The sequence below is a fragment of the Moritella sp. 36 genome (genome assembly GCF_018219415.1).
Taxonomy (GTDB): Bacteria; Pseudomonadota; Gammaproteobacteria; order Enterobacterales; family Moritellaceae; genus Moritella.
Genome location: NZ_CP056120.1, coordinates 4,844,401 through 4,959,743, shown reverse-complemented (window position 1 = coordinate 4,959,743; position 115,343 = coordinate 4,844,401). Strand labels below are relative to the sequence as shown.

Annotated in this window: 115 protein-coding genes and 8 tRNA genes (2 of these 123 only partly in view); 62 read left to right on the top strand and 61 right to left on the bottom strand. The window is 40.5% G+C overall.

What is annotated here, in order from left to right; genetic code table 11:
* On the top strand, positions 1-205 hold the 3' portion of the coding sequence (hemB, locus tag HWV03_RS22165) for a porphobilinogen synthase (RefSeq protein WP_211677947.1). Its footprint begins 812 nt before the window's first position; only the last 205 of its 1,017 coding nucleotides appear in the window; its start codon lies beyond the left edge, outside the window; its stop codon occupies positions 203-205.
* A 62-nt stretch (positions 206-267) separates the two neighbouring features.
* Here the strand turns inward: hemB and gppA are convergent, their stop codons facing one another.
* Together gppA and rhlB are read right to left on the bottom strand one after the other, a co-directional pair.
* Entirely contained in the window at positions 268-1,770 is a 1,503-nt protein-coding gene (gene gppA, locus HWV03_RS22160; protein WP_211677946.1) for a guanosine-5'-triphosphate,3'-diphosphate diphosphatase, read from the bottom strand.
* Between the two features lie 33 nt (positions 1,771-1,803).
* Positions 1,804-3,099: an ATP-dependent RNA helicase RhlB gene (gene rhlB, locus HWV03_RS22155; protein ID WP_211677945.1), complete on the bottom strand. Its 1,296-nt coding sequence runs from the start codon at positions 3,097-3,099 to the stop codon at positions 1,804-1,806.
* Positions 3,100-3,208: 109 nt separating this feature from the next.
* On the opposite strand from rhlB, the gene trxA reads away from it, so the two are divergent.
* The 4 genes from trxA to fre all read left to right on the top strand — a co-directional run bounded on the left by trxA (position 3,209) and on the right by fre (position 7,399).
* Positions 3,209-3,535 (top strand): thioredoxin TrxA, encoded by a 327-nt coding sequence (gene trxA / locus HWV03_RS22150; RefSeq protein WP_045108539.1) that lies wholly within the window; start codon positions 3,209-3,211, stop codon positions 3,533-3,535.
* 273 nt (positions 3,536-3,808) lie between these two features.
* Positions 3,809-5,074: a transcription termination factor Rho gene (gene rho, locus HWV03_RS22145; RefSeq protein WP_211677944.1), complete on the top strand. Its 1,266-nt coding sequence runs from the start codon at positions 3,809-3,811 to the stop codon at positions 5,072-5,074.
* 107 nt (positions 5,075-5,181) lie between these two features.
* A complete protein-coding gene (gene ubiD / locus HWV03_RS22140; protein ID WP_211677943.1) occupies positions 5,182-6,648 on the top strand; it encodes a 4-hydroxy-3-polyprenylbenzoate decarboxylase in 1,467 nt (488 codons plus the stop codon).
* Between the two features lie 61 nt (positions 6,649-6,709).
* Positions 6,710-7,399: an NAD(P)H-flavin reductase gene (gene fre / locus HWV03_RS22135; RefSeq protein WP_211677942.1), complete on the top strand. Its 690-nt coding sequence runs from the start codon at positions 6,710-6,712 to the stop codon at positions 7,397-7,399.
* 96 nt (positions 7,400-7,495) lie between these two features.
* Here the strand turns inward: fre and HWV03_RS22130 are convergent, their stop codons facing one another.
* The 15 genes from HWV03_RS22130 to HWV03_RS22060 all read right to left on the bottom strand — a co-directional run bounded on the left by HWV03_RS22130 (position 7,496) and on the right by HWV03_RS22060 (position 19,170).
* Complete coding sequence (locus HWV03_RS22130) at positions 7,496-8,668, bottom strand: heme biosynthesis HemY N-terminal domain-containing protein (RefSeq protein ID WP_211677941.1); 1,173 nt, start codon at positions 8,666-8,668, stop codon at positions 7,496-7,498.
* Positions 8,669-8,683: 15 nt separating this feature from the next.
* Entirely contained in the window at positions 8,684-9,823 is a 1,140-nt protein-coding gene (locus HWV03_RS22125) for a uroporphyrinogen-III C-methyltransferase (protein ID WP_211677940.1), read from the bottom strand.
* Positions 9,824-10,591, bottom strand: coding sequence for a uroporphyrinogen-III synthase (locus tag HWV03_RS22120; protein ID WP_211673491.1), 768 nt, complete (start codon positions 10,589-10,591; stop codon positions 9,824-9,826).
* The gene (hemC, locus tag HWV03_RS22115) at positions 10,588-11,526 is read right to left on the bottom strand and encodes a hydroxymethylbilane synthase (protein ID WP_211677939.1); all 939 of its coding nucleotides are present in this window, start codon (positions 11,524-11,526) and stop codon (positions 10,588-10,590) included. Before hemC ends, HWV03_RS22120 begins: the two co-directional genes overlap by 4 nt.
* A gap of 284 nt (positions 11,527-11,810) precedes the next feature.
* Entirely contained in the window at positions 11,811-14,960 is a 3,150-nt protein-coding gene (locus HWV03_RS22110; protein ID WP_211677938.1) for an efflux RND transporter permease subunit, read from the bottom strand.
* Positions 14,960-16,417, bottom strand: coding sequence for an efflux RND transporter periplasmic adaptor subunit (locus HWV03_RS22105; protein ID WP_211677937.1), 1,458 nt, complete (start codon positions 16,415-16,417; stop codon positions 14,960-14,962). The genes HWV03_RS22110 and HWV03_RS22105 overlap by 1 nt, the downstream gene beginning before the upstream one ends.
* Positions 16,418-16,425: 8 nt before the next feature.
* A complete protein-coding gene (locus HWV03_RS22100; RefSeq protein ID WP_211677936.1) occupies positions 16,426-17,682 on the bottom strand; it encodes a TolC family protein in 1,257 nt (418 codons plus the stop codon).
* A 560-nt stretch (positions 17,683-18,242) separates the two neighbouring features.
* Positions 18,243-18,318 (bottom strand) — tRNA-Lys (locus HWV03_RS22095).
* A gap of 52 nt (positions 18,319-18,370) precedes the next feature.
* Positions 18,371-18,446 (bottom strand) — tRNA-Val (locus HWV03_RS22090).
* Positions 18,447-18,485: 39 nt separating this feature from the next.
* A tRNA-Met gene (locus tag HWV03_RS22085) sits at positions 18,486-18,562 on the bottom strand.
* 48 nt (positions 18,563-18,610) lie between these two features.
* Positions 18,611-18,686 (bottom strand) — tRNA-Lys (locus HWV03_RS22080).
* Between the two features lie 52 nt (positions 18,687-18,738).
* Positions 18,739-18,814: transfer RNA gene (locus HWV03_RS22075), tRNA-Val, on the bottom strand.
* Between the two features lie 39 nt (positions 18,815-18,853).
* A tRNA-Met gene (locus tag HWV03_RS22070) sits at positions 18,854-18,930 on the bottom strand.
* Positions 18,931-18,953: 23 nt separating this feature from the next.
* Positions 18,954-19,029, bottom strand: a tRNA-Lys gene (locus tag HWV03_RS22065).
* 65 nt (positions 19,030-19,094) lie between these two features.
* Positions 19,095-19,170 (bottom strand) — tRNA-Val (locus HWV03_RS22060).
* Positions 19,171-19,578: 408 nt separating this feature from the next.
* Here HWV03_RS22060 and HWV03_RS22055 point away from each other — a divergent pair.
* Complete coding sequence (locus tag HWV03_RS22055; protein ID WP_211677935.1) at positions 19,579-22,065, top strand: class I adenylate cyclase; 2,487 nt, start codon at positions 19,579-19,581, stop codon at positions 22,063-22,065.
* A 942-nt stretch (positions 22,066-23,007) separates the two neighbouring features.
* Entirely contained in the window at positions 23,008-23,664 is a 657-nt protein-coding gene (locus HWV03_RS22050) for a Qnr family pentapeptide repeat protein (RefSeq protein ID WP_211675941.1), read from the top strand.
* Positions 23,665-24,325: 661 nt separating this feature from the next.
* Here the strand turns inward: HWV03_RS22050 and cyaY are convergent.
* Complete coding sequence (gene cyaY / locus HWV03_RS22045; RefSeq protein ID WP_211673485.1) at positions 24,326-24,637, bottom strand: iron donor protein CyaY; 312 nt, start codon at positions 24,635-24,637, stop codon at positions 24,326-24,328.
* Between the two features lie 78 nt (positions 24,638-24,715).
* On the opposite strand from cyaY, the gene lptM reads away from it, so the two are divergent.
* The 8 genes from lptM (at position 24,716) to HWV03_RS22005 (ending at position 32,479) form a co-directional block, all read left to right on the top strand.
* Positions 24,716-24,928: an LPS translocon maturation chaperone LptM gene (lptM, locus tag HWV03_RS22040; RefSeq protein ID WP_211677934.1), complete on the top strand. Its 213-nt coding sequence runs from the start codon at positions 24,716-24,718 to the stop codon at positions 24,926-24,928.
* 68 nt (positions 24,929-24,996) lie between these two features.
* The gene (lysA, locus tag HWV03_RS22035) at positions 24,997-26,253 is read left to right on the top strand and encodes a diaminopimelate decarboxylase (RefSeq protein WP_211677933.1); all 1,257 of its coding nucleotides are present in this window, start codon (positions 24,997-24,999) and stop codon (positions 26,251-26,253) included.
* A gap of 40 nt (positions 26,254-26,293) precedes the next feature.
* A complete protein-coding gene (dapF, locus tag HWV03_RS22030; protein WP_211677932.1) occupies positions 26,294-27,124 on the top strand; it encodes a diaminopimelate epimerase in 831 nt (276 codons plus the stop codon).
* The gene (locus HWV03_RS22025) at positions 27,121-27,843 is read left to right on the top strand and encodes a DUF484 family protein (protein WP_211677931.1); all 723 of its coding nucleotides are present in this window, start codon (positions 27,121-27,123) and stop codon (positions 27,841-27,843) included. Before dapF ends, HWV03_RS22025 begins: the two co-directional genes overlap by 4 nt.
* Positions 27,824-28,807: a tyrosine recombinase XerC gene (gene xerC, locus HWV03_RS22020; RefSeq protein WP_342357619.1), complete on the top strand. Its 984-nt coding sequence runs from the start codon at positions 27,824-27,826 to the stop codon at positions 28,805-28,807. The genes HWV03_RS22025 and xerC overlap by 20 nt, the downstream gene beginning before the upstream one ends.
* Entirely contained in the window at positions 28,807-29,523 is a 717-nt protein-coding gene (gene yigB, locus HWV03_RS22015) for a 5-amino-6-(5-phospho-D-ribitylamino)uracil phosphatase YigB (protein ID WP_211677930.1), read from the top strand. Before xerC ends, yigB begins: the two co-directional genes overlap by 1 nt.
* Before the next feature lie 46 nt (positions 29,524-29,569).
* Positions 29,570-31,738: a DNA helicase II gene (gene uvrD, locus HWV03_RS22010; RefSeq protein ID WP_211677929.1), complete on the top strand. Its 2,169-nt coding sequence runs from the start codon at positions 29,570-29,572 to the stop codon at positions 31,736-31,738.
* A 96-nt stretch (positions 31,739-31,834) separates the two neighbouring features.
* Positions 31,835-32,479, top strand: coding sequence for a chromophore lyase CpcT/CpeT (locus HWV03_RS22005; RefSeq protein WP_255546977.1), 645 nt, complete (start codon positions 31,835-31,837; stop codon positions 32,477-32,479).
* Positions 32,480-32,525: 46 nt separating this feature from the next.
* Here the strand turns inward: HWV03_RS22005 and rarD are convergent, their stop codons facing one another.
* The 6 genes from rarD to HWV03_RS21975 form a co-directional block, all read right to left on the bottom strand.
* Complete coding sequence (rarD, locus tag HWV03_RS22000) at positions 32,526-33,431, bottom strand: EamA family transporter RarD (RefSeq protein ID WP_211677928.1); 906 nt, start codon at positions 33,429-33,431, stop codon at positions 32,526-32,528.
* A 96-nt stretch (positions 33,432-33,527) separates the two neighbouring features.
* Positions 33,528-34,022, bottom strand: a complete 495-nt coding sequence (locus HWV03_RS21995) for a thioesterase family protein (protein WP_045108564.1) — start codon at positions 34,020-34,022, stop codon at positions 33,528-33,530.
* A 117-nt stretch (positions 34,023-34,139) separates the two neighbouring features.
* Complete coding sequence (locus tag HWV03_RS21990; RefSeq protein WP_211677927.1) at positions 34,140-36,320, bottom strand: hypothetical protein; 2,181 nt, start codon at positions 36,318-36,320, stop codon at positions 34,140-34,142.
* Complete coding sequence (locus HWV03_RS21985) at positions 36,313-36,993, bottom strand: polyphosphate polymerase domain-containing protein (protein WP_211673474.1); 681 nt, start codon at positions 36,991-36,993, stop codon at positions 36,313-36,315. The genes HWV03_RS21990 and HWV03_RS21985 overlap by 8 nt, the downstream gene beginning before the upstream one ends.
* Positions 36,990-39,605, bottom strand: coding sequence for a CotH kinase family protein (locus HWV03_RS21980; RefSeq protein ID WP_211677926.1), 2,616 nt, complete (start codon positions 39,603-39,605; stop codon positions 36,990-36,992). The genes HWV03_RS21985 and HWV03_RS21980 overlap by 4 nt, the downstream gene beginning before the upstream one ends.
* Positions 39,606-39,607: 2 nt before the next feature.
* Entirely contained in the window at positions 39,608-40,330 is a 723-nt protein-coding gene (locus HWV03_RS21975; RefSeq protein ID WP_211677925.1) for a DUF4956 domain-containing protein, read from the bottom strand.
* Between the two features lie 222 nt (positions 40,331-40,552).
* Here HWV03_RS21975 and recQ point away from each other — a divergent pair, with 222 nt between their 5' ends.
* Positions 40,553-42,373 (top strand): DNA helicase RecQ, encoded by a 1,821-nt coding sequence (gene recQ, locus HWV03_RS21970; protein ID WP_211677924.1) that lies wholly within the window; start codon positions 40,553-40,555, stop codon positions 42,371-42,373.
* Between the two features lie 33 nt (positions 42,374-42,406).
* Positions 42,407-42,694: a DUF3630 family protein gene (locus HWV03_RS21965; RefSeq protein ID WP_211677923.1), complete on the top strand. Its 288-nt coding sequence runs from the start codon at positions 42,407-42,409 to the stop codon at positions 42,692-42,694.
* Between the two features lie 20 nt (positions 42,695-42,714).
* Here the strand turns inward: HWV03_RS21965 and HWV03_RS21960 are convergent, their stop codons facing one another.
* A complete protein-coding gene (locus HWV03_RS21960) occupies positions 42,715-43,080 on the bottom strand; it encodes an STAS/SEC14 domain-containing protein (protein ID WP_211677922.1) in 366 nt (121 codons plus the stop codon).
* A 132-nt stretch (positions 43,081-43,212) separates the two neighbouring features.
* Entirely contained in the window at positions 43,213-43,344 is a 132-nt protein-coding gene (locus HWV03_RS21955; protein ID WP_211673468.1) for a DUF3149 domain-containing protein, read from the bottom strand.
* Between the two features lie 292 nt (positions 43,345-43,636).
* On the opposite strand from HWV03_RS21955, the gene HWV03_RS21950 reads away from it, so the two are divergent.
* Positions 43,637-43,819 carry a hypothetical protein gene (locus tag HWV03_RS21950; protein ID WP_211677921.1) on the top strand — a complete coding sequence of 61 codons (183 nt, stop codon included), beginning with the start codon at positions 43,637-43,639 and terminating at the stop codon, positions 43,817-43,819.
* A gap of 72 nt (positions 43,820-43,891) precedes the next feature.
* Here HWV03_RS21950 and HWV03_RS21945 read toward each other — a convergent pair whose 3' ends face one another.
* Positions 43,892-44,209 (bottom strand): energy transducer TonB, encoded by a 318-nt coding sequence (locus tag HWV03_RS21945; RefSeq protein WP_211677920.1) that lies wholly within the window; start codon positions 44,207-44,209, stop codon positions 43,892-43,894.
* Between the two features lie 1,063 nt (positions 44,210-45,272).
* Between HWV03_RS21945 and HWV03_RS21940 the strand changes: the two genes are divergently transcribed.
* Entirely contained in the window at positions 45,273-46,082 is an 810-nt protein-coding gene (locus HWV03_RS21940) for a hypothetical protein (RefSeq protein WP_211677919.1), read from the top strand.
* A gap of 179 nt (positions 46,083-46,261) precedes the next feature.
* Here HWV03_RS21940 and HWV03_RS21935 read toward each other — a convergent pair whose 3' ends face one another.
* The gene (locus HWV03_RS21935) at positions 46,262-47,248 is read right to left on the bottom strand and encodes a phage integrase (RefSeq protein ID WP_255546976.1); all 987 of its coding nucleotides are present in this window, start codon (positions 47,246-47,248) and stop codon (positions 46,262-46,264) included.
* A 225-nt stretch (positions 47,249-47,473) separates the two neighbouring features.
* Positions 47,474-47,914, bottom strand: coding sequence for a helix-turn-helix domain-containing protein (locus tag HWV03_RS21930; protein WP_211677918.1), 441 nt, complete (start codon positions 47,912-47,914; stop codon positions 47,474-47,476).
* 116 nt (positions 47,915-48,030) lie between these two features.
* On the opposite strand from HWV03_RS21930, the gene HWV03_RS21925 reads away from it, so the two are divergent.
* The 8 genes from HWV03_RS21925 to HWV03_RS21890 are packed head-to-tail and all read left to right on the top strand — an operon-like array spanning position 48,031 to position 52,513.
* Positions 48,031-48,270, top strand: a complete 240-nt coding sequence (locus HWV03_RS21925) for a hypothetical protein (RefSeq protein ID WP_211677917.1) — start codon at positions 48,031-48,033, stop codon at positions 48,268-48,270.
* Positions 48,267-48,455 carry a hypothetical protein gene (locus HWV03_RS21920; RefSeq protein ID WP_211677916.1) on the top strand — a complete coding sequence of 63 codons (189 nt, stop codon included), beginning with the start codon at positions 48,267-48,269 and terminating at the stop codon, positions 48,453-48,455. Before HWV03_RS21925 ends, HWV03_RS21920 begins: the two co-directional genes overlap by 4 nt.
* The gene (locus tag HWV03_RS21915) at positions 48,452-48,730 is read left to right on the top strand and encodes a hypothetical protein (RefSeq protein WP_211677915.1); all 279 of its coding nucleotides are present in this window, start codon (positions 48,452-48,454) and stop codon (positions 48,728-48,730) included. The genes HWV03_RS21920 and HWV03_RS21915 overlap by 4 nt, the downstream gene beginning before the upstream one ends.
* 2 nt (positions 48,731-48,732) lie before the next feature.
* Positions 48,733-50,754, top strand: coding sequence for a replication endonuclease (locus HWV03_RS21910; protein WP_211677914.1), 2,022 nt, complete (start codon positions 48,733-48,735; stop codon positions 50,752-50,754).
* 8 nt (positions 50,755-50,762) lie between these two features.
* Positions 50,763-50,948 carry a hypothetical protein gene (locus tag HWV03_RS21905; RefSeq protein ID WP_211677913.1) on the top strand — a complete coding sequence of 62 codons (186 nt, stop codon included), beginning with the start codon at positions 50,763-50,765 and terminating at the stop codon, positions 50,946-50,948.
* On the top strand, positions 50,935-51,348 hold the full coding sequence (locus HWV03_RS21900) for a hypothetical protein (protein ID WP_211677912.1): 414 nt from the start codon (positions 50,935-50,937) through the stop codon (positions 51,346-51,348). Before HWV03_RS21905 ends, HWV03_RS21900 begins: the two co-directional genes overlap by 14 nt.
* 23 nt (positions 51,349-51,371) lie before the next feature.
* Positions 51,372-51,854, top strand: coding sequence for a hypothetical protein (locus tag HWV03_RS21895; RefSeq protein WP_211677911.1), 483 nt, complete (start codon positions 51,372-51,374; stop codon positions 51,852-51,854).
* Positions 51,854-52,513, top strand: a complete 660-nt coding sequence (locus tag HWV03_RS21890) for an ATP-binding protein (RefSeq protein ID WP_255546975.1) — start codon at positions 51,854-51,856, stop codon at positions 52,511-52,513. Before HWV03_RS21895 ends, HWV03_RS21890 begins: the two co-directional genes overlap by 1 nt.
* Positions 52,514-52,547: 34 nt before the next feature.
* Here the strand turns inward: HWV03_RS21890 and HWV03_RS22675 are convergent, their stop codons facing one another.
* Positions 52,548-52,676, bottom strand: a complete 129-nt coding sequence (locus HWV03_RS22675) for a hypothetical protein (RefSeq protein ID WP_255546974.1) — start codon at positions 52,674-52,676, stop codon at positions 52,548-52,550.
* 901 nt (positions 52,677-53,577) lie between these two features.
* Between HWV03_RS22675 and HWV03_RS21885 the strand changes: the two genes are divergently transcribed.
* The 13 genes from HWV03_RS21885 to HWV03_RS21825 all read left to right on the top strand — a co-directional run bounded on the left by HWV03_RS21885 (position 53,578) and on the right by HWV03_RS21825 (position 59,146).
* Positions 53,578-54,384: a major capsid protein P2 gene (locus tag HWV03_RS21885; RefSeq protein ID WP_211677910.1), complete on the top strand. Its 807-nt coding sequence runs from the start codon at positions 53,578-53,580 to the stop codon at positions 54,382-54,384.
* A gap of 8 nt (positions 54,385-54,392) precedes the next feature.
* Complete coding sequence (locus HWV03_RS21880) at positions 54,393-54,671, top strand: hypothetical protein (RefSeq protein WP_211677909.1); 279 nt, start codon at positions 54,393-54,395, stop codon at positions 54,669-54,671.
* 10 nt (positions 54,672-54,681) lie between these two features.
* Entirely contained in the window at positions 54,682-54,834 is a 153-nt protein-coding gene (locus HWV03_RS21875; RefSeq protein ID WP_211677908.1) for a hypothetical protein, read from the top strand.
* The gene (locus HWV03_RS21870; protein WP_211677907.1) at positions 54,831-55,055 is read left to right on the top strand and encodes a hypothetical protein; all 225 of its coding nucleotides are present in this window, start codon (positions 54,831-54,833) and stop codon (positions 55,053-55,055) included. Before HWV03_RS21875 ends, HWV03_RS21870 begins: the two co-directional genes overlap by 4 nt.
* A complete protein-coding gene (locus tag HWV03_RS21865) occupies positions 55,052-55,459 on the top strand; it encodes a hypothetical protein (protein ID WP_211677906.1) in 408 nt (135 codons plus the stop codon). Before HWV03_RS21870 ends, HWV03_RS21865 begins: the two co-directional genes overlap by 4 nt.
* Positions 55,460-56,188 carry a hypothetical protein gene (locus tag HWV03_RS21860; protein WP_211677905.1) on the top strand — a complete coding sequence of 243 codons (729 nt, stop codon included), beginning with the start codon at positions 55,460-55,462 and terminating at the stop codon, positions 56,186-56,188. It abuts the gene before it with no gap.
* Entirely contained in the window at positions 56,185-56,790 is a 606-nt protein-coding gene (locus HWV03_RS21855) for a hypothetical protein (RefSeq protein WP_211677904.1), read from the top strand. The genes HWV03_RS21860 and HWV03_RS21855 overlap by 4 nt, the downstream gene beginning before the upstream one ends.
* Complete coding sequence (locus tag HWV03_RS21850) at positions 56,787-57,062, top strand: hypothetical protein (protein ID WP_211677903.1); 276 nt, start codon at positions 56,787-56,789, stop codon at positions 57,060-57,062. The genes HWV03_RS21855 and HWV03_RS21850 overlap by 4 nt, the downstream gene beginning before the upstream one ends.
* Positions 57,055-57,813, top strand: a complete 759-nt coding sequence (locus tag HWV03_RS21845; protein ID WP_211677902.1) for a hypothetical protein — start codon at positions 57,055-57,057, stop codon at positions 57,811-57,813. Before HWV03_RS21850 ends, HWV03_RS21845 begins: the two co-directional genes overlap by 8 nt.
* Before the next feature lie 2 nt (positions 57,814-57,815).
* Positions 57,816-58,031 carry a phage tail assembly chaperone gene (locus HWV03_RS21840; protein WP_211677901.1) on the top strand — a complete coding sequence of 72 codons (216 nt, stop codon included), beginning with the start codon at positions 57,816-57,818 and terminating at the stop codon, positions 58,029-58,031.
* Positions 57,992-58,459, top strand: coding sequence for a structural protein P5 (locus HWV03_RS21835; RefSeq protein WP_211677900.1), 468 nt, complete (start codon positions 57,992-57,994; stop codon positions 58,457-58,459). The genes HWV03_RS21840 and HWV03_RS21835 overlap by 40 nt, the downstream gene beginning before the upstream one ends.
* Before the next feature lie 94 nt (positions 58,460-58,553).
* On the top strand, positions 58,554-58,964 hold the full coding sequence (locus tag HWV03_RS21830) for a hypothetical protein (protein WP_211677899.1): 411 nt from the start codon (positions 58,554-58,556) through the stop codon (positions 58,962-58,964).
* Positions 58,964-59,146: a hypothetical protein gene (locus tag HWV03_RS21825; protein WP_211677898.1), complete on the top strand. Its 183-nt coding sequence runs from the start codon at positions 58,964-58,966 to the stop codon at positions 59,144-59,146. Before HWV03_RS21830 ends, HWV03_RS21825 begins: the two co-directional genes overlap by 1 nt.
* A 55-nt stretch (positions 59,147-59,201) precedes the next feature.
* On the opposite strand, the gene HWV03_RS21820 is transcribed toward HWV03_RS21825, so the two are convergent.
* Positions 59,202-59,945: a hypothetical protein gene (locus HWV03_RS21820; RefSeq protein ID WP_211677897.1), complete on the bottom strand. Its 744-nt coding sequence runs from the start codon at positions 59,943-59,945 to the stop codon at positions 59,202-59,204.
* Between the two features lie 226 nt (positions 59,946-60,171).
* On the opposite strand from HWV03_RS21820, the gene HWV03_RS21815 reads away from it, so the two are divergent.
* The 3 genes from HWV03_RS21815 to polA all read left to right on the top strand — a co-directional run bounded on the left by HWV03_RS21815 (position 60,172) and on the right by polA (position 66,366).
* Positions 60,172-60,849, top strand: coding sequence for a 7-cyano-7-deazaguanine/7-aminomethyl-7-deazaguanine transporter (locus tag HWV03_RS21815; protein WP_211673466.1), 678 nt, complete (start codon positions 60,172-60,174; stop codon positions 60,847-60,849).
* A gap of 163 nt (positions 60,850-61,012) precedes the next feature.
* Positions 61,013-62,161 carry a 1-acyl-sn-glycerol-3-phosphate acyltransferase gene (locus HWV03_RS21810; protein ID WP_211677896.1) on the top strand — a complete coding sequence of 383 codons (1,149 nt, stop codon included), beginning with the start codon at positions 61,013-61,015 and terminating at the stop codon, positions 62,159-62,161.
* 1,409 nt (positions 62,162-63,570) lie between these two features.
* On the top strand, positions 63,571-66,366 hold the full coding sequence (gene polA / locus HWV03_RS21805; protein WP_211680373.1) for a DNA polymerase I: 2,796 nt from the start codon (positions 63,571-63,573) through the stop codon (positions 66,364-66,366).
* Between the two features lie 292 nt (positions 66,367-66,658).
* Here polA and yihA read toward each other — a convergent pair whose 3' ends face one another.
* Positions 66,659-67,339 (bottom strand): ribosome biogenesis GTP-binding protein YihA/YsxC, encoded by a 681-nt coding sequence (yihA, locus tag HWV03_RS21800; RefSeq protein WP_211677895.1) that lies wholly within the window; start codon positions 67,337-67,339, stop codon positions 66,659-66,661.
* Between the two features lie 139 nt (positions 67,340-67,478).
* Here yihA and HWV03_RS21795 point away from each other — a divergent pair, with 139 nt between their 5' ends.
* The 7 genes from HWV03_RS21795 (at position 67,479) to HWV03_RS22685 (ending at position 74,782) form a co-directional block, all read left to right on the top strand.
* Complete coding sequence (locus tag HWV03_RS21795) at positions 67,479-68,102, top strand: c-type cytochrome (protein WP_211673462.1); 624 nt, start codon at positions 67,479-67,481, stop codon at positions 68,100-68,102.
* A 270-nt stretch (positions 68,103-68,372) separates the two neighbouring features.
* A complete protein-coding gene (gene yihI / locus HWV03_RS21790) occupies positions 68,373-69,029 on the top strand; it encodes a Der GTPase-activating protein YihI (RefSeq protein ID WP_211677894.1) in 657 nt (218 codons plus the stop codon).
* 2 nt (positions 69,030-69,031) lie between these two features.
* Positions 69,032-69,493 carry a DUF2489 domain-containing protein gene (locus tag HWV03_RS21785; protein WP_211677893.1) on the top strand — a complete coding sequence of 154 codons (462 nt, stop codon included), beginning with the start codon at positions 69,032-69,034 and terminating at the stop codon, positions 69,491-69,493.
* 95 nt (positions 69,494-69,588) lie between these two features.
* A complete protein-coding gene (gene hemN / locus HWV03_RS21780; RefSeq protein WP_211677892.1) occupies positions 69,589-70,962 on the top strand; it encodes an oxygen-independent coproporphyrinogen III oxidase in 1,374 nt (457 codons plus the stop codon).
* 251 nt (positions 70,963-71,213) lie between these two features.
* A complete protein-coding gene (locus tag HWV03_RS21775; RefSeq protein WP_255546973.1) occupies positions 71,214-71,819 on the top strand; it encodes a 5' nucleotidase, NT5C type in 606 nt (201 codons plus the stop codon).
* Positions 71,820-71,969: 150 nt separating this feature from the next.
* Entirely contained in the window at positions 71,970-72,707 is a 738-nt protein-coding gene (locus HWV03_RS21770) for a DeoR/GlpR family DNA-binding transcription regulator (RefSeq protein WP_211677890.1), read from the top strand.
* A 137-nt stretch (positions 72,708-72,844) separates the two neighbouring features.
* Positions 72,845-74,782, top strand: a complete 1,938-nt coding sequence (locus HWV03_RS22685; RefSeq protein ID WP_211677889.1) for a permease — start codon at positions 72,845-72,847, stop codon at positions 74,780-74,782.
* Between the two features lie 3 nt (positions 74,783-74,785).
* Here HWV03_RS22685 and HWV03_RS21760 read toward each other — a convergent pair whose 3' ends face one another.
* The gene (locus HWV03_RS21760) at positions 74,786-74,980 is read right to left on the bottom strand and encodes a hypothetical protein (RefSeq protein WP_211677888.1); all 195 of its coding nucleotides are present in this window, start codon (positions 74,978-74,980) and stop codon (positions 74,786-74,788) included.
* Positions 74,981-75,190: 210 nt separating this feature from the next.
* On the opposite strand from HWV03_RS21760, the gene HWV03_RS21755 reads away from it, so the two are divergent.
* Entirely contained in the window at positions 75,191-75,808 is a 618-nt protein-coding gene (locus tag HWV03_RS21755; protein ID WP_211677887.1) for a PilZ domain-containing protein, read from the top strand.
* Between the two features lie 45 nt (positions 75,809-75,853).
* On the opposite strand, the gene glnG is transcribed toward HWV03_RS21755, so the two are convergent.
* From glnG to glnA, 4 genes are all read right to left on the bottom strand, one after another.
* Positions 75,854-77,272, bottom strand: a complete 1,419-nt coding sequence (gene glnG, locus HWV03_RS21750) for a nitrogen regulation protein NR(I) (RefSeq protein WP_211677886.1) — start codon at positions 77,270-77,272, stop codon at positions 75,854-75,856.
* A gap of 11 nt (positions 77,273-77,283) precedes the next feature.
* Complete coding sequence (gene glnL / locus HWV03_RS21745) at positions 77,284-78,336, bottom strand: nitrogen regulation protein NR(II) (RefSeq protein WP_211677885.1); 1,053 nt, start codon at positions 78,334-78,336, stop codon at positions 77,284-77,286.
* A gap of 102 nt (positions 78,337-78,438) precedes the next feature.
* Positions 78,439-78,960 carry a DUF4124 domain-containing protein gene (locus tag HWV03_RS21740; RefSeq protein ID WP_211677884.1) on the bottom strand — a complete coding sequence of 174 codons (522 nt, stop codon included), beginning with the start codon at positions 78,958-78,960 and terminating at the stop codon, positions 78,439-78,441.
* Positions 78,961-79,082: 122 nt separating this feature from the next.
* Entirely contained in the window at positions 79,083-80,492 is a 1,410-nt protein-coding gene (gene glnA / locus HWV03_RS21735) for a glutamate--ammonia ligase (protein ID WP_211677883.1), read from the bottom strand.
* Positions 80,493-81,012: 520 nt separating this feature from the next.
* Here glnA and typA point away from each other — a divergent pair.
* The 5 genes from typA to HWV03_RS21710 all read left to right on the top strand — a co-directional run bounded on the left by typA (position 81,013) and on the right by HWV03_RS21710 (position 86,408).
* Positions 81,013-82,830, top strand: a complete 1,818-nt coding sequence (typA, locus tag HWV03_RS21730; protein ID WP_211677882.1) for a translational GTPase TypA — start codon at positions 81,013-81,015, stop codon at positions 82,828-82,830.
* Between the two features lie 104 nt (positions 82,831-82,934).
* On the top strand, positions 82,935-83,891 hold the full coding sequence (locus HWV03_RS21725; protein ID WP_211677881.1) for a virulence factor BrkB family protein: 957 nt from the start codon (positions 82,935-82,937) through the stop codon (positions 83,889-83,891).
* 106 nt (positions 83,892-83,997) lie between these two features.
* Positions 83,998-84,972 carry a prolyl aminopeptidase gene (gene pip, locus HWV03_RS21720; protein ID WP_211677880.1) on the top strand — a complete coding sequence of 325 codons (975 nt, stop codon included), beginning with the start codon at positions 83,998-84,000 and terminating at the stop codon, positions 84,970-84,972.
* 61 nt (positions 84,973-85,033) lie between these two features.
* Entirely contained in the window at positions 85,034-85,471 is a 438-nt protein-coding gene (dtd, locus tag HWV03_RS21715) for a D-aminoacyl-tRNA deacylase (protein ID WP_211677879.1), read from the top strand.
* Positions 85,472-85,508: 37 nt separating this feature from the next.
* Positions 85,509-86,408 (top strand): bifunctional GNAT family N-acetyltransferase/hotdog fold thioesterase, encoded by a 900-nt coding sequence (locus HWV03_RS21710; protein WP_211677878.1) that lies wholly within the window; start codon positions 85,509-85,511, stop codon positions 86,406-86,408.
* Between the two features lie 27 nt (positions 86,409-86,435).
* On the opposite strand, the gene recG is transcribed toward HWV03_RS21710, so the two are convergent.
* The 10 genes from recG to HWV03_RS21660 form a co-directional block, all read right to left on the bottom strand.
* Positions 86,436-88,508: an ATP-dependent DNA helicase RecG gene (gene recG, locus HWV03_RS21705; protein WP_211680371.1), complete on the bottom strand. Its 2,073-nt coding sequence runs from the start codon at positions 88,506-88,508 to the stop codon at positions 86,436-86,438.
* A 126-nt stretch (positions 88,509-88,634) separates the two neighbouring features.
* The gene (gene trmH, locus HWV03_RS21700; protein ID WP_211677877.1) at positions 88,635-89,321 is read right to left on the bottom strand and encodes a tRNA (guanosine(18)-2'-O)-methyltransferase TrmH; all 687 of its coding nucleotides are present in this window, start codon (positions 89,319-89,321) and stop codon (positions 88,635-88,637) included.
* Between the two features lie 193 nt (positions 89,322-89,514).
* On the bottom strand, positions 89,515-91,635 hold the full coding sequence (gene spoT / locus HWV03_RS21695; RefSeq protein WP_211677876.1) for a bifunctional GTP diphosphokinase/guanosine-3',5'-bis pyrophosphate 3'-pyrophosphohydrolase: 2,121 nt from the start codon (positions 91,633-91,635) through the stop codon (positions 89,515-89,517).
* A 256-nt stretch (positions 91,636-91,891) separates the two neighbouring features.
* Positions 91,892-92,167: a DNA-directed RNA polymerase subunit omega gene (gene rpoZ / locus HWV03_RS21690; RefSeq protein WP_211677875.1), complete on the bottom strand. Its 276-nt coding sequence runs from the start codon at positions 92,165-92,167 to the stop codon at positions 91,892-91,894.
* A 59-nt stretch (positions 92,168-92,226) separates the two neighbouring features.
* On the bottom strand, positions 92,227-92,853 hold the full coding sequence (gene gmk, locus HWV03_RS21685; RefSeq protein ID WP_211677874.1) for a guanylate kinase: 627 nt from the start codon (positions 92,851-92,853) through the stop codon (positions 92,227-92,229).
* 126 nt (positions 92,854-92,979) lie between these two features.
* Positions 92,980-93,309 (bottom strand): DMT family transporter, encoded by a 330-nt coding sequence (locus HWV03_RS21680; protein WP_211677873.1) that lies wholly within the window; start codon positions 93,307-93,309, stop codon positions 92,980-92,982.
* Positions 93,310-93,414: 105 nt separating this feature from the next.
* The gene (locus tag HWV03_RS21675) at positions 93,415-94,545 is read right to left on the bottom strand and encodes an S-(hydroxymethyl)glutathione dehydrogenase/class III alcohol dehydrogenase (protein ID WP_211677872.1); all 1,131 of its coding nucleotides are present in this window, start codon (positions 94,543-94,545) and stop codon (positions 93,415-93,417) included.
* Between the two features lie 286 nt (positions 94,546-94,831).
* Positions 94,832-95,191, bottom strand: a complete 360-nt coding sequence (locus HWV03_RS21670; RefSeq protein ID WP_067040799.1) for a glutathione S-transferase N-terminal domain-containing protein — start codon at positions 95,189-95,191, stop codon at positions 94,832-94,834.
* A gap of 178 nt (positions 95,192-95,369) precedes the next feature.
* On the bottom strand, positions 95,370-96,602 hold the full coding sequence (locus HWV03_RS21665; protein WP_211677871.1) for an NADH:flavin oxidoreductase/NADH oxidase family protein: 1,233 nt from the start codon (positions 96,600-96,602) through the stop codon (positions 95,370-95,372).
* A 103-nt stretch (positions 96,603-96,705) separates the two neighbouring features.
* Entirely contained in the window at positions 96,706-97,305 is a 600-nt protein-coding gene (locus tag HWV03_RS21660) for a TetR/AcrR family transcriptional regulator (RefSeq protein ID WP_211677870.1), read from the bottom strand.
* 302 nt (positions 97,306-97,607) lie between these two features.
* On the opposite strand from HWV03_RS21660, the gene HWV03_RS21655 reads away from it, so the two are divergent.
* The gene (locus HWV03_RS21655; RefSeq protein ID WP_211677869.1) at positions 97,608-98,066 is read left to right on the top strand and encodes a DUF1772 domain-containing protein; all 459 of its coding nucleotides are present in this window, start codon (positions 97,608-97,610) and stop codon (positions 98,064-98,066) included.
* 51 nt (positions 98,067-98,117) lie between these two features.
* On the opposite strand, the gene HWV03_RS21650 is transcribed toward HWV03_RS21655, so the two are convergent.
* On the bottom strand, positions 98,118-99,362 hold the full coding sequence (locus tag HWV03_RS21650) for a dicarboxylate/amino acid:cation symporter (protein WP_211677868.1): 1,245 nt from the start codon (positions 99,360-99,362) through the stop codon (positions 98,118-98,120).
* Positions 99,363-99,539: 177 nt separating this feature from the next.
* On the opposite strand from HWV03_RS21650, the gene HWV03_RS21645 reads away from it, so the two are divergent.
* Entirely contained in the window at positions 99,540-100,415 is an 876-nt protein-coding gene (locus tag HWV03_RS21645) for a LysR substrate-binding domain-containing protein (protein ID WP_211677867.1), read from the top strand.
* An 18-nt stretch (positions 100,416-100,433) separates the two neighbouring features.
* On the opposite strand, the gene HWV03_RS21640 is transcribed toward HWV03_RS21645, so the two are convergent.
* Positions 100,434-100,922, bottom strand: a complete 489-nt coding sequence (locus HWV03_RS21640) for a hypothetical protein (RefSeq protein WP_255546972.1) — start codon at positions 100,920-100,922, stop codon at positions 100,434-100,436.
* Positions 100,923-101,096: 174 nt separating this feature from the next.
* On the opposite strand from HWV03_RS21640, the gene HWV03_RS21635 reads away from it, so the two are divergent.
* The gene (locus tag HWV03_RS21635; RefSeq protein WP_211677866.1) at positions 101,097-102,035 is read left to right on the top strand and encodes a winged helix-turn-helix domain-containing protein; all 939 of its coding nucleotides are present in this window, start codon (positions 101,097-101,099) and stop codon (positions 102,033-102,035) included.
* Between the two features lie 593 nt (positions 102,036-102,628).
* Here the strand turns inward: HWV03_RS21635 and HWV03_RS21630 are convergent.
* The 4 genes from HWV03_RS21630 to HWV03_RS21615 all read right to left on the bottom strand — a co-directional run bounded on the left by HWV03_RS21630 (position 102,629) and on the right by HWV03_RS21615 (position 105,491).
* Positions 102,629-103,300, bottom strand: coding sequence for a YceH family protein (locus HWV03_RS21630; RefSeq protein ID WP_211677865.1), 672 nt, complete (start codon positions 103,298-103,300; stop codon positions 102,629-102,631).
* A complete protein-coding gene (gene cobO / locus HWV03_RS21625) occupies positions 103,300-103,908 on the bottom strand; it encodes a cob(I)yrinic acid a,c-diamide adenosyltransferase (protein WP_211673424.1) in 609 nt (202 codons plus the stop codon). The genes HWV03_RS21630 and cobO overlap by 1 nt, the downstream gene beginning before the upstream one ends.
* Before the next feature lie 72 nt (positions 103,909-103,980).
* Complete coding sequence (locus tag HWV03_RS21620; protein WP_067040772.1) at positions 103,981-104,226, bottom strand: YdcH family protein; 246 nt, start codon at positions 104,224-104,226, stop codon at positions 103,981-103,983.
* Between the two features lie 62 nt (positions 104,227-104,288).
* Positions 104,289-105,491 carry a multidrug effflux MFS transporter gene (locus HWV03_RS21615; protein ID WP_211677864.1) on the bottom strand — a complete coding sequence of 401 codons (1,203 nt, stop codon included), beginning with the start codon at positions 105,489-105,491 and terminating at the stop codon, positions 104,289-104,291.
* Positions 105,492-105,600: 109 nt separating this feature from the next.
* Between HWV03_RS21615 and HWV03_RS21610 the strand changes: the two genes are divergently transcribed.
* Positions 105,601-106,557: a LysR substrate-binding domain-containing protein gene (locus HWV03_RS21610; RefSeq protein WP_211677863.1), complete on the top strand. Its 957-nt coding sequence runs from the start codon at positions 105,601-105,603 to the stop codon at positions 106,555-106,557.
* 691 nt (positions 106,558-107,248) lie between these two features.
* Positions 107,249-107,500, top strand: a complete 252-nt coding sequence (locus HWV03_RS21605) for a DUF1127 domain-containing protein (protein ID WP_211673421.1) — start codon at positions 107,249-107,251, stop codon at positions 107,498-107,500.
* A 93-nt stretch (positions 107,501-107,593) separates the two neighbouring features.
* Here HWV03_RS21605 and HWV03_RS21600 read toward each other — a convergent pair whose 3' ends face one another.
* The gene (locus HWV03_RS21600; protein ID WP_211677862.1) at positions 107,594-107,776 is read right to left on the bottom strand and encodes a hypothetical protein; all 183 of its coding nucleotides are present in this window, start codon (positions 107,774-107,776) and stop codon (positions 107,594-107,596) included.
* A gap of 352 nt (positions 107,777-108,128) precedes the next feature.
* On the opposite strand from HWV03_RS21600, the gene HWV03_RS21595 reads away from it, so the two are divergent.
* Positions 108,129-109,040, top strand: coding sequence for a hypothetical protein (locus tag HWV03_RS21595; protein ID WP_211677861.1), 912 nt, complete (start codon positions 108,129-108,131; stop codon positions 109,038-109,040).
* Between the two features lie 17 nt (positions 109,041-109,057).
* Here HWV03_RS21595 and maiA read toward each other — a convergent pair whose 3' ends face one another.
* The 7 genes from maiA to HWV03_RS21560 all read right to left on the bottom strand — a co-directional run.
* The gene (gene maiA, locus HWV03_RS21590) at positions 109,058-109,714 is read right to left on the bottom strand and encodes a maleylacetoacetate isomerase (protein WP_211677860.1); all 657 of its coding nucleotides are present in this window, start codon (positions 109,712-109,714) and stop codon (positions 109,058-109,060) included.
* Positions 109,701-110,693, bottom strand: a complete 993-nt coding sequence (locus HWV03_RS21585) for a fumarylacetoacetate hydrolase family protein (RefSeq protein ID WP_211677859.1) — start codon at positions 110,691-110,693, stop codon at positions 109,701-109,703. The genes maiA and HWV03_RS21585 overlap by 14 nt, the downstream gene beginning before the upstream one ends.
* 58 nt (positions 110,694-110,751) lie before the next feature.
* Positions 110,752-111,876, bottom strand: coding sequence for a homogentisate 1,2-dioxygenase (locus tag HWV03_RS21580; RefSeq protein WP_211677858.1), 1,125 nt, complete (start codon positions 111,874-111,876; stop codon positions 110,752-110,754).
* Between the two features lie 23 nt (positions 111,877-111,899).
* Complete coding sequence (hppD, locus tag HWV03_RS21575; RefSeq protein ID WP_211677857.1) at positions 111,900-112,988, bottom strand: 4-hydroxyphenylpyruvate dioxygenase; 1,089 nt, start codon at positions 112,986-112,988, stop codon at positions 111,900-111,902.
* 156 nt (positions 112,989-113,144) lie between these two features.
* A complete protein-coding gene (locus tag HWV03_RS21570) occupies positions 113,145-113,558 on the bottom strand; it encodes a hypothetical protein (protein ID WP_211677856.1) in 414 nt (137 codons plus the stop codon).
* A gap of 70 nt (positions 113,559-113,628) precedes the next feature.
* Positions 113,629-114,117: a DUF4442 domain-containing protein gene (locus HWV03_RS21565; protein ID WP_211677855.1), complete on the bottom strand. Its 489-nt coding sequence runs from the start codon at positions 114,115-114,117 to the stop codon at positions 113,629-113,631.
* 416 nt (positions 114,118-114,533) lie between these two features.
* Positions 114,534-115,343, bottom strand: the 3' portion of a protein-coding gene (locus HWV03_RS21560) for a YicC/YloC family endoribonuclease (protein WP_211677854.1). Its footprint extends 54 nt past the window's final position; the window shows 810 of its 864 coding nt (coding positions 55-864); its start codon lies off the right edge, out of view; the stop codon is at positions 114,534-114,536.

Sequence of the window (115,343 nt, the reverse complement as noted above, 5' to 3'; positions counted from 1 at the left end):
TAAAGATGAATTTGGCGTACCAACATTTGCTTATCAAGTGAGTGGCGAGTATGCAATGCACATGGCTGCGATTCAAAATGGTTGGTTGAAAGAACAAGAATGTGTTCTAGAATCATTATTATGCTTTAAGCGTGCTGGTGCTGACGGTATTCTGACATATTTTGCAAAGCGTGTAGCGATATGGCTTAAAGAAAATAACGCGTAATTTATTTTACGGCAATAAAAAACCGAGTCTCATACTCGGTTTTTTTACTTTCTAATTATCTATTACTTTTCTTGAACTTCTAACACTAAATTATGCTTAGCTTGTAATTCTAACTCTGATGCTAATGCGGCTGCGCGTAATGGATGCTGCGCTAACCATTGTGTTGGCAAGGTAATTGTTAATGTATTTCCTTCAGCAAGAGTGAGTGAAAACTCTGGGATTGTACCATCAGTACGTCGTAAGGCTAGCGTGTATGATACTCTTAAAATACGACAAAGTAGTAACGCACTTGCGTAACTGATTGCTGATTGTTGTGCTAACAAAGATAAATTTAATTCATCACGTTGGTTAATCAATAACACCGAAAGTAATTGCTTCTGGGCTTTAGTAAAACCAAGCATATCTGTGTTATCGATTATATAGGCCGCGTGTTGTGGTGCTTTCTTATAATCAATCGATAAGCCGATCTCATGTAAAGAACTGACATAAGCAAGTAAAGGTCCTGCTTGGGTATCGTCTTCTGAAATCGTCACCTTTAGTTGGTCAAATGCTTTTAATGCTGTACTTTTAACCCGTTCAGCTTGCCCCAGATCCAGTTGATGCTTTACCATCAAGCTATTTACCGTTTGTTGACGTACATTGTGACTTGCACGCAGTCCGGTCATTTCGTAAATAACGGCTTCTCTTAACGCACCGCCAGCTAAAAACATATTATTGATTTCTAGACTTTCAAATAGCGCGGTAAGAATAGCCAAGCCGCTTGTGAATACTGGTTTTCTATCTGTTGTTAAGCCATTGATATTCAAGTTTTCAATATCACCACAGGCAATCGCTTGCTGCTGAATACAGTGTAATTTCGCTAGTGTTATCTGCTCGTTCTCACCTTGCGCGACCATAATTTCTTGTAACGCTTGGATTGTACCTGAAGCACCGATACACGTATTCCACCCAATGGTTAAATACTTTTCTAGCTGAGGGGTCAAGACCGCTTTTGCTGCATTAATTGCTTGCGTAAAGTTGTGCTGATTGAGTTTACCATCAGAAAAATAATTATTTAACCAAGTAACACAACCCATCTTAAAGCTATAAAGTAGCTTTGCTTGTGCTTGTTCACCAATAATGAGTTCAGTACTTGCGCCACCGATATCGACCACTAAACGATTGCCTTGGCCACTGCTGGTATAGGCAACGCCTTTGTAGATAAGTGCAGCTTCTTGTTCACCGGAAATAATGTTTACCGGATGTGCCAATATTTTTTCTGCCGTAGCAAGAAATACAGCTACATTTTTTGCTAAGCGCAATGTAGCTGTACCAACAATCCGAATGTTCTCGGCAGGAATGTCTTGTAGCTGCTCAGCAAACAAACTTAAACAATCCCAACCGCGCAGAAGTGCTGCTTGGTTGAGGTTATTTTCTGCATCAAGGCCAGCAGCAAGTCTTACTTTACGCTTCACTTTAGCAACAGTTTGTAGGCTATTGTTAACTTCACGAACGACCAGCATATGAAAGCTGTTTGAACCGAGGTCAATTACGGCATATAAATTTGACGAACTTTTTTTACTCACACTAATCACTTTATCTATAAACAAACTATTTAATTAATGGGTTTTGTTATGCGTATTATGCTGACGTTGGCCAGTACGACGCGTTTTGTTACGATCATTCATTGATCTTGAATTACCTGGACGAGCACGTTTAGTGTGGATCGGTCGTGGTAAGTCAGTTAATAATGCGGCTTTATCGTAATGACAAACAGGGATCGTATGTTCAATGTATTCTTCAATCGCGGGTAAATTATAAATATATTTTTCACAAGCGAAACTAATTGAATGACCTTTTGCACCAGCACGACCGGTACGGCCAATACGGTGTACGTAATCACCACAATTATCGGGTAAATCGTAGTTAAATACATGACTTACAGCTGGAATGTGTAGACCACGTGCTGCAACGTCCGTCGCGACAAGAATGTCTAATTTACCTTGAGTGAATTGTTCTAGAATACTATTACGTTTTTTCTGAGGAATATCACCCGTTAATAAACCTACGCGATGTTTATCTGCTGCCAAGTGGCCCCAGATATCCTCACATTTATGCTTAGTATTGGCAAATACAATGGCACGTTCTGGCCATTCTTCTTCAATTAACGTTTGTAATAAAGCCATTTTGTCATCATTTGACGGGTGGAATAGCTCTTGAGTAATACTGCTGCCTGTTACTTTTTCTGCTTCTACAGTAACTTCTTCTGGTTCGTTCATGTGCTGATAAGCTAATTCACGAATATCCCAAGTAAAGGTCGCAGAAAACAGTAAGTTTAGACGCTGTTTTGGTTCAGGCATTTTACGCATTAAATAGCGAATATCTTTAATGAAGCCTTGATCTAGCATACGATCTGCTTCATCTAATACTAATGCTTCAACACCCGATAAATCCATTGCTCTTTGTTTTTCAAAATCAATGATACGACCAACAGTACCAATGATGATATCTACACCTTTTTCAAGGTTTTCACGTTGAATATCGTAGCTCTCACCACCATAAACCAAGCCCATTTTAAGGCCTGTTTCTTTGGCTATTGGTAACGCATCTTTATGAATTTGAATTGCAAGTTCGCGTGTTGGCGCTAAAATAATAGCGCGAGGCTTATTTTTTGGACGATCTTCGACTGGTTTGGTTTTCAATAAATGATGAAAAATAGCGGCCAAAAATGCGATAGTTTTGCCTGTACCAGTCTGTGCTTGACCAGCTACATCTTTACCTTGGATGGCAAATGGCAAGCTAAGCGCTTGAATTGGTGTACAATATTCGAAGCCTGAAGCTTCTAACCCAGAAAGTACGTCGGCATTAAGGCCAAACTGGGAGAACTTATGTTCTGTAAGATGTTTTTTGCTCATTTATTTAGCATATCAGGTTAAGCTTGCATTAAGAACTTAAATCTATTGAAATAGGGCAATGAGTGCCACATATATGTAGTAACAAAATTATTTTTTATTGGAGTTATAAATGAGCGACAAAATTATTCAGCTAACTGATGCTGCTTTCGATATGGATGTGTTAAATTCAGAATTACCTGTACTCGTTGATTTCTGGGCTGAGTGGTGTGGACCTTGCAAAATGATCGCACCGATCTTAAGCGAAGTTGCTGAAGAGTACGCAGGTAAAGTAACTATCGGTAAATTAAATATCGATCAAAATTCAGGTACGCCACCTAAATTTGGTATCCGTGGTATCCCGACTTTATTGTTATTTAAAAACGGTGCTGTTGCGGCAACTAAAGTTGGCGCATTATCAAAAGCGCAACTTCAAAGTTTTCTAGACGAAAACTTGTAGTATGTAAAATACTGACGAGATTTTGTTTTTTAATCTCGCCAGTATGCTATTATTCAGTGGACGAATAAAATTATAAATGCTAATTTCATTGTTCGTTTATTGTTCTACGTGCCGAATCAGGTATCATAATCAATGATCCAATCATTGATTTAATAACTCAAATTATCGATTCATTACTTAGTTAATGGCTCACACACTCGATCATTGATTCAAATACTTATCCTTGGTTGACATTCCGTTACGCAAAGGTTGCATAAGCTCGAACTCATCATTATGAATTTAACCGAATTAAAAAACACACCAGTTTCTGAACTTGTAAAACTGGGCGAATCTATGGGTCTAGAAAATCTGGCTCGCTTAAGAAAACAAGACATCATTTTTTCTATCTTAAAAGCTCACGCAAAAAGCGGCGAAGACATTTTTGGTAATGGTGTTTTAGAGATTTTGCAGGATGGCTTTGGTTTCTTGCGTTCAGCAGACAGCTCTTATCTTGCCGGTCCTGATGATATTTATGTCTCGCCAAGTCAGATCCGTCGCTTTAACTTGCGAACGGGTGATACCGTTGGTGGTAAAATCCGCCCGCCAAAAGATGGCGAACGATATTTTGCCTTGTTAAAGATTGACCAAGTTAACTTTGACCGTCCTGAAAACTCTCGTAATAAAATCCTCTTTGAAAACCTTACTCCAATCCATCCAAATGAACGTCTTCGTTTAGAACGTGGTAATGGCAGTACCGAAGATATCACTGCGCGTATTCTTGATTTAAGTGCACCGATTGGTAAAGGTCAGCGTGGTTTAATTGTGGCACCACCGAAAGCTGGTAAAACAATGCTATTACAAAACATTGCCTCTTCGATTGCGTTAAATCATCCTGACGCGACATTGATGGTTCTGCTTATCGATGAACGTCCGGAAGAAGTAACAGAGATGCAGCGTTTGGTTCGTGGTGAAGTAATTGCTTCAACATTTGATGAACCTGCTAACCGACATGTACAAGTTGCGGAAATGATGATCGAAAAAGCGAAACGTCTTGTCGAGCACAAGAAAGACGTGATCATCCTACTTGATTCTGTAACGCGTCTAGCACGTGCTTACAATACGGTAACGCCATCATCAGGTAAGATCTTATCTGGTGGTGTTGATGCTAATGCCTTACATCGTCCAAAACGTTTCTTCGGCGCAGCTCGTAACGTTGAAGAAGGTGGTTCTTTAACTATCATCGCAACAGCATTGATTGATACTGGTTCGAAAATGGACGAAGTAATTTACGAAGAATTTAAAGGTACTGGTAACCAAGAGTTACACCTTAATCGTAAAATTGCAGAACGTCGTGTTTATCCTGCGATTGACTTTACTCGTTCAGGTACGCGTCGTGAAGAACTGTTAGCAGATAAAGCTGAGCTACAGAAAATGTGGATCCTACGTAAAATCGTGCACCCAATGGGTGAGATTGATGCGATGGAATTCCTGATTGATAAACTGGCTATGACGAAAACGAATGATCAATTCTTCGAAGCAATGAAGAAGCAAAAATCATAATCGCTTAAGTTAACTGTCTGTGATTAATATTTAAAATAAACGCCATACATTTTGTTTTATAACAAGTGTGTGGCGTTTTTTTTTCAAAAAATAGCGTGGAATTGTTTATGAAATATAAAGATCTGAGAGACTTTATTGCCTTACTTGAAAGCAAAGGCGAATTAAAACGTATTCATCAAGAAATTGACCCGTATTTGGAAATGACGGAAATTTGCGATCGCACATTAAAAGCAGGCGGTCCGGCATTATTATTTGAAAATCCGAAAGGCCATACTATGCCGGTATTGGGGAACCTGTTTGGTACACCCGATCGTGTTGCTATGGGCATGGGTCGTGAAAGCGTCAGTGAACTGCGTGAAGTGGGTGAATGGTTATCTTATTTAAAAGAACCTGAGCCACCAAAAGGTTTTAAAGAGTTAATGGAAAAAGTACCGATATTTAAACAGGTACTGAATATGCCCACCAAAAGGCTGCGTAAAGCACCCTGCCAAGAAATAGTGTTAACAGGTGATGATGTTGATTTAAGTCAGATCCCTATTCAGCATTGCTGGCCTGGAGACGTTGCGCCATTAATTACTTGGGGTTTAACGATCACCCAAGGTCCTTATAAAAAACGTCAGAATTTAGGTATTTATCGTCAGCAAGTACTGAGTAAAAACAAATTAATTATGCGTTGGTTATCTCATCGTGGTGGTGCACTGGATTTTAAAGAATTCCAAGAACTAAACCCTGGTGAAAACTACCCTGTATCTGTGGCGCTAGGTGCTGATCCTGCGACAATTTTAGGTGCCGTAACGCCGGTTCCAGATACGTTATCTGAATATGCTTTTGCAGGTTTATTACGTGGTAGTCGTACTGAAGTAGTTAAATCAATTTCCAATGACCTTGAAGTGCCAGCAGGTGCTGAAATTATCTTAGAAGGTTATATCGCGCCGGGCGAGATGGCAGAGGAAGGTCCTTATGGTGATCATACTGGTTACTATAACGAGACTGATTCTTTTCCTGTATTTACGGTTACGCACATTACGATGCGTAAAGATGCTATTTATCATTCTACCTATACAGGCCGTCCTGCAGATGAACCTGCGGTATTGGGAGTAGCGTTGAATGAAGTCTTTGTGCCTATTTTACAAAAACAATATCCTGAAATTGTTGATTTTTATTTACCGCCAGAAGGTTGCTCTTATCGAATGGCTGTAGTGACAATTAAGAAACAATATCCAGGTCATGCAAAGCGCGTGATGCTGGGGGTATGGTCATTCCTACGTCAGTTCATGTATACCAAATTCGTGATCGTCTGTGATGATGATATTAATGCGCGTGATTGGAATGATGTGATTTGGGCAATTACGACCCGCATGGACCCAGCTCGCGATACGACAATGATTGAACATACACCAATTGATTATTTAGATTTTGCATCTCCGGTATCTGGGCTCGGCTCTAAAATGGGCATGGATGCAACCAATAAGTGGCCTGGCGAGACAGATCGCGAATGGGGCGAACCAATTGTGATGGATGAGAAGGTTAAGCAGCGAGTCGATGATTTATGGGACGAATTAGGGATTTTGTGATATAAATGAGTTAGATCATAAAAATTCGTGCTTGTCAGAGATTGAGATTGAAAGGGAATGTATGTTAAGAATTAAGTGTGAAGTGACGTTGTTAGAGTCGTATACAGATACTGTATTTAACGTGAAACTAAAGCCAGAGCAGAAGGTTGAGTTTCAGGCTGGACAATATCTAATGGTAGTTATGGCAGAAGACGACAAGCGCCCATTTTCTATTGCTTCAAACCCAAGTAATGATGATGTTTTAGAATTACACATTGGTGCATCAGAGCAAAATTCATATGCGATGCAAGTTGTGGAAAGACTAAAAACAGGTTCTGTGGAAGTTGAACTGCCAGGCGGTAATGCTGGTTTAAGAGAAGACTCAGATCGTCCTTTAGTATTGATTGCTGGCGGTACTGGTTTTTCTTATACTAAATCAATTTTAGAGCGTGCGGTAGAAGTTAACCAACGTCCTATTTCATTATATTGGGGTGCGCGTGAAGCATCGCATTTATATGCATTTTCGCTAGCACAAGAATTAGCTGACGCGCATCCACAGGTAACTTTCATTCCTGTTGTTGAAACGGCACCAGAGCAATGGTCTGGTAAAGTTGGCCAGGTGCATAAAGTCGTGATGGAAGATGTTGCTGATTTAGCCGCATGTGATGTTTATATTGCTGGTCGTTTTGAAATGGCTGGTGCAGCGCGTACTGACTTTGCACCGCTAGGTGTTAAAGAACATTTATATGGGGATGCATTTGAATTCATTTAATTGATAATGAATGTATTCGGATTAAAAAAGCCGTAACAGATGTTACGGCTTTTTATTATTTTAAATATCATACAGGCTTAGTTATGCACAACTAGATTAAGATTGTTGATGATAACTTAAGCTTTTTTTGTACGTCATATTTGCATCATTAACGAGACCTAATTTTTCGTAAGCGTGTGCTAGTGCACTATACGCAGAAGTAGACGGCGATTGACTGATACCTTGGCTTAACTCTTCTACAGCTTCGCTCCAACGACCTTCTTTTACCATTAACTGACCAATACATACCGCTAATAAACCTGAGCCTTCACGCGTGTTCTGCAGACGCTTAAGACGTTCGATGAGCGCATGGTAATCACCAAGATTTAATTTGGGTGTTAGGCTGATCAGTTCTGGATACAGTTCATTGCTTAATGCGTCCATCAGCAGTAGATAAGCTGACTGGTGGTCGTTACGTCCTATTAACAGGTTAACTGTTTCTGCTAGATAACGGCCATCATGTTTAAGTGCTTTTGGTAGTGAGCTCCAGGTATCAAGTAATCCAGTGCTACCTTGTTGTTTGGCTACTTCACCTAAATGTTGGAAATGACTATGCTTACGTAGTTCATCAGCTTCGGCTGAGGTAAGTAATTTTTGTTTTTGTAATGCTGGAATAAGCGTGAGTAATTGTCCCCATTCTTTTCTTTCAATACAGACAGCTTTAAACATCGTTAGCACTACCTTATGCTTTGGATGTTTATCATGTAACGCGGATAGTAATGCAAATGCTTGTTCAAATTGCTGCTGCTCAATTTGCAACTTAGCTTTTGTTATCTCGACCGCAAGGATATTTTTATCTGCATTCTTATGTGCTAATAATAAATACTCATCACGTTTTTTCTCGTTGCCAAGACCTTGTGCAGATTGCGCTGCGGCAAGGTAATTTAACACGGGTACTTGTGCTTTTTTGGCCGCTTTTAAAGTTAACGTTTCTGCTTTTTTAAAGTCGCCACTGGCTAATGCTAAAATGCCTTTTTCTGTTTGTATTTTAGCGCGAGCTTGATGATAGCGATTAAACCAACCTAGGCTGTGAGTCAGTTTATTGATTAATGCTTCAAACCCTAATAAAGTAAAGTAGAAAGCAATCACCATCACGACGGCACTACTGACGGTTGCATCGATGACGTAGTCGCCAGCTGCAATCATCACATAACCTTTATTGCCCATTAAATATGGGGCACCGATTGCACCTGCAAGAAGCAGCGCGATTAATACTATAAATCTGACCATTTTATCTGCCTCCGTTTATTTTGTGCTTGTGCTATTGGCTAATGCGTTGATTTTACGATCTCTGATGGTTGTCTGGATCAGTACTGCACTGTTTAGTTTTGCAGGGTATTTCGTTGTAATCGTTGCTTTGCTCAATGTATCAAGACTCGCCAGCATACTTTTTGCTGTGGGTTGATTTACATCGTAGTAACGCTTAATCCAAGTTTGTGCTGTTTTCAGTGCATGCTTAAATTTAGCTTGATCTTGACGATATATTGCGAGTTCTGCTTGTAACAATTGTGTTTTTAAATTTTCAGTTAAATACCAAGCTGCTTGTGGTGATAACAGGGCGTCAACTGAATTATCTTGGCGACGGATAGTGATAAAGTTATCGCTGAAAGACTGCCATGACTTGGTGAGATTCGCTTTCCAGTCTGAACTATTACTTGATAATGTACTGTCTGTTTTCACGATTTCAGGACGAGTAAGGCCTGCTAATACGAGATTATCCACTTGTTCTGCTTGAATCGCGAGTTTCAGTGCTAACCCATCATGATCAATACGGGGTAATTTAGTCAGTGTGGCAATATCTTGTTCAATCACTTTGCGTAATGGTAATAAGCTCGGATCATTTAATTGTGTTAAACGACGACTGGCAGATGATAATAAGGCTAAGCTGGTATCAATATCTTGTTCTAGGGCTATTTTTCGACCTGCGATACGAATTAAGTATTCAGCTTCTGCGAGCATCCATTCATTAGGATTACGCATTTTAAGGTTCGCTACCGCGAGTTGTACGGTTTCGAGTTGTGCCGCGGTTAGCTTTTCACTGTCTTGGATCTGGCTAAGCTGTTGCGTCGTTTTCTTTAATTGGCTGGCTACAGTTTCTTTGTCTTCGCTTAGCTGCTGACGTAATGATTGTTGTATGTCTTTTTGATCTTGCAACTGTGTTTGTAGTTTTGTTAACACTTGTTGCTGCAGTTGGTTGTGCTGATGGCTATGATAATAGAGACCTGCGCTAAGGCCTAGCGTTAATAGGATCGCCACCGCACCAGTGACAATACCCGCTTTACTTGCAGGTTTACCTTCCGTTGTAATCGTGTCTGATGAATCAACAATGCCTTTGTTGGTTGTTTTGGTATTGGCATTTTGACTGTTTTTTTTCTTGTCGGTCATTTAGCTTATTCCTATCTGCATATCCAATTGCTTAACAGCATTAAATAATGAATTATTTGATGCACCACTAGCAATGGTGACGTGTTCTATTCCTAACGCATGAGCAAGTGCTGCTATTCGTTGGCTAGGAACAATAAAGTGTAAGTTTAGCACCCAAGGTAACGCTGTGTAGGGTATCGTTTTTATTAGGTTACCCAGAATTTCACCGCTAGTGATAATAACACTATTAATGGCGAATTGTTGCCACTTATTAATCAACAACTCAGGTTCGTAGTAGGGGGAAGTACGTTGATAAACTTCACAATATGTCACGTTAGCCGAGCGTTTTATTAGATCTTCTGCCATCGTCTCTCGACCCCCATTACCGCGTAGAATAACAATGTTTTTGTGTTCTACGGCCGTATTAGTAAGTAGTTTTAACACCCCTTCGCTATCATGTGTTTGGGGTATTTTGGCGTGATTTATACCGTGTTTTTTCCAGCGCAGTGCTGTTGTTGGACCTACGGCTATGTAATTGATATGTTGTGGCCAGGTCTTATTTTCTTGTATTAAACTGCTATTAGCATAATTTACAGCATTATCGCTTATGGCAATAATATAGTCATCAGGCTGTAATTTTTCCAGTAATGAACTGACTTTATTAAATTGCTGTCCTGCGGATATATCGATAAACGGACAACATAAGGCAGCCCCATTAGCTGCCTCAATTTGACGAGCGAGTTGCTCGCCTTTAACGCGTGGGCGAGTGATTAGCGCCCTGATTTTCATGCGTCTGCGTTATTATAAACAGCCGCTAAAATTTCTTTTGCACCTTGTGCCAGTAATTTATCTGCAAGTGTTAGTCCCAGCTGGCGTGCATCTTTACGGTCACCACGGATTTCAGCGCGAATTACTTCAGTGCCGTCAGGTTTACCAACCAGTCCACGTAGCCATAATTCATCACCGTCGATTAGCGCGTAACTACCGATTGGTACCTGGCAACCACCTTCAAGCGCCAAGTTCATTGCACGTTCGGCAAGCACACGATCACTGGTTAGGGCATCATTTAATGGCGCTAATAATGCTTTTACACGTTCATCAGTAGTGCGACATTCAATGCCAACAGCACCTTGTCCTACTGCTGGTAGGCTTTGCTCTGGTTCAATGTAGCTGGCAATACGGTATTCCATATCCAGACGTTTTAATCCAGCGGCCGCTAAAATTATTGCATCATAATTTTTATTATCGAGCTTGTTTAAACGTGTATTTACGTTGCCACGTAGGTCCATAATTTTTAGATCTGGACGCGCTTCACTCAACTGGCATTGACGGCGTAAACTACATGTACCAACGATTGCACCTGGTGGTAGTTCTTCAATTTGACGGTAAGTATTTGAAACAAATGCATCACGTGGATCTTCACGTTTACAAATAACTTCTAAGCCTAAACCTTCTGGAAATGCAACTGGCACATCTTTCATGGAATGCACGGCGATATCGGCGCGATCTTCAAGCATTGCTATTTCTAGCTCTTTTACAAAAAGACCTTTACCACCCACTTTTGCTAAAGGCGTATCTAAAATGATGTCACCCTTGGTTACCATTGGGATTAATTCAACGGTAAGGTTTTGATGAATCGCTTCTAAACGTGCTTTTACATATTCAGCTTGCCACATTGCTAATGGGCTTTTACGGGTTGCAATTCTTAGAGTTTCAGTAGCCATTTTATTTCCAAATTTAACTAGATTAGCTAAATATTAACAGATTTCATCCGTCAATGGTTGATCTAAGGTGGGGTTATTTGTAAAAAACACACCTTATTTAACCATGCGATAACGTACATATATTAGGTCTAAACAGTGCGCTATTCAGAGGGGACGGTGTGAAAGCTAAATAAGGGGGGAGGTTCAGATAATAATTTATATCGTGGGTTATTAGGCTGCAGCGTGCACTACTGCAGCTTAATAAATTAATGACGATCAACTAGTCGCAATTAAGGCGGAATGCTTTATGATTTTTTTTGATGTGTTGCTTCCTTTATATCAATCATCTGGGACTTTAAGCTGATTGATTTCCACAGGTAGAAAGACGCAGGTAATACTAATAGTGTCAGAATGATCGCTGATGCCATGCCTCCAATCATAGGTGCGGCAATGCGTTGCATTACCTGTGAACCCGTGCCGTCACCATACATAATTGGGATTAAGCCGATGATCACGGTTGCCACTGTCATCATAATTGGACGGACACGTAAGCCTGCGCCATCCATCACAGCTTGCTGTAATTTGGCTTTAGTGAAGTTACCCGCAGCTTGTGCGCTTGCTAACGATTGGTTTAAATAAACGAGCATTATGACGCCGATTTCGACAGAGACACCTGCGAGGGCGATAAAACCAACCCCGACGGCGATCGAGAAATTGTAGTTGAGTAAATATAATAACCAGATACCACCAACCATGGCTAATGGCAGTGTTCCGAGGATCAGCAATACTTCGCCCACACGTCTAAAGGCGAGATACAGTAATAGCACGATAATTGCGAGCGTTGCTGGGATCACCACGGATAGGGTGTCTTTGGCACGTTGCATATATTCGTATTGTCCCGACCAGGTAATTGAATACCCTGCGGGTAATACTAACTGCTCGGCCACCGCTTGCTGGGCATCGACCACATAAGAGCCGAGATCTCGGCCTTCGATATCCACATAAATCCAACCATTAGGGCGTGAATTTTCGGTTTTTATCATAGGTGCACCGTCTTCGACATAGATATTTGCGACATCACTTAAGGCGATTCTTGCACCAAGTGGTGTTATCAGGGGTAATAATTTCATTTGCTCAATACTGTCTCGATAAGACTGAGGGTAACGAATGTTTACCGGGTAACGTTCCAATCCTTCAATGGTTTGAGTGACGTTAACGCCGCCTACCGCTGTAGATATGACTGCTTGTACATCAGCAATATTCAGTCCATAGCGCGCCGCGTTTTCACGCTTGATATCAATTTTCACATAACGTCCGCCAACCACACGCTCAGCATAAGCGGATGCGGTACCAGGTACCTTAAGTAAGATTTTTTCTATCTGTTTACCGATCTTTTCAATTTCGATGAGCTTTTCACCCGCGATCTTGATACCAATCGGCGTTTTTATACCAGTGGCTAACATGTCAATACGGGTTTTGATTGGCATTACCCAAGCGTTGGTTAAGCCTGGAAATTGGACTAACTTATCAAGTTCTTGACGCAAACTCTCAGAGGTAACCCCTTCTCGCCACTGTGCTTTTGGTTTTAAAGTGATGAAGGTTTCAATCATGGTTAATGGTGCTGCATCGGTTGCGGTTTCGGCGCGACCTGCTTTACCCCATACGCGCTCTACTTCGGGCACTGTTTTGATTAACTTATTGGTTTGCTGTAATAACTCTCTGGCTTTACCTATGCTGATGCCGGGGTAGGTGGTTGGCATATACATGAGGTCACCTTCATCAAGCGGTGGAATAAATTCACTACCGATCTTATTGACGGGATAAAAACCGACAGCAACAAGGCCAATAACGATACAAAGTAGCAGTACTGGTGCTTTGAGAGAGAATGCCAATACCGGACGGTATAATGCGATTAAACCGCGGTTGATTGGGTTTTTATGTTCAGGTAAAACCTTACCGCGTATAAAGTAGCCCATTAAAATAGGTACTAAGGTGACTGCGAGTCCAGCTGATGCCGCCATCGCATAAGTTTTAGTAAAGGCGAGCGGGGCAAACATTTTACCTTCTTGGCCTTCCAGTACGAATACGGGGACAAAGCTGAAAGTAATGATTAGTAACGAAAAGAATAATGCCGGCCCGACTTCTGCAGCCGCTTTACTGATGATCTGCCAACGGTTTTTATCAGTTAAAGGCGTTTTCTCAATATGTTTATGGACGTTTTCGACCATTACAATAGCTCCATCGACCATGGCGCCAATGGCTATCGCGATCCCACCCAGTGACATGATATTGGCATTGATTCCTTGCCATGACATCACGATGAAGGCAACGAGAATACCTATGGGTAAACTGACTAATACGACTAATGAGCTGCGAATATGGAATAGGAATAATGCACAAACCACAATAACGACAAGGAATTCTTCCAATAATTTCAGGTAAAGATTTTCGACTGCATTATCGATTAATGTTGATCGATCATAGGTAGGAACAATTTCAACACCTTCTGGTAGTGAAGCTTGTAATGTTTGTAGTTTGTCTTTGACTGCAGCAATAACGTCACGGGCATTTTCACTGTAACGCATGACGATAATGCCACCAACGACTTCACCTTCACCGTTTAGTTCGGAAACGCCACGACGCATTTGTGGGCCTAGGACTATATCAGCGACATCATCTAATAATAAGGGAGCGCCTGTATTACTGAGTTTTAAAGGGATACTTTTTAAGTCATCGATTGAGCTGATATAACCATTCGCACGCACCATGTATTCGGCTTCAGCCATTTCGATGACGCTTGCTCCCGCTTCCTGATTACCCCGTTTAATCGCGTTAGTGATTAATGATAATGGGATCTGGTAACTGCGTAGTTTATCTGGGTTTACACTGATCTGATATTGCTTAACCATACCGCCGACAGTAGCGACTTCCGATACACCGGGTACGGTCTGTAATTCATATTTTAAAAACCAATCTTGGATACTGCGAAGCTGGCTTAAATCGTGATTACCACTGGTATCAGTAAGTGCGTACGAATATACCCAGCCCACACCTGTTGCATCAGGGCCCAGTGCTGGTTTAGCAGTGCTGGGTAGATTGGGCGTTACTTGCGATAAATATTCTAAAACACGTGATCTGGCCCAGTACATGTCGGTACCATCATCAAAGATAACGTAAACATAAGAGTCACCAAAGAAAGAGTAACCGCGTACTGTTTTTGCACCCGGCACCGATAACATCGCTGTTGTCAGCGGATAGGTGACCTGGTCTTCAACGACTTGCGGTGCTTGCCCTGGATAGCTGGTTTTAATGATAACCTGTACATCGGAGAGATCTGGGATGGCATCAATCGGCGTATTTTTGACCACAAAACTACCGTAGATAAGTATGACTAAGGTGGCCAGCAATACCATGACACGATTGTGTATCGACCATTCAATTATTTTTTTGATCATTACAGCTCTCCTGCGTCATCAAAGTCTAACCAAGCTAAATCATCTTCAATTGCGGGTTTTGTCTTTTTTGACATCGCATTATCGTCCATGCTGTCCATATTCATCGAGCTATGGTCCATTGCCATACCGTTCTTACTGCTCGTTGTTGGCGGACCAATACGGCTGAAATCTGCGGTTAAGCTTGATTCTGAGTCCAACAAGAATTGCGCACTAGTAACCACGTTATCGCCATCTTTAAGCCCAGCTAAAACCTCAACATAACCTGCGGACTCTCTACCTAAGGTGATTTTGATTGATTGATATTGGCCGTTACCTTTTGCTAGTACGATACGGTCCAATGTACCTGAGCGGATGATGGCTTCACGTGGTACTTGGATTACGCTGGTCTGCTGTTGGCTGCTAAGTGTTAACGTTGCAAACATGTTTGGTTTTAATTGCTCATCAGGATTGGCTATTTTTATTCTGACTTTTAGGGTACGGGTTGCTGCATTTAATTCCGGGTAAATATAATCCACTTCACCCAACCAGATTTTTCCAGGGAAACTATCTACTTGCATTTTAGCCTTGTCACCAACTTGTACTTGATCTGCTTGAGATTCAAAAATTTCGGCTTGTAACCATATTTCTGTTAATAATCCGGCTTCTATTATCTGCGCTGAAGGGGTGATATAAGCGCCTTCACGGATCGCAAGTTCAGTTATATAACCGGATTCAGGGGCTGATATAGTGACATTTTGGATCACTTTTTTAGTACGCGTGAGCTGCTTAATCTGTGTTTGGTTAATTCCTAATGCGGATAAACGATGTTTTGCTGATGTGATGAGGGTTTTATTACCGATACTAAGTGTGTTGAGTAACTCTTCTTGCGCTTTAATTAGCTCTGGTGAATATAGGGTTAATAGTGGTTGTCCTTTTGTGACGAACTCACCGGTATTATTGATGTAGAGTTTATCAACCCAACCAGACACACGACTATTGATTTGCCATAACGAATTTTGATTAAATTCCAGCATACCAACGGTATTAATTTGGGTAACAAAAGGGCGACGTTGTGCCGTTTGTGTTCGTACGCCTAAATTATTTTCTACACGTGATGAAATGGTCACTAAGCCTGCATCGTTTTCTGTTGAAGCATCTTTGTATACTGGAATTAAATCCATGCCCATCGGTGATTGACCGGGTTTATCGCGGCGGTAATTGGCATCCATGGGGGCAACCCAGTACAGCGGCTCTTGGGCTGTGGTATTTTGCGTTTGCTCGGCATATACAGGGACTAAATCCATCCCCATCGGCGATTGACCTGGTTTATCGCGGCGGTAATTGGCATCCATTGGGGCTACCCAATACAGGACCTCTAGTTCTGCGCTAGTTGTATTCGTTGTTGCTTGTGTACTAAACCAAGTACCTGCAGCAAGACCCAATGCTAATGTGATTGAGCTGGTAAGTAATGTTTTCATATCGACCTCTATAGTGCTTGAAAATAACGAATGCGAGCTAAGGTTTTTAAATTTTGAAAGTGCAATTGCTGGTATTCAAGCGTAAGTGCTTGTTCATCCATTAATGCTTTGATGACTTGTTCAAAATCATTGGTATTGGCTTGATAACCTTGTATTGCAGCATCACTATTAGATTTGGCTTGTACTAGAAGGGTGTCTTGGTAGCGCTGTATCCTTGCCTTGGTATTACTGAAATTTGCGATTGCGCCATTTAATATCCCATTGAATTTAATCAGTAATAGAGCTTTTTCTGCTTGCTTAATCCCCCTACCTTGAGCGGCCGCTATAACCACTTGATCTTGGCGGTTACTCGTGAATAGAGGAATGCTCATTGTGATGGAACCACTGATTAAATCACTACGGCTGGATCCAGACGCCATATCGAGTGCTTCACGATGACCGTAACCAATATCAACTTTAAAGGCTGGTTTATAGGATTCATTGGCAGTGGCTATATTATTTTGAGTTACGTCGATGGCTTGTTGCGCGGCTAATACCTGTGGGTGATCAGCCAGTAACCGATAGTGTTTTAGATTTGCTTGCTGCGCATATTCAAGGCTTTGCGGCCACGTTGGTAGCTGAGAATCAAATTCATCAAACGCTTGAGGCCCAATCCAAGAGACGAGTTGCCCACGTAATGTTTGTTCTTGCTGCGCAAAGGCGGCAATTTTGTCATCAAACTTGGCGAGTTCTAATTCTGCTTTAATCAAATCTTGGTTTTGACGATAACCTAGCTCAAACTGACGGTAGAGGTTGGTAACATGCTGGCTAAATAATTGCTTATTTTTAGCGAGAATGGTTTGGGCTATTTTGGCAAAGCTAATATCAAACCATAATTCTCGGATCTGTAGTTTTAGTTCTAATTGGCGATTTTCTGCTAATTGTATGCTCTGTTGTGCTTGTAGTGAGAACCCTTTCGCTGTTAACTCCAGGGTATCACCCGCTGAAAACTGTTGTGATAAACCAAGACTAAATTGGGTCATTGGATCATCGGATAATGAGAAACTATCAACAGGCACATTGGATAAACCGAATTTAATCATAGGGTCTGCAAGCTGAGATTGGCTAATGCCTTGTGCTTTTAAACGTGCTTGTTGGGCACTGTATAAGATTGCTGAAGGATCGCGTTGTAGGGCAGTGTCTTCTGCAATCGCGAGCGTTAATTGTTGAGCATTAGCATTTATAGTCAGTAATGCTAATAGCCCCAAATAAATTTTTGATGGCATTATACTTCCTTAATTGATTGATTTTTAAATGTTATTAAAATCAGCTAATCAAAGGAGGTCGATAGAGGCTATCTTGGTGTTGTTTTAGAGGTGGGGTTAATTCGTAACGTAGTGAGTTACTTTGTTTATAGGGATTTAAGAGCGGCTTATTATTATAATTAATAAATGATGATACGCAGGTCGTGTTACAGTCGCTGCAATCATCGTCATTATATTGATTTTTTGAATGTTGAAGCTGCGGATTATCATGCTGCATTTTACTCATACTGTTTTGAGAGTTGCATGGCATGTCTGGCATATCACAAGAAATATTGGCTGGCATCGTGCGCATGCTCATAGCCTGAAGCGGTAATGGGAATGTGTTTATTAATATTAATAAAATCAACAACACTATACGCATGAAAAAGACACATCAAAAAGGTAAATAATGAATATGGCAGAGAGCATAATCTTTACCTTAAGGGGAAGGTCAAGTATTGAGATGATTATATTAGCAGGTAAATTTTAGGTATAAAAAAACCTCGATAAACGAGGTTCTTTTATTTGTTCTTGTAAGAAAGTGGTGGGCTGTGAAGGATTTGAACCTTCGACCAATTGATTAAAAGTCAACTGCTCTACCAACTGAGCTAACAGCCCCCGTATTCTTTCTTTTTATAGTTTCATGTCTTATGACATAACACCACAATAGTGGTGGGTCCTACTGGGCTTGAACCAGTGACCCTCGCCTTGTAAGGGCGATGCTCTCCCAACTGAGCTAAGGACCCACATTATTTTTTAGCGATAGTTGTGTCTATCGTTTAAACTGGTTGCGGGAGCAGGATTTGAACCTACGACCTTCGGGTTATGAGCCCGACGAGCTACCAAACTGCTCCATCCCGCGACAATGCTGTTGTTCACTGTTTATCTAATAGATAGAACAGTAAGAAAGTGGTGGGCTGTGAAGGATTTGAACCTTCGACCAATTGATTAAAAGTCAACTGCTCTACCAACTGAGCTAACAGCCCCCGTATTCTTTCTTTTTATAGTTTCATGTCTTATGACATAACACCACAATAGTGGTGGGTCCTACTGGGCTTGAACCAGTGACCCTCGCCTTGTAAGGGCGATGCTCTCCCAACTGAGCTAAGGACCCACATTATTTTTTAGCGATAGTTGTGTCTATCGTTTAAACTGGTTGCGGGAGCAGGATTTGAACCTACGACCTTCGGGTTATGAGCCCGACGAGCTACCAAACTGCTCCATCCCGCGACAATACTGTGTTATAAAGAAAGTGGTGGGCTGTGAAGGATTTGAACCTTCGACCAATTGATTAAAAGTCAACTGCTCTACCAACTGAGCTAACAGCCCCAAATTCTTTCTTTATAGTAAATCCCGTTACTTATCTTATAAAAGATATAACCAGATTTAATATATGGTGGGTCCTACTGGGCTTGAACCAGTGACCCTCGCCTTGTAAGGGCGATGCTCTCCCAACTGAGCTAAGGACCCCATACTTTCGATTAATGTTGGAAACGTTGTTTTGAAGCAGCGCCCCTAATCGAGGAGGCAGATATTATCCACTTCTAAATGTTTATGCAACCCTTAATTTAATTATTTTATTTAAACTGCTTCTGGGCGATCTTTTTTACTACGCTTTGTCTATAAAGTGCGCGTAAATGGTTTGTTTACAGCTGATTTTCTAATAGTAATAAACTAATTAACGAAAGGCGGCAGCAATGTGAATACGAGGTCACCTTAATTCCAGCATTAATAATGTGACTATTTTGGCGCTATAAGTTTACCATTATCTATAAAACTGTTAGCATCATCACACTTCTATGCCTGCTGTAATGGCTAAATTTAATTGTAAAAAATCAATAAAATTTAAGCATGGTTTCTCTCATTTAAGGTTTTATTTTGCAGAGTAAAATTGTTGAACTGAAACATAAAGCTAAGTTATTTAATCAACTTAGACTTGATCGCGCCTTATCCATTATGGATGATAATGGGCGTGAAGTGACAGCTATCTTACCTCTTTTACTGCATTTTAATCACCCCAATCTGCCTGTTTATCTTGATGAACCCGTACCTCAGGGAATCTGTTTATTTACCCCCGATGAACAACAACAAGATTATTTAACCTCATTAAATGTAGCACTAGATGATGATAAATGTGCCACTTGTTCTCCTATATATAGCTTATATGCAATGGGGAGCACGGGTTCTATTGGTCAAAACTGGCGTAGTGATTTAGATATTTGGGTATGTCATGATCCGGCTATGAGTGATGAGGATGCTCAGTTTCTAGAGCAAAAATGTACATTGATAACGGCGTGGGCAGAAACCTTTAATGTTGAAGTTAACTTTTTCTTAATTGCTGAAGATAAATTTAGAAAAGTGAATAATGCGGTAATGACTAAAGAGAGTTGTGGCAGTGCCCAACATTTCTTATTACTGGATGAATTTTATCGCAGTGCCTTACGGATCGCGGGTAAGCCAAGTTTATGGCATATTTTACCGGTTGAATTTGATAATAATTATGATGATTATGTTGATCAGTTGGTTGCCGACGGGGTCCTTGACCGTAACGAGTGGGTTGATTTAGGTGGTTTCCCTTGTATCCCTGCCGAAGAATACTTTGGTTCTGCGTTGTGGCAATTATATAAAGGTATCGACTCTCCTTATAAGGCGGTATTGAAAACATTATTAATGGAAGCTTATTCGGCTGAATATCCAAATAACCGTTTATTATCGCAGATAATGAAAGAAAATTTTCAGTTGGCGTCTTCACAACAGCTGGAACTGTCGCACGATACCTATTATCAGATCTTAATGAAAGTAACCGCTTATCTCGAAAAAATAGGTGATACTGCGCGTGTCGATTTACTACGTCGCTGTTTTTATTTAAAAATGTTTAGCGGTAATTGCGCTAATGAGAAAAATGCCCGTCCAGAATGGCACCGTACCTCTGTGGCTGAAGTCATTAGCGAGTGGAATTGGCATCCTGACCGTATTGCTCATCTCGATAATCGTGATAACTGGAAGATCGAACAAGTTCAGGAAGCGCATCCTGAATTGCTTGATGCGATGATGAAGGGTTATCGTAATCTGATTGGTTTCGCCCGTCGTAATAATATTAGTGAATCGATTAACCCTGCGGATATTGGTATTTTATCGCGTAAGTTATATGCTGCGTTCGAATCGCTACCCGGCAAAGTGACTTTTATTAATCCACAGATCTCGCCTGATTTGTCCGAGCAACAATTAAGTTTCGTGCAAGTACCCGACGGTCGTTTTAATAATTCGGGTTGGTATTTATATAACTCTTCGTTAGAACCTATGCAGATTGTTGGTCGTAAGCCTTTGGAACATAACGGCTATCTGAGTAAGTTGGTGGCGTGGAGCTATTTTAATGGATTAATGACCGATAACACTCAGGTCGAAATTTTCAATCAAGACTCAGATATGAACAGAGATGTATTGAATTCATTCTGTAAAGATCTTAAAAGCAAATTCCCAATTCAAGCAAAACCGGCCTCAAATCAGGCATTGAGTCGTCCTTGTGAGATCCGTGATTTATCTATTTTCCTAAACTTAGAGCACGATCCGACTAATCACTGGGGCGGTCGAATTATTGAGTTTGATACTAATACCAGCGATGTATTCTCATTTGGTGACTGTAAAGCCTGTTTAGTGGGTAGTATTGATCTGATTTATCGTAATTCTTGGAATGAAGTGCGTACTTTGCACTTTTCTGGTCAAGAACGTATTGTTGATGCATTAACCACGATAATGGGTAAGATGCATCAAGATGCGACAGAACCGGATTCCATTAAAATATTTTGCTATAGCTTACATTTCCGTGGTTTGATTCGTCATAGCTTCGAACGTTTGGTGCGAGATTGTATTAGTACCCGATTACAGCGCGATAAAGATCAGATTGTTAAAATGCTGACTATTAGTGACGACCGCTTTGGTATTTATTTTGAGCGTCGTGGTGTGTCTATTCGTAAGCTTGAAACATCACTCGATCTGTATAACCATATCTCTGAGCGTAAGCTAGAACAAATGCCATTACGAATTGATAAAACCACCACGGCAGAAGGCACGCCTTTAGCTGTGGAATCTCATTCGTCAGAAGGTTTAGTACAGTTCTTTTTTGAAAACTATAAAAATGGTTTTAACGTTTATATTGTCGATGAAGCCAATCGCGTGGAAACTTACCAGCATCTTAGTGGTAATAAAGATGAATTAATCAAAGGTGTTCATCGTTTTTATACTAATTCACAAGAAGAATCACGTAACGAAGGTACATTTGCCAATTTCAATTTACCGCAATTTTACGATATCGTTCGTTCAGAAAATAAAGAATTAGAAGTAATTCCTTACGTATCTTCTAAATAATCCTATTTTTTTATAAATAATCCTCATTTTTTCAGTCCGTTTATCGAAAACGGTAAATTGTATTTTTTTATTTGTTTTTTGCATGTAAGATATTGACTATTGGTCGTGTAAGAATATACATGTCAATTATCGTAGGCATAATCGTTTCTATCTATGTGATACACGTTGCGCATGTTTTTAAGATGTTGATTTTATACTGCTTATTTTTCAATGTGACTTGGATCTCCTATTTATTTTCAAAAAAAGGCAATTTCTGTATTGCGGCGGTATTGGATTACTTTATAGTAGGTATTCGAAAGGACGCAATAAGAAGTTGGTAAGGATTACTGACTTGATAACGGATTATCGAAATAGGATTTACCACAGGATGTGGTCGCAAGGAAAAGTCTTCAGGATGAAGATGCGATGGACACTCAAAGGATTTGAGTTAAAGGACACCTCTAGGATGGAGATGAAATAAATCGGAATGATTTATTGTACCAGGGTGGTAATAAAAAAAACCCGATGGATTGGGAGTTAAACCTAAAGGAAATTAGGTCAGTCAATTTGCAGGGAGCAAAATTAGTTCAAGGACAGAGCTACATGACTACTTTAAGGACGGCATTTATGCCGTCCTTTTCTTTATTTACCGTTTTATTTTTACGTCCTTTCCTTCATTACGCAACACGCTTGCTTTGCTTGTTTATCATACAACAACTCCCCGTTGTTGCTTATTTAATACCACCGTTAAATAAAGCCCCTAATTAGCGCTCTATTAACAGTAGCTAAGTATTTTATCGCGCATGAATTATATTTATATTTGTATCTCTATGGCTCAATTACCCAGCTTAAAATAGCAATTTAAACGACCTGTTTTTATTTGGGATTGACCCTGTAATAGTGCTAGATCTGATTGGTATATTGATAGTAACCTGATGTTAATTCGAACAAGAGAACAAGATGATGAAGACTATCGATAACACATTTATTGAAGAAGATTTTGCTGATCAAGACTTAGAGTCGATGATCTTTACTCGCTGTTATTTTTATCGCTGTGATTTCAATCATGCGCAATTAAGTGATGCCGAGTTTATTGATTGTCAGTTTATCGAACGCGGTGATATTACAGGTTGCCGATTTGATTATGCTGACTTAAAAGGTGCGAGTTTTAAAAACTGCGATTTAAGTATGACTAAGTTTACTGGCGCAGAATGTTTTGGTATTGAGTTTCGTAGTTGTAATTTGAAAGGGGCAGATTTTAGTCGTGCTAGCTTTGCCAATTATATTACGGCTAAAACCTTCTTTTGTTCTGCTTATATAACCCAGTGTAACTTGAGCTACGCCAATCTTGTCGATCAACGTATCGAAAAATGCGACTTATATGAAAATCGCTGGACAGGCTGCAACTTACTGGGCGCTTCTTTACAAGGGTCTGATTTGAGTCGAGGTGAATTTTCGGCAGACATGTGGTCGCAGTTTAATTTACAGCACTGTAATTTAAGCCACGTTGATTTAACGGGTTTAGATCCGAGACGGGTTAATTTACATGGTACACGTATTTGTAGTTGGCAGCAGGAACAGCTATTAGCACCATTTGGATTAATAATTATTGGTGATTAATCAATGAATACGATCAAGATCACAGATTTACTGCTGCTAAGTTAGCGGTAGTAGGTACTATTATTGCGTTATATTGATGGGCTGTTTTTATCCTGTAAGAGATCGACTATTCGTGTTGATAGATAAAGTACTTTTATTAAGGTGTGATCCTAGGTATCCATTGTATATATTTCTTTTTACTTGATTGTTAAATCCTACTCTCACGGCTTTGATAGCTATTTACGCTAAATAATTAGTGTTTAAGCACTAATTAAATTTGTTTTTTATCGCTATTTATTGTTTTTAGGTTTGCTATATTTTTTTCCAGAGACGCAGGAGGTTCATCAGGATGATGACTTGGCACTCTACATGAAACTGCAAGGATGTGGTGGATTACAAGGATAGCACTCATGGATTTAGAGTGAATAAAGGACACCTCCAGGATGGAGATGAGAAGCAGGTTAGGATGACTTGTTAGGCTAGGATTGCCAAAGGAACAACTCAAAGGATTGGGGAAAAGTAAATCACCTAATGGATTAGGTAAATGTCTAAGTGCAGGGAGCACAATCAGTTCAAGGATAGAGCTATTACGACAACGTAAAAGGGCTGCACTAGTTACTAGTGCAGCCCTTTTCTTTGTCTAAAATTTAGGTTTTATATAAATAAGACCTATCACTTCACGTTAGAAATTAACATTTTCACCGCCTTGATTCTTAACAGCTTCGGTTAATACCAGTGATAATTCTTGTTGGGTGCGGTTATCAATCCATGCATCATTGATAAATGCAAAATGATGGCCATTCGCTTTTGTTGCGACCCATAACTGGTGTAATGGCGCTTGTTTATTCAAGATGATTTGCGAACCATCACGACAATATAGAGTCAAAATACTGTTGCTGTTTTCATAATCGAGTTCAACATCACTGTCATCAATGATTTCTTCAAAGCTTATTAATAGTTCATCAACCTGTTGGTGAAATTCTGAATCAGTCATTTTTTATTAATCCTATTGCTTTTAATTTTGTCGGTGCGATTATAAGGTATATAGAATTAATTTATCATTGAGTCGGTTATGAGCCAAGTAAGAAAAACAACATTTATTACATTAGTCTTTATGTTTAGCGCTGGTTTACTCAGTGGTTGTGGTATTTCAGGTCCTTTATATGCACCTGGCACGGGACCCGATGCTAAAAAAGCACAACAAATCCAGGTAGCAACACCGGTTACAGAAAATGTGAATAGTGATGACGCAACTGGCAAGACGTCAAGTAGCGAAGCAGAATAAACATAATATTGTCACATGATGTGCAATGAATGAATTAGTTTACGAATTAAAAGAAAAGGAATAGAGCATTGGATTACTTTAATTATCAGGATGATGGTCAGTTATTTGCGGAACAATGTGCCGTTGCAGACGTAGCTGACAAATTTGGTACGCCGACGTATGTATACAGCAGAGCTACAATTGAACGTCATTGGCATGCATTTAATGATGCTGCTGGTGCGCATCCGCATTTGGTTTGTTATGCCGTAAAAGCTAATTCAAATATTGCAGTGTTAAATGTGCTGGCACGTTTGGGCTCAGGTTTTGATATCGTATCTGGTGGCGAGCTATTACGCGTAATTGCGGCCGGTGGTGATGCAAGTAAAGTTGTGTTCTCTGGTGTTGGTAAAACTATAGCTGAAATTAATTTAGCACTCGATCATCATATTCATTGTTTTAATGTCGAATCGACGGCTGAATTGGAACGTATTAATGACGTTGCCGTGGGCCGTGGAATACAGGCACCTATATCGATTCGAGTGAATCCTAATATTGATGCGGGTACTCATCCTTATATTTCTACCGGTTTAAAAGAAAATAAATTTGGTATCGATATTGATTTAGCTGAAGGCGTTTATCAAGCTGCGAGTAAAATGCCGGGTATTAAATTAAAAGGCGTTGATTGCCATATTGGTTCACAATTAACAGAGTTATCACCCTTTTTAGATGCTGTTGATAAGCTTCTGCTGTTGATTGATAAATTATCTTCGCAAGGTATTGTGCTGGAACATCTTGATGTTGGTGGAGGCTTAGGCGTCTCTTATGATGGCGAAACACCCCCACAACCTGCTGAATATGCGCAGGCATTAAAAGATAAATTAGCAGGCCGTAAACTGTCACTTATTTTTGAACCTGGTCGTGCCATCATGGCTAATGCCGGTGTTTTAGTAAGTAAAGTTGAGTACATTAAACTTACGGAACATAAAAACTTTGCTATCGTTGATGCAGCCATGAACGATCTTATTCGTCCTGCGTTATACAGTGCGTGGCAAGCAATTGCGCCAGTGAATAAATCATTAGAGCGTGAATGTTTAAACTATGATGTTGTTGGTCCTATTTGTGAGACTGGTGATTTCTTAGGTAAGAGCCGTGATTTAACTATCGCAATGGATGATTATATTGTTGTTCGTTCTGCCGGCGCTTATGGATCAACCATGAGTTCTAATTATAATTCTCGTAGTCGACCTGCAGAAGTTATGGTTGACGGTGGTGTTGCACATTTAATTCGTCGCCGAGAAGAACTTGCAGAGATCTGGAAAGACGAAGCGATTTTACCAGCTGAATAGTACTTTACCGACAGAATGAAATAGAGGGTTACAGGTTCATATGTTTATACAGTTTTCAAAGATGCACGGTCTGGGTAATGATTTCATGGTCGTTGACTGTGTTACTCAAAATGTATTTTTTAATAATGATAATATCCGTCGTTTGGCGGATAGAAATACCGGTATTGGCTTTGATCAACTTTTAGTGGTTGAAGCGCCTTATGATCCTGATCTTGATTTTCATTATCGTATTTTTAATTCTGACGGTAGTGAAGTGGAACAGTGTGGTAATGGCGCTCGCTGTTTTGCCAGTTTTGTACGCCATAAAGGGTTAACGAACAAGAGCAAGATCGCGGTCAGTACGAGTGCAGGTAAAATTTCTTTACAGGTCGAATACGATGGTCAGATCACAGTAAATATGGGGGTGCCTGAATTAGCCCCGGATAAAATTCCGTTCCGTGCTACCAAGCAAGAAAAAACTTATATTTTACGTGCGTTAGACAGCACTGTGTTTTGTGGCGCCGTGTCGATGGGTAACCCGCACTGCGTGACATTAGTGGATGATATTGAAACTGCACCATTGGCCGATCTCGGTCATGCTATCGCACATCATGAACGTTTTCCTAACCGTGTAAATGCGGGGTTCATGCAGGTATTATCACCTGACCACGCCAAATTACGGGTTTATGAACGTGGTGTTGGTGAAACACGAGCTTGTGGTACAGGTGCCTGTGCTGCGGCTGTTATTGGCCAATTACAAGGTAAACTCGGCCAAGACGTGTGTATTGATCTGCCTGGTGGTAAATTGCAAATTTCATGGCGAGGTCCAGGTACACCTGTATTTATGACGGGTCCAGCAACCCATGTTTATGACGGACAAATTAATATATGATCGACGTTGAACCTTCGATGTTGAGCGCGGAAACGCCTGCTATCTCAGAGCAAGATGTGATTGCTTTTTTACAGGCTGATCCGGATTTTTTTGTGCGTAATAATGACTTAGTCGATTCCTTGCCAATTTCTCATGGCGCTCAAGGTAGTGTGTCTTTAGTGACATTACGGTTAGAACGACAGCGACAACGTATTGCCGATTTAGAACAGCAGTTACAGCAGTTAGTGGCTATTGCCGCTGACAACGATAAATTATTTCGTATCTATGCAGATATTTATACGGCCTTGTTTAATTGCACTTCAGTGATGCAAATGCAACGTATCTTAGTCACTCAGGTTCAATCTCAATTACCGTTAGCGGCTGTAAATTTACATTTAAATGAAGCCTATTTTTACCTTAAATCACAATATCTACCGTTAGCCATTTCCGCTGGACAGTTAGTGCGTATTCGCCAGAAACAATTTGCTGGCGGTGATCATTACTTTGGTCCTGTCGCTGGCGTGGATAAAGCATTATTGTTTGGTCAAGATGCCTTGGTTAACTCTGTGGCATTAATGGCATTAGGTGAGCGGGGTGAATACGGTTTACTCGCTATTGGCAGTGCGAATGCCGATCATTATCAGGCGGGCATGGATAACTTGCTGTTAGGTCAGCTTTGTCGCATTATCTCTACCCTGTTACCGCAACTGATGCCTTCACGTGACAACTCCATCAAATAATAATACAGCTGTAGGTAGTGAGCTACCTGCACAATGTGATCTACCTGTACAATTACTTAAACCTATCGAACGTTTTTTACGTTATATCACCAGTGAACGGCAATTAAGCCTACATACAGCCCGTAATTATCGCCGTCACCTGACTTTATTCGGCGAACAAATGCTGACGTTACCGATCACGGAATGGCGTGCCCTTGATGCTGCCCAGGTCCGTAAGTTAGCGACTTTAAATCATAAACTGGGTTTATCGCCTCGCAGTTTGGCAACCAAATTATCTGCATTACGCAGTTTCTGTGATTACTTGGTATTGCAAGGTGATCTCACCGCGAACCCTGCGAAAGGGGTATCGGCACCACGTCAGCATAAACCTTTACCTAAGAACCTCGATGTTGATGAAATTAATCAGTTATTAACCGTGTCTAATACTGAAGACGCTGATGACCCGTTTTTAGTGTTACGCGATAAAGCCATGATGGAGTTAATGTACTCTGCGGGTTTGCGGTTAGACGAATTGGTCAATTTAGATTTAAAAGATGTTAAGTTGCGTGAAAAAACCATGAGGGTGATTGGTAAAGGTAATAAACAGCGCCAGTTACCGATTGGTAGTATTGCGATCACCGCGTTACAAGCGTGGTTAGCTGTACGTGGTGAATATGCTGACAACGCGCAACCTGCATTATTTGTCAGTCAGTTACGGCGCCGAATTTCTCACCGTAGTGTACAGAGCCGGATGGCCAAATGGGGGCAACAGCAAACGTTGACCAGTCATGTTCATCCGCATAAGTTACGCCATTCTTTTGCTACTCATATGCTTGAATCGAGTGGTGATTTACGCGCCGTTCAGGAACTGTTAGGACATGCTAATATCAGTACCACACAGATCTACACTAGCTTAGACTTTCAACATCTGGCCAAAGTATATGATGCGGCTCACCCTCGTGCGAAAAAGAAAAGAGAAGATTGATGATATTCTATCGACGATTACACCAGATTAGAGCGATGAGCTTCGATCTTGACGATACCTTATATGATAACTATCCAGTCGTGCGTCGTGCTGAGGCTTGGATGCACATGCATTTACGTAGTCAGTATCCACACATTACGCATTTAGATGATAGTGCTTGGTCACAGCTAAAGCGTTATGTTCTTCATCAACAACCCCACTTGATACATGATATTAGTGGGATCCGGATAGCCTGTCTAATGACGTTATTCTTACGTCATGGCTATAGCGAACAAGAGGCTAAATCTGTCGCTAATACTATTTTTTCGCAAGTACAGGCGGTGCGTAGTGATTTTCAAGTGCCGGAACAAACCTTTGCGGTATTAGCAACACTTGCCAGTAAGATCCCATTAATTGCGATCACTAATGGTAATGTCGATACCGATAAAATTGGTTTAACGCCATTTTTTACGGCCGTGATAAAACCCGGAAATGGCTTGAGAATGAAACCGTACCCTGATTTATTTTCATTGGCAGCAGAGAGGTTAGCCTTACCGCCACAACATATTTTGCATGTTGGCGATCATCTTAAGTCAGATGTGGCTGGTGCGATCACTAATGGCTTCATGTCTGCGTGGTTTAATGACCAACAACAATCGCTCATGACGAGTAACAAAGCCAGTCATTTACCGGATATTGAAATAACGCACTTGGATGAATTAACAAGCCTGTTATAATCCCCCCATTCTACTGATTAAATATACAGTCTAAGGTGACTAAATTATGGATGTATCTCTCTTACTGGACGGCCTCAATGACAAGCAGCGTGATGCTGTTGCTGCACCACAATCGAGTATGCTGATTTTAGCGGGTGCTGGTAGTGGTAAAACCAGAGTATTGGTACATCGCTTAGCTTGGTTAATGCAGGTGGAGCAGTGCTCGCCTTATTCTTTATTAGCGGTGACATTTACCAATAAAGCCGCAGCAGAAATGCGTGGTCGTGTTGATAAATTATTAGAAGGTCGTCAGCAAGGCATGTGGATCGGTACTTTCCATGGTATCGCGCATCGTCTATTACGCGCCCACCATTTAGATGCTGGCTTACCCGCTGAATTCCAAATTATTGACAGTGATGATCAACTGCGGTTATTGAAACGTTTGATCAAAGCCATGAACCTTGATGAGAAGCAGTGGCCGGCAAAACAAGCTATGTGGTATATCGGCGGTAAAAAAGATGAGGGCCTGCGCCCTGAACACCTACAAGCGTATGATCCGATTGAACGTACCTGGATCAAGATTTATCAAGCTTATCAAGAATCTTGTGATCGTGCAGGCTTAGTCGATTTCGGTGAGTTGCTATTGCGTTCGCACGAACTTTGGCTGCACAAACCACATATTTTAGCGCACTACCAAGATCGTTTTTCTAACATTCTAGTGGACGAATTCCAAGATACCAATAATATCCAATATGCGTGGTTACGTATGTTGACTGGCGATCGTGGTAATTTGATGATCGTAGGTGATGATGATCAGTCCATTTATGGCTGGCGTGGTGCACAGGTCGCGAATATTCAACGCTTCTTAACTGATTTCACGGGTTCTAAAACGATTAAACTTGAACAAAACTACCGTTCGAGCAGCAATATTTTGAATGCGGCTAATGCGCTTATCGTCAATAACAGTGAGCGTATGGGTAAAGAGTTATGGACTGAAGATAACGAAGGTGAACCTATCTCATTGTATGCCGCATTTAATGAAGTCGATGAGGCGCGTTTTGTTGTTAGCCGAATTAAAGAGTGGCAAGACCAAGGTGGTTCACTCAGTGATTGTGCGATCTTATATCGTAGTAATGCTCAATCTCGTGTGCTTGAGGATGCGTTATTACAGGAACGATTAGCTTACCGTATTTATGGTGGATTACGTTTCTTTGATCGTCTTGAAATTAAAGATGCGATGGCCTACATGCGCTTGAAGAATAATCGTGATGATGATGCGGCATTTGAGCGTATTGTTAATAAACCGACGCGTGGTATTGGTGATCGTGCTTTATCGTTATTGCGCGATGCCAGTCGTGAACAGGGCTCGACATTATGGCAAGCGGCGATCTATTTACTCGATAACAATTTGATTGCTGGTCGGGCGGCGAGTTCGATCCGTAAGTTTGTTGAGTTGATCACGCAATTGGATAACGATGTGGCCGAGCTTGCCCTGCATGAACAAATTGATCATGTGGTTTTATACTCAGGGCTGAAATCTATGTATCAGCTTGAGAAAGGTGAAAAAGCCCAATCTCGTATTGAAAACTTAGAGGAGCTGGTTTCTGCTGCCCGTGGTTTTAAGATCCCTGATGACAGTGAAGAAATGACTGAGTTATCTGCATTTTTAGCCTTTGCGGTATTAGAGTCTGCAGAAGGACAGGCTGATGAGTTTGAAGATGCGGTGCAATTGATGACTTTACACTCGGCGAAAGGCTTAGAGTTCCCTGTGGTATTCATGGTCGGTGTCGAAGAAGGCATGTTCCCAAGTCAGCAATCGACAGAAGAAGCAGGGCGTATGGAAGAAGAGCGCCGTCTTTGTTATGTGGGTATTACCCGTGCGATGAAGAAGCTATATATCAGTTATGCGGAGTCGCGTCGTTTATACGGTAAAGAGATGAATCACCGTCCGTCTCGTTTCATTCGAGAAGTACCCGAAAAGTATATTGAAGAGATTCGTTTAAAAACTCAAATTCGCCAACCAACTCAGTTTGGGCGTTTTAGCGCGGGTTCTGAAAAAATGTCATTTGAGTCGACAGGTTATCAGTTAGGTCAACGTGTACTGCATGCTAAATTTGGTGAGGGTATTGTGATGAACTATGAAGGCAGTGGTCCACAATGTCGTATTCAAATTGAGTTTGATCAACTGGGCAGTAAATGGTTGGTAGTTTCTTACGCTAGGTTGCAGGCTCTATAGTCATATAGTATAGTTGCGCGATTTTTAGGGTAGTATCACTGCATGCTAAACGCTGACGGGATGTTAGCGCTACCCATGCGGTTACAGGGAGTTCTTTTGATATTACGATTTATCGTCGCATTAATGTGCTTATTTAGCTCGTTTGCTTATTCTGCTGTTTTTAAATCAGAACATACGGCGTTATTAAAGCAATGGTTATCTGGCATATATAGATCGACCAATGATGTGATTCAAGGACGTGAAATTAACATCGATCTAAATATCTCTCCTATTTGGCAAGACCGTATTGACGGTGAATGGCTATATATGGAGAGTCGTATTACTCACTCTTCAAACAAACCATTTCGTCAGCGTATTGTGCAATTAGTTGCTACCCCGAATGGTTTGATCCGTTTATACAGTTATTCTATTCCACGCGCATCTGACTTTGCTGGCGCTTATTATACGCCACAACTATTGACGAGTTTGACTCAATCTCAACTCAGTATTAGTAATAACTGTGAATTACTGATTGAGTTGAAGGTTACATATACCTTTGTTGGTGAAACTGATCCTGACTCTTGTATTACTCATCGAACGAACACACCATTAATGACGACATTTTTTGCTGTCTCAAAAGTGAATATTTCATTTTTAGATGGCGGTTATGATAAGTTTGGAAAATTAGTACCGGGTCGACTTGATGTGCCCATTACTTTTTTGAAAATTGAAGATTATGACGTGAGTAAATACGCAAAATAAAATAAGCACCTAAGGGTGCTTATTTTATTTGTATCGCGGTAATGAACTAAGATTTTAATCGCGCACGTTGATGACGGTTATTTTTAAAACCATCGATGCTAAACACGACTAATCCAGCCCAAATAAACACAAACGTCAGCAGTGTTTCGGTATTCATAACTTCATCATAAAGCGTGACACCAAGAATAAAGATTAATGTTGGGCCTATGTATTGGAAGAAACCTAGCGTTGATAAAGGTAAGCGTATAGCCGCATGATTAAAGCAGAGTAGCGGTATTGTGGTGACAAAGGCAGCACTGAGTAACAGTAAGTTAAGGTGCATACTGTTGGCACTCAGATCCGATGTTGCTGAGTCGGCGAAGATAAATAAATAAGTGGCTGCGATAGGTAGCATGATAATAGTTTCAATTAACAGGCCAACTAGCGCATTGAGACGTAATTTTTTACGCAGTAATCCATAGAAACCAAAAGTACAACTTAGGACCAAGGCTATCCAAGGCAGATATCCTAGTGTAATAACTTGAATTATGATCCCGCTCACCGCAAGTAAAACAGCAACCCACTGTAATTTACGCAATTTTTCCGATAAAAATACCATGCCAAGCAAGACGTTAATAATTGGGTTAATAAAGTAGCCTAAGCTGGCATCGAGTAAATGGTCGTTATTTACCGCCCAAATATAGGTTAACCAGTTAGCACTGATTAATAATGATGTGCAGATCAGTAATAACACATTTTTAGGCTTTGATAATACCGATTTTACCATTGGCCATAATTTAAATAGGCTCAGTAATACCGCAATTAAAATACAAGACCATAGCGCGCGATGGGCTAATATTTCATAAGCAGGTACTTGGTTTAATTGTTTAAAATAGAGGGGGGCCATGCCCCACATTACGTAAGCAAGGAGTGCGAATATCACCCCTTGCTTAGTCTCATTGTTGGTTGTCATTACTTATACCAGTGATTTTTATAGGTGTAGATAGATTGGTTAGCATAACAATGATGAATAAGCAGGGGTAGTGATATTAATAATCTTTATTGTTGGTTATCCGACTAAATAAGTGCCAGTACCAAAGGCAATGTGGATCCCTTCTTGATTGTGCAGCTCCATACGGGTAACCGCAACTTTATTACCCGAACGAATCACGTGTGCTGTGGCGGTAAATTCATCTCCCCAACCTGGACGTAAATAGTCGACTCGCAAGTCTATCGTACCGAGTGACTTTAGATTTTTATGAAAGTTAGCGGTACTTTTTGTTTCCATGTAGGGGATGGCTGCTGCTGCCACTAACATGCCGCCTGCGACATCAAGCAGACTCGCTGTTACACCGCCATGCAGTATTTTTCGGATAGGGTTACCAATCAATTTATCATCCATGTTGATGCGTAATTCTATACTGTCAGTGGTGTAGTTGGTGATGCGCATGCCGAGTAGGTCGTTAAATGGCATTTGGTTCATAAACATATCACTGATGAAATCCAGCATTTGCTGTTCAGTGAGTTCTTGATCAATTACATCTTGCTCTGTCATTGTTTGCATGCGTCCTGCCTAAACTGTATGTGCTATTAAAATCGAGTGTTTAATAAGTGAGTTACGTTAAGGTAGCTCACTTCTGTCGAAAATACACCTTAAATTAGTTATTCAGCAGATATTATTTTATGAAGGGCTGGGTTCTGGTATCAATATTATGCCTTGGTAACCAGTTAATGTGATCTTATTTATTCGTTCGCTTAAGCTGCCATCGGCATTAAGACGTCGGTAATATCCGGGTAAGTCTAGGGTTACCCTTGCTTGCTCACTGAATTGTTTATTACCGCCATTACGGTCGGTATAATAAAGTATTAAACCATGTTGATAGCGCCGAGCGATGACTGCTACTGTTGGCGGCTGCGGTTGCTGCCAAGGTAATAAACGGTTGGCTTGACGATAAAAATAAAACCAATGGCTTGGGGTTATTGATCGCGTTTGATTATTCACAGTGAGTTGCGTATCGAGGCTGGTCGCCATTATATTATTGTCTTTATCAACATAGTCGACAGGCGGGTAGTTATCGGGAGCTGAAATCGGTTGACCAATGTTATAGCGTAACATTGCAGTGGGCTGGTAAGCGACATTGTTTGGAATGCCGGGTTGGTAGTAGTTATCTGCTCGGGTATTTTTGCTCGAGTAATAAAAACTATTATTCCATTGCTGATAAAAATCCAGTCGGGGGTTATTCAGTAAGTAGAAAATAGCCAGATTGGTGCTTTGGTCATGCTGCCAGTTTGCTTGACTATGGCCTTGCCAACGTACTTTTCCGCCTTTACGCATATGCGCCATCAGCACGCTACGCTTACCTTGTGCGTTTAATAAGAAATGTTCCCAGCGTTGCAGTAATCCGCGTTGTTGTGACAAGCCTAGGCTTGGATTAATGTAATCTTCACGTACAAAAAAATTAAACCCGGCAACCAAAGATTGTAAGTCGGGTTGGCTAAAGAGGTTTAAATCAGAGATATTGGCACCAATCCAAGCTTGTGGGTTTGTTTGTTGTAAATGCTGGTTAAAGGCACTTAGACTCTGCCAATAAGATTTTCCTGCTTGTCGAACAGGGATCTGTAATTCGAGAATATTTCCTTCAGTGGTGGTGGGAAATTGGGTACTGTTCGGAACCCGGTAAAGTGAGTCATTATAAGCACCTCGGTAGCCTTGTTGTTGCCAATGTTGATAAAGATAGTCTGTTAGTAAAGTGCGATTGAGTGCAGAGAATAAATTAACGTAGCATAGCGCTGATTTTTCATTCCACATTCTACCTAATGGTATCAAGCGCGCTTGATACGGCAAGCGAGCACTGGCATTATTATTTAAACGTTGCAGGTATTCACTATCATCAATATATCCATCTTTATTACGATCGTTAATGGGATCCCAGCCGGGGATTGTTACATAGTGTTTTTTTGATTTTTCAGTAAATTGATACCAACTTGGTAAACGGAGTTTAGTTAACGTTAACCCTGTAATTGGATTATTAATCTCAATTTTCAGTGCATAAAAACGGGCGTGTTCAACGTTTAATTGGGCGCTTAATTGCGAGCCGAGTTGTGATGAAATGCTTACTCTTGGCCAACGTAGCGGGGAGGGCCAGCGGCTGTTTAATGTCGATGCTAAAGGTTGTGTTAACAATGGTTGCCAAGCATATTCAAGTGTGTTTGTTGCTATGTCTCGTGTTGCATAGGAAATGGTTATATTGCTGCTTTCGAGTTGCTGCCCATCAAACTCTATATCTAAACCTATTAATTTTTCTGACGAAAATAAATATAAGGTTTGGTTTTTCTTTAGCACTAGCGGTTGCTGTATTGGCATGCTGAGGGGCTTAATGCGACCTTGCCGCGTTAGGGTTGAAGCTTCTTGAGTGGCAACAAACTCGGGAGTGCCGTAGAGTGGAGTATGCACACCGTGATTGTTGTTTGGTATTTCAAATTGGGTGTCGTTTTGAAAGTGTAGAAATAACGATTCATAATCTTGCTGATTCAGGGTCATCCAGTGGCGTAATTGTTGTTCCTTTTGGCCCATCTGCCAATCTAGTTTTTGGTTATACATATAACCAAGTTGGGTAATTTTTTTGGCATTATATTGACTATAATGCCCACCAATACTGATATCGGCATGCTTATCTTCCCATTGTGATACTGCAGAGGCTGAATGAAATCGTTGCTGAAAATGAGGCGCTGTCGCGGCTTGCTGTTGGCCTGTGAGCACCCAAGCGGTACCCGCAGAAGGATATACTTGACTGACTGCGACCGAAATTACGAAAATAAATATCAGTAAACCAGCGCAGAAGCCAATCAGATACCTATACATAAATCATGTGTCTCACACCATTCACGTATTTTGAATGTCGTGAAGGGTTAAGCGGGCAGCGACTGACTAAATCACTGAGCAGACGTTCATGTTGATCTTGGCATTTTAATTCCAATAGCACATAGTCGCCCATTTTTCGTGAGCGAGTGGTATTAGGTTTACTCCAATAGCGCTGATCGTATACTTCCATACGACTATCAAGTGTCGCGCGTATTCGTCCACAAAAACTGACTAGGTATTGACGCTTATAACGTCCTAGCAATATTGGGTACGTTTGGCTGTCCCATTCTGACAGTGCTTGTAGAGGTAGCTGAGATTGGCAGTGCTTAATGTGATCTGACCAACTAATATTGGGATCATCAAAGTTGAGCTGTAAAGGATAAATGACTTTACAACCTTTACCGCTACGGCGTTGTTTAAACTCAAGCTGCGCTTTACCTGCGTTAGTAATATCGTGATACCAACGAATACGCATTTTGTTACGGTTGCTAATACCGGTGAGGTTCTCGGCAAAGCAAGCCATTTGGTAACTGTCAAAATAAACACTATTTACATATTGGTCTGGGTGATGCTGGCTAAATCCCATTGATGATAGCCTCAACCAAGACAGCATGTACTCTAAGCGATTAAGCGGGATTGGTATTTTAATTTCAAAGCGATAGTCTTGGGTCATTTTGGTTTGTCCGAGCGCATTGAGCCAGTATAAAGTTTCTTCACGTTTAATTTTCTAGCGGTTTGTTGTTGACCATCCAATGACAGGTAGTTATTTTTTTGAAGCATGCTGATATTGCTGCAGTTATCACAGTTAAAACTAGATGCTTGTAAACTCGCCCCACCAAAGAATGGTTTTTTCATATAAGACATGAAGAGGTAATGTTTTATATCGACAGCATTAATATCGGCAGCGGTAACCTGCGAACCATCTTTGGCAACAATACCAAATGCCGCATTATTCACTTGGATATTACTCGCATCAACGCTGCTGTGTTCGCCAGCTGAAATGGCTTTATCACGGATTTGACTAAATTTGCTATTACGCACGATAATGTTTGAACCACTAATATCAATGGCATCACCACCAGACCTCACGCCGACAGTGTTGAATTGACTGTCACTGATCGTGCCTTTACAAAAATCACAATCAAAGCCATCTGAATAAGCATTTTCGATGAGTAATTTAGTCAAATTAAATTTACTATTTACCATATTAAAAGCATCTTCGGAACGGTTATTACGCAAGGTAATATCATTGGCATTAAGGTCTACATCGTACATGTACAGTGCCCCTCTGGGTTGCCAATTGCCTTGTTTTGGACTTGCACTGGCTGCCATATCCAAATGTTGGATTGTTGATTTACTGCCTGAGCCAAATACCGCAATACCTTGCCAGGTTTTTTTATTACTGGCAGTGAGGGTGACTGGATATTGAGTACTGCCATCAATATCAAGTTGCCCGAAAATTAGCATGCCTGCATTTTTGCTGAAACGTAAATGGGTATTTTCCGGTATATACACTCGGGTATCTTCAGGGGTGATGAGATAATCATTAATTTGCCAATTACCGGGTTTGAAATACCAACCATCTTGTTGCACTTGAATAAAGTCATATTTAGCAAGTACACCAGACTTTTGCAGCATAGTCAGAGGTCGAGGTAAAAAACTCGTTGCAGATTCACCTAATTCAAAGCGATATGTTTGGAGTTTTTTATTATTTTGGCGACTGAGTAATTTAATATTATACGCTTGAGCGTTATCGATGATTAAGCTGCCGTCAGCTTGGTTACTGATTAAGGTAAAAGGTAATTCGGGCGCATTGACTAAACTAATTTCACTGCCCCATTTGTCACTGACAATTATATCAACAATAGATACAGGTGATTGATTATTATTACGTAACTGCAGTTGTTTTTCATTGTTGCTATAGCGAAACTGACTGGCAAGATCCCAAGGTAATTCCGCGCTGAATGTATCGACATGACGATGCCAGTCTGTGGGCATGGTGGGGAGTGATTGACAACCGTTTGCTAAACATTGTGCGTGGACCGTTAAACTATCAAAATTATAGCCTTGCAGTAATGGCGAACCATGCTGCATTTTTTTAATAATGTGCTGCTGTAAAATATCTAATTGTTTAGGTAATTTTTTATTCTTAACAAGGGTAATAAGGTGATTGAGCGCTCTATCGTATTGGTCTTGTATTTTGTCATCGTCCAGCATGGCTTGGATCAGCGGGAATTGAGCACTGACGGGCTGTAATAAAATTTTATCCGGTACTGGAGATAATGCTTCATCACTTTGGATCGGTTCAAGTTTGGCGGTATGTGGGTTGTAATAAAAGCGTAAGTTGTTCCAGCTAAAAGCATGCCATGCAGACCACAGATCGACGGTTGCTATGTATTGGCCAAGTTTACGACTGTCAAATACATCGGATGCTTTGCGGCGTTGATTGAGAAAATCACTGAGTAAGGTTAAAGCTATCTTACGTTGTTTATTTAAACTCGGGTCACTGATCGCGTCACGCTGTTGAAATACTTTGGGACGAAATATTTTGTGTAATTGGCTATTATCTTCTTTTTGTGTGGCTTGCTCTAATTTTAGAATGAGTCCTTCGGTACGGTTATTATTGGCGAGTAACTCTTTGGCGAATACTTCTTCTAATAGCATCAAGCCCCAAGGTGTGCCGTTAACGGTCAGATTAACAGGGATATGCTGAGGTGAAATAATATCAAATCCGGCCACATCTAAAGTTTTCGTAAATAATAGCGGGGCGTGATTACCGCGTACATTTGGGCTGAGTAAGGCAAACCTTTTTACTCTTAATAGACTGCTTTTACCTTTTAATTCGACACGTAACGACCATCGCTGTGGCGCCGCAACATGATCTAATAAATCACCTTGTAGACGTACCTTGGCGCTATATTTGTTTTGTAAGTAACTGACACTGGCTTTGACCTCAGAGCGTTGGGCGGGGATTTGACCTTCTTTTAATGCTTGTTTTCGATCGGCAACCAAGCGCATCCAATCTTGATATTTAATATCTAACTGTAAGTTCGGGATATTAGTATCGGCGTTGAGGTATTTTAGTGGCGCATCAATCAGGGCGTTTAATAGTTGTTTGTTTTTTGTGTTGCCGTCAGTACTGTGTGCAACAAAACCATGCTGGATAAGCCAGTTTTTAACGGTTTTCGGCGATGGGGTCATGAGCAATAATATCAATAACAACCCACCAATCGTGTACCAGCGATCGCGTTTTTTAAACCGCGATCTGTTTTCGGATAGGAGCATGGTTACACCCCTGCGATGTTATGTTGTTCGAGTAAAGATAACGCAACTCCTGGATATCGATGTTCTAATGCTTCAAATAAATTATCTAAATGTTCACTGTTGGCAAAAGAGATAAAAAAGGTGGCTTCGACGAGTTGCCGTTCGTGATCATAGCGGCGTAAATCACTGCGGGTGGTATAGGCGGTGAAGATCGCTTGCAGTTCACTGATACTTACTTGATTTTCACCTTCATGTTGATGGCGTAATGATAAGAAAATACCTTTTTCGCCATGGTGCTCTGTTTTAGAATGTCTAATAAAGCTCACCAGTATTAAGGTGGTAATACACGCTGTGATTGCTGCCGTTGTTTGCCCTGCACCTAGAGCGACAGCAATACCAATATTTAAAAATAAATAAAGCAGTTCTTCAGGTTCTTTTATTGGGGTACGAAAGCGTACAATTGATAACGCTCCCACTAGGCCTAGCGCCAGAGCGAGAGATGCTTTAACAATTGAGATAATTAAGATAACCGTCAGCATAAGTAAAGGAAATAAACGGGAGAAATCTTGGCGGTTACAAAATGAAGAGGCGAAATAGCGGAAGTGGGCACCAATAACCCAAGATAAAGCAAAGCCTATCACCAAATTCATTAATAATGGTGCGAGCATGACACTCGCAAAAGGGAAGAACATGTCCTGAACTTCGTTTGGTAAAAACGCGGCTATAGCAGGGTTAATTTGTTCCACAATAGACTCTCCTTGTATGTGGGTACGCGTAAATATATAACTATTTTTTATACTGTTACGATCCAGTTTAGGCAATATTCTGTATATTGATGACTACAGTTGAATAATTCGCGCTAATTTTGTTTTAGTAGCATTTGTTTAGTGCATGCATATCCTGCTAAAATCGCCGATTACGTTATTTACAGAACACCCCAAATTGAATTAAACCGAGAACGAACTATCATGACAGCATCTGTTTCAACTCTTCCATCAGCTCAACACGTACTTGAGAGCGTTTTTGGCTATCAACAATTCCGCATGGGTCAGGAAGACGTGATCGCACATGCTGTCGCAGGACTTGATAGTTTAGTTATTATGCCTACGGGTGGCGGTAAATCATTATGTTATCAAGTACCCGCATTAGTGCGTGGTGGATTAACGATAGTGTTAAGCCCGTTAATTTCGTTAATGAAAGATCAGGTTGATGCATTGCGAGCGAGTGGTGTTTCTGCTGCTTATATGAATTCAACGTTGGCGCGACAAGAGTCTGCGCAAATCTTTAATGATTTAAATAATAACCGTCTACAAGTATTGTATTTATCGCCTGAACGTTTGATGGTGGGCGATTTTTTACAGTATTTACAACAGTTGCCGATCAGTTTATTTGCCATTGATGAAGCCCATTGTATTTCGTCTTGGGGTCATGATTTTAGACCTGAATACAATGAGTTAGGTAAGTTGAAACAGCTGTTTCCAAATGTGCCTTTGATGGCATTAACGGCCACGGCAGACGATGCAACACGCTTAGATATACTGAATCAATTGCAAATGAACGACCCGAAAGTGAGTATGTCGAGTTTTGACCGACCTAATATTCGCTATTCACTGGTGGAAAAATTTAAAGCGTTAGATCAGTTAAAGCGTTATGTAAAACAACAAGACGGTGTCAGTGGCATTGTTTATTGCACAAGTCGTAAACGCGTTGAAGAAGTGGCGGAAGGGTTAACGCGGGCAGGGTTTGATGCTAAGCCTTATCATGCTGGTTTGTCCCAACAAGAGCGTCAAGATACACAAGAAACCTTTATTCGTGATGAATTGGATATTGTGGTGGCGACAGTGGCATTTGGGATGGGGATCAATAAGCCTAACGTGCGGTTTGTTGTGCACTACGACTTACCAAAAAATATTGAATCATATTACCAAGAAACAGGCCGAGCAGGGCGAGATGGCTTACCCGCAGAAGCATTATTAATGTTTGATCCCGCGGATATTATGCGGGTACGTTATATGGTTGAACAAACTGAAAACGAACAGCAGCAACGTGTTGAAATGCATAAACTCAATACTATGGTGGCATTTGCCGAAACACAAACGTGTCGTCGTCAGGTATTACTGAATTATTTTGGTGAGTTTAATGATAGAGCCTGTGGTAACTGCGATATTTGTTTAGACCCGCCGAAACGTTATGATGGCGCTAAAGATGCACAAATGGCATTGTCGTGCGTGTATCGTGTTGGCCAGGCATTTGGTATGGGATATGTGGTTGATGTATTAAGAGGTTCGCAAAATCAACGGGTGAAAGAGCGTGGGCACGATAAGTTATCGACGTTTGGTATTGGTAAAGATAAATCACAAGAGCATTGGTTAAGTGTGTTACGCCAATTAGTGCATAGCGGATTATTATTACAAAATATTACCCGCAGCTCGGTATTACAATTAACAGAAGCCGCACGTCCGGTATTACGTGGTGAGCAAGAGCTAGAGTTAGCTGAGCCTCGATTACAGCCGATTACGAATGTCGATAAAGCGCCAAAACGCAGTAGTCGTATTGCTAACTTTAATTATGACCGAAAGCTGTTTGCTGCACTGCGTAAGTTACGTAAAGATATTGCCGACAGTGAAAATATTCCACCTTATGTTGTGTTTAATGATGCTTCATTAGCTGAAATGGCAGAAATAAAACCACAAAATGAAGCTGAAATGTTGGATATTAACGGTGTTGGTCACGTTAAATTAGAACGTTTCGGACGTCAATTTTTAACTAAAATAGCGTCTTACGATTAACATTACAGATTGATCGTATTTAAGGATAAAACAATGAATTGGACACTGGCAACACAGCAAGCAACAGATAATATTTTGATGTTAGAGCATGAAGCGGTGAGCTTCGAAAACTTTACGACGCTTGCACCTAAATTAGTCACGTTATTAGATGCGCGAGTATGTGATAAAAATTGGGGAGCGGATCGCCACGCTTGGGTGTTGGAATATAAGGATATTAATTTGTTGTTTGAATTTGAAGATTACACATGCAGTGTATGGCTTGCTGTTACGCGTGAAGAAGACAAGGGTATTCTTGCTGAAATCGCAACAAAGTTAGCGTAGGCGCTTAATTATTATATCAATTAAAAATACTCTTCTTCGTTAAACCATAATTCTGCTTGTAATATTGTTGAGAAAGTTTCGACAGTAATGGGATTGATCGCCTCGATGGTTGTTGCAATTGAATGCAGCCATTTGGGTTCGGAAACCAAGGCTATTTTATGCCAATATTGCCAGTATTTTATTCCCATCATGGCATCATCGATTAAGGCATGAAATTCAAAACCTGAAAAATCATCTGCAAATATCACGCAGACGTTTATCTGAGTGTGCTGTTTAAGAATATCGGTTATGACGGGTTCTAATACATTTTCGTAATCACTGTGAGTGATTGTTTTAGATAGATTTATAAACAGATTGGCTTCAGAAAGGTTGATGATAGTGATCATGGACATCTCCGGGTAATTGAATGTCCTTAATCAATGCAAGGCATAACTTGGTGTGCATAGCGGCTAACATTCATGACTATGCACTAATTATAGTCGCTATTTGCTAATAGTAATTAACCCGTAGTTGTTACCTTATCGACTCTTCACAATAAACATACTGATAAGTACACTGACAATAATAAAGGTGAGGGCGATGACACTAATGGAGGCAATGCCGACCGTGTCAGAAAAAAGATCGCTTAAAAGTTTAGTCCAAATTTCCATCGTGTTCGTCCTCTTATTATTGGCTATATCAGTAAATAGTAATGCTTGTATTGGTAAGTAATAGTTACTTATTTATGAGTAATACTACCGTGTCCTATGTTTGATAAACTGATCCAGATCAGTGAATGTTTTTGTTACCGTTATGTTATTTGGAAAGTGTGATGACGGCATATGATGACTCGTTTTTTGCATTCTTATCAGGCTTGGGGATGGTTTACATTGATACATTTGGTTTTAGGCGGATGCTACGCACGGCCATGGAGCAATGGGTAAATAAACGGGCGGTGCTGTAATGGATTTTCCTACAATATCACTATTAGCACAATTGGGTATTCACCCTCTAACAATTGGCGCAGCGTGGGTAGGTTGGCAACTAGTTAAGATTAACAAAGGTATTCAAAGCACTTTAACTGCGCATGATAAACGTATTGATAAAGTTGAATGGGAACAAGAGCGCATTGCGGATAAAAACTAGAATGTAACAACCATAAAAATGCACTCAGTTTGAGTGCATTTTATTTTTCCGTTTAAGCAATTAGTTAGCTTTTTACTCTGTAACCTCGAATAAAAATCTAACTTTCTGGTTCAGTAATTTAACAGGAGTACCGTTTACTACCTTTGGCTCATATTTCTGTTTTGATATAGCATTTAGAGACGCTTCATCAAAATAACCTACAGGATACGACTCTACAACTCTGAGGTTTAATGGCTGACCATTCTCATCAATATCAAATTTAATTTGCACAAATCCATTACGTACAGGTTGGTGCGTATTTACACAGCCAGCCAACATTAATGACGATAGAAGACAAATAATAATATTTTTCACTGAATCTCCGTTTAAAGCTAATGCAGCTTGAGCCATTTTCTAACTGGCTTTCACCGCTTCTTTGCACATGCCAATTAATACTGCCTTTAATGCATCAAATGGTAAACCACCGATTTTAGGTATGATTTTGTCTTTTGCGCTCTGTCATATAGTTTCATTTTTATCGCGTCAGCAAAATCATGCCCTTCCCAAGTTAGAGTAATGGAGTAACTCGAATAATGCGACTAGGTGTAGAACTTGAATACATAGTCTCACAGCGGACCCATCCTGCTTTAATTTAATTGTCATCAACAATATTAAATTTACCTTTCATTACAAGTAGATATAGTAAAACTCCCGTAATCTATCAAATAAGACACTCAATTCGAGTGCTTTTTTATGTCTGAAATATAATTCCATTGAATTGCGGGTCAGCTTTTGTATAATGCTCGTCCGCCTAAGTGCGGCACAATTTGCATGGGTTCCCTTACCTTCATTGGGTAAGCTTGCCATGTACTAGAATTTTTATTTTATATAATGCTCTAGTAGCACAATTTGCATGGGTTCCCTAAAACCATACTCTATTGAGTGTCTTTGCGTATGGTTTATAATTAACACCTCACTTCTGATATGCCGTACATCTGATTAGGTGTGCTTCATGCCGCCAATCTGCCGCCAATTTCCTATAAAAATAGAGCCTGAAACAAAGTGCAACTGAATGACTTATCGAGTTATTGTTGATGCTAAATTGATGGGGTAGGAAAACCTTGGGATGCTCAACCGAGGTGATATTTTTAATAAGAATTCACGTGAAAGCTAGATTCACCAGAATGGTGAAAAATTACCTATCCGAAATTATAGGTTGAAGCTAGTTTTAAAGGGTAAAAATAAGCATTAGAGAAGATGTTTTATTTAAGTGCTGAAATGGCTCTGCGCATTGTTACCTTTATTTTAATAGGCCGCACAGGGGCGATTTTATCCAATTTATCAGAAAGGTAGTGACTGGTGAGATAATTTATTATCTCTTTGTTATAGAACATAAATTCATTCTCAATTACAATCATGGCATTGAAATTTGATTGTCTATAATAGGCGTTAATAATAAAAAGGTATTAACTGAATGACAAATGGAACGAATAAAAAAAATATGTCAGCAAAAGAGCAGGAGACAGCTCAATGCTTTGTTATTATGCCAATATCCTCTCAAAGTGGTTATGATGATGATCATTTCAAACTGGTTTATGAAGATATAATTAAGCCGTCAATTATAGCTGCAGGTTTAAACCCATTTCGTGCCGACGAAACTAAAAATACAAATTTAATACAGTTAGACATTCTTCGTAACGTCATAGAGTCTGAAATAGCGATCTGCGATATGAGCGCTAGAAATCCGAATGTTTTTTATGAGTTAGGAATGCGACAAGCATTTGACCTACCAACTGTACTTTTACGTGATGAAGTTACTGATGCACCTTTCGATGTAAATGGTTTACGCTATGTAACTTATAAAAAAAGCATGAGACATCGTGATGTCGTGGAGGCTGTTAAAGAGTTAACAGAAGCAATTAAGGATACATACGCAAAACGAAATGACAAATCTGAGATCAATTCTTTGATTAGATTAATGGAGCTAGCCTCTCCAGCAACATTAAATAAGGTTGAATTATCGGAAGAGGCTAGGTACGAGAAACGTAATGAATTACACCTCAAAGATATTATGTCTAGTATTGAACATTTGAGTTTAAATCAAAATGAAATTTTTATTGAATTGCGAAAATCAAAACGCGAACCAGGCATATTTCAAAATAAAGAAAATAAAGAAAACGAACAAATGAGAATGCAGATTGAATATATGAAAGAGGAGCTAATGAAAGCGAAAGATAAAGAAAGAATGATGATGAGCGCTAAAAATATAACTTTACCTGTTTAAATTAAAACACGATAAAGGCCTCCCTTCCTAATACCTTTTGTTTTACCGATTATCCACTGCGCATAACGCATTTTATGGTTAAATCGGGATGATGGCGTCAATTAGGCGCCTTCACTTAATTTACAATATTATGTTTCATAGGGAATTTCATTCACCGCTAACCAAATATGTTGATTAAATTATTCAATATCAGCTATCGGATTCAACCTAACCGCATCTTCTAAATGGTCGGGTGCAAAGTGTGAATACTTCATTGTATCTACAATTGAGGCATGACCAAGTATCCTTTGCAGCACCAAAATATTACCCCCGTTCATCATAAAGTGACTCGCAAATGTATGGCGTAACACATGCGTCATTTGTCCGCGCGGTAATTTAATTTTCGCGTTCTTAATTGCAGTTCTGAATGTTGAATCGTTACAACTTTCAGGAAATAGCTTACCTTTTCGTTTCGGCATTATATTTGATAGTGCCGGTGATATTGGCACCGAACGCGGCTTGTTTCCTTTGGTGCTGACGAAGGTTACAATATTTTTTGCTATATGCTCACTGCGAAGGTTGGCGGCTTCACCCCATCGACAACCTGTACTTAAACAAATCTTGGTAATAACCAGCGCATCTTTGTTGTGTGAGGTTTCTAACTTTTCAAGTAGGTAGGTCATTTGCTTAGGCTGCAAGAATCCCATTTCAGCCCGTTTGTGTTTTAGCATTCTAACGCCTTCAATCGGGTTGCCTTTGCTCCATTCACCTAACCTTGTTAGCTCATTAAATAATGCGCGTACATAAGTCTGCTCATTGTTAACGGTTTTAGGGCTTACTTTTTCAAGGCGTAATTTACGGTAGGCTGCAAACATGGTTTTATCAAATTTACTAGCTAGTGGATTACCCATTATTTTTGATAGTGCTAATAATTTATTTTTGCGGTTGAATCCATCGGTGAGCGTTTGGCCGTGTAAGTTATACCAAGTTTCGATTAAATCATTAAGCCGTTCTGTATCGTTAAGTTCCTCTAACCAACCTTCCTCTTTTGCCTTTTTTCCAATGTAGGCTTCAAACCTAACCGCTTCGGTTTTCGTGCTAAACCGCTTTCTAATTCTACGACCATTGCGCCCAAACGGGTACATTTCGACAAGGTGATAACCATCTGTTTGTTGCGTTATAGACATAAACTACCCTTATTTATATGATCTTAGACACTGTTTTAAATAAGTTTACAGTGGTAAGCTGTATAAATAAACAGTGGTTTTGAAGGGATTCAATGAAACAAGATTATATTAGAGCTTATCAATTAGTGTCTGAATTTGTGACTATCAACAATATGCCAGACTCGGTAACTAAAGCTGTGGAATGGCATAATTGGAGCATTAAGGCGCAAGAATGGGAGCGAGCAGCTAAACCGCGTCGCGTCCATCTTCAGATTGTTCAATCAACTTGCCACCCTCTGCAACAAAATCATGACGTAACAAATCCGCTAACATCGAAAACTGAATATCAGGTTTAGGTGTTAACCAGCCGAGTGCAATTGATGCTGTAAGCATGCGCTCAAATGCTGCATCCAGTAATTCTGCAGGAACACCGTTATTACACATCTTTGGAATATCGTCACCGGGTGCGATTTGTCCACTCTCTGGGGCTAATGTATTTGTGGTGAACCATAGTGCGTACTGAGGGAAGTGCTCAGTAATTTTTAACAATGCTTTACCTGATGGTGACCTAGTTTCTCTCTCATACTGCTCTAAAGAACTCTTCGGCATTGATAAAATATTTGCGAATTCAACTCTGTTATAGCCGTGCGCTTCTCTAATTAGTTTAATCTTTTCGCCTACTTGCATTTGACAGCACTCTATTGAATGGTTTAACATCTAAACAACACTCAATAGAGTGTGGTTTGTTCAGGTTGCCCCTCTATTGAGGGCGTAACTTCCCATTACATCAACAGGAGTAAGTAATGTCGATAAATATTTGCCTCGATCTCCCTCAAATGAGCGTTGTTGAATATGCGCGCCGCCAAGGGGTTAGCCCTGATTCGGTTAAACAGTTAATGAATGCAGGCGCTCTCCCATTTATCCAGCGTGGCCGCGGCTGTATGCGCTACGTAAATATGGTTGCCTTAGCTGCTCAGGCTGCTCAATTATTTGAAAGCCAAGACGCTTGGAATCAACCACACAAAATCGAGGATATCTTATGAATCCTAGTTTAGCACCAGAAGATAGGCAGCGCGGCCTAGCGCACGTACAAAAGCTACGTGTTGAGCTGCAAGCGGTCATAGATAATAAAAAAGTGGAACGTAGGGTTGGCGGATACGATCTTAATAGTCGTGTTTCGTTTCTTAAACCAAAAGCAAAGCAACCTTTGATATTGGGGGCACTATGAGTATTTCAGTTTATCCGGTTCCTTTCCAATCTGACACACAAGTCAGTGTCGGTATTGTTCATGCTGGTATTGCTATTGCCTTTCATGGTGTAACGAATGTGTACATCGTAACGGGCAGTTGTAGCGATGATATTATTTCTTTTGATTTACGCCATTCAAAAATTCACTTGGGTCTTGTTTCACTATCGCCTGACCAAGCTACGGTATTTAAAACGGCGCTTAATAAGCACGGCGTTTTTGGTGGCTCGTTACCCGCTATATTGGATGTGGCTTGATAATGCTTGATAAAAACACCTCTTGCGTAGACCTTGATAATGTCGGTGATTTGATGGACCCATCCCGCCTAAGAGTCCAAAAAGAAACGCCCAACACCACTGAATCGTTAACGCCGGAGTTGCGCGCTGTAGTCGCTGATTTTGTTGAAAGTTACAAACATAAATATAATGTTGATTCACCACAAGAGCGGGCGAACGACTTCGCTAGTTCTGTGCTGAATAAATTTGATTTTCCTTACGATATAAAAAACTACCTTGATAAAGCCACGGCAAGAAAATTCAAGCAAAAGGGCTTTAAACGCGCCCTGTCTTTTATTGAATTACGCAGTGGCCAAGTTGCTCAAGCATTTTCTATGCTGCCTGAGTCTTGGGATAAAGTTGATACTGAGTATAAACGTGCTCGACTTGCTGACGAGTTAGCAGGTCGCGCACGTATGCACTTAGCTGATGCGGTAAAAAATGGTCTATCACCCTTTGAACTACTGATGGAGATAAACAAGTACGTTGGTTTGTCCATGTGGGTACCAGCATTTGAGCATTCCGCAGAGTTAAAAGACGGTGACGCTGCTTACAAATATATTCTTAATCGTTCGATTGATGATGTTTTCTGGTTACGCACTATTAATACAGCTGTGATTATTGCATTTGAATCTGCTCGCCGTGCCGCAGGTATGGTTTCCCCTCATGTTAGCCCGTATGCCTCATTCAATAATCGCCAGTGGTTCAAAGAGCGCCAGAAAAGACAAGCCGAATGGGTTGAAAAAATGGCACTTGAAAGTGACGAAGGCGAAACGCTGGATTTAAAAGATGTGCGTAATGCGTCTATTGCTAACCCTGCTAATCGCCGTCATGAATTAATGGCGCGTATTCGTGGCTGTCAGGAATATGCGGATTCGGTCGGGTTCGTGGCGCTGTTCGTCACCTTGACCGCACCGGGCAAATATCACCGATTAAAAAAACGCGGTAAATACTTTATTGAAAATCAAAACTGGAATGGTGCGCCGCCTGTTATGGCTCATCGTTGGATTAGTGCTGTATGGGAAAAGTTTAGGTCTGCGGTAGGGCGTGAAACTAAGAAACGGCCAGCGTTAGATTATTTCGGTATGCGCGTTGTAGAACCGCATGTTGATGGAACACCACATTGGCATGCTGTTTTTTTTGTTGCCCCTGCGCATGTTGATGGATTTACCAAAATGCTTGTTAGTTATCAAACTAAGTATGACTGCAATGAATTATATACAGAGGATGGGCGCAGGAAAGAAAGAGCGATTAAAGCCCGTGTTGATATAAAGAAAATCGACCGTAACAAAGGTGATGCCGTTGCCTATATTGCTAAATACATTTCTAAAAATATTGATGGTTTCGAACTCGAAGGGTTAAACGATTTAGACGCTAAAAAAGTGAATCTGGTTGATTCCATTGTCAACGTAACTTCGTGGTCACGTGCGTATTGTTTCCGTCAATTCCAATTTCAAAAAACACCTTCCGTTACGGTTTGGCGCGAGCTTCGCCGAATCAAAGTTGCGCATGAAGCCGTATGGTTTGAAAAAATCCGTGCCTCTGCTGACTGTGGTTGTTTCGCTTCGTACTTCGATTTCATGGGCGGCTATCAAACACCGCAATCACGCAGACCTGTTTACACCTCTTACACCTTAACTGAAAACAAATATCAGGAAAACGTGAAAATAATAGACGGTTTATTAGGTTTTTTTGATGACGATGGCGATATGGAAAACGTGCAGGTTTTTACTCGCGAGAAGGTGTGGAAAATGGTCAAAAAAGGCGTTGAAGCGGTAGCTGATACGGTTGTTGGCTCTGTGTCTGGTCTTGGCGCTTTGGTGTCTGAAGGAAGCGACGAAAGTCGTTTCCCTCGGTCTAGTGTCAATAACTGTACGCAAATAGAAAATGATGAAAATAAAGAAGTTGAGTGTCGTTTTACCAAGCACTTAAGACCTAATGTCTTGGCTGGTATTACGCATGATGAATATGCAGAAGAACTTTTTAACGGTTTCAAATGGATTTAAGGGAATGTATGAACAATAACGAACTACAGCAAGCGGCAAAGACGACAACAACAGAATTAGTTAGCGCTGCACAAGCATTTACAAATTCACTAATGGGGAAAGGTTTTAAGCCATTAGTAAGTGCATTAATCCGGTATATCAAAATTACCAATGCACGGCTAACCAAATTGGAAGGAGGTAATGATGGAAGCTAGCGCAGATATTTTAGGGTATATCGAATGCAAAACCTGTAATGACACCAAGGCTATTAAACAAGGTAAAGGCAAACGTAGTCGGTTTGTTCATGGCCGTTGTAAATGTGGACCGGATACCCGAACGGGTGTGGCCGCGCAAAATGAATTAAGCGCATTTAAACCATTAGATATTGTGAAAGCGCTCATTGCTGAAAAGCAGTTGCCGCCAGCTAACCCCAATAATGAACAATCTAAGCCCAATACAAATGGAATAAATGAACAATCGCAAACGGAATCTGAACCAAATACCGATGAACAATATAAACCTAATAATGAACCTGAAAACGAAGCATTGAACATTTCGAAGTGCGTGGGTTTAGGCAGTGTTATTGGCTTGGTATTCGGTTTAATTATTAGATAGCTATCAGAAACAAAGGTAATCAAATGGAAAATTTAAATAATATAGAAACGGAATCGCTACCAGTTGACGAAGAAATCAGTGTTCACAGCGAGATTGACGAAAAAGAGTTACTTAATTCATTGGATGAAGATTTTAACCCTGATGCAGTTATTGAAAAGAAATCACAGAAAGAGCAACTTTTAGAACAAGGTGCGGTGACGGCCACTGCCGTTCTTGGCGTTGGCGAACAAATGTTGAAGCAATTCGGCCACAAGGAATTTTCTTTTGATGAAGCCCAGGTTGAAAACGTAGCAAATGCAGCCGCGCCACTTTTTGTAAAATACGGTGGAGAATTACCACCCTGGTTAACTCAATACAAAGAAGAAATTGCATTTACCTTTGCAGCTGGCGCATTAAGTTTTAGTTCTTATTCACAAATTAAAGCGTTAAAGAAAATTGATAAGGAAAAAGAAATAAAAGAGATCAATCCCGAAGAGGAAGAAAAACCCGTAGAGCAGGTGGCCTAATGCAACCGATTAATCCCAATAATGCACTTAAAAATGGTCATGTATTCGCGGTTGGTATGAGTGGCAGCGGTAAAACATCGGCGGCTAAAAAATTATTTATAAAACCAGCTGATCAAGTGGCGATATTCGACCCTGTTGGTGATTATGAAGGTAAGTTAGCGGGGCGCATTGTACGTCGCTATAGTAACTTACTCGACTTTGCCGCGGCATTGATAGCAGGGCGCAAAACCAACCAAGGTTTTAAAATATCGTTTCAACCTAGTTTTGAAACGACCCCTGTTGATTTTGACAACTTCTGTCGAATTGCTTGGGGGGTGGGGAATGGTAAGCACAAAAAACCATTAAAAGTAATTTGTGAAGAGGTGGCAGAGCATAGCCTTAGCGCAGGTAAAGCAACGGGCTACCACGGTAAATTATTACGTTTAGGCCGTAAATTTAATATTCATACCATCAATCTATTTCAACGTGGGCAAGAAGTATCAAAAACTATTATTGATAACTGCCAGCGAGCTTGTGTGATGATGCAGAAAACCAAAGCCAGCGCCGTATATTTAGAACGCATGACAGGCATTGCTGCAGAAGCTATCGAGCCATTGGCACCGCTTGAATATCTATTGCAGGATGGTAAGGAATATGAAAAAGGAAAAATACGTTGGTAAAAAAATCCCGCAATGGATGCGGGATTTTGATTATTTAACTTAGCATGTACGCCTGCAGTGCAGGGCTTAGCATCAATAGCAAAATGATAAATGCAAATACAGATGCATAACGAATTTTGCTTTCTGAGCTATTATGTAGAAATGCGAGTAGCATTTTTATCATAAACATCTCCTATAGGTTGTAGGGATGCCGGAAACGTATTAAACTTAATTTGATTGAACTAAGTATCGAGTTTCCGACTCGTTACGCCTCTTACCTTCACCTTTCTTGCAGGTCGGGTGTTTGGTAAGAAACCTCATTTTTATTTTTTAATCTTCATCTTCCTCCTCTTTTTCGTGAGTTAATACTTTACTATTAAATCAAATTTAAATAAATAATAATTTACGCCTAACATCTTGAAATTGGTATACAAAACAAGTGCTTACGTATGCATTAGGGTGTTCTCTTTCGTGTTATTTGTTGGAGTATAGTATTGATTGTATTGTATTTTCGCTTGACTATCGGTGATGTGCTTACTGTCTTTTTGTGAGTATATTAATGATTAAATTAATTTTTGGTCATGACTAAGATCTGAATATTATGCGATTGAATTTCGATGTTTTGTTTGTTATTTGACCACTTCTTTGCTGTAGCTTTAAGATATTAATGAATTTATTCATTGTTAATCCTTTTTCGGTGTGAAAAAAGCTAGACGCTAAAGCGGCTAGCTTTTTATTTTTTCAGTGTGGGGTATCTGATCATCTAAGCATGGTTATACGGGGATGAATCGGCGCTCGTTTCTGTTTTGCTTTATCTAGTGGTCCTGTTAATTCCCTAAGGGGCTGATAACGTGAGCCAAATCAAATCTAAACCCAATCCACTGAAAATAGTATTAGGCTAGAAACCAAATAATTATTGTTTACTTGAGCCGTCCAATGTTGGACGGCTTTTTTGTAGGTAAACATTAATGAAAAAATCACATCTTATTACGGCGGGTATCGCGTTTGCTGTCGCAGCTGCGGTTGTTTGGGCATCGAATAACGTTGATGCTGTTGAAGACACAATCGGATAGGGGTAAATATTTATGTCTACTCCAACTAAATTAAATTCGTTTACAGGTACGGGTTACGGCGAAAAAGCGGTATTAACACTGCCAATCGGCCCAACTTATGACGAGATTTTTCTCGAAACGAATCTAAGTGCAGCGCAACTACGCCGTATTACCATCACACTAAATGCAGATGAAATTATCGTGCTTGATGGTGAGCTAATCGACAAGCTTGAAGCCTATAAAGGTTTGGCTAAAACGGCGGGTTTCTTCACTATCCCATTAGCGGATATTTCTGCTAAAACTAAAAACGGTGTTAACTACACTGGATTAGTGACAGAAGCGGGTGACAATATCACCTTAGAAATTGAAATTGCTGATACCAGTAATGCTAATGCGCCAGCCATTAAACTGCAAGCATGGGCGACCGTTTCAGCGCGTCAACCTGCGCGAATAGTGGTACCCCAAATTAAAAAACACACCATGCAAGCCAGCTCAACAGAAAACGAGTTCTTGGATATGGTTTCAAGTCCACTATTGCTGGTTCGCCGCATGCACTTTTTAAGTGGTGAAATTCACGCAATTCAGATTTACCGCGACTTTGTGAAAGTTCACGACTCAAGCAAGTCACTAGAAACGATGCGCGCCAAGCGAAACCGCCGTTTCTGGCAACCTGATATTTATCACTTCGACCCGCTAATGCGTGGTTTTTATATTGATGAACTCTTTGCCACTGCGCATGGCAGTGAACTTAAATTCACCGTTAAGACGAATCAGCCTGTGGGCTCAATCCCTATTATCGTTGAATCGGTGCTGATTGTTCGTCCTGACCTTGTTCGATAGGAGCTGCCATGTCATTTTTTGACGATATATCGGAGTTTGGTTCGGGGCTACTTGATGATGTTGGTGAGGGTATGGGCAATTTAATTCAAAGCTCAACCCAAAAAACAACGAAAGAAGCCACAACCAACTCGGGAACAACACAGCAGCCCGTTACGCCAGTTAAAGACAATCACGGTAATGCGGTAACAGGTAACCCGCAACCTGCGGATAAAACCTTGTTGTATGTGGGTGGTGGTCTAGGTGTAGCCGTGGTGTTCATTGGCCTGATTCTCGCGTTTAAAAAATAAGGGGGTAAAGATGCCATTAATATTTTTACTGCCTGTATTAGCGGGAGGCCTCGGGTTCGGGGCTGGTTTTTGGAGCGGTTCGGGTGCAACCAAATTATTAAAATTAGGTGCGCTAGGTGGCGGTTGTTATATGACTTACAAAGTCATTAAGGGGGCTAAATGATTCCGGGCATGGGTGGATTAACAGGCGGTATTTCTGGCGGCGCTGGCGGTATGCCGATTAGTGCGGGTGGTGGTGCTTCGGGTGATTCAACCGCTACATCAACCAGTCATTTTGGCGGAATTAAACAGGGTGCAATTAATATGGGTGGCGGTGGCATTACGGCGCAGTTACCCATGATTGCGGTGGTTTGCGTGTTGTTATTTGTGATGGTGAAAAAATGAATATTACATTTATAAATCCAGTACGCGCAGATATTAACGCGCACTTAACCCTGCTAAAACCTGCCTTTGCTGGTCTTGAACTGGCTAAAGAAGAATATCAATTTTGTTGTGACGCAGTGCGTAATAAGCAAGCGGGGTTATATCAAATCAAAGGGCGCGGTGTTGACGCGCGTTTTGTTGGGATTGTTACCCAAGACAATGATTATTTAATTTTAGCATTAGCGGGGCGCGGCCTTGTGGCTGCGGCCAAGCCGATTATTGATGCGGTGAGTGGTCAAGGTTATCGCGCTATTAAATTTCACACGATTAAATCAGGCATGACGCGTATTTTACGGCGCTTTGGTTTCATCGTTAGCGAAGTAACCAGCGACACTGTGCTTACTTTAGATTTGGAGGGCTGCTAAATGGGGGGCGGCGGACGTACTGAAAGTACCAATCAAACAACGAATACCAATACCTCGGGTTCAAGTGCCATTAGTGGCGATAATCTTGGGACTGTATTGTCTGGTGTTAACAACTCTTCCGTTAACATTAATTCAACTGACCACGGCGCAGTAAAAAGCGCGGGTGAGATTGCCAAGGCTGCGTTACTTAGTAATCAGTTTGCGATGAAAGAGGCTAGTAATTTAGGCGCTAAAGCGATTGATGAAAACGGTAAAAGCTTAGGTAAAGCGCTGGATTTTGGTAAAGATGCGCTTAATTTTGGCGAAGATGCGCTAAAAGAAAGCAGTAAGACAATGCGGGAGGCGATGGCAGAAAATGGTGCTGTGAGTCGTGGCGCTATGGATAGCGTGAGCAAAAATGCTATTTACGCACTGAAAGAAAACAGTGATGTGAATAAGCGCGCCATGGATAACATGAGTAAAAATACGATCTATTCACTGAAAGAAAACAGTAATGTTAATAAGCGCGCCATGGATAACATGCAAAAGAATAGTGCTAATACAACTGCCGCTGTTAAGGCAATGGCTGCGCAATCGGGGGAGAACGCCCGTGCTGCATTGGCCATGGCAGAGAATACCGCAAGTCGTAGCCAAATAGGTGCGGCGGGTGAAATGAGTAAAGTAGCCATTGCGGTTGCTATCGCGCTTAGTCTTGGTGTGGCCATTGTGGCGATTAAGGGGGCAAATTGAAAAAGCTAACCCTAAAGCCTGATGAAACAAAACGCTTTGCGGTCAGTTCGGCAAAGTGGCTGATTGTCCGTGAATCACAGGAATATTTATATATTCGCAGTGATAACGGTGAGCCTATTCGTGTTGATGCGGGTGACACCTTAGATATATCTAGCTTTAAAGAGCTGGAAATATCTAACCCACATACCGCAGTTATTAATGTCGTCATTCAATTGGCTAAACATCAACTTACCACCACGCCGCCAGCCAAAGTAAAGTTTGCTGACAGCATGGCGATTAGTGAAATTCGTTCAACTGTCACGGTCACACAAGCCGTGGCACAGCGTTTTATTAGTCGCGGCCATATAGAAATTCAACCGAACAGTAAGACCCGTTTGTTTAATGCCTCAGTCGTTCGACTTGAGGCCATTATTCAAAATATCAGTGATACCGAAACCGAAGCAATGCTAGGTGATAAAGACGTATCAGCTGTAGCGGGTTTACCTGTATTAGGGGACAGAAAAGCCCCAGCGGGAATGACTATCACGGGCGGTGGTGAATTGTGGGCATATAACAACAGTAATACAGTATTGAAAATTGCCTTGCTGGAGGTTCACCGATGAGCCACATGATACCGCGTAGAACGGTCATCACATTTGACCCGTTAACCGAACATTTAAAAAACCTACAACCCGATGAAGTAAACGCACTGCACATGATGCAGGGCGTTTATAGCAACCAGATAGCACTGACTACTGCGGTTATCTCATTGCAACATCAGGCGATTAATTCAGATGACGATTTACACGGATTAGCCGATTCAGTCGCAGCCAATACGCTGCCACGGTTAGCCCCAGTTTGTAACGAAATTAAGGAACATTTAAACAATGGATAATTTCCAAGCCATTGGGCAGTTGGTCATAAAAGCCCAGGACTTACTAGACAGCATCAAAGGCGGTGCAATTCGCGTAATGCAAACTCAGTTCGATGCGTTGAAAGTACAATTTACCGATAAGTTAGGCGCAGTTAATACTGAACTTGCATCGTTTGTCATTCAACAAAAAAACAGTGTTAATACCATTTTTAGCGACCCCGATTCGCGTTATCAAAAAGTCACATCGTTAAGCGTTAAAGTCGGTGGTGATGTGGATAAATTTTATCCTGTTGTTATCCGCTCTCCGTTATCGCGGATTTCAACACTCAGTATTGGTCGAGACGTTCACTTTGATGGTACGTGGAAAGGCTCAATGATGTCTACATTCAAATGCTCTGAACATGGGTGGGGTTCAAGACGGGGGATGATGATATTAGAGCGATTAAGAACACGTTTTCATAATACTACACCGGACTTAGATATAATTGGTGCAGATGGATTTTTAGCACATTATGGTTTATCTGGTTCGCACCCATCTGGTGTAGTGGTCTGGTTGCGAGGTGGTGGTTATACCTATCAATTCCACAGTGATGGTTACCCGCTAAAAACTGTTAATGAGCATATCAATGTGACGTCTACTACGGGGGCCGACATTAGCGTTTGTTTGGGTGGGTATTCTGCAACGGTGGCAGGCTCCACTGTTAGTTTAGACATTAAAACAGTACGTGATACTGCATTAGTACCATCAATTTCTGGATATGAGAGAGCTTAATTATGTGGGATTCAACTTACGGTGATTCGGTTAAAAGTGTGCGTTCAACTTTATGTAAAGAAGCGGATATTCTTGTTAATACAGCTCTTGATAAGGGTGTTGATGCCACTCCATTTCGTCAATATCGCCAAGCACTGCGCGATATTCCACAAACATTCAGTGACCCTGAGGCAGTAACATGGCCAGTAAAACCATCATTGCCGCAAGCTTCTGTTTAATTGGGGGGCTTAGCTATATGACCTATAAAGCAACTTTACCGCTTGGTGTAAAAAACAATAACCCGCTTAATATTGAATATAACAAGCGTAATGACTGGGACGGCCAGTTAAGTAATCGCGGTGAACGGTTCGCCCGTTTTAAAAATCCAGCTTACGGTTTCAGGGCTGCGGCCAAAGTGCTGCGCTCTTATTCAAGACAGGGATTTACTACGTTGGAGCAAATGATTAATCGCTTTGCACCAAGTCATGAAAACGACACGAATCTTTATGCAAAAAATGTCAGTGAGTGGACGAACATCGGCCAAAACCAAGTGGTTAACGTCCATGATAATGCGGAACTGGCGAAAGTCATTCACGCTATGTCACGTATGGAAGTGGGTAAATATTACGGCTTGAACATGGCACAAAAAGGGGTGGCGATGGCATGACCAAGGCGGATTATAAAAAAATAGTGATAACAATTGTCGGCGGCGTAGCTGCCGCCTATTCAATTAAATATCTTAAACAGTGGGGACTTTTATAATGTGGACGTTATTAACAGCATTAGTGACGGGTGGGTTTAGTGCGTTTAATGCTGTACGTAAAAATAAAGCGGATGAAATTAAACAAGACGGCGTATTAAAAGCCGCAGTTTCAGAAGCCAAAGCAAAACGGGCGGCGGCGGGTGACACGAACGCGGCCAAGCTGGATGAAATTAGTATGAACGGTCGCGGCTGGAAAGATGAATATTTATTATTAATCACCACCGCACCGTTAATACTTTGTTTTCTGCCTGACTATTCGAACTATGTTGGCCTTGGCTTTGAATCGTTAGAAACGGTACCAGAATATTATTGGTACGGTTTGGGGATGGTTTACATTGATACATTTGGTTTTAGACGGATGTTACGCACGGCCATGGAGCAATGGGTAAATAAACGGGCGGTGCTGTAATGGATTTTCCTGCAATATCATTATTAGCACAATTGGGTATTCACCCGCTGACAATTGGCGCAGCGTGGGTAGGTTGGCAATTAGTTAAGATTAACAAAGGTATTCAAAGCACTTTAACCGCGCATGATAAACGTATTGATAAAGTCGAATGGGAACAAGAGCGGATTGCGGATAAAAGCTAGAAATACAACAATCATATATAACGCACTCAATTTGAGTGCGCTTTTATGTTCAAGGTTATAGTTTCCACTCATGCTGATAATACTTTAAAACTGCATCATACGAATGTTGTAAATTAAGGTACAAGTCGCCATCTAATCCAATGGACATAAAGGTTACATCACTTCTGCCATCTATATAGGGGAAATCCTGTATAGTTGTACTAGTCAACTTGCGTCGAGTTATGATATTGACAGCATGAATATATGTCTTTAAAGCATTTTGGTAATTAATAAGTTCTTGGATAGGGTTTATATTAGACTTAAAAACATGATTCGACTTATGTAAGACTTGATTATTAAACTCTATAAGAAGACTATAATCCATACCTTCTTTAACCGCTTTCCTCACATCCTTAAGTTCACCATTCAGTTCTGCATTAGTAGAGCGCAGATACTCTTCATCTGGATTTTCAGTTAAGGTTAAACTCTTGTATTGAGAGAAAATATAAAATATTTGAGAGCCATAAAAATCAGAAAAGGTATAGCACTTCTCATGTATATTTTTTAAGGTTGTTACCAATTCTACATCTACTTTATAAGTGCTCGTAGAGGTTATTTGTTGTCTCCAATTGTTATAAGCTTGATATGCAATAACCGTTGTTGCCACAGTTGCTAATCCAGCAAGTAAAGAGCCTACAGCCCCTAAAATGTTTAACAAGTTGGAATTTAATCCTGTTATTAAAGAAAGTACAAATCCTGTAAACATAAGACCTAGTATGGAAAATATAAGAATCAATTTATCATTAAAAATCTGAAACATTTTAAACCTATACAAGAATATTTTGGCGTTCACATCTTAGCACGAAATAAGACACTTTTTAATTGTTGTATCAAAAGCTTAACGCACTCAACTTGAGTGTTTTTTTATGTCTGAAATATAATTCCATTGAATTGCGGGTCAGCTTTTGTATAATGCTCGTCCGCCTAAGTGCGGCACAATTTGCATGGGTTCCCTTACCCCATGAATTTAACTAAAAAGGTTTATTATGCGTGAATTAACTGCAATGCAGACGCGTCAAGCGTTGATCTGTCTCTCTTGTTTTCATATTTTGGTGATCTCGGCGAGCAACTATCTAGTCCAACTTCCTATCAATATTTTTGGCTTCCATACTACATGGGGGGCTTTTACGTTTCCGTTTATTTTTCTGGCGACGGATCTAACCATTCGTGTATTTGGTGCTGGTATGGCTAAGCGCATCATTGCGCAAGTTATGTTACCCGCGTTATTGATTTCATATGTTCTGTCTGTCGTATTTTTTGATGGTAGTTATCAAGGCGTTGCAGGACTAAGTGAGTTTAATAGTTTTGTGGGGCGTATTGCTCTCGCAAGTTTTTCGGCTTACTTATTCGGTCAGGCTCTTGATATTGTTGTTTTTAATCGTTTAAGACAATTGAAAACATGGTGGGTTGCGCCTGTAGTATCAACGGTATTTGGTAATTTAATCGATACGGTTATTTTCTTCTTTATCGCGTTTTATCAAAGTGTTGATCCATTTATGGCGGCTAATTGGGTTGAAATTGCCACGGTAGATTATGGATTTAAATTACTCATTAGTTTAGTCATATTCTTACCTCTTTATGGTATTTTATTAACTAAGTTAGCGGGTGTTATTACATTTGAAACGAATGCGAACAATAACCTCTCCTCTGTAAAATTAAATTAATGTAACTTAATTTTGTAAGGGGGCGAAAGGCGCTAAACTTATTCACTTATATGTGAAAGTTTAGCGCCTTTTTTGTTTTATTACAGTAAATGTATCGGTAGTTAAGGTATAATCGCCCGTTCTAGATTTTATGCTTTTAATTTACACGCAATTGAGGTGCCGAATGGCAACAGACGTGGGTTTATACGATGATATTCGTCCTTTTAATGATAACGAAATAGCAAGTGTTGTTGAACGCTTAGTTAACGATAACGAATTTATTACTGCGATCGCGCACTTTCAGTTTCCGCGCTTGATTAAACATTTTAGTTGGGTGGTATTCCCAATGATCCGTATGGCGTTACGCCGTAAATGTCGAAAAATCACGAGTGTGAGTGAAATTCAGCACGAAGTGATCGCTTATATGGAAAAAATGATAGCGACCACAACGACTCAAATTACCTTTGACGGTATAGAGAAGTTGGATAAAAATAAAAATTATTTATTTATTTCGAATCACCGCGATATCGCGATGGACCCAGCATTTGTGAACTGGGGATTACATCAATATGGTCATGATACAGTGCGTATTGCTATTGGTGATAATTTATTGAAAAAGCCATTTGTATCCGATTTGATGCGTTTGAATAAAAGTTTTATTGTGAAACGTTCAGCGAAAGGTGTACGTGAGATGATCGCGGCATTTAAATCATTATCTGGTTATATTGCCCATTCAATCCAAACTGAACAACAGTCGATTTGGATTGCGCAAAAAGAAGGCCGTGCTAAAGATGGTAATGATCAGACTGACCCTGCAATTTTAAAAATGATGTATATGCATGGCAAAAGTCAGAACATTAGCTTTCCTGAATACATGAAATCATTAAATATCGTGCCGGTGACTATCTCTTATGAATATGATCCAAACGATGCAGCTAAGGCGAATGAACTTTCAGAATTAGCGACAGCGGGTGAGTACAATAAAACTGAATTTGAAGATATTGATAGTATTGTTCAAGGTATTGTTGGCTTTAAAGGTCATGTGAATGTGACTTTTGGTGATGTCATTGCTGATGATCTTACCGATGCGATTGAATTGGCCGAGCGTATTGATCAGACCATCGATAATAATTATTACTTGCATGGGACTAATTTATTAGCGGCAGAGCAACTACATACCAGTACTGAGTATAAGCAGGCTGCAAGTAAAGTCACTGCTGAGCAACGCGCTAAATTTACAGCTCATTTACAAGCGATACCGAGTAAGCTACATACTGTAGTGTTATCTGGGTATGCAAAATCAGTAGAGAAGCAGTTAGCGATCGCAGATTAATATTGAAAGTTAAATTGTATTTTAAGCCCAGCCTCGCTGGGCTTTTTATTTGAATTTTTATTATTTATATAAAACCCTTGCAAACGCAAATGAGAATCGTTACTATTAACTTGTTCTTCAGGAAATTAGTATTTGTTTCGGTAGGACAAGACATTGCTCACATTGCTTCCGGGTTAATTTTAATCCATTACTCCTTGCAGGGTAAACCGAATTTTTTCGGGCCGGTAGATCAGACTTCTTATCCCTCGATTATCGAGAAGTCTGATTGATACCGGCTTTTTTATTTCTGCAGATTTTATCATTCCAATTATTCTATATTACCGAACCATGTCCATATTGTTCTCGATTCTCTGCACCGTTTACGCTGTCAGGTATTCTGTCTTTGTTACATTATTATTTTTGTTATTAATGACATTATTTTGGTTTTATATAAATAAACCCTTGCAAACGCAAATGAGAATCGTTACTATTAACTTGTTCTTCAGGAAATCAGTATTTGTTTCGGTAGGACAAGACATTGCTCACATTGCTTCCGGGTTAATTTTAATCCATTACTCCTTGCAGGGTAAACCGAATTTTTTCGGGCCGGTAGATCAGACTTCTTATCCCTCGATTATCGAGAAGTCTGATTGATACCGGCTTTTTATTTTCTGCAGATTTTATCATTTCAACTATTCTATATTATCGAACCACGTCCAAATTGTTCTCGATTGCATGCTGGGTTTACGGTGTCAGGTATTCTGTATTCGTTTATTTTTTTGCTATTAATGACACTATGTTGGTTTTATATAAATAAATCCTTGCAAACGCAAATGAGAATCGTTACTATTGAGTTGTTCTTCAGGAAGTCATTATTTGTTTCAGTAGGACAAGACATTGCTCACATTGCTTCCGGGTTAATTTTAATCCATTACTCCTTGCAGGGTAAACCGAATTTTTTTTCGGGCCGGTAGATCAAACTTCTTATCCCTCGATTATCGAGAAGTTTGATTGATACCGGCTTTTTATTTTCTGCAACAAAATCGTTTTTTTATTAACACAAATCAAACATTTTATTTATTCAATGATGTATTATTTTTAATCATCATGCCTTCTTTTTGCACATAATATTCTTCAGTTTAAGATTCTTTTCCACATAACCTAAAAGCGTTAGATAACTTTAGATCTTACAGTTTAAATATTTAAGTTATTGTTATTTAATTGTTTTAGTTGTTGCCGTTAACGATCCATATTTTTTACTGAGTTTTTTGATCGTCATTGTCAACAGAGTTATCCACAGTTAGATCAAGATCTATGATCGAGTGGTTAAGATCTGATCGCAAGATATATTTTTATCATCAACATAGCGAGAATTCACGGCTTGTGGCATGCTTAGCTTATTCATCATTTATTTCACTGAGTTTTATTTTATGTCTACGATCCCCAGCAATCCCCTCGTGCTTGTCGATGGCTCTTCGTATTTGTTCCGTGCTTACCATTCACCTCCGCATTTGACTAATGCTGAAGGTATGGCGACGGGTGCTGTGTATGGTGTCGTTAACATGTTAAAGAGCTTATTAACACAATTTAGTCCCAGTCATATCGCGGTTGTTTTCGATGCCAAAGGTCCTACATTCCGAAATGAGATGTACCCGGATTATAAAGCGCATCGTCCACCAATGCCGGATGATCTACGTTGTCAGATCGAACCTGTGCATAACGCTGTTAAAGCACTTGGTTTACCCTTGATCTGTATTTCGGGTGTTGAAGCCGATGACGTGATCGGTACGATCGCCAAGCAAGCTAGTGCTGAAGGTCGTGCTGTATTGATCAGTACTGGTGATAAAGATATGGCACAGTTGGTTGATAATAATGTCACGCTGATCAACACCATGACGGATACGGTATTGGATCCACAGGGTGTTAAAGATAAATTTGGTGTACCACCAGAGTTGATCATCGATCTGCTCGGGCTTATGGGTGATACTGCCGATAATATTCCGGGTGTGCCTGGTGTTGGGGAGAAAACAGCGTTAGGTCTACTGCAGGGATTGGGCAGCATTAAAGATATCTACAATAACTTAGACGCTATTGCTCCTTTAGGTTTCCGTGGTTCGAAAACTCTCGCTAAAAAGATGATCGAGCATAAAGATAATGCTGAAATTTCTTATGCATTAGCGACGATAAAATTGGATGTTGAAACCGGTGTAAGCCTTGATGATCTGGCTATCGCAGAAACAGATACCGATGCATTGGCTGAGTTATACCAGCAGATGGGCTTTAAACGTTGGTTAGCGGCGTTAGTAGGTGGTGCTGATGCAACTAAACATGTGTATGCGGGTAAAGCAACAAAATCGAGTTCAGCGGCAAGTGAGTCTGACAGTGGTGACCTTGTAGCCCCTTGTACAATTGATCGCAGCAATTATGAAACTATTTTAACGCAAGCAGATTTTGAGCGCTGGTTAGAGAAGTTACAAAAAGCCGATCTGTTTGCGTTCGATACTGAAACCACGAGTCTTAATTATATGCAAGCTGAGTTAGTGGGACTGTCATTTGCAGTTGCAGAAGGCGAAGCCGCTTATTTGCCAGTTGCCCATGACTATTTAGATGCGCCGGAGCAGTTAGATCGTGATCATGTATTAGCGTCATTAAAAGTACTACTCGAAGACAGTAATGCAAAAAAAGTTGGTCAAAATTTAAAATACGACAAATCAGTGTTAGCAAACTACGGCATTAACCTCGCAGGTATTGCTTATGACACCATGATTGAATCGTACGTTTATAACAGTATCGCGACGCGTCATGATATGGACAGCTTAGCGAATAAATACTTAGACCATAAAACCATTAGCTTTGAAGAGATCGCCGGTAAAGGTAAAAAACAATTAACCTTTAACCAGATTGAATTAGAGCAAGCATCACCATATGCAGCTGAAGATGCTGATGTTACGCTACGTTTACATAATGTACTGTGGGCGAAACTTGAAGCGGAGCCATCGCTAGTTACTTTATTTAACGAGGTTGAATTACCACTCGTTAGCATTTTGTCTGGTGTTGAGCGCCAAGGTGTATTGATTGAGAAATCAAAACTCGATGCGCAAAGTGTTGAACTTGGCACTCGCATGTTGGAGCTAGAAGCTAAAGCCCACGAAATTGCTGAGCAACCATTTAACCTGAGTTCGCCAAAACAGTTGCAAGAAATTCTATTTGTAAAAATGGAACTACCAGTCATTAAGAAAACGCCAAAAGGCGCACCGTCGACAGCTGAAGAAGTGTTACAAGAACTGGCACTTAATTATCAATTACCAAAATTGATTTTAGAATACCGTAGTTTAAGTAAGTTAAAATCAACGTATACGGATAAGTTACCAACCTTGATTGAAGAAAAAACTGGGCGTGTGCATACGTCTTATCATCAAGCTGTTACCGCCACAGGTCGTTTGTCTTCGAGCGATCCAAATCTACAGAATATTCCAGTACGTGCGGGTGAAGGTCGACGTATCCGTCAGGCATTTATTCCAGAAGCGGGCTATAAATATGTGGCAGTGGATTATAGCCAAATTGAATTACGTATTATGGCGCATTTATCACAAGATAAAGGGCTGCTAACAGCGTTCTCGGAAGGTAAAGATATTCACCGCGCGACAGCTTCAGAAGTATTTTCTGTTGAACTTGACGACGTTACGAGTGATCAACGTCGTAGTGCTAAAGCGATTAACTTCGGGCTTATTTATGGGATGAGTGCATTCGGTTTAGGCCGTCAGTTAAATATTCCACAAAAAGAAGCCAAGCAATACATGGCGCGCTATTTTGAACGTTACCCTGGTGTATTAACGTATATGGATGAAACGCGTAAAGTGGCTAAAGATAAGGGCTATGTTGAAACCTTATCGGGGCGTCGTTTATATCTACCTGAAATTAATGCGCGTAATAAAATGCGTCAAATGGCGGCTGAACGTGCGGCGATTAACGCGCCAATGCAAGGGACAGCATCAGACATTATCAAGAAGGCTATGATTAATGTTGCAGGTTGGATTGAGACTGTAGAAGCTGACTCTATTCGTATGCTTATGCAAGTTCACGATGAATTGGTATTCGAGATAAAAGAAGAACATGTGGACGACTACGTTGTTAATATCAAAGCGTTGATGGCGGCGGCAATGTCATTGGATGTACCACTACTTGCGGAAGCTGGTGTGGGTGATAACTGGGATGAAGCGCACTAATCTTGTATTAAGCATTAATTTCATTATATTGTAATTAAAAATAAAACCAGTCTCAGGACTGGTTTTGTTGTTTTTATACATAAAATAACGATGAAAGTGCGCTTTGTCACAAAAAATGTAACTAAATAACGTATTTTACTTTCGGTTGAAACTCGTTTGGCGTATATTAGCGGGGTAGGGTATGGAGGTTCGAAATTATATTTCAAACCTTTTGTTTCAAATTGAATTTATTATTCATCGCCACGTCACTTTTCGACGAGGCGTTTTTTTTGCCTAAAATTTAGCGTTTGAATTAGTCTTCGTTAATGTACTCAGAATCGCTATCGTCAAATGCTTCGTCGTCTTCACTTGGCACACCCGTCGCAGGCTCAAGATCATACCACTCGCATAGTTTGTTTTTAAGTACATCAATGCCAGTATGCTTCAATGATGAGAATGGTGCTACTGTTACGTCACCACCAAATTCTTTTACCGCTTCTTTTACTTCTTTAACAGTTTTACTACGAACGCCTTGTTTTAACTTATCAGCTTTCGTTAATAGCGCCATCACTGGAATATCAGAATCAATCGCCCAAAGAATTAATTGTTTATCTAAATCTTTTAATGGGTGACGAATATCCATTAATACCACGATACCTTTTAATGAATCGCGTTTTTGTAGGTATTCACCTAAAGCTTTCTGCCATTTTTTCTTTACTTCAAAAGGTACTTTAGCAAAACCATAACCTGGTAAATCGATGAGACGTTTGCCTTCTTCGATTTCAAATACGTTAATAAGTTGTGTACGGCCAGGGGTTTTACTGGTTCTCGCTAAGCTTTTTTGGCGTGTCAATGTGTTCAATGCACTTGATTTACCAGCATTAGATCGCCCAGCGAAAGCAATTTCAATGCCCGAATCATCTGTTAGGTGACTAATGTCTGGCGCACTAATCCTAAATGCAGCGTTTTCGAAGTGTATCTTTTTGTTATCCAATCTAATATCTCTCATTGAAATTGTGTTAAATGATTACTTTTTTTTGAAAATGTGTAAAATAGTCAAATAGAATAATAATAAGTGTAACATGTCACGCCGTGACATGGGATCGGAAGCTGAAAATAACAAGTGGAATGCTATGAAAAGTCTTGTCTTATCTTTTGCAATGTTAATCGGATTAATGGGTACCGCTCAAGCTGCAGGGGATGCAGCAGCGGGTGAAGCTCTTTCCGGTACATGTGCTGCGTGTCATGGTGCTGATGGTAATAGTCCAGCAAGTATCTATCCTAAGTTAGCGGGGCAAAATGCGTCGTACATTGTTAAGCAGTTGAAAGATTTTCAACTGGCGATGAAAACCGGTGGTGAAAAGGGTCGTAATGATCCAACCATGATGGGTATGTCTGCAATGTTAACTGAACAAAACATCCAGGATCTTGCGGCGTTTTTTGCGTCTAAAACCATGAAGCCTGAAGAAACACCTGAAGACGTTATCGCTGCTGGTCAGCAATTATATCGTGGTGGTGATATCGAACGTGGTATTGCTGGCTGTGCTGCATGTCATGGCCCACGTGGTAATGGTAGCGAAACAGCTAAATTCCCGAAAATATCAGGTCAACACGCTGATTATATTAAAGCGCAATTAGAGAAATTCAGTAGCCAAGAACGTGCAAATGACCAAAATGGTATGATGCATGACATTGCTTATAAATTGAAACCAGCGGATATGGAAATTATTTCTAAATATCTAGGTGGTCTTCACTAATCATTTTTGTTTAGTGAGTTCATTTTTATATCGTAAAAAACTCAGCCTCGGCTGAGTTTTTTATTTTCATCAGATCGGAATTATCTTTTTTCTTCCTCGCTTTTTTGATAGTCTGCGCTCACTTAAAGAATTGCCTCATTATGCCCTTAATAAAGACGGGTCAATTGACTATCTTTAAATAAGGCGCAATACGATACCCGCTAATAAACAATATGGTCAACAAGATAATTGTGGACCTTGTTATTAGACAGATTAAAGACAGAGAATACTATGACTCGTAAAAGAAAAGAACGCTCAGGCGGCCCGCTAGCTATTGCTAAATCAGATCGCAAAAAGCGTGAAACAAATACCCAAGCGTTAGAAGCGCGTAAGCACAAACGTTTAAAAAAGCGTAAAGGGTTAACATCAGGTAATAAAACCACGGAAGCAGTAAAAGGTAAAAAAGGCACTGGTGGTTCACGTAAGTCGGGCGATCCAAGAGTAGGCAGTAAAGCACCTATTCAATTGCTAACGACACCGACACCAGTTGCACAACCTGCGATTATTAAAGTGAAACAACCTAAAGCTGAAGTTAAGCTTGTTGCACCTGTATTAACGTTTGAGCAAGAGCTAGACAAACTAGAAAATGATGCTCGCTTAAGTGGTCTATTACTACGTTTAGATAACAATGAAGTGCTAAACAGTGATGACCAAGCATATGTCGATGAAGGTGTTGATCGTCATGCATTCTTACTTGAAGAACTTGGTTACGCTGATGACGAAGAATTTGAAGAAGATTATGACGAAGATGAGTGGGATGAAGAGATGATGGCTGAACTTGATGCTAAATCACTACAAACTAATCATGAGAAATTATCGGAAGATGAGTTGTATGAACGCTTCTTAGCAACAGAAAAAAAATTAAAGAATAACGATAACGAGGACTAATAATGCAAGCAAGTTGGATGATTTTAATCGGCATCGGATGCCTGATCATTCTGGCATTATCAGTGTATGCGGGACGTTTACTGTATCGTGTAAAAGCGCAACAAGTGCAGCAGTCAAATCAACAAAACGACGCTATTGCTGCACGTAAAGTCCGTATTACTGAAAGTGTACAGATCATTGCTAAAGCAATGGGCAGTGAAGAATGTGACCTTTCTGAAGGCGCGATTCGTATTAGTAAATTATTGGCTGCTATACCAGCTGCAGAACCTGTGGATTGGGCTCAAGAATACCCTGATTTACATGCGTTTTATGACAAAATAAAACATATGCCAATCATGGATGCTCGCAGTGAATTACCAAAAAAAGCCCGTATGCAATTTGATTTAGATCGTTTTCGTTTTGAAGGTGAATATGCAGAACGTGTGCAAAAAGACGTAGCCCGCTTAACTACATTTGAATGTTAATAAATAACGGTGTTAATCGTTAATATTATGATGTAAGACAAACGGCATGATGTTTATTTCCGGCATACTGCCGTGATATGTCTTAGGGGATGAATATGCTAAATCAAAAATTGGTCTGGGATCAGGCTATGATCGAAAAATATAATTACAGTGGTCCAAGATATACATCTTATCCAACTGCGTTGGAATTTGATGAGTCTTTCGGTTATCAAGACTTCCGCTTTGCTTGTGATGAGACACCTGATAAGCCGTTGTCATTGTATGTGCATATTCCTTTCTGTCATAAGCTTTGTTATTACTGTGGTTGTAACAAGGTCATTACCCGCCATCAGCATAAAGCCGATCCGTACCTTGATGTGCTTGAAGCTGAGATCAAGCAACAAGCTGCATTTTTCAAAAACCGTAACGTATCGCAATTACATTGGGGCGGTGGCACTCCAACATTTTTAACTCAACCACAAATTCAACGTTTGATGGATGCGTTAAAAAACAGCTTTAATTTTGACGACGATGCTGAAATTTCAATTGAAGTTGACCCGCGTGAAATTGAACTAAGTACCATTGATTTATTAGCGAAAATAGGCTTTAATCGTTTGAGTCTGGGCGTGCAAGATTTCGATAAAAAAGTACAAGCGGCAATCAACCGTGATCAAGATGAAGACTTCATTTTTGCGCTTATCAAACGTGCCCATGAGTTAGGGTTCAAATCGACCAATATTGATTTAATTTATGGCTTACCACATCAAACCAAAGCAACTTTCCATAAAACCTTGGAGCGTGTGCTAGATTTAGATCCGGCTCGTTTAACGGTATTCAATTACGCGCATTTACCAAGTTTGTTTGCTGGTCAGCGTAAAATGAAAGAAGAAGATATGCCGTCGCCTGCTGATCGCTTAGCTATTTTAGAAGATGCGATCGCATTTTTGACCGATAACGGTTATCAATTTATTGGTATGGATCATTTTGCAAAGCCTGACGATGAATTAGCGATTGCCCAGCGCGAAGGTATACTACATCGTAACTTCCAAGGTTATACCACTCAAGGTGAAACGGATTTATTGGGGTTAGGTGTATCATCAATTAGCCAAATTGGTAATGCTTATTCACAGAATCAAAAAGAGCTGAAAACTTATTATCAACAGGTTGGTGAACTTGGTCATGCACAATGGCGTGGTGTGGGTCTGAATGATGATGATTCGATTCGTCGCGCGGTGATCAAACAGCTAATGTGTAATTTTGAACTGGATATGGATAAGATTGCGGATACTTTCAAACTAGACTTTGCCACTTATTTTGCTGAAGATATGGCATTATTACAAACCTTTATTAACGATGAACTGGTCATTATTAAAGGCAATATGTTGCAGGTTGCACCGAAAGGAAAATTATTGATCCGTAATATTTGCATGTGTTTTGATGTGTATTTACGTCAACGTGCACGTCAGCAACAGTTTTCTCGCGTGATTTAATTTCCGCAGAGGCTTAAATAATAGTGAGGCACCTTAGGGTGCCTTTTTAATGCCTGTTTGAATGTAATCATTATTGTTTTAAGGAAAATAGTACTCTAGATTCTCTGACTATTACGTTAGTATTGTTGACCGATTTCATAGAAGTTAAATATACATAACTTGGTATCTATGTAATATTGTTCTTCGATAACATTATCTTATTTTACAAAGTTATGAATGATAGACATAATCACAAAAATGGAAATACGCCTATGAAAGCGATAGTCATTGATATTGATGATACGGTATTAGATTTTGGTTCTCGGTTACGTGAGTTTGTTAATCACCAATATGATAAACAAGTGACTGGTAAACCCTTAGCATGGGATTTATGTGAGTGGTTAGGCGTCAAAGAAGGTCAGGATGTTAAAATATTAAAAGAGTTTGCATCTAGTTGGCAGTTTGGTGCATTAGATGCGCTGCCAGGTGCTTCGCGAATTCTAACTAAACTAATTCAAGAAGGTTATGATATTTTTTGTATTACCGCGTGTAGTCGTGACCCTAAGGTGGAAGCGCTGCGTCGAGCAAACATGTATCATTGCTTCGGTAATATTTTTCAAGATATATTTTTTGTTGAGTTTGGGGAGTCAAAAGCGACTTATTTAAACAAGATTCAACAGACGCATGAGATTCATGCTTTTGTAGATGATAAATATGATAATTTGCTGGATGCGAAAAATGCTGGGGTTAATAATTGCATTATGATAAAGCAACCGCATAATAAAGCGTTCAGAGAAAGAGTAACGAGTGCACACGACTGGTATGAAATTTCATATATTATACAAACGTGGCATGAAAAAACATGGTCGGTACAATAAGCTAAACTTAGCATTAGCGATGAAGATCTCAGTTATACAATGTATCTGAGTTTTTTCAATTTGTAGCTCTAATTAGTACTTATGACTTTCAGATGAAAGTGGTACTATCTACTTTATAGGAAACTTAAATTGTGTGGGATATGAGAAATCATGCAGCAACGACATACTGATATTATTAATCTTGTAAATGAAAAGGGACGTGCTTCTGTTGGCGAAATGTCGAATAAGCTGGGGGTTTCAGAGGTCACGATCCGTCATGACCTGAACAAGTTAGAAAAAGAAGGATTCATCCGTCGTGTTCATGGTGGAGCTACTCCGCATAATACTGATAATGTTTCTCACCGTATTACGGTCAATTATGAGCACAAGCGTAAAATGGCTATGTGTGCAGCAAGCCTTGTTGAACATGGCGAAACTGTCATGATCGAAGGGGGCAGTGCTAATGCTTTACTGGCAAAAGAACTGGGAAAACGTAGTGATGTAACCATTATTACGCCGAGCAGCTATATTGCACATTTAATGAAAGAAACCGATGTAAAGATTATTGTGTTAGGTGGTCTTTACCAGCATGAAAGTGAAAGTATGGTGGGTACCTTGACGCGTCTTTGCATCAAACATACTCACTTTACTAAGGCGTTCTTAGGTATTGATGGTTTGCATCCAAATACGGGTTTTACGAGCCGTAATATGATGCGTGCAGATGTCGGTGTGGCTATCTTAGAGAAAGGTGCACAAAATATTGTCATCACGGATTCTTCTAAATTCGGTCAAGTTCATAATACGCCATTATATCAATTTGATCAGGTTGATATGGTGATTACTGACGAAGATGCGTCGTTAGAATATGTAAATTTATTAGAAAAACATAATATTAAAGTCGTAAAATAATTCTCCACTACGACTAATTTAACCTATGTTTTATTAATGCAAGTCAGGATTGTTATAATATAACAATTCTGACTGGCATCAGTAACGGCCGTTATGTTATAATATAACACCTGTTTTACTGACCTCGTGTTTATACCATGTCTTTACTTTTATTTTTGAGCATCGCGACACTCTTTCTCGGACCTTACTTATGTAAGTTTGTCGGTTCTAAATCTGATCGCTTTGCTTTCTTTGATAGTTTTATCTTTGTTTCCATTGGCGGTTTGGTGTTATTCCATATCTTGCCTGAATTATTGGAAAGTGGGGGTATTGCCGTTCTTGGACTGATGCTCGTTGGCTTATTTGGCCCCGGCATGGTGGAAAAAATATTTCATAAAGTCGCAAAGCAAACCCATTCTGTTACCTTGATATTAGGCGTGTTGGGGCTAGTATTACACGCTCTCACCGATGGTGGTGCGCTTGCGATTGAAGATGATCAGACCGCTTATTTGTTGGCAATCGGTGTGGTACTCCATCGTTTTCCTGTTGGTTTGACTGTATGGTGGTTGCTACGTCCGCATTATGGCAGAGCGTTACCGTTAGCGGTATTAACGGCAATGTCAGTGGCAACTGTTGCAGGCACTTGGCTCGGTGGAGAACTGATCGCACATGATAGCGGAAATTGGTTGATCTGGTTCCAAGCATTAGTGATGGGTTCTATTTTACATGTCGTATTTCACCAGCCTTATAAACAGGAACACGGTAAAGAAACTCAACGTGATAAATTTGCTGCTGGTACGGGTAGCTTAGTTGGTGCTGTCTGTTTACTTGCGGTATTACTGCCGCATTGGTTAGGTTATGCGTCGCATGACCACGGTTCGGAAGAAACCGTGTTGGTATCAAAAATCGCGACATCTCCTGAGCTACAGGCTGATATCAAATTACATGAGTATGCGGGACATGATGACCATGCGGGACATGAAGACCACGTGGGACATGATGACCATGCGGGACGTGATGCTCATGCGGGACATGCGCACGGTAATGGAACAGCTGAAACCTTATTACGATTTGTGAGCTTGTCGTTACATGCGGCCCCGGCATTATTGTTCGCTTATATCCTGACATGGCTGATTAATTTTGTGAAACCTGCATTCAATCTGGTTGGCCAATTACGCAGTACTGGTTCAGTCGCAGGTGCATTAAAAGGCACGCTGATTGGTTTACCTCTGCCGATCTGTATTCCAGATGCATCAAGCATGTATAAGCAATTGATTAAAGCGGGCTGCGGTTCTGCATTAGCTGTGTCATTTTTGGTAGCATCACCTGTGATAGGGTTTGATGCATTACTTATTTCACTACCGTTATTAGGTGCTGAGTGGGTTGGTATTCGTTTAGTGATGGCGATAATTTTAGCGGTAACTTTGGGTTTATTGATTGGGTTATTGTTTAAGAAACATGATTTAAATACTGAAACGTGTGCGACACCTGAACAGCTAAAACAATCTACATCGCGTTTGAAGCATGCTTTTGAACATGGTTTTGCGCATTTAATTGATCATACAGCACCTTGGGTATTGTTTGGCTTAATTGCCGCAGCAACATTTACCCCGACGATTGGTTGGCAGTTTTTACAGCAAGAACCTTGGTTGCAAGTGGTTCTGGCGATCTTGATTGCGTTACCCTTTCATTTTTGTGCGACGGGTATTACCCCTGTATTAGCGATTATGCTTATTGCTGGCGTATCGCCTGGTGCGGTTGTTGCCTTTAGTTTAGTGGGACCAACGCTTAACTTAGATTTATACCGCTTTATTAAAGATAACCAAGGTAAGCACATTGCAATCGCTGTGGTTATGGCGATTGTCACTGTAGCCTTGTTATTAGGTCTGGGGATTATGTATTGGGTACCTGAATTGCCTAAGCCATGGTTAACGCTAGCACCACATTGGGAAGATGATTGGTGGCGTTATTTAAGTTTAGTCATTGTGACGGTTCTATTTTCTATAAGTATTTTACGTCGTGGTGCGCGTAGCTTTATGCTGGAATTATTACCGCATAGTTTTAGAAATGCGAAACCGCATCATCACCATCATTAGAGATTAGATTGTAATATCAATCTTGTTGCTAAGGGCACCGCGTCGATCATGAACACGGCGCTCATAACGAGAGCAATGATTTAATGAACGTTGCCGCCGCTCATGGCGGTGACGTTTTTCCATAATAAACTCGCCTTTTACTTCTATCGTTTCTATTAGACAGACTTCATTATTTATATTATCTAGATTTACTTCCATGTTCGGCTCCATTGTTGCTACATCGGAATCGTTATTTGTTAATACTTACTTTTATGACAGTGCATCAAGCTCACAGTTTTTATATTTGCAAGGTTAAAGCTGTTCTGGTTTACTAAGATTAGTATAACTAGATGAAAATGTAATTTAAATTACTCCCACTCTTTGTATAGCAAACAGGATGTTTCTCGACAAAGTAATAAAGGTTTTTTCATGCCAAAGAAAGTGACGGATATTTTAACTCAAGATGAACTTAATTTATTACAGGAAGTAATTGAAAGTCATGCTGATGATGTTAGCCGTGAAGTATGTATTTCGCACATTTCCAAAAAAATGCTGGATGTATTAGCGCAATCTGATGACATTGTATTGGTAACGCAAAGCGAACAAAAGGAATTTCGTTTTCCGCTTTATCTTATTAGTGATGGCTATAGCGATGAGCTAAAGGAGCTTGGTCCTCCCGATATCATTGATCATAAAGGTGGAGAAGGGCGTTATTGGCGCCTATCGGATCCTAAAGGTTTAAAGGTATTTGATCCGAAAGGTGAAGTCTTATTGGGGGCTGTTCTGAATATATCGACGTCGGGATTATTTATGTTATGCAGTGCGCAGCAATTTTCGTCTATTGATTTTAACCTTCAAAAAGGGGACCGTGTGAACTTTTATTTAAAGATCCCACAACGTGGTTTTCATTTAGTTAAGGCTAACGTTGTACGGATTGAAAATGAAAATAATAATGGTAAAGGGCTGGCGTTGAATTTTGATATTGATAATGACTTAGCTTTGATACTCCATAATTATATTATTGAGAAACATGACTCACTGAATTAGTAAGCGGCAGTTAACTTAAAGAATAGGTTAACTGCCTAAGCATAATTAATTAATATCGAGTTCCTTCAACTTACGGGTGAGAGTATTACGACCCCAACCCAGTAGTTTTGCTGCATCTTGTTTATGACCTTGTGTGTACTCGAGTGCGGTTTGTAACATGATACGTTCAAAATCGGGCATTGCTTCAGCAAGGATATCACTCTGTCCTGATGCGAGTTGCTGTGCCGTCCAGGTTTTTAATTGTGTGCGCCAGTCGCCACTTTGAGCCGCGCTACCATGACTTATTAAAGGCGATTGCTCTTCGGTGATCTCAGAAGGTAAATCAGCAATGAATATTTCTTGGCCGCTGGCCATCACGGTTAACCAACGACAAATATTTTCAAGTTGGCGAACGTTACCGGACCAATGATGATTGGCTAAATAGGTTTGTGCTTCTTTACTGAGAATTTTGGTTTCGACACTCAGCTCTTTACCCGCTCTGATTAAAAAATGATTGGCGAGTTTAGGAATATCTTCTCGACGTTCATTTAACGATGGAATATGAATACGAATGACGTTCAAACGATGGAATAAGTCTTCACGAAAACTACCATCAGCTACTTTCTTTTCTAAGTTTTGATGCGTTGCTGCGATGATTCGTACATCCACGCTCACCGGAGAATGGCCCCCTACACGGTAAAACTGCCCATCAGAAAGTACCCGCAATAATCGCGTTTGAATATCAATCGGCATATCCCCGATCTCATCTAAAAATAGGGTACCGCCATTAGCTTGTTCAAAGCGACCATTACGCACACCTGCTGCGCCAGTGAAAGCACCTTTTTCATGACCAAAAAGTTCTGATTCAATCAAATCTTTGGGTATTGCAGCCATGTTTAAGGCAATGAATTCGTTATTTACGCGTGGGCTGTGTTTGTGTAGCGCTTGTGCAACTAATTCTTTACCTGTGCCAGATTCACCATTAATTAATACGCTGATCGAAGAACGTGATAAGCGACCGATAGCGCGAAATACTTCCTGCATGGCCGGTGCTTCACCAATAATTTCAGTCACTGGCGCGACTTTATTATTTTTACGGCGGTTTTTGCTTTGCTCTTTGGCATGAGTCACTGCACGAGTCGCTAAGGATACGGCTTCATCAATATCAAACGGTTTTGGTAAGTATTCAAATGCACCAGCCTGATACGCATTGACTGCACTGTCGAGATCGGAATGGGCAGTCATTATGATGATCGGGAGGTCAGGGTGAATGGCATGTACTTTATTCATTAATTCTAACCCGCTCATTTCTGGCATGCGGATATCAGAAATAATGATATCTGGCTGTTCGAATTCGAGTTTATTTAATAAGGCATGCGCACCACTAAATGCAGAGGTTTCAAATTTCTGTGATTTTAATGCTTTGTCGAGAACCCAGCGGATAGAACTATCGTCATCGACAATCCAAACTGTTGCTGTTGTCATAGTTTAATCCTTTATTTTCTTAGTGGCAGATAAATGGCAAATTCGGTATGACCTGGCCAGCTATGGCACTCAATTTTCCCCTTGTGTTGCTTAATCAGGTTTTGAGCAATAGAAAGTCCAAGTCCGGTGCCGCCTTCACGTGCAGTAACCATTGGGTAGAACAAGGTATCTTTAATGTGCTCTGGAATACCGGGTCCGTTATCAATGATTTTTATTTCAGCACATAAGCGATATTTCTGTCCTTGGATATTCACTTGATGTGCTGTACGCGTAATAATTTTAATGATGCCATGTTCTTTTAGTATTTGAACGGCATTACTAATTATATTAAGTAGTGCTTGTTGTAATAGGTCTGGTTCCATCTCAAAATCAGGTATTGATGGATCATAATCTCGTTCGATAATAATACCTGACGGTAAATCAAACTCGACTAACTGTTTTACTTTTTCAATGACGGAATGAATATTTAAAATGGTTTGCTGACCAGGCTTTTGTGGCCCCAATAAACGGTCAACTAGCGTCCGTAATCGATCGGCTTGTTCGATGATAATACCTGTAAATTCTTTTAATTCCGGCGTTGGTAGTTCTTTCTCTAATAATTGTGCGGCGCCACGTAATCCCCCGAGTGGGTTTTTAATTTCATGGGCCAAGCCACGTACTAATTCTTGTGCAGCTTGCTGTTGTACGTGTTGATAAAGTTCTTGGCTAATTTTCTTTTGTAAGTCTATTTGTCTCGCTTCAATTAGAACACAGACTTCCGAGTTAAAGTTCGTTAATGTTGCTGAAATTTCGACTAATAGTTGGCGATCATCAATGACTAATGATACTTCATTATCAGTAAATCCTTGCCCTGTTTTAATTATGCTTGCTAATAATGAAAGGTCGAGTGTTGTATGTTCGATGATATCCGTGATCTTCACATCAAGCACACGACTGGCACTGGATCCTAATAGTTGTTCACCCGCTGGATTGAGATATTTTATATACAGATCATGATTGAGAACGAAAACCGAAGAAACTAAGCTATTCATTAATGACTGTTGAGGTTCTGGGAGCATTACCATGGCACTTCCTTATTAGGATAAACATCCCGTGACTGAACGCACCAATTCGGTGCTCACTTTAAAATATTACTGTACAGCGTGGTGAAATTAAAGCGGAAATGCTTAGTTGGCCTTAAATCGATGTAAATAAACAGTAATGAGCTCTGATGATGCAATTACCTTGCCTAAGTTGTTAATTATTTGTAACTGTAATTTATGCGTACCAATGGGTACGTTTGTGACATCAAATTGCTTCTCAATTTGCTCACTATAAGTAATGCCATCAATTAATAAACGAATACTTGAACCGTACAGCAGTGTTGAACTGAGAGTGGCAGACACTGTGATTTCGCCAGTATTACTGCGTATTGTTTGTTGATCGCGTGGTGTGCTGATATGAATGCTACTTGGCGTGACTGATTTGTCATTCATTGTGGTTTTTGCATGACTTGTTTTCGGAGGAATTGATTGAGTAAGAGAGTCAATGGAAGGTGGCGTTAGCTTCACATCAATTTCTTTGGCTGATGCTGGTTTACTTTCATCATCCGAAAAGTGGGTAATACCTTGTTCATCAGTCCATTGATAAATAGCGGCAACACTAGTATAGCTTGTGATTATTAATATGAATAACATTACGTATTTCATGGCGACATCCTGTCTTTGATTACTTGATTTGTATGGTTATTTTCACCTAGTTACATTTATTTCACAAATAAAAAACCCGCTAAATAGCGGGTTTTTTGATATTAATTTTTATTAATAAGAAATTATACGCTGTAGTACATTTCAAACTCAACTGGGTGAGTTGTCATGTTCAGTCTTTCAACTTCTTCTTCTTTTATTGCAATGTAAGCATCGATTGTATCGTCAGCCATTACATCGCCAGCCGTTAAGAAGTCACGGTCAGTATCTAGTGCTGATAGTGCTTCTTGTAGTGAAGAGGCAACTTGTGGAATTTCTGCTGCTTCTTCTGCTGGAAGGTCGTATAGATCTTTATCCATTGCATCACCAGGGTGAATACGGTTTTTAATACCGTCAATACCTGCCATTAACATCGCAGAGAATGCTAAGTATGGGTTTGCTGCTGGATCTGGGAAACGAACTTCAATACGTGTCGCTTTTGGCGATGGTACGATTGGGATACGGATTGATGCAGAACGGTTACGCGCTGAGTAAGCTAGCATTACTGGTGCTTCAAAACCTGGGACTAAACGTTTGTACGAGTTAGTTGCTGGGTTAGCAAATGCGTTAATTGCTTTTGCGTGCTTGATGATACCACCAATGTAATGAAGTGCAGTTTCAGAAAGACCGCCATACAGATCACCAGAAAAAATGTTTTCGCCATTTTTCTGTAGTGATTGGTGACAATGCATGCCTGAACCGTTATCGCCTACAAGTGGCTTAGGCATAAATGTTGCTGTTTTGCCGTAAGCGTGTGCAACATTATGGATAACGTATTTAGTGATTTGAACTTCATCCGCTTTTTCAACGATTGAGTTATATAGTGCTGCGATCTCGTTTTGACCTGCTGTCGCTACTTCATGGTGATGCGCTTCAACTGTTAAGCCCATTTCTTCCATTATTAGGCACATTGCACTACGGATGTCTTGTGCAGAGTCAACTGGTGATACTGGGAAGTAACCACCTTTAACACCTGGACGGTGACCCATGTTGCCGCCTTCGTACTCTTTATCAGAGTTCCAAGAAGCTTCTTCAGCGTCAATCTTGTACATGCTACCTGACATGTCAGTTTTGTACTTAACATCATCAAATAGGAAGAATTCTGGTTCAGGACCGAAGAATACATCATCAGCGATACCTGTTGAGCGTAAGTATGCAAGTGCACGCTTTGCTACTGAACGTGGGTCACGGCTATAACCTTGCATTGTTGCAGGTTCGAGTACGTCACAACGAAGGTTCAGAGTTGTTGCTTCTGTGAACGGGTCAAGTACAGCTGTTGCCGGATCTGGCATTAAAATCATGTCAGATTCGTTGATGCCTTTCCAACCTTCAATTGATGAACCATCAAACATTTTACCTTCTTCAAAGAAGCCGGCATTAACTTGATGATGTGGTAGAGATACGTGCTGCTCTTTACCTTTAGTATCTGTAAAACGTAAATCTACAAATTTAACGTCTTGTTCTTTAATTAGAGCTAATACGTTTTCTGCTGACATAAAAAATAACCTCCGGTGTCATCAATATGATGGCTTAATTTAAAGTGGCTGACTGTAAACAATCATGATTTAAATAATGCCATATATGTGCCAACTATTTAAGTTGTTGATTCTATTGCTTTAGTTCGCGTATTCTCCCTTGCTCCAATCTATTGCTGCACGAAGATCGTGCGTGCTACGCACTTGTTTGGTGCAGCGATTGTTGCGGTAAAAAAACGCGTACATTTACTATTACTAAGTTCGATATTATGGTTTATTTTCAGGGATTACCAGTAAAATCGTATTCAAATATAGTTGATAAAACGTCTCATCTGTAAGTCTAATTGATCACTGTGTGATACGGCCTATATTTATTTATATTTTGTGTGCTAAAAGCCCATTTAGTGGCTATTGCTTGGTTTTTAAATAAAATAAATTGCAATCATTTTACTCTGTGCCAAAATTTTGCTAGGTAGATCACAAGGAGGCGGTTACAATACCGCCTAATTTTTACCCATATAAAATATATAGAGGCATCACAGTGCTAGATAAACTACGCAACATTGCGATTATCGCTCACGTTGACCACGGTAAAACTACTTTAGTTGACAAGTTATTAGAACAGTCAGGTACTTTAGAGAAACGTGGTGGTAATGAAGAACGTGTAATGGATTCTAACGATCTTGAAAAAGAACGTGGTATTACAATTCTTGCTAAGAATACTGCTATTACATGGAAAGATTACCGTATCAACATCGTAGATACTCCAGGACACGCCGATTTCGGTGGTGAAGTTGAGCGTATTATGTCTATGGTTGATAGTGTTTGCTTAATCGTTGATGCTGTTGATGGTCCTATGCCACAAACGCGTTTCGTAACGCAAAAAGCATTTGCACATGGCCTTAAGCCAATTGTTGTTATCAACAAAATCGATAAACCTGGTTCTCGCCCTGAATGGGTTATGGATCAAATCTTCGATCTGTTTGATAACCTAGGCGCAACTGATGAACAGCTAGATTTTAAAGTTGTTTACGCATCTGCACTTAATGGTTGGGCTAACGTTGAGTCTGAAGAAGCTACTGAAAACATGGAACCTTTATTCCAAGCTATCGTTGATGGTGTTTCTGCTCCAGAAGGCGATCGTGATGGTGATTTCCAAATGCAAATCTCGCAACTTGATCACAACTCATATGTTGGCGTGATCGGTGTTGGCCGTGTAACACGTGGTTCTGTTAAACCAAATCAACAAGTTAGTGTTATTTGTGCTGATGGTCATATCCGTAACGGTAAAGTAGGTACTGTACTTGGTTACATGGGTCTTGAGCGTCATGAAACTGAAGAAGCGCAAGCTGGCGATATCATCGCAATCACAGGTCTAGGTCAACTTAAGATTTCTGACACTATCTGTGCGCCTTCTGCTGTTGAAGCACTACCTGCATTGTCTGTTGATGAACCAACAGTAACAATGACTTTCCAAGTAAACAACTCTCCATTCTGTGGTAAAGAAGGTAAGTTTGTTACTTCACGTAACATCCTTGAACGTCTAGAAGCTGAACTTGTTCACAACGTTGCATTACGTGTTGAACAAACAGATGATCCAGATAAATTTAAAGTTTCAGGCCGTGGTGAACTTCACCTAGGTATCTTAATTGAAAACATGCGTCGTGAAGGTTTCGAGCTAGCTGTATCTCGTCCTGAAGTGATCATGATTCAAAAAGATGGCGAAACTCAAGAACCATATGAAACGGTTACTATTGATGTTGAAGAAGCGCATCAAGGTCCAGTTATGGAAAAAATGGGCATGCGTAAAGCTGAACTTACAGATATGGCACCTGATGGTAAAGGGCGTATCCGTATGGACTTCATCGTTCCTAGCCGTGGCCTAATCGGTTTCCAAACTGAATTCATGACAATCACGTCTGGTTCTGGTCTTATGTACCATACATTCCTACAGTATGGCCCACATAAAGGCGGTACTTTTGCACTACGTCAAAATGGTGTATTAGTATCTAACGCGATGGGTAAAGCACTAACTTACTCTCTATTCGGCTTACAAGAACGTGGTCGTCTATTCATCGAACACGCTCAAGAAGTTTACGAAGGTCAAATCGTGGGTATTCACTCTCGCTCTAACGATCTTACTGTTAACTGCTTGAAAGGTAAGCAGCTAACTAACGTACGTTCTTCTGGTACAGATGAAGCACAAACACTAACTACGCCAATCAAAATGACGCTAGAGCAAGCTCTAGAATTCATTGATGATGACGAATTAGTTGAAGTTACACCACAAAGCATTCGTATCCGTAAGCGTTTCCTTACTGAAAACGAACGTAAACGTGCTAGCCGTCCAGCTAAATAATAGTTAATTAAGGTTATTATTTAATAATCTTGGCGCTATTATAAAAAAAGGTGATACTTAGGTATCACCTTTTTTTTACCTTAAAATTACCTGGGAGGGAACCTGTGGTTAAGTCATCTTATCAACATCCGTTACTGCAGTGGTTGGCAAAAACTAAAACCGTGTTGTGGTTGTTTTTGTTAAATTGTTTTGCATTTTTGCGTTATTTAGGTAAACGCGTGAGTGATGATCGGATCACGGTTAACGCCAGTGCGTTAGCGTATACAACGTTACTTTCTCTCGTCCCATTAATCACTGTCGTATTTTCGGTGATGTCGGCTTTTCCTATTTTTGAAAGTTGGCAGCAAAGTGTTGAAGCATTTTTATATACCAATTTAGTGCCACATGCGACGGGTACGATTCAAGAGTATTTACAGGATTTTGTTGCCAATACAGGGAAAATGACCTCGATTGGCTCTGGCGCGCTGTTTATGGTGGCATTGCTGCTAATTAATACCATTGATAAGCACATTAATCATATTTGGCGTTGTAAAATTGAACGTAGTTTCTTTTTATCATTTGCGGTGTATTGGTTGATATTAACTTTTGGTCCATTATTTATTGCCATTAGTTTAGGTATTTCGTCTTATTTATTATCTTTATCGTTTGTTTCTGATGTGACTGAAGTGACCGGGATTGTTAGCTTGTTAAAGTTGGTACCTGCCTTGCTGGGTACACTGGGTTTATTTGTGATGTATGTGGTTATTCCTCATCGTCACGTACCGTTACTTTATGCATTTATTGGCGCTTCGATTAGTGCTTTGCTATTTGAAGGTATCAAACGGATCTTTACTTGGTATTTAGTACAATTTCCATCTTATGAAGTGATTTATGGCGCATTAGCAACTATACCTATCTTATTAGTTTGGATTTACCTATGCTGGTTGATTGTCCTACTCGGGGCTGAAATTACCGCCTCATTAACAGAGTTTGATGAGCATAAAAAAGCACAGGTTAAATTGAAAAAACAGTCACAAAATCAACAGCAAAAACATCTATCTATGGATGCCAGCTCTGACTAAGTAAGGCAAAGTTAATACTGTAAGCGGGTTAACATTGTTGCGCTAATGTTAGGTTAAGCTATCAACCTCTAGTGTCTTTTGTTGTGGATAAGAGGTTGATATTGCTATGATTGGACTGTACCCGGCCATTCAGCATTATGCTGAACATCATTTATCTGTAAGCTCTCTGCACAGTCTTTATATTGAGGAAGTGGGTAATCCTGATGGTATACCGCTATTATTTCTGCATGATGGTCCAGGTAAGGGGGTTCTGGAAGATGATAGACGTTTATTCGACCCTAAGCTATACCGAATAATTTTGTTTGACCAACGTGGCTGTGGGCGCTCTAAACCGTATGCCTGTATTGAAGACAATACCACCCAAGATTTATTGCAGGATATTAGTGCTATCTTAACGCTGTTAGATATTCGCCGTTGCGTATTATTCGGTGAAGGTTGGGGGGCTACGTTAGCGCTACTGTATAGTTTGAGCCATCAAGATAAGGTACAAGGCTTAATACTACACAGTTTATTTTTAGCGCGTAATCAGGATTTAACGTGGCAATTTTCAGCATCGGGTGGTGCCGCACAGTTGTTTCCTGATCATTTTAAGCAGCTAGTTAGCCGTGCTAATGGAAGGGATTATGGTGCCTTACTCTCTGCATATAGTCAGTTGTTAGTCAGTGATAATGAGATAGAAAAAATGGCAGCGGCAAAAGCTTGGGTAGAGTGGCAAGCGCAAATTGGTAATCCACATCCTGAATTCCGCAGTAAAGTGGATCTGATTGATGCTAATGTGGCGCTTAGTATGTCGACGCTACAATGTCATTATTTTTCGAAAAATTGTTTTATTTCTGACAATTATATTTTTAAGTGTCTAGACTCATTATCACATTTACCGATAATTATGGTGCATGGGCGCTTTGATATCTCTAATCCGTTGGGGCCTGCGTACGAATTATGTCAGCACCTCTCATTAGCTAAGCTGTTTATTGTGCCTCATGCGGGTCATTTTGATTGTGAACCTGGCATGATAGATGCGTTACGAAAAGCAACAGAACTCATGGCTGAGATTATTGCGTTTGAGTTTGTCAGTGATTAATTTAAGGAGTTTCGGTATTATCAATAACATTAAATTTTAATAATGATTATTGAGGAATGGCATGATCGCATTGATCCAGCGTGTGCGCAAAGCAGATGTAACCGTTGAAGACGACGTTATCGGTAAAATAGGCCAAGGCTTAGTGGTGTTATTAGGCATCGAGAAAGGTGATACCGAGGCGAAAGCCAAGCGTTTATGTGAAAAATTATTAGCGTATCGCGTTTTTAGTGATACAGACGATAAAATGAATTTAAATGTTCAACAAGTCAATGGCGAACTGTTAGTGGTATCGCAATTTACTTTAGCGGCAGATACTAATTCTGGTACAAGGCCGAGCTTTTCGACTGCTGCTGCTCCCGCTGATGCCAGTCATTTATATGAATATTTTGTTGGTCAATGTCATCAAAAACAAATAACGACAGAGACTGGGCGCTTTGCTGCAGATATGCAAGTGTCGTTAGTCAATGATGGACCGGTTACTTTTTGGCTGCAAGTGTAGACCGCAGACCATGAGTGATAATAGACAAGGAGAGAATATGTTTCATGTGCATATACCTGAAACGGAACAAGAGTTAGAAGATTATTATCATTTGCGCTGGTCGCTATTAAGAGCACCATTACAACGTCCGCGTGGTAGCGAAAAAGATATCTATGATGAGCACAGCGAACATCGTATGATTTTGAATAATGCTGGCACACCCATCGCGTGTGGGCGGATTTACACCGCGGGTGCGGATGAATCACAGATTCACTATATGGCCGTTGATCCTAATCACCGTAAGCAGGGCTTAGGCAGTTTACTGATCTCGGCTTTAGAAGATGAAGCTTACAAGGCCGGTAGTGAACGCATTGTCATGAATGCACGTGTTGAAGCGGTGCCGTTTTATGAAAAATGCGGTTTTTCTTTAGTGGGCAGTGGCCAAATTAGTGAAGGTGTTCGTCATCGTCAGATGATTAAAGAAGTGAATGCCATGGATAAGATTTTACGACATCCAGATTGGTGCGCTGAACTACAACAAGAATGGGCAAGCAAGATCCCGATTAGCCAACACATGGGTATTAATATTCGTCAGTACAGTGGTTGGCGATTTGAAACTGCAGCGCCATTAAATGCTAATGTGAATGTTCACGATACCATGTTTGCTGGCAGTATTTATAGCCAGGCGACGCTAACAGGCTGGGGATTGGTTTGGTTAATGTTAAAAGAGCAGGGGTTATTGGGGAATATAGTGCTGTCGAAAGGCTGTATTAATTATAAACGCCCGATTAATTTGGAACCCTTTGCTGTGGCACATAAATATCGGATGAAGGGCAGCTTGCTGGAATTATTAGAAGGGCGTAATGCCAAGTTGGATATTGACGTTGACGTTTACAGTGGCCCGAAATTGGCCGCGGTTTTCAGTGCGACCTTCGTTGTGATACCTGTCGGTGTCTAGCGTTCGCGCTGTTTATTAAATGACAGGTTAAGCGTTGGAATAAATGTCCTTGTCTGCCATCCAACGTTGGGTGATCGCATGGGCATTATCGGGATGCTGTTGCAGTAAGTGGCGAGCAATATTTTGGACTAGAGGAATAAGTTGTTGGTCGCGAACTAAGTCTGCCACTTTTAAGTCTGCAATACCGGTTTGTTTACTACCTAGCATCTCGCCGGGGCCACGGATCTCGAGGTCTCGTTGTGCAATTTTGAATCCGTCGGTGGTTTCCCGTAATACCGATAAACGCTTACTGCCGGTATCGGAAAGTGGTGCGTGATAAAGTAATACACAGTGGCTGGCCACTTTCCCACGGCCGACTCGACCACGTAGCTGATGTAATTGTGCCAGACCCAAACGCTCTGGATTTTCGATAATCATCAAACTTGCATTTGGCACATCAACACCGACTTCAATAACAGTGGTTGCGACTAATAAATCCAACTGCTTGTTCTTAAAAGCTTCCATTACGTATTGTTTTTCAATGGCTTTCATTCTGCCATGTACTAAACCAATTCGTAAGTCAGGTAACATTTTTTGTAAATCATTAGCGGTATCTTCAGCGGCTTGGGCCTCTAACACCTCAGATTCTTCAATGAGAGTACACACCCAATAGACTTGACGTCCTTCATTTTTAACGGCTAATTCAACCCGTTCGATGATCTTTCCGCGTTTGCTATCGGGCATCACCACCGTGGTAATAGGGGTTCGCCCTGGTGGTAATTCGTCAATGACCGAGGTATTTAAATCTGCATAAGCGGTCATGGCCAAGGTGCGTGGGATAGGGGTTGCTGTCATAAATAATTGGTGCGGGTATAAACCACTGACCGCGCCTTTTTCACGTAGGGCAAGGCGTTGCTCTACACCAAAACGATGTTGCTCATCAATAATGACTAAGGTTAAATTTAAGAATTTTACTGCATCTTGAAAAATGGCATGGGTGCCGACAATCATTTGCGTTTCGCCACTAGCAATCGATTCTAGCTCCGCTTCTCGCGCTTTACCTTTTTGTTTACCAGATAACCAGCCGACTTTGATACCCAGCTGATTGAACCAGCCTTTGAAATTAAGTGCATGTTGCTCGGCTAATATCTCAGTTGGAGCCATCAATGCCACTTGATAGCCATTACCGATAGCCTGAAGGGCCGCTAAGGCTGCAACAAGGGTTTTGCCTGACCCAACGTCACCTTGAACCAAACGCATCATAGGGTAGGCTTTCTGGAGGTCCTGTTTGATTTCAGCAACAACACGTTGTTGGGCATTGGTTGGCGTAAAAGGTAATTGTGCCAAAAATTTATCGGTAATTGTTTTGCTGGACTGCAATTTGATTGCGGGATGCTGCTGCATTTTTTTGCGTAATTGCAGCATGCTGATATTTTGCGCCAGTAGTTCTTCAATAATAAGGCGTTGCTGCGCAGGGTGTTGACCTTGTTCTAGCAGCTCAAGTGAGACATCGGGTGTTGGTCGGTGCAATAGTTGGATTGCATGATTTAACTCGATTTGTCCTGTGTATAAACCTTCAGGTAATAGCTCTTGTAATGTCGTTTGTGTTAAGTGTTGCAGTGCTTGGTCTGTTAGATTTCGTAAGGTAAGCTGCTTTAACCCATCTGTTGAAGGATATACAGGTGTTAGCGTTTCTTCACTCATTTCTGAGCTGGTAGCATGCGCAAGTTTATATTCCGGATGGACAATTTCATAACCAAAGCGGCCACGGCGAAACTCGCCAAATGCGGTAATTGTTTTTCCGACACTGAAACTGTTTTTTTGTCCGGCATTAAAATGGAAAAATAATAAGGTGATGATGCCCGTGCCGTCGTTGACTTTACAAGACATTACTTTGCGTTTACCAAACGTGACATCGGAACTGACGATCTCGCCTTCGATAGTACCGTGTAGACCGGGTAAAAGGTCTTGAATCGGATAGATGGTCGTACGATCTTGATATCGGCTTGGTAGATGAAACAGCAGATCCTGAACTGTGACTAAGTTCAGCTTTGCTAATTTCTCGGCCATTTTGGCGCCAACACCTTTTAACTCGATAACCGGGATCTTATCTAGTCGCATAATCACTCACGAATCCACTGTACATATAAACATATATTATCAGAAGATTTATACTCAAGCTACTACGATATGGATCATGCTAGCTTTGCATTTTGGTATTAAATGCAAAGCTTAATTTAAGCTGGCCTAGTTTGAACTACGCAGTGCATCCCACCACGATTCGTCAGCAACAATTTGACCTTCTTCATCTAATTCTGGATAAGCTAAACCTTTACGTTTACATGCTTTTGCATAGATAGGGTGGCCGCCTTCAAAGTAGATTTTGTGCTGTTCTTCAGCAGATAATTTACTTTCGCCTTGGTACATGCCTGCATTATCACGTTGACGTTGTGCTTCATATAAAATTGTCGCGGTTGCTACTGATACGTTTAGGGATTGCACCATACCAACCATAGGGATGATGATATCTTGATCTGCAAGTGCCAATGCTTCTGCACTGATACCGGTTTTTTCTTGACCCATTAAGATTGCCGTTGGTTTGGTGTAGTCAATTTCACGGAAATCAACAGCAGTATCAGACAGGTTAGTTGCAAGAACTTGCATGCCTTGGGCTTTTAATTCTTTGATTGCTTCAGCAATGTTATCGTGAGAGTGTACTTTCACCCAGTTTTGGCTACCTGTTGCAGTGCCTCCAGATACCTTTGTTGGACGTACAGACCATACCGCGTGAACATTGTTGACACCAACTGCATCGCAAGTTCTTACTACGGCTGCAAGGTTATGTGGTTTATGCACCGATTCCATACAAACAGTAAGATCTGGTTGGCGGTGTTGGAGCATTTTAGTGATGCGTTCGAGACGTTCTGGGGTCATGGTCTTACTCTATCAGATTTAATTGGCGAGGTATTATACCCAAATCACGGGCTAATGCGAATATCTGAACTTAGCTTAGGCGGGTCTGGGTCGGTTGAATGGCGTTTATATAACGAAGCCGTACTTTACAACGGCTTCGTTATCAGCAAACTAGCACTTTGTTATACATACATTCACATTGTTCATTGAATGCTTAATTATAACTGCGTGATATTTTTAGTACGTCTTGCAGGGTGCGGATCTTCTTCATTACATCTGCTACATGTTTTCGGTTTTTAGCGGTAATAAGAATATCAACGTTATAAACACGAGCATCCTTTTCATCGGTAACAATGTTATGAATATTGGCGCCTGTCGATGCTACAGTATTCGTCAATTTTGCTAATACACCTTGGTGATTAACAACTTGGATACGGATCTCGGTTTTAAACTCTTGGCTTGGATCGATATTGTCATCCCATTCCACTGGGATATAACGATCTGGTTCATTTTGATAACCGTGGATATTACGACAAGTCTCAATATGTACAACCAAACCTTTGCCAGGGCTTAAGTGGGCAACAATTGGGTCACCTGGAATCGGATGACAGCAGTTCGCAAAACTAACTAGCATGCCCTCTGCGCCCTTAATTGGCATTTTATCTTCTTCCGAGCGTGGTGAAAGGTCGGTCAGTTCATCAACACGACCTTGCAGGCGGCGAGCAATCAGGATGCTCATCATGTTACCGAGACCGATCTCGATAAGCAGGGCATCTAAATTTTCACATTTGGTATCTTCGAGTACTTGGTTTAAGTTTTCGATGTGAATGTCATCGACTTTAACACCGCTTAATGCGTGGTTTAATAAACGACGACCTAGAATGATTGAATCTTCGGTACGCATGTTTTTTAATTGCTGACGGACACGAGCGCGGGCTCTTCCTGTGACAATAAAGTTTAACCATGCTGCATTTGGTCGCGCACCTGGCGCGGTAATAATCTCAACTGTTTGGCCATTTTTTAATGGTTGGCTTAGCGCATGTGGTTGGCGATTAACACGGGCACCAACACAAGTATGACCAACATCGGTATGGATTGAATAAGCGACGTCTACCGGTGTCGCACCACGTGGTAGCTCGATAATCTTACCTTTAGGTGTAAAAACATAAATTTCATCTGGGAACAGATCTGTTTTCACACTTTCAATAAATTCAAATGACGAACCAGCACTTTGCTGTAATTCGAGTAAGCTTTGCATCCACTTCTGTGCACGTAATTGTGCATTGGTATTAACTTTGTCTGCGCCTTGTTTGTATGACCAATGTGCAGCAACACCACGGTCAGCCATAAGGTCCATATCTTTAGTACGGATTTGGATCTCAAGTGGCACTCCGTGTGGACCTACTAATGAAGTATGCAGTGATTGATAGCCATTAGTTTTTGGAATGGCAATGTAATCTTTAAAGCGCCTTATCTTTGGTTTGTACAAACTGTGCATTTGACCCAGTACACGGTAGCAAGTATCAAGGTCGTCAACGATGATCCTGAATGCATAAATATCAACAACTTCATGGAACTGGACGCGTTTCTTTTTCATCTTGTTGTAGATACTAAAGATGAGTTTTTCACGACCATCTGTTTTCGCCGGGACGCCTGCTTCAACTAAACGGCCTTCAATTTCTTGACGGATGTTAGACATCACTTCTTTGCGATTACCACGTGCTGATTTTACCGATTCAGTCAGGATTCGGTAACGCATTGGGTACATGGCCTCTAGCCCTAATTCCTCTAATTCATTTTTAATATTATGAATACCAAGGCGGTTAGCGATCGGCGCAAAAATTTCCAAGGTTTCACTGGCGATACGACGGCGTTTGTCTGGTCGTAAGGCACCAAGTGTTCGCATGTTATGGGTACGATCGGCCAGTTTGATTAAGATAACGCGTATATCTTGTACCATCGCCATGAACATTTTACGGAAGTTTTCTGCTTGTGCTTCTTTGCGATCGCGGAATTTAAGCTTATCAAGTTTAGATACACCTTCCACTAATTCAGCAACGGTATCACCGAATAATGACGCAAGGTCTTCTTGGGTTGTTTCTGTATCTTCAATCACATCATGGAGCAGTGCCGCCATAATGGTTTTATGATCGAGGCGCATATCAGCAAGAATTTCAGCAACGGCAACAGGGTGAATAATGTAAGGTTCACCCGTGCTTCTCTTTTGAGGTAGATGCGCTTCCCGCGCGACTAAATAAGCATGTTCAATGAGTTCGACTTGTTCAACCGATAGGTAGGTTGATGTCGTTGCTTTTAAATTTGCGAATATATGCAAGTACTGCCTCGTCACTAAAAAGTTGATATAAATAAGGTGATAATATTAGCAAGATAATCAAAAGTGGAGCTAATTGCACCTTTAAATTTATATCTTCTTAATATTTATGCCAACTCAATCTAGAATCAGCAGCTTGGATATTTTGAGTTTAAACATACATAAAAGCTCATAAAGACCATTTTGGGGTGGATCATAGGCATTAAAAAAGGTGCAATATGCACCTTTTTTATAAAATCATCGAAAAGATGATTAGGTATTAGCCACGGCCTTCAGCGATTGCTGCTACTGCTGCAATTTGCTGTGCTTCGTGCTCTTGCTGCTCTTGATGGTCGCCAGCATCCATTAATTCGTTGCTAATTAGACCCGCTTCAATTTCACGAAGGGCGATTACAGTCGGTTTATCATTCTCAGGTGCTACTAGAGGTTCTTTACCATTAATCTGTAATTGACGAGCGCGACGTGCCGCCATTAATATTAGGTCGAAACGGTTACCAACCTGTTGTACAGCATCTTCTACGGTTACGCGTGCCATGCAGGAACTCCCAGTGAATTAAGTCTAAAAAATGACGAGAAACTATACTTTATTTTTGCCTACTTAACCAGCAAATCTTTCATAATTACGTTGTTTTTTGCTGCTTGCTTTGTTGAACGGAGTCTTTCTGCACGAACAATTGCGTGAAGATCTTCTAATGCAGTCGAAAAATCGTCATTAATAATAAGGTAATCATACTCATTATAGTGTGACATTTCAGCTTCTGCTTCAGCCATTCTGCTTGCAATAATTTCGTCGCTGTCTTGACCGCGGCTATTTAGACGACGCTCTAACTCTTCACGGCTTGGAGGCAGGATAAAAATACCACGCGCATCCGCAATTTGTTCTTTTATTTGACGCGCACCTTGCCAATCGATATCGAGGAAAATATCAATACCGCGAGCAAGTGTTTTTTCAATCGTTACACGAGATGTGCCGTAGTAATTACCGAATACTTCAGCCCATTCAAAAAACTCATTGTTTTCGATTTGTTGTTTGAAGTCTGTTACAGGGATGTAGTGGTAATGAATGCCGTCAACTTCACCAGGACGAATTGCTCGAGTCGTGTGAGATACAGACACTTTCATATCGCTGCTTGGGTTTGCATCTAGAAGTGCTTTGATAAGACTTGATTTTCCTGCGCCACTTGGAGCGGATACAATAAATAGAGTGCCTTTACGTGCCATGGTGAGCCTTTGATTAGCGTTAAAAGCGGCCCAAGATAGCATAAGTACAAGGAAGAATTAAACTGCTTTCATACTTTACTCTGTCACAATACACAAAAAAGTGCTGGAAACTGTTAGTAAAGTAACTTAATGGGAGTGTGGGGTCGAGGACAGATTGATTAAGGCAATGCCGACAGCGATAAATAACATGCCGATCCAAACTTTAGTATCGAGGTGCTGTTTGTAGATTAAGCTCGACATATAGGTCACCAAAATAATCGCTAATCCAGCCCATGATGCATGCACAATTCCCACGGGTAAGTTTTTAACGGCTTGCCCTAAAAATAAAAAGGCGAGTAGGTGGCCAAAGATAACAATGACGCTGGGCCAGAAGTTGCTAAACCCATTGGTCGCTTTCAGTGCTACGTGTGATGTTGCTTCTGCTAATACGCCTAATAAAAGAAATAACCAACCCATAACGCTACCTGCTCACTCTGATTTATATAAAATTTTATGCTTTAAAAACGCCTCCACATACTTGCGGTATGTGAAGGCGAATATAACTCGATTATTTGTAAACGCTTACTTATCGAAATGAATGACAGTACGAATACTTTCGCCTTTGTGCATCAATTCAAATGACTCGTTAATATCTTCTAAGCCCATCGTATGAGTAATGAAATCGTTTAGCTTGAAGTCACCTGCCATGTAGCGTTCTACAATTTCTGGTAACTCTGAACGACCTTTCACACCACCAAATGCAGAACCGCGCCATACACGACCTGTTACTAGTTGAAATGGACGGGTTGAGATCTCTTTGCCCGCACCGGCTACGCCGATAACAATCGATTCACCCCAACCTTTATGGCAGCATTCTAATGCCGAACGCATGACGTCAACGTTACCGATACATTCGAATGAGTAGTCAACACCACCGTCCGTTAATTCAACGATCACGTCTTGAATTGGTTTGTCGTAGTTTTTCGGGTTAATGCAATCTGTTGCGCCTAATTGACGGGCCAGTTCGAACTTGCTTTCGTTAATGTCGATAGCAATGATACGACCTGCTTTTGCCATTTGAGCGCCGATAATCGCAGAAAGACCTATACCACCTAGACCAAATACAGCCACTGTGTCGCCTTCTTGTACTTTGGCAGTATTAAGTACCGCACCCATACCGGTAGTTACACCACAGCCTAATAGACAAACCTCTTCTAATGGTGCTTCTTTGTTTACTTTTGCTAATGAAATCTCTGGTAATACTGTGTATTCAGAAAACGTTGAGCAGCCCATGTAATGGAAGATTGGTTGACCGTCTTTGTAAAAGCGCGTCGTGCCATCTGGCATTAGGCCTTGACCTTGAGTTTCTCTAATTTTTTGACAAAGGTTAGTTTTACCTGATTTACAGAACTTACATTCACCACATTCTGGAGTGTAAAGTGGGATGACATGGTCGCCAACTTCAACACTTGTTACGCCTTCACCAATTTGTTCAACGACACCGCCACCTTCATGACCAAGAATCACTGGGAAGATACCTTCTGGATCATCTCCTGACATAGTGAATGCGTCTGTGTGACATACGCCTGTTGCGATAATACGCACTAATACTTCACCTGCGCGGGGTAACATCACATCAACTTCTTCAATAGAAAGTGGTTGGTTAGGGCCCCAGGCAATAGCCGCTTTTGATTTAATAAATTTGTCAGTCATGTTGTTCTCTCTAATTTATACTGTCAGTTGGGAGGTAACACTGAGGTCCCTCGTTTTGTTGGAGCCATTATAGTTATTTCTCAGATATTGATAATCCCATAAAATAGTAAATTACTTTTACCATGTGGTAATAATATATGGGTATTAGTAGTGATTAGGTTAAAATTGAAATCGAATAGTTGGTATGTTGGGTTATTACGGCGAGGTGATTTTATTTATCATAAAAAAGCCTGATATTGTTATCAGGCTTTTCATACATTAATTAACTTGACTGGGCGCCATTTAATTAAGCAAATTTCTTTTCTAAGTGCGCAATGATGTCACTTGATTCATACATCCATTGTACTTGACCATTTTCTTCAATACGTAGGCAAGGAACTTTACGTTTACCGCCTTGTTGCTCGAGTTCGTTACCAAACGTAGCATCATTTTTCGCATCACGTACGGTGATATCTAAGTTTAAACGCTTCATGCTACGACGTACTTTTACACAAAATGGGCAAGCTTCAAATTGGTAAAGTGACATGTTATTGATCTCGCTATCAACTTTTGCTTGTGCATCAGCTGGGCGTTTCATGCTTTTTGGCGTGAAAATGAAATTAAGCGTTAAAATTAGACGGCCTAGTAGCCAGCGAACAACTTTCATGAATAAGTACCTTGTGAAAATGGGGTGAGTTTTTCGGTATGCTAACACATTTATAGCCCGTAAGGCGACGCTCAGCACGACTCTTGCTGTATATCTGCAAGAGGGTTAGGCGCAGACCTAATTAGTTATTGTTTATAATCAGGCTTATATGCAATGTGATTGCGCGGTGACACTGTGACTAAGCACGGCGTTTTCTAAATGCGTAGATACCTGCGCCATAGAGAGTTTTGAAAAATACTGGCCAAGTACCTAAATTGGCTTTTGGCTGCTGCTGTTTAGCAATACGCGCAAGCTGGGCTTCGTACCACGTAATGTTTAACATCGCGATGCGATCAATGGCTTTAACACCTGTAGTTAAGTTCGGTAAACTAATCTTGTGGTCATCAGATGCCATTAGTTTATTCGGCAACTGGGTATCTAACGACATTGGGCGTGCTAATCCAATAAAATCTGTTGCGTTACTTTGTAGTGCAGAAAGCATAGCTTTACTTGAACGAAAACCACCAGTCACAACTAATGGTGTATCGGTAATAGCACGCACCTTTTCAGCATAAGCAAGGAAGTAAGCTTCACGCGCTAATGTTGATTTCTTCACTTTGTGACCGGTCATTGTTGGGCTTTCATAGGTACCACCACTGATCTCGATTTGATCGATGCCTGCATCAGATAATGCTTTGACTACTTGCATGGATTCTTCTTCGGTAAAACCACCTCGCATAAAATCGGCAGAATTCAGTTTAATACCAATCGGGAATGTGTCGCCTACTTCGGCACGTATTGCTTGATAGATTGATAATACAAAGCGCATGCGGTTTTCAATGCTGCCACCCCATTGGTCGTCACGTTGATTATGACGTGGAGACAGGAACTGGTTAACCAAGTAACCATGTGCACCGTGAATTTGTACACCTGTAAAGCCGACTTTCTTAGCTAATTTGGCACTGGTTTGGAATTGGCCAATAATATTCAAGATCTCTGATTCTGTCAGTGCGCGCGGGGTATTAAACCCTTTTTCTAAACCGTTCGTCAGTGCGATCGCCGACGGTGCAACAGGTTCTGCATTAATAAAATTCGGAGTTTGTTTACCGGGGTGATTTAACTGCGCCCACAGTTGGGTATTGTTAACACTGCCTTGTTGAGCCCAGCGTTTAAACTCAGTTAAATCACTCTGTTCATCTAACACTACTTGCTTTGGTTCGCCTAATGCATTGCGATCAACCATGAGATTACCGGTCATTGATAATCCTAAACCACCGAGAGCCCAAGCGTGATAAAGTGTCGCAAGCCCCGGTAATGGGTTATGCTCGGCATCACTAAGTTGCTCGCTCATTGCTGACTTAAATAAACGGTTTTTAATAAACGTGCCATTTTTTAAGGTAAAACCTTGTTGTAATGTAATTGCTTTTGTCATTATCAATCCTGCTTTAAATAATTAGACCGGTCGTCTTAATTCGGGGCTTAAAAAAGCGATATTACAATTCGACTGATAATATCGCTGTTTGCGTGTTCGTTAGCTAGTTGGCTTTTAAAATGTCATCAAAAATGAAATCAGTGATCTGAGTAAGATTATCGGTATTACCGGCGATCTTCATTTCGATTAAACTGCCTTCCCATGCTGTCCACATTAATGTCGCCAACTGTTTTGCGGGTAGGTCGGTACGGATCAATTGCTGTGCTTGCGCATCGCTGATTAATCCTGATAATAATTGGTTTAATGCCTTCACCGAACGCTGCATTGCTTGTTGGCATAATACACTTGAATCACCAATGTCGTTAGCAACACTCGCTACCAAGCAACCTTGCTTGCCTTGTTGCTCGCTGTATTTTTGGCGAGCTTTTTCGAATAGCGCACGCAATTTTTCAATTGGGTTCAGGTTTGTGTTATCCAATAGCGGTTGAATTTCTTTTGCATTGGCGTGCATATCGGCTTCGATAAGCTCGGCAACAAAAGCTTCTTTGCTATTAAAGTAATTATAAAAGGACCCTTTCGGTACTTTAAGTTCATCTAGGATCTGTTTTATCCCAGTGCCGTGATAACCGTGTTGAGAGATATGCTTGATACCAACTTCAATCAGGGCTTCGCGAGTATGTTCGTTTTGTTTAGGTCTTGGCATTTGGTCATTCTATGACCGATCGTCTTGAAATGCAATCGTTAAAGATCGAGTGTAAATATAATTTCTTTATTTTGCGCCGCCTAACTAATTCCTATCGGCTGAAGGCTTGGAAGTATGAATTGATCATTTTCATGAACAACCTCATTAGCTATTTTGTAAGTTGCTGTAAATTAACTGTAAGTTATTGGTAAATTCATCGGGATATACTTGTGGCTGGATGGTGGCTGTGGTTAATTAAGCCCGTATATTGATACTATATAAAAGTAGGTATGAATGTACTTTCCATTCATTCAGGAGTAAGTATGAAACAAATCAATAAAATAATGCAAGTATTAGTCATTGCCTTAAATGGCTCATTTATCGGCGCTATGATTTTAATTGCAATTGTTTTAGTGCCATTTTGGCAACTTTCTGAACCGCAATTATTCTTAGATTGGTTTTCAACTTATGGACATCTCATCGGTAGCGTAATGGTACCATTTGGACCCGGCGTTCTTATTTTGGCTATTTTAACGTGTTGTTTAAGCACTGAAAATAGAAAGTTATGGCTCTTAACTATTATTTTTATGCTGGCGAATATGTTGTATTATCCAATTTACTATGTGCCAACAAATACTTCATTTGCAGAGCAAACAATTGATGTTGCTCGAGTAAGTAATGAGCTATCAACTTGGCTAACGTTACATTGGCAAAGAATATTTTTTGCTATTGCAGCTTTAGTTACTTCGATTTTGGCTGTGACCAAAAAATCAATCAAGTAATATCCCACAAATAAGAATAGGTGTCGGTCGAACGACACCTATTTACTCATCTTAACGCTTACTCTGCTGCCATTTATCAACAACCAGCGCTGCAATCAGATCGCCTTCGACATTCACTGCGGTTCTGAATGTATCCAGTGGACGTTCGATAATCAGTAAGATCGCAATACCTTCGAGTGGAATACCTACAGCTAGCATCACTAACTGCATACCAGACATAGAACCCGATGGCATACCCGGTGCACCGACTGACGATACCATTGCCATAATAAAAATCATCACGATGCCAGTTGTACTTAAATCAATACCAAATAATTGCGCAAGAAAGATAGCGGCCACACCTTCAAACAAAGCGGTGCCATCCATGTTCATGACAGCGCCAAGGGGTAATACAAAGCTGCTGGTACTTTGTGATACACGCAGATCTTTTTCTGCAGCTTGCATTGATAACGGTAGCGTTGCAGTACTTGATGAGGTCGCAAATGCCATCGCCAGTGGTGCAGATATGGCTTTAAATAAGGTAGTAAATTTAATGCCTGTAAATATTTTTGCTAATACAGGCAAGATAATCACGCCATGGATCAGCGTCAGTACAAATACCAGTAAAGCGAATAATGCTAACTGACCAAATAAACCGGAATTCCCGGTAACAGTAAATTCAAACACGATGGCAAACACAGCAATCGGTGCGAGACTAATTATACTTTGGACTAACTTATTTAACCCTTTATTCAAGCCCGCAATAACATCAAATACCACATGGTGTTGTGGCAGTGACCGCAATAGCGACACTGAAAATAACAGCGAGAATAAGACAATGGCTAATAAATTGCCGCTAACCAAGGCTGCGAAAGGATTTATCAGTGCCATGGCGAGTAGTTTTGCGGCAATACTTGACCCAGTGACAGACTCCTGATCAATAAGTCTGATGTGATCTGCAACCGTAACAGGCTCGACTAAGGGTTGCCATTCTGGCATTAGCATTACTGCACCAAGCCCTAAGCTAATAGCGATAATCGAAGTCAGGCTATAAAAAATGAGTGTACTTACACCCAAGGTTTTTAATTTTAGCGTGGAGCCTATGTTGGTCATGCCTTGCATTAAAGACAGCATCACCACCAACCCGATGACCATTTTTAGCAAGCCGATATAGGTGATCTTTCCTAGCAAGATCAGTTGATACCAAGTTTGTTCGGTAATATTGGCGACTGTTGGCATGATAGTGGCAAAAAACCAAGCCAAAATAGCGGCAGTCAGTAATTGCAGCGGCAATGAACGCTTGATCGTGGATAACATAATCTTTCTCGTTAGCGTTACTGGGTATCAGTAAATGAGGCGCGATTATATTGGAGTTATTCGACAATGATAATTAGCTTGATAAGCAAATCACTTTTACTGATTGGTAATAATGTAGGTTTATTGCAGGGAATAACTTATAATTGTTACCTAACTGTAGAATAAGAGAGTGTATAGATGAGTGATTGGTCTGGTGTTAGTGAGTTTGTTGCGGTTGCTGAAACCGAAAGTTTTACTGCGGCGGCAAAGCGTTTAGGGATCTCTACAGCGCAGGTTAGTCGACAAGTTTCTGCCCTTGAAGAACGGTTATCGGCAAAATTATTTTATCGTACTACACGCAAAGTATCGGTGACAGAGGTGGGGGGGATTTACTATCAACATTGCCGTCAGGTCATGGATGGGTTAGCAGATGCAGAACGTGCGATCACCAATTTACAAAGCACACCAAAGGGTAAGTTAAAAATCACTGCGCCTATTACCTATGGTGAGCGTAGTGTCGCGCCGTTAGTAAATGATTTTGTGACGCAATACCCTGAATTAGAAGTGCAGTTGATACTATCGAATCAGCAAATTGATTTAATCGATGAAGGTTTTGATTTGGCGATCCGCTTGGGTCAGTTAGGCGATTCATCCATGATTGGTAAACGATTAGCGACCCGAAAACAATATGTTTGTGCTGCGCCTGAGTATTTAAGTGCATTTGGTGCGCCGCATAGCTTATCTGAATTAGATCGTCATAATTGTTTGTCAGGGACACTGGATTATTGGCGTTTTCAGGAAAAAGGCAAAGCGCGTAATATTCGCGTGAAAGGTAATTTTAGTTGTAATAGTGGCCCGGTATTAGTGGATGCGGCGCTAAAAGGCGTAGGTATCGTGCAATTGCCGGATTATTATGTGCAGGAATACATTAATCAAGGTCAACTCATTGAATTACTACCGAACTACCGTGAACCAGATGATGCGGTATGGGCGTTATACCCACAGAATCGTCATTTATCCCCGAAAGTACGTATGCTGGTAGACTATTTAGCGAAAGAACTAGCAATAAACTAGCAATCGGAAAGTGATTGTCTAGGGTATAGAACAGACGTGATTAAATTCTTCACTATTATTGGCGGAGTAAAGATAAAGGAAGTTGTCTTTACGCTCAACCTTATAATCGATTGAAAAACCTTTATATAATAATTGATCATTATTAATCACATCATCAGAATGCTTTTTTTTAAAATGTAAATCGTTGAAAACCATCGATAAATTATTACCGTTTAGAATATATTCACCAATAAAGAGTAGTTCTACTGTTTCTGTGAGGCCGTTTTTATCCTTGACCAACATTCTATCTTTAATATAAAAACTACTCTTAGAACTAAAAGTATAAAGCATTGATTCATTTATCATTTCGTATTTTGAGTATGCATTACTTGGGAATCTAATTTTTTGGAAATTACACTTCCATTGACTACCGATCAAAACTAAATCTTGTGTTATCAAACTTTTACCAAGCAATATAAAACATAAAATGGCATATATAATGATCAGTTTAACTAAATATGATTGCATTTATTCACCACTCTACTATTTAATTTTCTTACTATTGTCGAATATAAATTTAAACAGCTAAGAATATGAATTAAGAATTTACGTTATAATATATTATATATAATTTTATTGCTTGTTCGTAGCTATGCTGACGAAGTGAAGCTCTATAAGTATCTAATTTAATATAGGACTTTAATGATTCACAAACAGCAATCAACCCAAAATAATATAGCCATAGATGTAGAGATGCGTGCTATCACTTGCCTTACTTCAGGCGTTACAGTGAATATGCGCCCTTTACCTTTTAGAGTGTTAATGTATTTATTCAAAAATCAAGATAAATGCATTTCTAGAGATGAACTGTTCGAAGTGTGCTGGCAAGGCGCAGTTGTTTCTGAGCAATCATTAACGAATACGATTTCTTATATAAGAAAGACGATAAAGAAACTAGAGTCTAATGAGTTGAAACTCAAAACCATTAGTAAAAAAGGCTACTCATTGGTAATTACTTTGAATAATGAATTACCTGGAAATTGTCTTAATGGGTCAATTGTAGATGGAGCTGAAGAGTCAAGTAAAGCACAAGAATCAAGTAAAGTACAAGAGTTAGATGATTCTTCTGATGACAGTGATAAAAAGAATAACGCTAATCGTGAGTTGTTAAACGATAGCAAAAGAATAAGCTTACCATCAATTAGGGGGAGCTACAGAAGAGGGCTCTGGCTTGTTGTTAATATAGTGTTTATATCGACATTAATCTTTTTAATCGCAAAGAATAATATGAGTAACGCTTCTTTTATGGATATAAAAAACTATCAACGCTATGAACTGGATAATATTGATATCTACATTAGTGATCTTGATGCATTACTTGTTGGCAGGGAGTTTAGAAAAGACCTAGATGGTTCAAACCTAAATTTATGTGATATAAATAAGGTCTATATTAGGGTTTATTCCTCGCCATACGATAACGCTAACATCGCGATGAGTGCTTTTATCATAACCAATAAGGGCGAAAGTTTGAATATTATTAATTACAAACTAGTGGAGGAGGAACTCTACAGCTCAATCGTTGAATCAATTGCAAGTGACGATTTGTGTCATGGTTCTATCAATATCCCATCAGTCTTTTAAAATGTGATTATTTCAGTCTAAAATAATTCATATCACACTAAGAATTGCCTTAAACGTTGATTTTTTTATAATAAAAATATAACCAAAATGAAAAACTGCATGTGCTTTAGTTTGGGGTGATTATTTTTAGTTGTTATTATACAGTTGCTTACGTCTAGTTTTTGTTATTGTTTATTAAATTATAAACATATTTCATTCTTGTTTATTTTTTAGTTAAATTTAACTTTATTATGATGCCTGATTTAGATTGAAACTTAGATTAAAGGTAAGTAATGAAAGCTGCAATAATATTTACGGCTGTGCTGATGTCGACATTGATGGTAAGTACTGTATCAACTTTTGAACTTAAAGGGTTTTATGTTGATGGTGTAAGCGATATTTCTGTCCGTAACGGTTATCGTATGAATCATCCATTAAAAATTTTCAGGCGAGCACGCGTAAATTCCAAGTATATTCTCTTCAATAGAAAAGTTAGGTGACGTTTCGACAATGGTATTCGTTAGGATCAAATTACACTGTCTTTCAATAGAGTAAGTTGGGAGTTCGAATCTGTGAACTCAGAACTCCCTTTGTTATTACTATGATCTAAAAATCTATTTTTTGAGTGCGACTACAGCAGATTGTAACGATTCTAACTGCGCTTTAAGTGTTGCGACTTCTTGCTCAAGTTCACCTACTCTCGTTGATAATGCACCATGTTCATCAGAACACTGATTCATCGTTTGTACTGCACTATCTGCTATTGCTGCCGAGGTTACTTCACCACTGAATAAATGGGCATAACGACAAGCACTTTGTCCCGGCTCTCTTGCCAGTTTAACGATAAATGGACCTTGTTCATGATTGACAAGTTGTTCCAGTGTCGCTTCAACTTCTTGTACATCATTAAATGGACATTGACGTGCTGAACGGGTTCTTAGTTCGCCAGGGGTTTGTGGCCCACGTAAAAATAGCAAGGTAAGGATCGCTAATTGCTGCGGGTTGAAACGAATTTTACTGAACTCAGTATTACCAAAACGATGGCGAATTTTAGCGCTGCGTTTTCCGCCATGTTCATCATTTACGACTAAACGCTTTTTCACTAAATCATCAACAATGTTTTGTACTTCATCTTGGCTAAGTGAGAGTACAGGCTCTCGGCTGCTTTTTTGATTACAGGCCGAGGTTAATGAGTTTAACGATAGTGGGTAATTATCTGGTGTAGTGTGTTCTTTTTCGATTAACGCGCCTAATACGCGGGTTTCATGTAGCGAGAGTTCATCCATTACCAGTCGATCCCTATTTGAGCTTTAATACCTGAGCGAAAGGCGTGTTTTTCTTCTCTTACTTCACTCACTGTGTCGGCGATTGCGACTAAATCTTTGTGGGCACTACGGCCAGTGACGATAACTGTTTGATCAACTGGGCGATTACGAATAGCGCTGAGTACTTCTTCCAAATCTAAATATTGGTAACTGAGCATGTAAGTCAGTTCGTCTAAAAGCACCATTTTAAGATCAGGGTTAGCTAACATGGCTTTAGCATGAACCCATGCTGCTTCTGCAGCTGCGATATCTGCGGCTTTATCTTGCGTATCCCAAGTGAAGCCAGTTTTCATTGCGTGATAAGGCATGTCAGGACGTACTTGCTGGATGAATTTTACTTCCCCCGCTTCCCATGTACCTTTAATAAATTGCACAACACCCGCATTAAAACCGTGACCTATACAGCGAATGACATTACCAAAACCTGCACAGGTTTTACCTTTACCATTACCTGTCATTACGATCAAAATACCACGTTCTTCCGTGGCTTTATTGACGCGTTTGGCGACTGTATCTTGGATCTTCTGCATTTTTTGTTGATGTTTATCTTGGTTATGTTCTTCCGTCATTCTGCATTCCTTTCATGCCTTGTGCTATTAACTTTAGTGTAAGGCTTTTATGACTAAATGGAAGTGGGGAAATTAAAAATCACCATTAATTAGTTTTTGATAAATCTGGTCTTTTAAGGCAAGTCGACGGTTTTTTAATTCAATAAAATGGCTATCTGTGGTGGGAATGTCACTGGCTTCAAGGCCGTAAATATGATGGTCGAGTTTGTGATATTCTTTGGCTAGGGCGGCAAATTCGGGGTCATCGCTTTTTAGTTTGGCGATATCAATGGCGTGTTCAGGAAATTCATGGTTTAACGGGTGTTTTTCATTTTGCATTATTATTGCCTTAAGTGATGAACGAGTTCTTTCAGTGTAGTCGAACTCGTTCATTGCGGCACCTAATGTTGGACTTGTTCTTGATGCCAATGGTCGAGACGTGGCGTAAGCATTATCACTAGGAATATTATCGATAAACTACCCATTAATACAATTACAGCATACGGTGCGGTCAGCTCTGTTTGTTGAATCAATCCTGCGAGTAGTGCTGCGCCACTCATTTGGATACAACCTAGCATTGCCGCTGCCGTACCAGCGCGTTCGCCAAATGCGGCTAACGCCATACTGGTTGCTGGACCGAGTAATAATGCAAAGCCAATACAGAGCAACATCATAGGTAACATAAAGGCGAACGCGGCAGCCATACCTGCTGTCGGTCCCCAATGTTGCACGGCCAATTGCAGTGCCGCGGATAATAATAACGCGATAAAGGCAATGATAACGGTTGGACGATTACCGAAGCGTTTGATTACTGTAGGCGCCGCAAAACAAGCGGCGATATTGACGATAGCATTTAGACCAAACAATGCACTAAACTCTAGTTCTTCGACACCTAAATGACGGATTAACCAGTCTGGTGCATAGGACACATACGTTAGGATTGATGCCATACCCACCATACAAGCGATAGCGTAAAACATGAAGTGCGCATCGTATAATACCGGCTTAAAGCGAGACCAGTGGTACAGCGAACCGGATGTATCAGTATTATCTGGACGTGTTTCTGGTAATTTGTTGATAATAATAGTTAATATCAACAATCCGTATAGCATCATAAAAACAAAAGTTGAGCGCCAACCAAATTGCAGCGCCAATAAGCCACCTAGCGTCGGTGCAAGTGCAGGTATAACACAAATAACGCCATTTAAATAACTGTAATAATGCGCGCCTTTTTTAGAGTCAAAGCTGTCACGTACTGCACTAAACACTACGATTGATACAGCACACGCGGCGATACCTTGTAGTACTCGTGCTATTTGTAACCAGTGAAATTCAATCGCGCCTGCGGCAAGGATACTGCTTAAGCAATACAGCATAACACCACCGATTGCGATTGGACGACGACCAAAACGGTCTGCCAGTGGCCCAATTAATATTTGTCCGATGCCCATGGCAAATAAGAATAAAATTAATGTAGATTGAACTTCGCTAGACGACACCTGAAATTCTGCTGCCATTGTCGGCATTGAAGGCAGGTAGATATCGATAGCGAGGGGGCTTAGCACCACCATAGCCATCAAAATAGGTAATATATTTCGGCGCATTGTTATTCTCGAATAAAAGGCATGGATTAATGTGGAGCAGTTTACGTAAAGCATGATATGAATGGAAGTGGTATAATTTCAGGACTGAGTTTCCATTTAGGAATATCTTATGAATTTAGATAATCTTGCCAAGATAGATCTGAATCTCTTGGCTATTTTACAGATTTTACTTGAAGAAGAGAGTGTAACCCGCGCAGCGCATCGCTTACACTTAAGCCAGTCGGCATTGAGTAAAAGTTTAAACCGGCTACGTGATACCTTGGGTGATCCGTTATTTTTACGTACTGCCCATGGTTTAAAGCCGACGGCGCATGCTTTGCAATTAAAAGCGCAATTACCGACGATATTACAGGGCTTGTATCATCTCTGCTTACCGCCGAGTTTTATTCCCGAAAATAGTCATCGCCAGTTTTCGTTTGCTATGCTTGAAAGTGCCTATGAAACTTTACTACCTCATTACATTGGGCCAATATTATCGCAAGCACCTAAGCTGAATTTAGGTATTTATGATTGGAATGAAAAATCATTATTAGACTTGCAGCAAGGACAAATTGATTTTGGCATTACGGCCAGGGAGTTGCACCCCACGGCCGATGTTCGCCTCAATAATTTACCTGAGGGGATTGCGCATCAGCGTTTGTTTACCGATAACCAGGTGTGTTTAATACGCGAAAATCACCCTATGTTAGCAAGTATTAATGCAGGGCATTGGGATGTTGATGCTTATTTGAGTATGTCGCATGTACAGGTTCGCTGCGAAGGTAATGATTGGTGGTTATTGGATTATCAATTAGCTGAGTCAGGGTTGCACCGTCATATTTGCGCAACCTTACCGGATTTTTACGGTGCCGCCAGTGTCTGTGCGCACAGTGATTTAATTTTTACTTTACCGTCGAGTTTTGTCTCGCATACACAAAAGTTATATGGCTTGGTAGAATTGCCTTTGCCGATAGATTTTTCTTCATTGGTCTATGTATTGTTGTGGCATGAACGTAATAATGATGAACCGGGGCATAAGTGGGTCAGAGATACTATTTGCCAGAGTGTTGCGAAAGAGATGGGTTAATACCTAATATTGATTCAAAGGTGCATTACAGCGTTTGTCTGCTCACATAGGCGATACTACAAAGTTCACTAATCGTTGTTGTATAAGTGGTTGTAGCAATATATTTATTTTGCATGGTGAATATTATTGTTTTTGTATGATGAGTAGGGGGATGGATTAGTAATAGCTAAGTTGAAGTACAGAGAGTGAACTTGATAAAATTCAGAGCTAAAACTATTACAGAATTGATATCGTAATATGGGGTGGAGATTAACAGGTTGAATATATTGTGAAAAGATGTATGGGAATACATTGTTAGCATAATACTTTGTTTTATTATTAACTGAGAATTTACGGTTGCAGAATGTTCAATTTAACATAGACTCTCCAATGTGATTTAACATTTATATCACATTTAATTTTGGATTAATTAGTTAACCGGAGGTACACATGAAAAATTTAAATCTTGTTCAATATGTTTGTGTATCTTTTGATCATACCAGTCTCATGATGGCCGTTCATCACGCCTTCGTGATCTGTTCCGATCGAAACCCTGGCACCAATAACTAACGAATCCGTACCCTTACAGGCTGCGGGAAAATGGCAGCTTGATAGGATGATAACCTCATTAATATCTCTAGATAGCCGAATTACTTCACGCCATTTCCCCCAGTATTTTTTATATACCAAAACTATATACTGGAGAATTATTATGCGTCATTCACTTTATTTACACCTTGCTGTTTTTTTTGTTAGAGCCGATATACGTCGTGAAGAACGCGTGTGGCTAGCAAAAGTTCGTCGTGCTACCAGCGAGATCCCATTGGGTAATGCTTATCTGTTAAAGGATATTGGACTTAATGCCGATGGTCGTCCACTTTGCAGTTCGGAACCACGTAATGTAACTGCTAAACGTCAAGTGCGTCATCTACGCCGCGCTTGCCGATTGAAAAGAGCAACGTAATGATAGGGGCTAGGCTGTGTGCAGTTTAGCCCCGCACCTTTATTGAAGATTTACTTCGAATTAAAATAATAAAATATAACTTATTGAGGTCTGTTAGCGTTCAAGCGCTGCCGAACCATCTTCGTTGAAATGCAGCTTTGCTTTACACTGACTTATTAACTGTGCGGCATAAGAAGGTGAGACTGAGCGTAAGTTGCCTTTTCCTGTGTGGAATGAAGGTTCCCAAACTCTGTCTTTGTATCGACCCGTTTCCATAAATTCCACTACTACTTTCATAACGTACCTCTATATTGTTGGTCTTGCTGGTTTCCAATTACGAAGCGATTATCGTCTGGTAATGGTTATTCACGTAACTATTAATATAATAAATATGCGACAACTTCAAATATAATTGGCCCTTATTTCAAATGAAACTAATGGCTTTTTTCTTATACTTTTATTGATATATACAGTCGTCATTATTTTATATTAATGGCGCAGACAATTATGCTTGTCATTACAACTCGCTAGCGTCTGCTGACTGACACAAGAGAAATTAGCAACTAAACTATTAGAAATATACCCATTACGATCACAATTTACCGTCCCTGGTATGTGTTAATACAACACATTTGGGAGGAGGGTTAGTATGAGAGATAATTCTGCCATCGAAGCGTATCGTAAAGACCATGGACTGGAAAAACTCACTTATCACACGGTTGAAGAGATTCAGTCAGGGCATTTTGATTTAGACAAAGCGCAATATTTTCTGGTCTTTCAATCCCGTATCAACAACGAATTACTGAATCACAAGGTTATTACTGCTAACCCCTATACGCAGTGGTTTCGCGATGCGTCACTCAATGATGCACAGATTAAACAGCTAATTGTGCAATTCTCGGTTTTTTCCAATCAGTTTTTGGTTGCACAACTGGAGAAAATGCTGAATGCCGAAACCATTGAAGAAATGCGTGCCTCGAAAGAAATTTTAGCTAATGAAATCGGGGTTGTGTATAAGAACCCAAAGCGAAATCGTGCTACGCAATTAACGCAGGATGAACGTGATTTTGGTGATATCGAAGGCAGTATTGATGGTGGTGCTTTCCATTTTAAAGCCGCACATTTTGAACTGTTAAATCAATTAGCCGATTATTTTGGTATCGCATTTAATCAAATTGGACGACGCCAGTTTGGTTCTGCCAAGACTTTATTCTTTTGTGATGAATTGGTGCGACTTTACGGTTCGCCAAGTTACGCCACGTCAACGGCGGCTTCTTATGCTGTAGAGAATTGGGCTGCAGCAGGGTTTTGGGATGAGCTGGTCTCTGGGTTTAATCATTATCGCCAAACGAGAAACCTGAAAGGTTTACCGCTGACCTTTTTTACCTGGCATGCAAAACTTGAAGCCAACCATGCGAATCATACTCAGGAGGAACTCGAGGCTTATTATTTTAATAATGACGTTGATGAAGACCATTTTATCGTTAGTGGTAACGAAATGCTTGATGGTGTGTATACGTTTTGGCAAGGGCTTGATGAAGAAAGAAAACGCATTCATTAAGGCGTTTAATTTGGATGTTAGTCTGCATCAGGCTGTAGTTCTGGCGCGGCGTCGTTAAATGCAGGCAATTGAATACAGTGCTGATAAATACGGTTGATTGCGGGATAGGGGGCCATATCAAGTTTAAAACGCTGTGCATTGTAAACTTGGGGGATCAAATAGACATCTGCCAAGGTAATTTGGTCGTTGTAGCAATAGTGAGTACTCTCTTTTTTTGTTAGTAATGTTTCTACGGCTGCGAATCCTTTTGCTAACCAGTGATGATACCAGACCATTTTTTCGGTACCGTCACAGTCGAAGTTTTCCTCGATATACTGTAATAGCCGCAAGTTATTTAGTGGGTGTATATCGCATGCAATTATCTGCATCAATGTACGTACATAGGCACGTTCAACTAGGTTTGTTGGTAATAAAGCTGGTTGCGGAAAAGACTCTTCCAGATATTCGATAATGGCCCCTGATTGGGTGATTATTTGTGGTTTATGTTCTGCCTCAGCGATATCAAGGCTTGGAACCAGACCTTGTGGATTAATATTAAGATATTCGGCTGAGTGCTGCTCCCCACCATTATGAACTAAATGGATAGACTCGGTGGTATAACTAATTTTCTTTAAATTTAAGACGATCCTAACGCGGTAAGCTGCCGATGAACGGAAATAGCTATAAAGCTTCATCTTGCAGCACCACCATTTGTTCTATTGCGCCGAAAATGGATTGCCCCGCCTGATCACGCATTTCAATTTTTACTCGGTCGCCATTCTGTAGAAAGGGGGTAGTGATTTCACCTGTGGTTATTTTTTCCAGCATTCTTTTTTCTGCTAGGCAGGATGAGCCAACCGTTCGGTCACAATTAGACACTGTGCCCGAACCAATAATGGTTCCCGCAGTTAAAGTTCTGGTTCTGGCTGCGTGGGCAATTAAGCGGGGGAAATCAAATGTCATATCAGTGCCTGCATCGGGCGAGCCGAATAATGCATCATTGAGATAACTGTACAAAGGTAAATGTAACTTGGCTCCGTCCCATGCCTCGCCGAGTTCATCAGGGGTAACTGCAACGGGAGAAAATGCGGTGGAGGGTTTGCTGTGAAAAAATCCAAACCCCTTAGCTAATTCACTGGGGATCAAGTTACGCAGTGATACATCGTTGACTAAAGTAATTAATAAAATGGTATTACTGGCCGTGGAGGTATTTACGCCCATGTCGACATCGCTAGTGATCACCGCTACTTCACCTTCAAAATCCAATCCCCAAGCTGGGTCTATCAGTGGGATATTGTCATTGGGGCCTAAAAAACTGTCGCTGCCGCCTTGGTACATTAACGGATCAGACCAAAACGATGCCGGCATTTCAGCCCCTCTGGCTTTACGCACTAACTCGACATGATTGACGTAAGCGCTGCCGTCAATCCATTGATATGCTCTGGGCAATGGCGATTCTAATTGGCAATTTGAGAACTGAATAATACCGTCTAATTCCCTGTTATTTAATCGCGTATATTGTGCTTGCAGTTGGGGCTCGACAGCTGGCCAGTTTTCTAATGCCCATTGTAAACTTGTCGCTATCGATGAAGTACACACTGCGGTTTGTAAGTCTTTACTCACTAGGTGCAGGCTGCCATCTCTAGATCCATTTTTTAATGTTGCTAATTTCATTCCAGCCTCTTACCTATGTGTTCGTTAAGTTTTAATTTTTATAATCGGTTTTATAGCGTTATTCTTTCCAGCTATCGACATAACCGTGCCATTCCACATCTTGCATCAGGGACCCAATATCTAAGCCATCGCGAGTATCAATCATTACAGCTACTTCATCTGTTTCTTTTCGCTGTGACTTACAACCTGCGCGATAGGCTTTGGGGTGAGGGCCGTGGGTAAAACCGCAAGGGTGAAAGGTCAACATGCCAGGTTCTATATTGTCGCGGCTAAAGAATTCACCCTGGTGGTAAAAGATAACCTCATCAAAGTCATCATTGCTGTGGTAAAAAGGTACTTTCAATGCCCCCTGATCAGTTTCCATTGGTCTGGGCACGAAAGTGCAGACTACAAATCGATTGGTCACAAACGTTGAATGCGCGGATGGTGGCAGGTGAAAACGATGGCTCATTAACGGGCGAATATCTTGCCAATTAATCCTGACGACAGATACATTACCGTGCCAGCCCACCACATCAAGGGGGTTGAAAGGGTACTCAATAATCGACAGTTCATTAAAACGTTTAAGCACGACTTGCCACGGTTCTTCATTTTGTTGTTGCAAGTAGGCGGCGTCTATTTCTGGGGTGTCCAGTACCGTTTGATCAAATATCGCATGCTGGCCGACGATAGTTTTATCAGGTAAACCATAATAATCATTGGTGGCTTCGATCATCAGTAATGTGATGGGTTCGGCAGGCTCTAAACGCCATAAACAAGCGCGTGGAATTAATATGTAATCGCCTTGTTTGACACTTAAATGGCCATAATCACAAAACAATTCGCCGTGGCCTTGGTGGATAAATAACAGATCATCACCATCTGCGTTTCTGACTAAGGTTTTCATGTTTTCGTTACATTTCCAGAAGCGGATCTGACAATGGGCATTGTGTAACAGTAGCGGTGCATCCCAGGGCGATATTTGCGAGTAGGACAGTGTTAATAGGTTATATGCCCTTGGCCTGTGATTACCTGACCATGCACTCCAGCCAGTCGGTGGATGTTTATGATGTAGGTGTGTTGCGGGTCCATAGAAACCTTCCCGACTGACTTCTCGCTCAAATATACCTTGTTCAGGCAGGTCTGCATGCGCTTGCCGAGAGTAGGTGCCTTTGCGTAGTGGGAAGCTAATTCTACGGATCATATCTTTTCCTCTAGGCACTGTGTTTATTTATCTTTCGTCGAAAGTACACCTCGTACGAGCTGGTCTCTTTCAATGGATTCGAACAAGGCTTGAAAGTTACCTTCGCCAAACCCTTCATCTCCTTTGCGTTGAATAATTTCGAAGAAGATAGGGCCGATTAATGTTTTAGTGAAAATTTGCAGTAGCAGGACTAATTTTCCTGATTCGATATGACCATCAATTAGAATACGATTTTTTCTTAGTTGCTCAATCGCTTCATGATGACCGGGTAAGCGTTCTGAAATCATGTCGTAATAAGTGTCGGGTATATCCATAAACTCGATACCATGCGCTCTTAACGTCGAGACAGTTTGATAAATATCATCTGTGCCTAAGGCGATATGCTGGATCCCTTCGCCGTGGTATTCCTGCAAGAACTCTTCAATCTGCGACTTATCATCACTGCTTTCATTGATGGGAATACGGAGGTTGCCGCAAGGGCTGGTCATGGCGCGGCTGCGTAAACCTGTCATTGCGCCTTTAATATCAAAATAACGTATTTCTCGAAAGTTAAAGATACGTTCATAAAATTCGGCCCACGGATCCATATGCCCACAGTGCACATTGTGAGTCAGGTGGTCGATATAAGTGAGTCCCGCCGATTTAGATGCGTTTTCAGTTTCGCCTGTTAATTCAAATTGTTCCTGATACAGGCGTGTTCTTACATCATCATCGACTAAATACAGCAGACTTTCACCAATGCCATAAATCGCAGGTACACCGAACTCGAGAATTTTACGCTTACAAGGCTTGGCTTCACGGTTTAACGCATGTTGATAGGCTTTATCTGCATCAGTGACTTTAAAGCCCATCGCACAGGCGGAAGGACCATGTTGTTTCGCAAATTCAGAGGCGAAACCGCGACCTTCTGTACTGACTAAAAAATGGATATCACCTTGTTTGAACCAAGTTAACGGGCGTGTTTGATGCCGGGCATGAGGATGAAAACCCAACTGTTGGAAAAGCATGGCAAGCTGCTTTGGATCGGGAGACGAGAATTCGACAAACTCGAAGCCTTCGGTCCCCGCAGGATTACTAAACTGCTGTTTAGTATAATCATACGCGTGGTCCATTTTGACCTCCTTTGCAGACGATAGAGTTGCAAATAAGCCTACAAATTTAAAAGGAACTTAGAGGTAGTATGGACGATTTATCGTGATTCTGCTTTAGTGATGCCTTAAAAGAAAAGAAAGTTTTCGATTAAGGCATCGTTATATTTATTGAATTGCTTAGGCCATCGTTGGTGTTGTATTGACAGTTACTTTTAATAGTTTAGCTGTGTACAGGCTGGTCCAGATGAGACCTAAAATTTGTGAGGGCAAGATAGTAATAATAATATTGGGTGTGCCATTTAAATAATGTGAATAATAACTGACAAATAAGGTGAGTAATAAAGGGGTGATAACTGACGCTGGAATCATAATAAATCGGGGTGTTCGTTTACTCGCACAGATTTGGTCCATAATAAACGTCATGAAAAATCCCAGTAAAGCACTACAGATAAACTGCACTGCTGCAGCTTGGGACGCAATTATAATTCCGTCGGCATAATTGGCATATAACGCCCAGCTGCCATATAACAACCCCGCGATAATACCAGTCACAACCGCTGCTTTTGTGATTCTATTTTTGATTGCATTCATTTTAAAATCCTTTTATAAGCAAACGATCCATTTTAAATAGGTCTGTGAATGGAGTGCGTGATCAGTGATGTTATTTCTTTTTTGGAACCCATGCCCAAATGAATTCAGCATCAACAGGATTATTACCAGCGCTATCTGTAATGACGACTTTTACAGCTGTCTCTCCTTTGTCTGTATTTTTTATATCTGATATTTGTGTTTCAGTTAAGCTTGAAATCGCCTTTAAATCCCCATCTGCGCGACTAATATAATTAATATTCATCGATTTGAGTAAAGGAATACGATCATCAGGAACGTGCATGCCAACTAGAAAACCAGTCGCTGATTCGCCCAATAATGCCGTTGCTGCAGCATGAATGCCACCAATATGATTTTGTACCGTTTCGTTATTTTCGAGTCTTAGTACTGCATTGTTAATATTAAGTGATTCAACTTGAATACCTGCTCGGCCAAAAAATTTAACGGTTTCACCAAACATTGACGATAGCTGTAGTGAACTGATTTCTTTTGGTTGTGCAGAAATTTTATTTACAATTGAACTCAAACTGTTAGTCGCCATTAATTCGATTCCTTATTTATAGGTCTATATTTTTGTCTCGATATCAAATTTTTCATTTATCTATATAAAATATAAGGATAAACAATGTTTGCCACGGTAGTGTTAATGGAGTGTTAATTCAAACTTATTTACAAAGGGGTATCTTTAGGGGGGGCTTATTTGGACGCGGGTCTTTGTTTGCTGCATTTTAGTGTGATTAGAATCACTAATGATGTGTTACCGACTTAAATGCAATTGCATCGTGATTTTTGCACTCACAGGCTGTGTCGGAGAGAATAAGATTGAGTTGCGTTATACGCCTCTTATGGAAAGTTTGTATTACTCCCCTAGCGTTGATGTTGAACTGAGTTTTGAGCGTAAATATAGCCCTCTGTTGAAAGAGGGCTTTTAATTATCGTAACTTAGTGGTTAAACAATTACTCAATATTTTGTAACTGCTCGCGCATCTGCTCAATCAATACTTTAAGCTCTACCGCAGACTTAGTGATGTCTGTGCTGATAGATTTAGAACCTAGGGTATTTGATTCGCGATTGAATTCTTGCATCATAAAATCAAGACGACGGCCACATGCGCCTCCTTTTTTCAAGATGCTGCGTGTTTCAGTCACGTGAGCATTTAAGCGGTCGATTTCTTCGGCAACATCTAACTTCTGCGCCATTAAGATAAGTTCTTGCTCAACGCGGGTTTCATCTAATTCGATTTTCGCATCGGTAAATTTCTTTTGAATGCGCTCGCGTTGCCATTCGATGATTTCTGGCATCTTACCTTGGACGAAATCAGCTTGTTCAGTGATACCCGCTAAACGTTGCTCTAGCATCGCTTGCAGTTTTTCACCTTCAGAAGCGCGAGACTCTAAGAACTCACCCAGCGTTTCGTTGAAAAAGCTGAGTAGGTCTGTTGATAACTCACCCATGTCTTTTTCTGCTGCTTCCATTACGCCAGGCCAACGTAGAATATCAACAGGGTTTAGTTTTGCCTTACCGGCTTTTTTTGATACCCAGTTTGCGCTTTCAATTAATTTTTCGGCTAATGCTTCGTTTAACTGTAATGCACCGCTGTTTGCTGCACTTGCTTCAAAACGCAGGTTACATTCAACTTTACCGCGTTGTAATTTTTTACGGAAACGTTCACGTAATACTGCTTCTAAACCACGAAATTGTTCTGGTAATCGGATGTACGTTTCGAGGTAACGTTGGTTAACCGAACGGATCTCCCATACAGCAGT

Coding starts and splice junctions, on each gene's coding strand:
- HWV03_RS21880 (WP_211677909.1), top strand. CDS start 54,393: ATGTCATTTTTTGACGATATATCGGAGTTTGGTTCGGGGCTACTTGAT.
- uvrD (WP_211677929.1), top strand. CDS start 29,570: ATGGATGTATCTCTCTTACTGGACGGCCTCAATGACAAGCAGCGTGAT.
- hemN (WP_211677892.1), top strand. CDS start 69,589: ATGCTAAATCAAAAATTGGTCTGGGATCAGGCTATGATCGAAAAATAT.
- HWV03_RS21910 (WP_211677914.1), top strand. CDS start 48,733: ATGCTTGATAAAAACACCTCTTGCGTAGACCTTGATAATGTCGGTGAT.
- HWV03_RS21605 (WP_211673421.1), top strand. CDS start 107,249: ATGCGTCATTCACTTTATTTACACCTTGCTGTTTTTTTTGTTAGAGCC.
- HWV03_RS21740 (WP_211677884.1), bottom strand. CDS start 78,960: ATGAAATACGTAATGTTATTCATATTAATAATCACAAGCTATACTAGT.
- HWV03_RS21835 (WP_211677900.1), top strand. CDS start 57,992: ATGGCCAGTAAAACCATCATTGCCGCAAGCTTCTGTTTAATTGGGGGG.
- trmH (WP_211677877.1), bottom strand. CDS start 89,321: ATGACCCCAGAACGTCTCGAACGCATCACTAAAATGCTCCAACACCGC.
- hppD (WP_211677857.1), bottom strand. CDS start 112,988: ATGGACCACGCGTATGATTATACTAAACAGCAGTTTAGTAATCCTGCG.
- HWV03_RS21570 (WP_211677856.1), bottom strand. CDS start 113,558: ATGAATGCAATCAAAAATAGAATCACAAAAGCAGCGGTTGTGACTGGT.
- HWV03_RS21980 (WP_211677926.1), bottom strand. CDS start 39,605: ATGCTCCTATCCGAAAACAGATCGCGGTTTAAAAAACGCGATCGCTGG.
- HWV03_RS21900 (WP_211677912.1), top strand. CDS start 50,935: ATGATGGAAGCTAGCGCAGATATTTTAGGGTATATCGAATGCAAAACC.
- cobO (WP_211673424.1), bottom strand. CDS start 103,908: ATGACGGAAGAACATAACCAAGATAAACATCAACAAAAAATGCAGAAG.
- HWV03_RS21660 (WP_211677870.1), bottom strand. CDS start 97,305: ATGCCAAGACCTAAACAAAACGAACATACTCGCGAAGCCCTGATTGAA.
- glnL (WP_211677885.1), bottom strand. CDS start 78,336: ATGGTAATGCTCCCAGAACCTCAACAGTCATTAATGAATAGCTTAGTT.
- lptM (WP_211677934.1), top strand. CDS start 24,716: ATGAGCCAAGTAAGAAAAACAACATTTATTACATTAGTCTTTATGTTT.
- HWV03_RS21650 (WP_211677868.1), bottom strand. CDS start 99,362: ATGTTATCCACGATCAAGCGTTCATTGCCGCTGCAATTACTGACTGCC.
- HWV03_RS21845 (WP_211677902.1), top strand. CDS start 57,055: ATGGATAATTTCCAAGCCATTGGGCAGTTGGTCATAAAAGCCCAGGAC.
- HWV03_RS21620 (WP_067040772.1), bottom strand. CDS start 104,226: ATGCAAAATGAAAAACACCCGTTAAACCATGAATTTCCTGAACACGCC.
- HWV03_RS21645 (WP_211677867.1), top strand. CDS start 99,540: ATGAGTGATTGGTCTGGTGTTAGTGAGTTTGTTGCGGTTGCTGAAACC.
- HWV03_RS21925 (WP_211677917.1), top strand. CDS start 48,031: ATGTCGATAAATATTTGCCTCGATCTCCCTCAAATGAGCGTTGTTGAA.
- HWV03_RS21770 (WP_211677890.1), top strand. CDS start 71,970: ATGCAGCAACGACATACTGATATTATTAATCTTGTAAATGAAAAGGGA.
- HWV03_RS21965 (WP_211677923.1), top strand. CDS start 42,407: ATGAATTGGACACTGGCAACACAGCAAGCAACAGATAATATTTTGATG.
- HWV03_RS21760 (WP_211677888.1), bottom strand. CDS start 74,980: ATGGAAGTAAATCTAGATAATATAAATAATGAAGTCTGTCTAATAGAA.
- HWV03_RS21860 (WP_211677905.1), top strand. CDS start 55,460: ATGGGGGGCGGCGGACGTACTGAAAGTACCAATCAAACAACGAATACC.
- HWV03_RS22675 (WP_255546974.1), bottom strand. CDS start 52,676: ATGATAAAAATGCTACTCGCATTTCTACATAATAGCTCAGAAAGCAAA.
- rhlB (WP_211677945.1), bottom strand. CDS start 3,099: ATGAGCAAAAAACATCTTACAGAACATAAGTTCTCCCAGTTTGGCCTT.
- HWV03_RS21820 (WP_211677897.1), bottom strand. CDS start 59,945: ATGTTTCAGATTTTTAATGATAAATTGATTCTTATATTTTCCATACTA.
- HWV03_RS21595 (WP_211677861.1), top strand. CDS start 108,129: ATGAGAGATAATTCTGCCATCGAAGCGTATCGTAAAGACCATGGACTG.
- HWV03_RS21795 (WP_211673462.1), top strand. CDS start 67,479: ATGAAAAGTCTTGTCTTATCTTTTGCAATGTTAATCGGATTAATGGGT.
- HWV03_RS21580 (WP_211677858.1), bottom strand. CDS start 111,876: ATGATCCGTAGAATTAGCTTCCCACTACGCAAAGGCACCTACTCTCGG.
- fre (WP_211677942.1), top strand. CDS start 6,710: ATGTTAAGAATTAAGTGTGAAGTGACGTTGTTAGAGTCGTATACAGAT.
- HWV03_RS21655 (WP_211677869.1), top strand. CDS start 97,608: ATGAAACAAATCAATAAAATAATGCAAGTATTAGTCATTGCCTTAAAT.
- HWV03_RS21995 (WP_045108564.1), bottom strand. CDS start 34,022: ATGCAAACAATGACAGAGCAAGATGTAATTGATCAAGAACTCACTGAA.
- HWV03_RS21775 (WP_255546973.1), top strand. CDS start 71,214: ATGAAAGCGATAGTCATTGATATTGATGATACGGTATTAGATTTTGGT.
- HWV03_RS21600 (WP_211677862.1), bottom strand. CDS start 107,776: ATGAAAGTAGTAGTGGAATTTATGGAAACGGGTCGATACAAAGACAGA.
- HWV03_RS21640 (WP_255546972.1), bottom strand. CDS start 100,922: ATGCAATCATATTTAGTTAAACTGATCATTATATATGCCATTTTATGT.
- HWV03_RS21960 (WP_211677922.1), bottom strand. CDS start 43,080: ATGATCACTATCATCAACCTTTCTGAAGCCAATCTGTTTATAAATCTA.
- HWV03_RS21670 (WP_067040799.1), bottom strand. CDS start 95,191: ATGAAAGTTGTTCGCTGGCTACTAGGCCGTCTAATTTTAACGCTTAAT.
- HWV03_RS21710 (WP_211677878.1), top strand. CDS start 85,509: ATGTTTCATGTGCATATACCTGAAACGGAACAAGAGTTAGAAGATTAT.
- HWV03_RS21615 (WP_211677864.1), bottom strand. CDS start 105,491: ATGCGCCGAAATATATTACCTATTTTGATGGCTATGGTGGTGCTAAGC.
- recQ (WP_211677924.1), top strand. CDS start 40,553: ATGACAGCATCTGTTTCAACTCTTCCATCAGCTCAACACGTACTTGAG.
- HWV03_RS21830 (WP_211677899.1), top strand. CDS start 58,554: ATGTGGACGTTATTAACAGCATTAGTGACGGGTGGGTTTAGTGCGTTT.
- HWV03_RS21825 (WP_211677898.1), top strand. CDS start 58,964: ATGGATTTTCCTGCAATATCATTATTAGCACAATTGGGTATTCACCCG.
- HWV03_RS21610 (WP_211677863.1), top strand. CDS start 105,601: ATGAATTTAGATAATCTTGCCAAGATAGATCTGAATCTCTTGGCTATT.
- HWV03_RS21895 (WP_211677911.1), top strand. CDS start 51,372: ATGGAAAATTTAAATAATATAGAAACGGAATCGCTACCAGTTGACGAA.
- yihI (WP_211677894.1), top strand. CDS start 68,373: ATGACTCGTAAAAGAAAAGAACGCTCAGGCGGCCCGCTAGCTATTGCT.
- gmk (WP_211677874.1), bottom strand. CDS start 92,853: ATGGCACGTAAAGGCACTCTATTTATTGTATCCGCTCCAAGTGGCGCA.
- maiA (WP_211677860.1), bottom strand. CDS start 109,714: ATGAAGCTTTATAGCTATTTCCGTTCATCGGCAGCTTACCGCGTTAGG.
- HWV03_RS22685 (WP_211677889.1), top strand. CDS start 72,845: ATGTCTTTACTTTTATTTTTGAGCATCGCGACACTCTTTCTCGGACCT.
- HWV03_RS21815 (WP_211673466.1), top strand. CDS start 60,172: ATGCGTGAATTAACTGCAATGCAGACGCGTCAAGCGTTGATCTGTCTC.
- HWV03_RS22105 (WP_211677937.1), bottom strand. CDS start 16,417: ATGAAAACATTACTTACCAGCTCAATCACATTAGCATTGGGTCTTGCT.
- HWV03_RS21675 (WP_211677872.1), bottom strand. CDS start 94,545: ATGACTGACAAATTTATTAAATCAAAAGCGGCTATTGCCTGGGGCCCT.
- HWV03_RS21950 (WP_211677921.1), top strand. CDS start 43,637: ATGGATTTTCCTACAATATCACTATTAGCACAATTGGGTATTCACCCT.
- HWV03_RS22125 (WP_211677940.1), bottom strand. CDS start 9,823: ATGACCGACAAGAAAAAAAACAGTCAAAATGCCAATACCAAAACAACC.
- HWV03_RS22130 (WP_211677941.1), bottom strand. CDS start 8,668: ATGGTCAGATTTATAGTATTAATCGCGCTGCTTCTTGCAGGTGCAATC.
- HWV03_RS21785 (WP_211677893.1), top strand. CDS start 69,032: ATGCAAGCAAGTTGGATGATTTTAATCGGCATCGGATGCCTGATCATT.
- HWV03_RS21890 (WP_255546975.1), top strand. CDS start 51,854: ATGCAACCGATTAATCCCAATAATGCACTTAAAAATGGTCATGTATTC.
- HWV03_RS21885 (WP_211677910.1), top strand. CDS start 53,578: ATGTCTACTCCAACTAAATTAAATTCGTTTACAGGTACGGGTTACGGC.
- rpoZ (WP_211677875.1), bottom strand. CDS start 92,167: ATGGCACGCGTAACCGTAGAAGATGCTGTACAACAGGTTGGTAACCGT.
- recG (WP_211680371.1), bottom strand. CDS start 88,508: ATGCGACTAGATAAGATCCCGGTTATCGAGTTAAAAGGTGTTGGCGCC.
- polA (WP_211680373.1), top strand. CDS start 63,571: ATGTCTACGATCCCCAGCAATCCCCTCGTGCTTGTCGATGGCTCTTCG.
- dapF (WP_211677932.1), top strand. CDS start 26,294: ATGTTTATACAGTTTTCAAAGATGCACGGTCTGGGTAATGATTTCATG.
- HWV03_RS21865 (WP_211677906.1), top strand. CDS start 55,052: ATGAATATTACATTTATAAATCCAGTACGCGCAGATATTAACGCGCAC.
- HWV03_RS21940 (WP_211677919.1), top strand. CDS start 45,273: ATGACAAATGGAACGAATAAAAAAAATATGTCAGCAAAAGAGCAGGAG.
- HWV03_RS21585 (WP_211677859.1), bottom strand. CDS start 110,693: ATGAAATTAGCAACATTAAAAAATGGATCTAGAGATGGCAGCCTGCAC.
- HWV03_RS21665 (WP_211677871.1), bottom strand. CDS start 96,602: ATGACAAAAGCAATTACATTACAACAAGGTTTTACCTTAAAAAATGGC.
- HWV03_RS22025 (WP_211677931.1), top strand. CDS start 27,121: ATGATCGACGTTGAACCTTCGATGTTGAGCGCGGAAACGCCTGCTATC.
- HWV03_RS21870 (WP_211677907.1), top strand. CDS start 54,831: ATGATTCCGGGCATGGGTGGATTAACAGGCGGTATTTCTGGCGGCGCT.
- HWV03_RS21915 (WP_211677915.1), top strand. CDS start 48,452: ATGAGTATTTCAGTTTATCCGGTTCCTTTCCAATCTGACACACAAGTC.
- pip (WP_211677880.1), top strand. CDS start 83,998: ATGATTGGACTGTACCCGGCCATTCAGCATTATGCTGAACATCATTTA.
- trxA (WP_045108539.1), top strand. CDS start 3,209: ATGAGCGACAAAATTATTCAGCTAACTGATGCTGCTTTCGATATGGAT.
- HWV03_RS22050 (WP_211675941.1), top strand. CDS start 23,008: ATGAAGACTATCGATAACACATTTATTGAAGAAGATTTTGCTGATCAA.
- HWV03_RS21630 (WP_211677865.1), bottom strand. CDS start 103,300: ATGGATGAACTCTCGCTACATGAAACCCGCGTATTAGGCGCGTTAATC.
- rho (WP_211677944.1), top strand. CDS start 3,809: ATGAATTTAACCGAATTAAAAAACACACCAGTTTCTGAACTTGTAAAA.
- yigB (WP_211677930.1), top strand. CDS start 28,807: ATGATATTCTATCGACGATTACACCAGATTAGAGCGATGAGCTTCGAT.
- HWV03_RS21875 (WP_211677908.1), top strand. CDS start 54,682: ATGCCATTAATATTTTTACTGCCTGTATTAGCGGGAGGCCTCGGGTTC.
- HWV03_RS22120 (WP_211673491.1), bottom strand. CDS start 10,591: ATGAAAATCAGGGCGCTAATCACTCGCCCACGCGTTAAAGGCGAGCAA.
- HWV03_RS21840 (WP_211677901.1), top strand. CDS start 57,816: ATGTGGGATTCAACTTACGGTGATTCGGTTAAAAGTGTGCGTTCAACT.
- cyaY (WP_211673485.1), bottom strand. CDS start 24,637: ATGACTGATTCAGAATTTCACCAACAGGTTGATGAACTATTAATAAGC.
- HWV03_RS21920 (WP_211677916.1), top strand. CDS start 48,267: ATGAATCCTAGTTTAGCACCAGAAGATAGGCAGCGCGGCCTAGCGCAC.
- HWV03_RS22110 (WP_211677938.1), bottom strand. CDS start 14,960: ATGATCAAAAAAATAATTGAATGGTCGATACACAATCGTGTCATGGTA.
- HWV03_RS21755 (WP_211677887.1), top strand. CDS start 75,191: ATGCCAAAGAAAGTGACGGATATTTTAACTCAAGATGAACTTAATTTA.
- HWV03_RS21905 (WP_211677913.1), top strand. CDS start 50,763: ATGAACAATAACGAACTACAGCAAGCGGCAAAGACGACAACAACAGAA.
- HWV03_RS21680 (WP_211677873.1), bottom strand. CDS start 93,309: ATGGGTTGGTTATTTCTTTTATTAGGCGTATTAGCAGAAGCAACATCA.
- rarD (WP_211677928.1), bottom strand. CDS start 33,431: ATGACAACCAACAATGAGACTAAGCAAGGGGTGATATTCGCACTCCTT.
- dtd (WP_211677879.1), top strand. CDS start 85,034: ATGATCGCATTGATCCAGCGTGTGCGCAAAGCAGATGTAACCGTTGAA.
- HWV03_RS21930 (WP_211677918.1), bottom strand. CDS start 47,914: ATGCAAGTAGGCGAAAAGATTAAACTAATTAGAGAAGCGCACGGCTAT.
- HWV03_RS21810 (WP_211677896.1), top strand. CDS start 61,013: ATGGCAACAGACGTGGGTTTATACGATGATATTCGTCCTTTTAATGAT.
- HWV03_RS21935 (WP_255546976.1), bottom strand. CDS start 47,248: ATGTCTATAACGCAACAAACAGATGGTTATCACCTTGTCGAAATGTAC.
- hemC (WP_211677939.1), bottom strand. CDS start 11,526: ATGGCTACTGAAACTCTAAGAATTGCAACCCGTAAAAGCCCATTAGCA.
- HWV03_RS22100 (WP_211677936.1), bottom strand. CDS start 17,682: ATGCCATCAAAAATTTATTTGGGGCTATTAGCATTACTGACTATAAAT.
- HWV03_RS21990 (WP_211677927.1), bottom strand. CDS start 36,320: ATGTATAGGTATCTGATTGGCTTCTGCGCTGGTTTACTGATATTTATT.
- HWV03_RS21955 (WP_211673468.1), bottom strand. CDS start 43,344: ATGGAAATTTGGACTAAACTTTTAAGCGATCTTTTTTCTGACACGGTC.
- glnG (WP_211677886.1), bottom strand. CDS start 77,272: ATGACAACAGCAACAGTTTGGATTGTCGATGACGATAGTTCTATCCGC.
- HWV03_RS21635 (WP_211677866.1), top strand. CDS start 101,097: ATGATTCACAAACAGCAATCAACCCAAAATAATATAGCCATAGATGTA.
- ubiD (WP_211677943.1), top strand. CDS start 5,182: ATGAAATATAAAGATCTGAGAGACTTTATTGCCTTACTTGAAAGCAAA.
- HWV03_RS21945 (WP_211677920.1), bottom strand. CDS start 44,209: ATGGCTCAAGCTGCATTAGCTTTAAACGGAGATTCAGTGAAAAATATT.
- glnA (WP_211677883.1), bottom strand. CDS start 80,492: ATGTCAGCAGAAAACGTATTAGCTCTAATTAAAGAACAAGACGTTAAA.
- HWV03_RS21850 (WP_211677903.1), top strand. CDS start 56,787: ATGAGCCACATGATACCGCGTAGAACGGTCATCACATTTGACCCGTTA.
- HWV03_RS21565 (WP_211677855.1), bottom strand. CDS start 114,117: ATGGCGACTAACAGTTTGAGTTCAATTGTAAATAAAATTTCTGCACAA.
- HWV03_RS21985 (WP_211673474.1), bottom strand. CDS start 36,993: ATGACCCAAGACTATCGCTTTGAAATTAAAATACCAATCCCGCTTAAT.